This is a genomic window from Enterobacter cloacae complex sp. P14RS, from assembly GCF_014895895.1.
Lineage (GTDB): Bacteria > Pseudomonadota > Gammaproteobacteria > Enterobacterales > Enterobacteriaceae > Enterobacter > Enterobacter bugandensis.
Genome location: NZ_JADBQM010000021.1, coordinates 1 through 114,645 on the forward strand (window position 1 = coordinate 1; position 114,645 = coordinate 114,645).

The 114,645-nt window shown below is 57.6% G+C and carries 105 protein-coding genes and 1 pseudogene (1 of these 106 only partly in view); 45 read left to right on the forward strand and 61 right to left on the reverse strand.

Going from position 1 to position 114,645, the window contains the following annotated elements; translation table 11 throughout:
• Positions 1-255: 255 nt before the first annotated feature.
• A complete protein-coding gene (gene nifJ, locus IM295_RS16115) occupies positions 256-3,780 on the reverse strand; it encodes a pyruvate:ferredoxin (flavodoxin) oxidoreductase (RefSeq protein WP_193066951.1) in 3,525 nt (1,174 codons plus the stop codon).
• A gap of 271 nt (positions 3,781-4,051) precedes the next feature.
• Between nifJ and IM295_RS16120 the strand changes: the two genes are divergently transcribed.
• Positions 4,052-4,318: a DUF333 domain-containing protein gene (locus IM295_RS16120; protein WP_028013313.1), complete on the forward strand. Its 267-nt coding sequence runs from the start codon at positions 4,052-4,054 to the stop codon at positions 4,316-4,318.
• Here the strand turns inward: IM295_RS16120 and hslJ are convergent, their stop codons facing one another.
• The 4 genes from hslJ to IM295_RS16140 form a co-directional block, all read right to left on the reverse strand.
• Positions 4,319-4,756, reverse strand: a complete 438-nt coding sequence (gene hslJ / locus IM295_RS16125; RefSeq protein WP_028013312.1) for a heat shock protein HslJ — start codon at positions 4,754-4,756, stop codon at positions 4,319-4,321.
• 126 nt (positions 4,757-4,882) lie between these two features.
• Positions 4,883-5,011, reverse strand: a complete 129-nt coding sequence (locus IM295_RS16130; RefSeq protein WP_008501283.1) for a DUF2474 domain-containing protein — start codon at positions 5,009-5,011, stop codon at positions 4,883-4,885.
• A complete protein-coding gene (cydB, locus tag IM295_RS16135) occupies positions 5,011-6,021 on the reverse strand; it encodes a cytochrome d ubiquinol oxidase subunit II (protein ID WP_045630504.1) in 1,011 nt (336 codons plus the stop codon). Before cydB ends, IM295_RS16130 begins: the two co-directional genes overlap by 1 nt.
• Positions 6,021-7,421 (reverse strand): cytochrome ubiquinol oxidase subunit I, encoded by a 1,401-nt coding sequence (locus tag IM295_RS16140; protein WP_193066952.1) that lies wholly within the window; start codon positions 7,419-7,421, stop codon positions 6,021-6,023. The genes cydB and IM295_RS16140 overlap by 1 nt, the downstream gene beginning before the upstream one ends.
• Before the next feature lie 393 nt (positions 7,422-7,814).
• Between IM295_RS16140 and IM295_RS16145 the strand changes: the two genes are divergently transcribed.
• From IM295_RS16145 to patD, 7 genes are all read left to right on the forward strand, one after another.
• A complete protein-coding gene (locus tag IM295_RS16145) occupies positions 7,815-8,003 on the forward strand; it encodes a hypothetical protein (protein ID WP_028013309.1) in 189 nt (62 codons plus the stop codon).
• Positions 8,004-8,084: 81 nt separating this feature from the next.
• Positions 8,085-9,494 (forward strand): PLP-dependent aminotransferase family protein, encoded by a 1,410-nt coding sequence (locus IM295_RS16150; protein WP_049136489.1) that lies wholly within the window; start codon positions 8,085-8,087, stop codon positions 9,492-9,494.
• Between the two features lie 270 nt (positions 9,495-9,764).
• Positions 9,765-10,910, forward strand: coding sequence for a putative ABC transporter substrate-binding protein YdcS (ydcS, locus tag IM295_RS16155; RefSeq protein ID WP_028013307.1), 1,146 nt, complete (start codon positions 9,765-9,767; stop codon positions 10,908-10,910).
• A gap of 17 nt (positions 10,911-10,927) precedes the next feature.
• Positions 10,928-11,941, forward strand: coding sequence for an ABC transporter ATP-binding protein (locus IM295_RS16160; RefSeq protein ID WP_193066953.1), 1,014 nt, complete (start codon positions 10,928-10,930; stop codon positions 11,939-11,941).
• A 1-nt stretch (position 11,942) separates the two neighbouring features.
• Complete coding sequence (locus IM295_RS16165) at positions 11,943-12,887, forward strand: ABC transporter permease (protein WP_041909766.1); 945 nt, start codon at positions 11,943-11,945, stop codon at positions 12,885-12,887.
• The gene (locus tag IM295_RS16170) at positions 12,877-13,683 is read left to right on the forward strand and encodes an ABC transporter permease (RefSeq protein WP_041909768.1); all 807 of its coding nucleotides are present in this window, start codon (positions 12,877-12,879) and stop codon (positions 13,681-13,683) included. Before IM295_RS16165 ends, IM295_RS16170 begins: the two co-directional genes overlap by 11 nt.
• 24 nt (positions 13,684-13,707) lie before the next feature.
• Positions 13,708-15,132 (forward strand): aminobutyraldehyde dehydrogenase, encoded by a 1,425-nt coding sequence (patD, locus tag IM295_RS16175; protein WP_193066954.1) that lies wholly within the window; start codon positions 13,708-13,710, stop codon positions 15,130-15,132.
• Positions 15,133-15,171: 39 nt separating this feature from the next.
• Here patD and IM295_RS16180 read toward each other — a convergent pair whose 3' ends face one another.
• From IM295_RS16180 to IM295_RS16190, 3 genes are read right to left on the reverse strand one after another with little or no spacing between them, the layout of a single operon-like run.
• Positions 15,172-15,354, reverse strand: coding sequence for a DUF1869 domain-containing protein (locus IM295_RS16180; protein WP_193052033.1), 183 nt, complete (start codon positions 15,352-15,354; stop codon positions 15,172-15,174).
• 4 nt (positions 15,355-15,358) lie between these two features.
• Positions 15,359-15,712 carry a DUF1971 domain-containing protein gene (locus tag IM295_RS16185; RefSeq protein ID WP_193066955.1) on the reverse strand — a complete coding sequence of 118 codons (354 nt, stop codon included), beginning with the start codon at positions 15,710-15,712 and terminating at the stop codon, positions 15,359-15,361.
• A gap of 27 nt (positions 15,713-15,739) precedes the next feature.
• On the reverse strand, positions 15,740-16,066 hold the full coding sequence (locus IM295_RS16190) for a DUF1971 domain-containing protein (protein ID WP_045260685.1): 327 nt from the start codon (positions 16,064-16,066) through the stop codon (positions 15,740-15,742).
• A 244-nt stretch (positions 16,067-16,310) separates the two neighbouring features.
• Here IM295_RS16190 and IM295_RS16195 point away from each other — a divergent pair, with 244 nt between their 5' ends.
• Complete coding sequence (locus IM295_RS16195; protein WP_014883956.1) at positions 16,311-16,484, forward strand: GhoT/OrtT family toxin; 174 nt, start codon at positions 16,311-16,313, stop codon at positions 16,482-16,484.
• An 86-nt stretch (positions 16,485-16,570) separates the two neighbouring features.
• Positions 16,571-17,326 carry an alpha/beta fold hydrolase gene (locus IM295_RS16200; protein ID WP_047365021.1) on the forward strand — a complete coding sequence of 252 codons (756 nt, stop codon included), beginning with the start codon at positions 16,571-16,573 and terminating at the stop codon, positions 17,324-17,326.
• Positions 17,327-17,382: 56 nt separating this feature from the next.
• Here the strand turns inward: IM295_RS16200 and IM295_RS16205 are convergent, their stop codons facing one another.
• From IM295_RS16205 to IM295_RS16215, 3 genes are read right to left on the reverse strand one after another with little or no spacing between them, the layout of a single operon-like run.
• Positions 17,383-19,557, reverse strand: coding sequence for a virulence factor SrfC family protein (locus IM295_RS16205; protein ID WP_193066956.1), 2,175 nt, complete (start codon positions 19,555-19,557; stop codon positions 17,383-17,385).
• Positions 19,554-22,535: a virulence factor SrfB gene (locus IM295_RS16210; protein WP_193066957.1), complete on the reverse strand. Its 2,982-nt coding sequence runs from the start codon at positions 22,533-22,535 to the stop codon at positions 19,554-19,556. Before IM295_RS16210 ends, IM295_RS16205 begins: the two co-directional genes overlap by 4 nt.
• A gap of 4 nt (positions 22,536-22,539) precedes the next feature.
• Positions 22,540-23,880 (reverse strand): SrfA family protein, encoded by a 1,341-nt coding sequence (locus tag IM295_RS16215; protein ID WP_193066958.1) that lies wholly within the window; start codon positions 23,878-23,880, stop codon positions 22,540-22,542.
• 283 nt (positions 23,881-24,163) lie between these two features.
• Between IM295_RS16215 and IM295_RS16220 the strand changes: the two genes are divergently transcribed.
• Positions 24,164-25,762 carry an ABC transporter substrate-binding protein gene (locus IM295_RS16220; protein WP_028013296.1) on the forward strand — a complete coding sequence of 533 codons (1,599 nt, stop codon included), beginning with the start codon at positions 24,164-24,166 and terminating at the stop codon, positions 25,760-25,762.
• Positions 25,763-25,817: 55 nt separating this feature from the next.
• Positions 25,818-26,051 carry a YdcY family protein gene (locus IM295_RS16225; RefSeq protein ID WP_049136473.1) on the forward strand — a complete coding sequence of 78 codons (234 nt, stop codon included), beginning with the start codon at positions 25,818-25,820 and terminating at the stop codon, positions 26,049-26,051.
• Here the strand turns inward: IM295_RS16225 and IM295_RS16230 are convergent, their stop codons facing one another.
• Together IM295_RS16230 and IM295_RS16235 are read right to left on the reverse strand one after the other, a co-directional pair.
• Positions 26,052-26,501: a DMT family transporter gene (locus tag IM295_RS16230; protein WP_028013294.1), complete on the reverse strand. Its 450-nt coding sequence runs from the start codon at positions 26,499-26,501 to the stop codon at positions 26,052-26,054.
• Positions 26,498-27,016 carry a GNAT family N-acetyltransferase gene (locus IM295_RS16235; protein WP_045260624.1) on the reverse strand — a complete coding sequence of 173 codons (519 nt, stop codon included), beginning with the start codon at positions 27,014-27,016 and terminating at the stop codon, positions 26,498-26,500. Before IM295_RS16235 ends, IM295_RS16230 begins: the two co-directional genes overlap by 4 nt.
• Positions 27,017-27,151: 135 nt before the next feature.
• Between IM295_RS16235 and IM295_RS16240 the strand changes: the two genes are divergently transcribed.
• The 3 genes from IM295_RS16240 (at position 27,152) to IM295_RS16250 (ending at position 29,757) form a co-directional block, all read left to right on the forward strand.
• Positions 27,152-27,715: an XRE family transcriptional regulator gene (locus IM295_RS16240; protein ID WP_193066959.1), complete on the forward strand. Its 564-nt coding sequence runs from the start codon at positions 27,152-27,154 to the stop codon at positions 27,713-27,715.
• Between the two features lie 77 nt (positions 27,716-27,792).
• Complete coding sequence (locus tag IM295_RS16245; protein ID WP_049136469.1) at positions 27,793-28,833, forward strand: NADP-dependent oxidoreductase; 1,041 nt, start codon at positions 27,793-27,795, stop codon at positions 28,831-28,833.
• Positions 28,834-29,088: 255 nt separating this feature from the next.
• Complete coding sequence (locus IM295_RS16250) at positions 29,089-29,757, forward strand: GntR family transcriptional regulator (protein ID WP_028013290.1); 669 nt, start codon at positions 29,089-29,091, stop codon at positions 29,755-29,757.
• Positions 29,758-29,876: 119 nt separating this feature from the next.
• Here the strand turns inward: IM295_RS16250 and pqqU are convergent, their stop codons facing one another.
• Positions 29,877-31,991: a TonB-dependent receptor PqqU gene (pqqU, locus tag IM295_RS16255; RefSeq protein WP_041909791.1), complete on the reverse strand. Its 2,115-nt coding sequence runs from the start codon at positions 31,989-31,991 to the stop codon at positions 29,877-29,879.
• Between the two features lie 243 nt (positions 31,992-32,234).
• On the opposite strand from pqqU, the gene IM295_RS16260 reads away from it, so the two are divergent.
• Entirely contained in the window at positions 32,235-33,296 is a 1,062-nt protein-coding gene (locus IM295_RS16260; protein ID WP_047368641.1) for a YncE family protein, read from the forward strand.
• A gap of 51 nt (positions 33,297-33,347) precedes the next feature.
• Here the strand turns inward: IM295_RS16260 and ansP are convergent, their stop codons facing one another.
• Together ansP and IM295_RS16270 are read right to left on the reverse strand one after the other, a co-directional pair.
• Positions 33,348-34,844 (reverse strand): L-asparagine permease, encoded by a 1,497-nt coding sequence (ansP, locus tag IM295_RS16265; RefSeq protein WP_028013287.1) that lies wholly within the window; start codon positions 34,842-34,844, stop codon positions 33,348-33,350.
• A 331-nt stretch (positions 34,845-35,175) separates the two neighbouring features.
• Positions 35,176-36,063 carry a LysR family transcriptional regulator gene (locus IM295_RS16270; RefSeq protein WP_193066960.1) on the reverse strand — a complete coding sequence of 296 codons (888 nt, stop codon included), beginning with the start codon at positions 36,061-36,063 and terminating at the stop codon, positions 35,176-35,178.
• Positions 36,064-36,171: 108 nt separating this feature from the next.
• Here IM295_RS16270 and IM295_RS16275 point away from each other — a divergent pair, with 108 nt between their 5' ends.
• Complete coding sequence (locus IM295_RS16275; RefSeq protein ID WP_045260619.1) at positions 36,172-36,570, forward strand: cupin domain-containing protein; 399 nt, start codon at positions 36,172-36,174, stop codon at positions 36,568-36,570.
• Here the strand turns inward: IM295_RS16275 and IM295_RS16280 are convergent.
• Entirely contained in the window at positions 36,567-36,710 is a 144-nt protein-coding gene (locus IM295_RS16280; protein WP_157859379.1) for a hypothetical protein, read from the reverse strand. The two genes, IM295_RS16275 and IM295_RS16280, sit on opposite strands and share 4 nt — an antisense overlap.
• 62 nt (positions 36,711-36,772) lie before the next feature.
• Here IM295_RS16280 and IM295_RS16285 point away from each other — a divergent pair, with 62 nt between their 5' ends.
• From IM295_RS16285 to IM295_RS16340, 11 genes and pseudogenes are all read left to right on the forward strand, one after another.
• Complete coding sequence (locus IM295_RS16285) at positions 36,773-37,312, forward strand: AAA family ATPase (protein ID WP_028013284.1); 540 nt, start codon at positions 36,773-36,775, stop codon at positions 37,310-37,312.
• Between the two features lie 110 nt (positions 37,313-37,422).
• Complete coding sequence (locus tag IM295_RS16290) at positions 37,423-38,424, forward strand: MsnO8 family LLM class oxidoreductase (protein WP_126325933.1); 1,002 nt, start codon at positions 37,423-37,425, stop codon at positions 38,422-38,424.
• Entirely contained in the window at positions 38,421-39,542 is a 1,122-nt protein-coding gene (locus IM295_RS16295; RefSeq protein ID WP_193066961.1) for an amidohydrolase, read from the forward strand. The genes IM295_RS16290 and IM295_RS16295 overlap by 4 nt, the downstream gene beginning before the upstream one ends.
• A gap of 16 nt (positions 39,543-39,558) precedes the next feature.
• Positions 39,559-41,822 (forward strand): annotated as a pseudogene (locus IM295_RS23090) (NtaA/DmoA family FMN-dependent monooxygenase).
• A 9-nt stretch (positions 41,823-41,831) separates the two neighbouring features.
• Positions 41,832-42,341 (forward strand): GNAT family N-acetyltransferase, encoded by a 510-nt coding sequence (locus tag IM295_RS16310; protein WP_028013279.1) that lies wholly within the window; start codon positions 41,832-41,834, stop codon positions 42,339-42,341.
• 9 nt (positions 42,342-42,350) lie between these two features.
• On the forward strand, positions 42,351-43,277 hold the full coding sequence (locus IM295_RS16315) for an amino acid ABC transporter permease (RefSeq protein WP_028013278.1): 927 nt from the start codon (positions 42,351-42,353) through the stop codon (positions 43,275-43,277).
• Complete coding sequence (locus IM295_RS16320) at positions 43,261-44,034, forward strand: amino acid ABC transporter ATP-binding protein (protein WP_182033770.1); 774 nt, start codon at positions 43,261-43,263, stop codon at positions 44,032-44,034. The genes IM295_RS16315 and IM295_RS16320 overlap by 17 nt, the downstream gene beginning before the upstream one ends.
• 9 nt (positions 44,035-44,043) lie before the next feature.
• Positions 44,044-44,931, forward strand: a complete 888-nt coding sequence (locus IM295_RS16325; protein WP_088205498.1) for an ABC transporter substrate-binding protein — start codon at positions 44,044-44,046, stop codon at positions 44,929-44,931.
• A gap of 41 nt (positions 44,932-44,972) precedes the next feature.
• Entirely contained in the window at positions 44,973-45,590 is a 618-nt protein-coding gene (locus IM295_RS16330; RefSeq protein WP_193066962.1) for a glutathione S-transferase family protein, read from the forward strand.
• 37 nt (positions 45,591-45,627) lie between these two features.
• Positions 45,628-45,858 carry a tautomerase PptA gene (gene pptA, locus IM295_RS16335; protein ID WP_193066963.1) on the forward strand — a complete coding sequence of 77 codons (231 nt, stop codon included), beginning with the start codon at positions 45,628-45,630 and terminating at the stop codon, positions 45,856-45,858.
• 192 nt (positions 45,859-46,050) lie between these two features.
• Positions 46,051-47,052: a Kdo(2)-lipid IV(A) acyltransferase gene (locus IM295_RS16340; RefSeq protein ID WP_048999898.1), complete on the forward strand. Its 1,002-nt coding sequence runs from the start codon at positions 46,051-46,053 to the stop codon at positions 47,050-47,052.
• Positions 47,053-47,077: 25 nt separating this feature from the next.
• On the opposite strand, the gene IM295_RS16345 is transcribed toward IM295_RS16340, so the two are convergent.
• Positions 47,078-47,392 carry a helix-turn-helix transcriptional regulator gene (locus tag IM295_RS16345; protein WP_041909805.1) on the reverse strand — a complete coding sequence of 105 codons (315 nt, stop codon included), beginning with the start codon at positions 47,390-47,392 and terminating at the stop codon, positions 47,078-47,080.
• A 160-nt stretch (positions 47,393-47,552) separates the two neighbouring features.
• Here IM295_RS16345 and fusA point away from each other — a divergent pair, with 160 nt between their 5' ends.
• Positions 47,553-49,652 carry an elongation factor G gene (fusA, locus tag IM295_RS16350; RefSeq protein ID WP_088205496.1) on the forward strand — a complete coding sequence of 700 codons (2,100 nt, stop codon included), beginning with the start codon at positions 47,553-47,555 and terminating at the stop codon, positions 49,650-49,652.
• 443 nt (positions 49,653-50,095) lie between these two features.
• On the opposite strand, the gene IM295_RS16355 is transcribed toward fusA, so the two are convergent.
• Positions 50,096-50,668, reverse strand: a complete 573-nt coding sequence (locus IM295_RS16355; RefSeq protein ID WP_193066964.1) for a flavin reductase family protein — start codon at positions 50,666-50,668, stop codon at positions 50,096-50,098.
• Between the two features lie 108 nt (positions 50,669-50,776).
• Between IM295_RS16355 and nhoA the strand changes: the two genes are divergently transcribed.
• Entirely contained in the window at positions 50,777-51,622 is an 846-nt protein-coding gene (nhoA, locus tag IM295_RS16360) for an N-hydroxyarylamine O-acetyltransferase (protein ID WP_193066965.1), read from the forward strand.
• 78 nt (positions 51,623-51,700) lie between these two features.
• Here the strand turns inward: nhoA and narI are convergent, their stop codons facing one another.
• The 6 genes from narI to IM295_RS16390 form a co-directional block, all read right to left on the reverse strand.
• Complete coding sequence (narI, locus tag IM295_RS16365; protein WP_022648214.1) at positions 51,701-52,381, reverse strand: respiratory nitrate reductase subunit gamma; 681 nt, start codon at positions 52,379-52,381, stop codon at positions 51,701-51,703.
• A complete protein-coding gene (gene narW / locus IM295_RS16370) occupies positions 52,378-53,073 on the reverse strand; it encodes a nitrate reductase molybdenum cofactor assembly chaperone (RefSeq protein ID WP_193066966.1) in 696 nt (231 codons plus the stop codon). The genes narI and narW overlap by 4 nt, the downstream gene beginning before the upstream one ends.
• Entirely contained in the window at positions 53,073-54,617 is a 1,545-nt protein-coding gene (narH, locus tag IM295_RS16375) for a nitrate reductase subunit beta (RefSeq protein ID WP_041909817.1), read from the reverse strand. The genes narW and narH overlap by 1 nt, the downstream gene beginning before the upstream one ends.
• Entirely contained in the window at positions 54,614-58,354 is a 3,741-nt protein-coding gene (locus tag IM295_RS16380) for a nitrate reductase subunit alpha (RefSeq protein WP_193066967.1), read from the reverse strand. Before IM295_RS16380 ends, narH begins: the two co-directional genes overlap by 4 nt.
• A gap of 67 nt (positions 58,355-58,421) precedes the next feature.
• Entirely contained in the window at positions 58,422-59,807 is a 1,386-nt protein-coding gene (locus tag IM295_RS16385) for a NarK family nitrate/nitrite MFS transporter (protein WP_193066968.1), read from the reverse strand.
• 209 nt (positions 59,808-60,016) lie between these two features.
• Positions 60,017-60,592 carry a TetR family transcriptional regulator gene (locus tag IM295_RS16390; RefSeq protein WP_028013266.1) on the reverse strand — a complete coding sequence of 192 codons (576 nt, stop codon included), beginning with the start codon at positions 60,590-60,592 and terminating at the stop codon, positions 60,017-60,019.
• A gap of 117 nt (positions 60,593-60,709) precedes the next feature.
• Here IM295_RS16390 and IM295_RS16395 point away from each other — a divergent pair, with 117 nt between their 5' ends.
• Positions 60,710-62,197, forward strand: a complete 1,488-nt coding sequence (locus tag IM295_RS16395) for an MFS transporter (RefSeq protein WP_063154196.1) — start codon at positions 60,710-60,712, stop codon at positions 62,195-62,197.
• A 66-nt stretch (positions 62,198-62,263) separates the two neighbouring features.
• On the opposite strand, the gene IM295_RS16400 is transcribed toward IM295_RS16395, so the two are convergent.
• From IM295_RS16400 to IM295_RS16430, 7 genes are read right to left on the reverse strand one after another with little or no spacing between them, the layout of a single operon-like run.
• Entirely contained in the window at positions 62,264-63,490 is a 1,227-nt protein-coding gene (locus IM295_RS16400) for a Zn-dependent hydrolase (protein ID WP_193066969.1), read from the reverse strand.
• Complete coding sequence (locus IM295_RS16405) at positions 63,487-63,969, reverse strand: L-2-amino-thiazoline-4-carboxylic acid hydrolase (protein WP_028013263.1); 483 nt, start codon at positions 63,967-63,969, stop codon at positions 63,487-63,489. Before IM295_RS16405 ends, IM295_RS16400 begins: the two co-directional genes overlap by 4 nt.
• 17 nt (positions 63,970-63,986) lie before the next feature.
• On the reverse strand, positions 63,987-65,144 hold the full coding sequence (locus tag IM295_RS16410; protein WP_193066970.1) for a branched-chain amino acid ABC transporter substrate-binding protein: 1,158 nt from the start codon (positions 65,142-65,144) through the stop codon (positions 63,987-63,989).
• 28 nt (positions 65,145-65,172) lie between these two features.
• Positions 65,173-65,892: an ABC transporter ATP-binding protein gene (locus IM295_RS16415; RefSeq protein WP_069732909.1), complete on the reverse strand. Its 720-nt coding sequence runs from the start codon at positions 65,890-65,892 to the stop codon at positions 65,173-65,175.
• Positions 65,885-66,652, reverse strand: a complete 768-nt coding sequence (locus IM295_RS16420) for an ABC transporter ATP-binding protein (protein ID WP_048958777.1) — start codon at positions 66,650-66,652, stop codon at positions 65,885-65,887. Before IM295_RS16420 ends, IM295_RS16415 begins: the two co-directional genes overlap by 8 nt.
• Complete coding sequence (locus IM295_RS16425; RefSeq protein WP_193066971.1) at positions 66,649-67,755, reverse strand: branched-chain amino acid ABC transporter permease; 1,107 nt, start codon at positions 67,753-67,755, stop codon at positions 66,649-66,651. Before IM295_RS16425 ends, IM295_RS16420 begins: the two co-directional genes overlap by 4 nt.
• 8 nt (positions 67,756-67,763) lie before the next feature.
• Entirely contained in the window at positions 67,764-68,714 is a 951-nt protein-coding gene (locus IM295_RS16430) for a branched-chain amino acid ABC transporter permease (protein WP_047368618.1), read from the reverse strand.
• Positions 68,715-68,884: 170 nt separating this feature from the next.
• On the opposite strand from IM295_RS16430, the gene IM295_RS16435 reads away from it, so the two are divergent.
• Positions 68,885-69,829, forward strand: a complete 945-nt coding sequence (locus IM295_RS16435) for a LysR substrate-binding domain-containing protein (RefSeq protein WP_047368617.1) — start codon at positions 68,885-68,887, stop codon at positions 69,827-69,829.
• Positions 69,830-69,884: 55 nt separating this feature from the next.
• Here IM295_RS16435 and IM295_RS16440 read toward each other — a convergent pair whose 3' ends face one another.
• Entirely contained in the window at positions 69,885-70,994 is a 1,110-nt protein-coding gene (locus tag IM295_RS16440; RefSeq protein ID WP_028013256.1) for a porin OmpC, read from the reverse strand.
• A 476-nt stretch (positions 70,995-71,470) separates the two neighbouring features.
• Positions 71,471-72,349 carry an aromatic amino acid DMT transporter YddG gene (gene yddG / locus IM295_RS16445; RefSeq protein ID WP_028013255.1) on the reverse strand — a complete coding sequence of 293 codons (879 nt, stop codon included), beginning with the start codon at positions 72,347-72,349 and terminating at the stop codon, positions 71,471-71,473.
• 221 nt (positions 72,350-72,570) lie between these two features.
• Between yddG and fdnG the strand changes: the two genes are divergently transcribed.
• From fdnG to fdnI, 3 genes are read left to right on the forward strand one after another with little or no spacing between them, the layout of a single operon-like run.
• Positions 72,571-75,618 carry a formate dehydrogenase-N subunit alpha gene (gene fdnG / locus IM295_RS16450; protein WP_193066972.1) on the forward strand — a complete coding sequence of 1,016 codons (3,048 nt, stop codon included), beginning with the start codon at positions 72,571-72,573 and terminating at the stop codon, positions 75,616-75,618.
• Positions 75,619-75,629: 11 nt separating this feature from the next.
• Complete coding sequence (fdxH, locus tag IM295_RS16455; protein WP_059357598.1) at positions 75,630-76,514, forward strand: formate dehydrogenase subunit beta; 885 nt, start codon at positions 75,630-75,632, stop codon at positions 76,512-76,514.
• Complete coding sequence (fdnI, locus tag IM295_RS16460) at positions 76,507-77,163, forward strand: formate dehydrogenase-N subunit gamma (RefSeq protein WP_193066973.1); 657 nt, start codon at positions 76,507-76,509, stop codon at positions 77,161-77,163. Before fdxH ends, fdnI begins: the two co-directional genes overlap by 8 nt.
• A 51-nt stretch (positions 77,164-77,214) precedes the next feature.
• Here the strand turns inward: fdnI and IM295_RS16465 are convergent, their stop codons facing one another.
• The 3 genes from IM295_RS16465 to ppk2 all read right to left on the reverse strand — a co-directional run bounded on the left by IM295_RS16465 (position 77,215) and on the right by ppk2 (position 78,647).
• Positions 77,215-77,538 carry a CcdB family protein gene (locus tag IM295_RS16465; protein ID WP_072252039.1) on the reverse strand — a complete coding sequence of 108 codons (324 nt, stop codon included), beginning with the start codon at positions 77,536-77,538 and terminating at the stop codon, positions 77,215-77,217.
• Positions 77,538-77,726, reverse strand: a complete 189-nt coding sequence (locus tag IM295_RS16470; protein WP_048960001.1) for a hypothetical protein — start codon at positions 77,724-77,726, stop codon at positions 77,538-77,540. The genes IM295_RS16465 and IM295_RS16470 overlap by 1 nt, the downstream gene beginning before the upstream one ends.
• Positions 77,727-77,828: 102 nt before the next feature.
• Positions 77,829-78,647: a polyphosphate kinase 2 gene (ppk2, locus tag IM295_RS16475; RefSeq protein WP_023327546.1), complete on the reverse strand. Its 819-nt coding sequence runs from the start codon at positions 78,645-78,647 to the stop codon at positions 77,829-77,831.
• A gap of 164 nt (positions 78,648-78,811) precedes the next feature.
• Here ppk2 and araJ point away from each other — a divergent pair, with 164 nt between their 5' ends.
• On the forward strand, positions 78,812-79,987 hold the full coding sequence (gene araJ / locus IM295_RS16480) for an MFS transporter AraJ (RefSeq protein ID WP_059357596.1): 1,176 nt from the start codon (positions 78,812-78,814) through the stop codon (positions 79,985-79,987).
• Positions 79,988-79,993: 6 nt separating this feature from the next.
• Here the strand turns inward: araJ and IM295_RS16485 are convergent, their stop codons facing one another.
• The 7 genes from IM295_RS16485 to IM295_RS16515 form a co-directional block, all read right to left on the reverse strand.
• Entirely contained in the window at positions 79,994-81,085 is a 1,092-nt protein-coding gene (locus IM295_RS16485; protein ID WP_028013247.1) for an alkylhydroperoxidase domain protein, read from the reverse strand.
• Positions 81,086-81,095: 10 nt separating this feature from the next.
• On the reverse strand, positions 81,096-82,085 hold the full coding sequence (locus tag IM295_RS16490; RefSeq protein ID WP_028013246.1) for a putative FMN-dependent luciferase-like monooxygenase: 990 nt from the start codon (positions 82,083-82,085) through the stop codon (positions 81,096-81,098).
• The gene (locus IM295_RS16495) at positions 82,082-83,689 is read right to left on the reverse strand and encodes an ABC transporter ATP-binding protein (protein WP_193066974.1); all 1,608 of its coding nucleotides are present in this window, start codon (positions 83,687-83,689) and stop codon (positions 82,082-82,084) included. Before IM295_RS16495 ends, IM295_RS16490 begins: the two co-directional genes overlap by 4 nt.
• Positions 83,686-84,537, reverse strand: coding sequence for an ABC transporter permease (locus IM295_RS16500; RefSeq protein WP_023344202.1), 852 nt, complete (start codon positions 84,535-84,537; stop codon positions 83,686-83,688). Before IM295_RS16500 ends, IM295_RS16495 begins: the two co-directional genes overlap by 4 nt.
• Positions 84,534-85,478: an ABC transporter permease gene (locus tag IM295_RS16505; RefSeq protein ID WP_126325953.1), complete on the reverse strand. Its 945-nt coding sequence runs from the start codon at positions 85,476-85,478 to the stop codon at positions 84,534-84,536. Before IM295_RS16505 ends, IM295_RS16500 begins: the two co-directional genes overlap by 4 nt.
• Before the next feature lie 10 nt (positions 85,479-85,488).
• The gene (locus IM295_RS16510) at positions 85,489-87,108 is read right to left on the reverse strand and encodes a TIGR04028 family ABC transporter substrate-binding protein (RefSeq protein WP_193066975.1); all 1,620 of its coding nucleotides are present in this window, start codon (positions 87,106-87,108) and stop codon (positions 85,489-85,491) included.
• A gap of 140 nt (positions 87,109-87,248) precedes the next feature.
• On the reverse strand, positions 87,249-88,451 hold the full coding sequence (locus tag IM295_RS16515; protein ID WP_193066976.1) for an NAD(P)/FAD-dependent oxidoreductase: 1,203 nt from the start codon (positions 88,449-88,451) through the stop codon (positions 87,249-87,251).
• Between the two features lie 130 nt (positions 88,452-88,581).
• Here IM295_RS16515 and IM295_RS16520 point away from each other — a divergent pair, with 130 nt between their 5' ends.
• Positions 88,582-89,088 carry an Rrf2 family transcriptional regulator gene (locus IM295_RS16520; RefSeq protein WP_028013240.1) on the forward strand — a complete coding sequence of 169 codons (507 nt, stop codon included), beginning with the start codon at positions 88,582-88,584 and terminating at the stop codon, positions 89,086-89,088.
• A gap of 43 nt (positions 89,089-89,131) precedes the next feature.
• On the opposite strand, the gene adhP is transcribed toward IM295_RS16520, so the two are convergent.
• From adhP to IM295_RS16560, 8 genes are all read right to left on the reverse strand, one after another.
• The gene (adhP, locus tag IM295_RS16525; RefSeq protein ID WP_041909867.1) at positions 89,132-90,142 is read right to left on the reverse strand and encodes an alcohol dehydrogenase AdhP; all 1,011 of its coding nucleotides are present in this window, start codon (positions 90,140-90,142) and stop codon (positions 89,132-89,134) included.
• Positions 90,143-90,338: 196 nt separating this feature from the next.
• Positions 90,339-92,051: an ABC-F family ATP-binding cassette domain-containing protein gene (locus tag IM295_RS16530; RefSeq protein ID WP_193066977.1), complete on the reverse strand. Its 1,713-nt coding sequence runs from the start codon at positions 92,049-92,051 to the stop codon at positions 90,339-90,341.
• Between the two features lie 313 nt (positions 92,052-92,364).
• Entirely contained in the window at positions 92,365-92,844 is a 480-nt protein-coding gene (locus tag IM295_RS16535; protein WP_193066978.1) for a type VI secretion system tube protein TssD, read from the reverse strand.
• A 234-nt stretch (positions 92,845-93,078) separates the two neighbouring features.
• Positions 93,079-93,771 carry a hypothetical protein gene (locus tag IM295_RS16540; RefSeq protein ID WP_028013236.1) on the reverse strand — a complete coding sequence of 231 codons (693 nt, stop codon included), beginning with the start codon at positions 93,769-93,771 and terminating at the stop codon, positions 93,079-93,081.
• 247 nt (positions 93,772-94,018) lie between these two features.
• A complete protein-coding gene (locus tag IM295_RS16545) occupies positions 94,019-95,716 on the reverse strand; it encodes an NAD-dependent malic enzyme (RefSeq protein WP_028013235.1) in 1,698 nt (565 codons plus the stop codon).
• Between the two features lie 176 nt (positions 95,717-95,892).
• On the reverse strand, positions 95,893-96,030 hold the full coding sequence (gene sra, locus IM295_RS16550) for a stationary-phase-induced ribosome-associated protein (RefSeq protein WP_008501714.1): 138 nt from the start codon (positions 96,028-96,030) through the stop codon (positions 95,893-95,895).
• A gap of 95 nt (positions 96,031-96,125) precedes the next feature.
• Positions 96,126-96,341: a biofilm-dependent modulation protein gene (bdm, locus tag IM295_RS16555; protein ID WP_023335793.1), complete on the reverse strand. Its 216-nt coding sequence runs from the start codon at positions 96,339-96,341 to the stop codon at positions 96,126-96,128.
• A gap of 232 nt (positions 96,342-96,573) precedes the next feature.
• Positions 96,574-97,425 (reverse strand): Vmh family MBL fold metallo-hydrolase, encoded by an 852-nt coding sequence (locus IM295_RS16560; protein ID WP_192971107.1) that lies wholly within the window; start codon positions 97,423-97,425, stop codon positions 96,574-96,576.
• A 110-nt stretch (positions 97,426-97,535) separates the two neighbouring features.
• Between IM295_RS16560 and IM295_RS16565 the strand changes: the two genes are divergently transcribed.
• On the forward strand, positions 97,536-98,411 hold the full coding sequence (locus tag IM295_RS16565; RefSeq protein WP_049138011.1) for a LysR family transcriptional regulator: 876 nt from the start codon (positions 97,536-97,538) through the stop codon (positions 98,409-98,411).
• A 7-nt stretch (positions 98,412-98,418) separates the two neighbouring features.
• On the opposite strand, the gene IM295_RS16570 is transcribed toward IM295_RS16565, so the two are convergent.
• Positions 98,419-99,378, reverse strand: a complete 960-nt coding sequence (locus IM295_RS16570) for a hypothetical protein (RefSeq protein WP_193066979.1) — start codon at positions 99,376-99,378, stop codon at positions 98,419-98,421.
• A gap of 115 nt (positions 99,379-99,493) precedes the next feature.
• On the opposite strand from IM295_RS16570, the gene IM295_RS16575 reads away from it, so the two are divergent.
• On the forward strand, positions 99,494-99,922 hold the full coding sequence (locus IM295_RS16575; RefSeq protein WP_028013230.1) for an OsmC family protein: 429 nt from the start codon (positions 99,494-99,496) through the stop codon (positions 99,920-99,922).
• Between the two features lie 23 nt (positions 99,923-99,945).
• On the opposite strand, the gene IM295_RS16580 is transcribed toward IM295_RS16575, so the two are convergent.
• Positions 99,946-100,851: a LysR family transcriptional regulator gene (locus tag IM295_RS16580; protein WP_126325959.1), complete on the reverse strand. Its 906-nt coding sequence runs from the start codon at positions 100,849-100,851 to the stop codon at positions 99,946-99,948.
• A gap of 112 nt (positions 100,852-100,963) precedes the next feature.
• Here IM295_RS16580 and IM295_RS16585 point away from each other — a divergent pair, with 112 nt between their 5' ends.
• Positions 100,964-101,713, forward strand: coding sequence for an SDR family NAD(P)-dependent oxidoreductase (locus IM295_RS16585; RefSeq protein ID WP_126325960.1), 750 nt, complete (start codon positions 100,964-100,966; stop codon positions 101,711-101,713).
• On the opposite strand, the gene IM295_RS16590 is transcribed toward IM295_RS16585, so the two are convergent.
• Genes IM295_RS16590 through IM295_RS16620 form a run of 7 tightly spaced genes read right to left on the reverse strand, consistent with a single transcriptional unit; the run spans position 101,710 to position 108,543 of the window.
• A complete protein-coding gene (locus IM295_RS16590; RefSeq protein WP_126325961.1) occupies positions 101,710-102,639 on the reverse strand; it encodes an ABC transporter ATP-binding protein in 930 nt (309 codons plus the stop codon). The two genes, IM295_RS16585 and IM295_RS16590, sit on opposite strands and share 4 nt — an antisense overlap.
• Complete coding sequence (locus IM295_RS16595; protein WP_063942431.1) at positions 102,632-103,618, reverse strand: ABC transporter ATP-binding protein; 987 nt, start codon at positions 103,616-103,618, stop codon at positions 102,632-102,634. Before IM295_RS16595 ends, IM295_RS16590 begins: the two co-directional genes overlap by 8 nt.
• Positions 103,618-104,511, reverse strand: a complete 894-nt coding sequence (gene ddpC, locus IM295_RS16600) for a D,D-dipeptide ABC transporter permease (protein ID WP_193066980.1) — start codon at positions 104,509-104,511, stop codon at positions 103,618-103,620. The genes IM295_RS16595 and ddpC overlap by 1 nt, the downstream gene beginning before the upstream one ends.
• Entirely contained in the window at positions 104,508-105,530 is a 1,023-nt protein-coding gene (locus IM295_RS16605; RefSeq protein WP_193066981.1) for an ABC transporter permease, read from the reverse strand. The genes ddpC and IM295_RS16605 overlap by 4 nt, the downstream gene beginning before the upstream one ends.
• 23 nt (positions 105,531-105,553) lie before the next feature.
• Positions 105,554-107,086 carry an ABC transporter substrate-binding protein gene (locus IM295_RS16610; protein WP_193066982.1) on the reverse strand — a complete coding sequence of 511 codons (1,533 nt, stop codon included), beginning with the start codon at positions 107,084-107,086 and terminating at the stop codon, positions 105,554-105,556.
• A gap of 14 nt (positions 107,087-107,100) precedes the next feature.
• Positions 107,101-107,676: a D-alanyl-D-alanine dipeptidase gene (ddpX, locus tag IM295_RS16615; RefSeq protein WP_088205473.1), complete on the reverse strand. Its 576-nt coding sequence runs from the start codon at positions 107,674-107,676 to the stop codon at positions 107,101-107,103.
• 12 nt (positions 107,677-107,688) lie between these two features.
• Positions 107,689-108,543 carry a MurR/RpiR family transcriptional regulator gene (locus IM295_RS16620; RefSeq protein WP_193066983.1) on the reverse strand — a complete coding sequence of 285 codons (855 nt, stop codon included), beginning with the start codon at positions 108,541-108,543 and terminating at the stop codon, positions 107,689-107,691.
• A 266-nt stretch (positions 108,544-108,809) separates the two neighbouring features.
• Between IM295_RS16620 and IM295_RS16625 the strand changes: the two genes are divergently transcribed.
• The 5 genes from IM295_RS16625 to IM295_RS16645 all read left to right on the forward strand — a co-directional run.
• A complete protein-coding gene (locus IM295_RS16625; RefSeq protein ID WP_193066984.1) occupies positions 108,810-110,291 on the forward strand; it encodes an alpha/beta hydrolase in 1,482 nt (493 codons plus the stop codon).
• A gap of 95 nt (positions 110,292-110,386) precedes the next feature.
• Entirely contained in the window at positions 110,387-111,598 is a 1,212-nt protein-coding gene (locus IM295_RS16630; RefSeq protein WP_193067114.1) for a diguanylate phosphodiesterase, read from the forward strand.
• Positions 111,599-111,686: 88 nt separating this feature from the next.
• Positions 111,687-112,577, forward strand: coding sequence for an aminoimidazole riboside kinase (locus IM295_RS16635; protein ID WP_193066985.1), 891 nt, complete (start codon positions 111,687-111,689; stop codon positions 112,575-112,577).
• 172 nt (positions 112,578-112,749) lie between these two features.
• Entirely contained in the window at positions 112,750-114,267 is a 1,518-nt protein-coding gene (locus IM295_RS16640) for a carbohydrate porin (RefSeq protein ID WP_193066986.1), read from the forward strand.
• Between the two features lie 66 nt (positions 114,268-114,333).
• Positions 114,334-114,645: the beginning of a sucrose-specific PTS transporter subunit IIBC gene (locus IM295_RS16645; protein WP_028013216.1), read on the forward strand. It continues 1,059 nt past the right edge of the window; the window shows 312 of its 1,371 coding nt (coding positions 1-312); the start codon lies at positions 114,334-114,336; its stop codon lies beyond the right edge, outside the window.

Sequence of the window (114,645 nt, forward strand, 5' to 3'; positions counted from 1 at the left end):
GAATAAATCCGCGGAAATGATCATCGTTGTGGTGAATGATTGAAAATGATTCATATTAAATAAAAATTATTAATCAGCGGTTGAATCAGGTAATCTCTGCGGCGTTATATGCCTTTAAGATTATTTATCCATAATTATCGTGAATGTCATTTGGGAAACTAAAGAGAGATTCATTAATTATCTGGATTAGCCCGATGTGAAGACATCGGGCTTTTTTTATGGCAAAAAAATGCCCGGACAAGCCGGGCAGTGGAGTTAGTCGCTGGTTGATTTTTCGGCTTTACCCGCCATTTGTGCCAGGAAGTCATACCGTTTTTGCAGATCTTCGGCGGCGTCTTTCCAGAGCTGTTCTGCCACCTCAGGCTGTTGCGCATTCAGACGGCGGAAGCGCTGTTCCTGCATCAGCGTCTCTGCCAGGGCATCTGACGGCGGACGTGAATCCAGCGCCAGCGGTAATTTGCCCTCGTCCGCACGGCGCGGATCGAACCGGTAGAGCGGCCAGAAGCCGGTGGCCGTCAGCTGACGCATCTGATCGTGGCTTAGGGCCAGGTCGTAGCCATGCTCTTCGCACGGGCTGTAGGCAATGATCAGCGACGGCCCCGGATACGCTTCAGCCTCCTGAATGGCTTTCACCGTCTGGTTAAGCTGCGCCCCCAGCGAGATTTGCGCGACGTAAACGTGGCCGTACATCATCATGCTCACGCCGAGATCCTTACGTGCCTTGCGTTTACCGTGTTCACCAAATTTCGTGACGGCGCCCAGCGGCGTGGCTTTCGATGCCTGCCCACCGGTATTGGAATAACATTGCGTATCCAGAACCAGAATGTTGACGTTTTCGGTCAGGCTTAACACATGATCCAGCCCGCCAAAGCCGATGTCGTAAGCCCAGCCGTCACCGCCAATCAGCCAGATCGATTTTTCGACCAGCGCGTCCGCGTCGGTCATCAGCTGTTCTGCGCCGTCAATTCCCTTCAGTGCGTTGCGAAGTGCAGCTACCTGCTCGCGACGAACCTCTGGCGTGGCTTCTGCATGTAGCGCCGCGTTAAGTTCAGCCGGGATCTTATCGGCAAATTGTTCAAGCAGGCGCATCACACGCGCGCGGTGCTGGTCAACGGTGAGTCGGAAGCCCAGACCAAATTCGGCGTTATCCTCGAACAGGGAGTTTGCCCATGCCGGACCGCGCCCATTCGCATCGGTGGTGTACGGCGTGGAGGGCAGGTTACCGCCATAGATAGACGAGCAGCCGGTGGCGTTGGCAATCAGCATCCTGTCACCATACAGCTGGGTAAGCAGTTTGATGTACGGCGTTTCACCGCAGCCGGAGCATGCGCCGGAGTACTCGAACAGCGGCGTGATCAGCTGCGAGGTACGAATATCAATGCGTTCCAGCTTGCTGCGATCGATTTCCGGCAGGTTCAGGAAGAAGTCATAATTCACTTTTTCTTCTTCAACGTGTTCAAGGCGCGACATCATATTGATGGCTTTGATGTCCGGGTTCTGCCTGTCCTTCGCCGGGCAGACCTCAACGCACAGGTTACACCCGGTGCAGTCTTCCGGTGCGACCTGCAGAACGTATTTCTGGCCGCGCATGTCGCGGGATTTTACATCCAGAGAGTGCAGGCTGGCCGGGGCATCTTCCATTGCTTCCGGTGACACCACTTTGGCGCGAATGGCAGAGTGCGGGCAGGCCGCGACGCAGTGGTTACACTGGGTACAGAGTTCTTCTTTCCAGATGGGGATCGCTTCGGCGATGTTGCGTTTTTCCCAGCGGGTGGTGCCCATCGGCCAGGTTCCGTCCGGCGGCAGCGCAGAGACGGGCAGGGCATCACCCAGCCCGGCCAGCATGGCGGCCGTGACGGACTTCACGAAATCAGGTGCGGCATCCGAGACCACCGGAGGGCGATTCGGGCTGGCGTCATTGACCGGCTGCAGCGGCACCTCGAACAGCGACTCGCGCGCCAGCGCCAGCGCCTGCCAGTTTCGCTCTACCAGCTCCTGCCCCTTGCTGCTGTAGCTTTTGGCGATGGCGCCCTGAAGTTCCACCAGCGCGCTGTCGCCCGGCAGGATATTGGTCAGATGGAAGAAGGCCATTTGCATGACGGTATTAATACGCGCGGCCAGGCCACATTCGCGGGCAATTTTCGCCGCGTTAACCACATAGAATCGGGCTTTTTTCTGATTCAGCACCGTCTGTACTTCCTGCGGCAGGCGCGCCCAGACCTCATCCGCATTGTATGGCGTATTGAGGAGGAAAATACCGCCGGGCTTCAGGCGCTCAGCCATCTGATACTTGTCGATAAACTGCAGCTGATGGCAGCCAACAAAGTCGGCCTGAGAAATAAGGTAGGCCGAGCGGATGGGCTGCTCGCTGACGCGCAGGTGAGAAACGGTCAGACCGCCGGCTTTCTTGGAGTCGTAGACGAAGTAACCCTGCGCGTACCACGGGGTTGAATTGCCGATGATCTTGATGTTGTTTTTGGTGGCCGAGACGCTGCCGTCGCTGCCCAGGCCGTAGAACAGCGCTTCAAGTTTGGCCGTCGCAGGCAGGGTATTTTCCTGTAAAGGCAGGGAAAGATTCGTTACATCATCATAAATACCGACCGTGAAACGCGGCTTGGGTTTCGCTTCCCTTAGCTCGTTAAACACGGCCAGCACGCAGTCCGGGCCAAACTCTTTGGAAGACAGGCCATAGCGACCGCCGATAACGCGCGGTAGCGTTTCACGTTCGCCGTTATTAAAGGCTTCAGCGAGAGCGGTCATCACGTCAAGATACAGCGGTTCCGCGTGTGCGCCCGGCTCTTTGGTTCGATCGAGCACCGCCACGGTACGCGCGCTTTCCGGCAGGGCAGAGAGCAGATGTTTAGCCGAGAACGGGCGGTAAAGACGCACTTTAAGCACGCCGACCTTTTCGCCGCGGGTCAGCAGCTCGTCAACGACTTCTTCACAGGTGCCGATAGCAGATCCCATCAGCACAATCACGCGCTCGGCCTGCGGATGGCCGTAATATTCGAACGGCTTGTACTCGCGTCCGGTTGCGGCGGCAAAGTCATTCATTGCCTGCTCGACGTGGTCATAAACCGCGTTGTACCACGGGTTTGTGGCCTCGCGTGACTGGAAATAAGTATCCGGGTTTGCCGATGTCCCGCGAATTACCGGATGTTCCGGGTTCAGGGCGCGGGCGCGATGCGCGTCGATTTCCGCCTGCGGCAGAAGCTCAAGGATAGTCTCGTCAGCCAGCGGGACGATTTTGTTGATTTCGTGAGAGGTACGGAAACCATCAAAGAAGTGAATAAACGGCACGCGACTTTTGAGCGTGGCGATATGCGAAATTAAGGCAAAGTCCTGCGCTTCCTGAACGCTGCTGGCACACAGCATCGCGCATCCGGTCTGGCGCACGGCCATCACGTCCGAGTGATCGCCAAAAATTGAGAGTGCGTGGGTGGCCACCGTACGCGCCGCGACGTGCAGGACGAAGGGGGTCAGTTGACCCGCGAGTTTGTACAGCGTTGGGATCATCAACAGCAATCCCTGAGAGGAGGTGAACGACGTGGAAAGCGCGCCAGTCTGCAGCGCACCGTGGACCGTAGCAATCGCACCCGCTTCAGACTGCATTTCAACCACTCTCGGGACATCGCCCCAGACGTTTTTTAACCCGTTTCCCGCCCAGGCATCCGCCTGCTCGGCCATAGTTGAACTTGGCGTGATCGGATAAATGGCGATAACTTCACTGGTGCGAAACGCGACTGAGGCAACTGCACCATTACCGTCAATAGTTTGCATAGGACGACACCCTTACATTGCGCAAAAAATAGGGGGCTGTCATAAGGCGACAAACCCTGAATATTATCTGTGTAGTCTAGCAAACAGGGGGTTTTACGATTTTCGCTTTTGTGTCCTCGGTATTCCCACCATCAATGGTTAGATCAAACTTAGGGCGAAAAAATTGCGAGAAATTGTTTCAGCGGCGCATAAATACGCACTTCCGCTCTCGACGACACGGGATGTGATGCCTATTATGCTTAGGTTTCGCACTAATTACGGGGAAGAGAGCATGCGTTCAGCATTTTGGGTAGGGTGTGCCGCGTTGTTGTTGTCGGCATGTAGCAGTGAACCTGTGCAGCAGGCCACGGCGGCCCACGTGGCGCCGGGAATGAAAGCGGCAATGTCCAGTTCAGGCCAGGCCAACTGCGCCATGATTGGCGGCTCGCTGTCTGTTGCCCGCCAGCTTGACGGTTCGGCTATTGGGATGTGCGCCTTGCCAAACGGCAAACGCTGCAGTGAACAGTCGCTTGCCGTTGGAAGCTGCGGTAGCTACTGATTATTCTGCTCGCTTAAACATCAGCGTCTTATCGGCCGTCGCCAGCGTCAGCTGGTCTTCAGTCAGGTCGACCTGCGCCCCTTTGCGCAGCATGTCGCCGATGGCCTGATCCAGCTCGTTAAGCTGTGGTTCGGTACAAAGTTTGCGGGTCATCGCCAGCGTTTTCACTTTCAGCTCACCTTCGGACAGCTTTCCCTGCCCGTTGAAGCGGTTACACATCTGGCCCGAAACGCTAATGTTATCAATGAGGCTAATGTCGGGAAGCGCGTTAAAAGCGATCTCAGGCTGCGTTGTCATGCCCTTCACGGATTTGCCGTCCACGTTTTCCAGAACAAAACGGTGGCTCTTCAGCTGATCCGGCTGAACGGATGCTTTGCCCGGATTAACGCAGCCGCTGAGGACAAGGCTGATAACACTTAACGCGATGAGCTTTTTCATTTTTCTTCTCAAATAATAAATTCTGTGAATCTTTTACCAGTGTAACGATACTCTGCGGTGCGTTAATGGGGTTTATCTGAAAGTGCGGGGTGGTGACGGGCAGCGCAGGGCTGCCCGGAATGAAGTTTAATGCGATTTAAACCCGGCAGCCGTCATCAGCATGCGAAATAGCATGCTGACTGCTGCCAGCGCAAGTACGCTGCCGCCCCAGATAATGGCCAGCCACAGCAATCTTTTCCAGACAGGTTGTTGCATCAGTGATAACCCTCCCCAGGCTGAACTTTGCCGCGAAATACGTAGTAGCTCCAGAAGGTGTAGACCAGAATAACGGGAATGATCAACAGCGCGCCCACCAGCATAAAGCCCTGGCTTTGCGTCGGCGCGGCGGCCTGCCACAGGGTGATCGACGGCGGTATGATATGCGGCCAGATGCTGATCCCAAGCCCGCTAAAGCCGAGAAATATTAGCCCCAGCGTCAGAATAAACGGCCGAGCATGGCTGTCAGGATTACTCAGGCAGCGCCACTGGTAGAAGCTAAACATGACGACCAGGGCAGGGACGGGCAGCAGATAAAACAGATTCGGCAGCGTAAACCAGCGCGCCGCGATGGCCGGGTGCGCCAGCGGCGTCCAGAGGCTGATCGCTGCGATAAACGCCAGCAGCACGATTAACAGCGTTTTCGACACCTCACGCATCCGCTGCTGCAGCGCATTTTCGCTTTTCATCACCAGCCAGGTTGAGCCTAACAGCGCGTAGGCCACCACCAGACCCGCGCCGCAGAACAGGTTAAACGCGGTAAACCAGTCAAACGGTCCGCCGGTATACGTTCTGCCAGTGACGCTAAAGCCGTTAATGACGGCACCTACCGTCACGCCCTGGGTAAAGGTCGCCAGAACGGAACCGCCAATAAACGCCTTATCCCAGAAAGGACGGTGGGCCGGCGTGGCTTTAAAGCGAAATTCAAACGCCACGCCGCGGAATATAAGTCCGATCAGCATTAACGTCAGCGGAATGGTCAGAGCATCAACAATCACCGCATAGGCCAGTGGAAATGCACCGAACAGGGCGGCACCACCTAGCACCAACCAGGTTTCATTGCCGTCCCAGACCGGTGCGACGCTGTTGACCATCACGTCGCGATCGTCGGCGTTTTGTGTTGCCGGGAACAGAATACCGATTCCCAGATCAAACCCGTCCATGACGATATACATCAGCGTGGCAAAGACGATGATGACAAACCAGATAATGGAAAGATCGATACCCATTATGGCTGCTCCTTATGTTCAGCTGTGACGGCAGAAAGCGGGCGCGCCGGGCGTCCATCGGACTCGGTGGCGAACGATTCATGCGGCTGCGGGCCTTTTCGGATGAGGCGCACCATATAGCTGTAGCCCACGCCAAATACCGAGCTATAGACGACGAAGAAGGCCAGCAGGCTCACGCTCATATGCAGGTCACCATGGGCTGAAACCGCATCCTTTGTTCGCTGGAGTCCGTAGACCACCCACGGTTGGCGGCCGACTTCGGTGGTGACCCATCCGGCCAGAATGGCAATCAGCCCGGATGGCCCCATCAGCAGCGCAAACCACAGGAACGGACGCGAAGAATAAACCCGCTTTTTATAACGCAGCCAAAGCGCCACTACTCCAAGCAGCATCATCAGCATCCCTAAGCCCGCCATAATGCGGAACGACCAGAAGACGATGGTGGAATTAGGACGGTCTTCTTTTGGAAACTCTTTTAGCGCAGGGACCTGTTTATCCAGGCTGTGCGTCAGGATGAGGCTACCCAGCGCCGGGATCGCCACTCCAAAGCGGGTGCGTTCCAGCTCCATGTCAGGCCAGCCAAACAGCAGCAGTGGGGTAGGCTCGCCCGGCGGATTTTCCCAATGGCCTTCAATAGCGGCAATCTTGGCGGGCTGATGCTTTAAGGTGTTCAACCCGTGCATATCGCCAACCAGGGCCTGGATGGGTGCAACAATCAGCGTCATCCACAGCGCCATCGAAAACATCGCCCGAATGGCAGGGGTATTATTCCCGCGCAGCAGATGCCATGCCGCGGATGCACCGACAAACAGGGCGCTACTCAGGAATGCCGCAATCGACATATGCAGCAGGCGGTAGGGGAAGGAGGGGTTAAATACCACGGCGAACCAGTCCACCGGTACCACCTGACCGTTGACGATCTCGTAGCCTTGCGGGGTCTGCATCCAGCTGTTCGAGGAGAGGATCCAGAAGGTTGAGATAATGGTGCCCAGCGCCACCATGCAGGTGGAGAAGAAGTGCAGCCCTGGCCCCACTTTATTCCAGCCGAACAGCATCACGCCGAGGAACCCGGCTTCGAGGAAGAAGGCGGTAAGCACTTCATAGGTCAGCAGCGGGCCGGTAATGCTGCCTGCAAACTGCGAAAAGCCGCTCCAGTTGGTGCCAAACTGATAGGCCATCACCAGCCCGGAGACCACGCCCATGCCAAAGTTGACGGCGAAAATTTTCGACCAGAAATGGTACAGCGAGCGCCAGACCGGATTTTTTGTTTTCAGCCACAGCCCTTCGAGCACGGCAAGATAGCTGGCCAGGCCGATGGTGATGGCCGGGAAAATAATGTGAAAGGATACGGTAAAGGCAAACTGTATCCGCGCAAGGTGAAAAGCATCTAAACCAAACATGCACAGCCTCAATGTCAAACGGTGTACTGTTATGCTATAGGGGCAACGTTCGGACTTTCAGACGCAGAAAAGTGATTTTTAACCATAACAGTTGGCATAAAACGTATGCTTTAGCTATCAGATATACCTCGCCAACGAGGAATAAAAATATTCTTTTTATGAATTTTCCGCATTAAACCGCTTGCTTTGTCGTCATCGCCGTGCGTTAATGGTCTTCTGGTTTTGAGTCCAAAAAAATATCTGACGTAGTTTCATAAAGCAGTTCTCATCACGTTGTGCCTCTCCGCAGCCTCTCTTGGGTCTTTATCTACATTCCGATTAGTTTTGTTTAAAACCAATATTGCCTGATCGGCTCATGAGTAATTTACGTTTTTACGTTCACAGGAGAATCCTATGACTTCTTATATCCATTTCCGCTGCCCATGCTGTCATGGCTCGCAGTACCGTACCTCAGTCTTTGATGTATCTGAGAAAAACCCGCTCGGTGCGAAATGCATCTTTTGCAAATCGTCAATGATCACGCTCGATCACCTGGCCGCTGCGCGTCAGGCGCAAAGCCACGTTACCGAGTACCGTAAGTAATTTTTACTTAAACTATAACAGTTAGCAAAATCTTCTCTTTTTCTCCTGCTGATATACACTGTCGGCAATAAGGAGAATCTGATGAAAAAATACCAACGTCTGGCGCAACAAATTATCTCGCAGATTGAGCTTGGCGTTTGGCTGCCAGGCGATAAGCTGCCTTCCCTGCGAGAGCAGGTGGCAAGCAGCGGCATGAGCTTTATGACCGTTGGCCACGCGTATCAGATGCTGGAAAGTCAGGGGCGCATTGTCGCCAGGCCGCAGTCGGGCTATTACGTTGCCTCGCGCCCGACCGCACAACAGCCTGCGCCGCCTGCCCAGGTAATGCGTGATGAAGCGGTAGATATCAACACATATATCTTCGAGGTCTTACAGGCCAGCCGCGATCCGTCCGTTGTTCCTTTCGCCTCCGCGTTTCCCGACCCCCGGCTTTTCCCGCTTCAGCAGCTCAACCGCTCGCTGGCAAACGTCAGTAAAACCGCTACCGCAATGAGTGTAATTGAGAACCTGCCGCCCGGTAACGCTGAACTCCGTCACGCCATTGCGCGCCGTTATGCGCAGCAGGGGATGAACATCTCGCCGGACGAGATCGTCATTACCGCAGGCGCACTTGAGGCCCTCAACCTGAGTTTGCAGGCGGTGACGGAGCCTGGAGACTGGGTGATTGTTGAAAACCCGTGTTTTTACGGCGCGCTGCAGGCGCTGGAGCGTCTGAAGCTAAAAGCGCTGTCGGTCGCCACAGATGTCCGGGAGGGAATCGATCTGAATGCGCTGGAGCAGGCGCTGAACGACTACCCCGTAAAAGCCTGCTGGCTCATGACCAACGGCCAAAACCCGCTTGGCTTTACGCTAAGTGCGGAAAAAAAAGCGCGTCTGGTCGCGCTCCTGACGGAGCACAACGTCACCTTGATCGAGGACGATGTCTACAGCGAGCTCTATTTTGGTCGCGAAAAACCGCTTCCGGCCAAAGCCTGGGACCGGGTAGATATGACGCTTCACTGCTCTTCCTTTTCAAAATGCCTGGTGGCGGGGTTTCGCATCGGCTGGGTGGCGGCAGGAAAACACGCGCGCCGCATTCAGCAGCTGCAGCTGATGAGCACGCTTTCAACCAGTTCCCCCATGCAGCTGGCGCTGGTGGACTACCTGGCGACAAAACGCTACGACGCCCATCTGCGCCGCCTGCGACGAACCCTCGCCGAGCGAAAACAACAGGCGTGGCAGTCGCTTCTGCGCCATATGCCCGCCGGCGTCAAAATCCACCACAACGACAGCGGCTACTTTTTATGGCTGGAGCTACCTGCGCGGCTGGACGCGGGGCTGCTGAGCGAAAAGGCCTTAACGCACCACATCAGCATTGCGCCCGGAAAGATGTTTTCCACCTCTGACGCGTGGACGCCGTTCTTCCGGTTTAATACGTCCTGGGCGTGGGGCGAGCGGGAAGAGCAGGCGGTCATTCAGTTAGGTAAATTAATTAGCACAATGATGGAATAACTTTTCCCCTTTATTTAAATAATCATTTTTTATCCTGACGACGGCACGGCAAATATTTTGCGGTGCCGTATCATATGAAATCTGCATACCGGCTTTCGCGGCTAACTCCTTGTCTATAATCCAGTTAACGGGGAATGCGTCCTCGGTCACACCTTGATGAAATTTCCTTAAGCCGAACGGTGCGGCGCATTTGCGCGGTCTACGTTTAATAAGGGAGATATTTTTACGGCACGGCTGCCGCTAAATTTCATTGCGACAGGAGTAACTCTTATGAGCAAAAAATTTGCCCGCAGCAGCCTGTGCGCGCTCGGCATGACTATCATGACCGCGCAAGCCGCAGAACCACCAAAGGCCATTGGCGACGGGGAAGGCCGACTGGATATTATCGCCTGGCCGGGGTACATCGAACGCGGACAGACGGATAAAAATTATGACTGGGTTACCCAGTTTGAAAAAGAGACCGGCTGCGCGGTCAACGTTAAAACGGCGGCCACGTCCGATGAAATGGTCAGCCTGATGGCGAAGGGAGGTTACGACCTTGTCACCGCGTCAGGTGATGCCTCGCTCCGCCTGATTATGGGAAAACGCGTTCAGCCGATTAACCCGGAACTGATCCCCAACTGGAAAACCCTTGACCCGCGCATCGTGAAGGGCGAGTGGTTTAACGTGGGCGGCAAGGTCTACGGCACGCCGTATCAGTGGGGGCCCAATCTGTTGATGTACAACACCAAAACCTTCCCGACGCCGCCGGACAGCTGGAGCGTGGTCTTTACGAAGCAGGATCTGCCGGACGGCAAAACCAATCAGGGACGCGTGCAGGCATACGACGGCCCGATTTATATCGCCGATGCGGCGTTGTTCGTCAAAGCCACTCAGCCGCAGCTGGGTATTAGCGACCCGTATCAGCTCACTGAAGAACAGTATGCCGCCGTGCTCAAAGTACTTCGCGACCAGCATGCCCTGATCCACCGCTACTGGCATGACACCACCGTCCAGATGAGCGACTTCAAAAATGAAGGCGTCGTGGCCTCCAGCGCCTGGCCGTATCAGGCGAATGCTCTGAAGGGCGAGAACCAGCCCGTTGCCACCGTCTTCCCGAAAGAGGGGGTGACCGGCTGGGCGGATACCACCATGCTGCATGCGCAGGCAAAACACCCGATGTGCGCCTACAAGTGGATGAACTGGTCGCTCACGCCGAAAGTGCAGGGCGATCTGGCGGCATGGTTTGGCTCGCTGCCCGTCGTGCCTGAAGGGTGTAAGGCCAGCACGCTGCTGGGTGACAAGGGCTGTGAAACCAACGGCTATAACTATTTTGACAAAATCATGTTCTGGAAAACCCCCATCGCAGAAGGCGGAAAATATGTGCCTTACAGCCGCTGGACGCAGGATTACATCGCCATCATGGGTGGTCGTTAATCATCCGGGAGCAGAACATGACGTACGCGGTAGAGTTTAATGACGTTTCCCGTCTGTACGGCGACGTGCGGGCGGTGGATGGGGTCACCATTGCCGTTCGTGACGGAGAATTCTTCTCCATGCTGGGGCCTTCGGGCTCCGGCAAAACCACCTGCCTGCGTCTGATTGCCGGCTTTGAGCAGCTGTCAGGCGGCACGATATCTATCTTTGGCAAAGAGGCGAGCGCGCTGCCGCCGTGGGAGCGGGACGTGAACACCGTATTCCAGGATTACGCACTGTTCCCGCATATGTCGATCCTCGATAACGTCGCCTACGGGCTGATGGTGAAAGGCGTCGACAAGAAAAAACGCCACGCGCAGGCTCGCGACGCGCTGGAAAAAGTGGGCTTAAGCTTTGCCGTCGCCCGCAAGCCTTCGCAGCTTTCCGGAGGCCAGCGCCAGCGTGTGGCCATCGCGCGGGCGCTGGTGAATGAACCGCGCGTCCTGCTGCTCGACGAGCCGTTAGGCGCGCTCGATCTCAAGCTGCGGGAGCAGATGCAGTTCGAGCTGAAGAAACTTCAGCAGGAACTCGGCATCACCTTTATTTTCGTCACCCACGATCAGGGTGAAGCCCTCTCTATGTCGGACCGGGTGGCGGTGTTCAATAATGGGCGCATCGAGCAGGTCGATACCCCGCGCGATCTCTACATGCGCCCGCGCACGCCGTTTGTCGCCGGTTTTGTCGGCACCTCGAACGTCTTCGATGCAGGCCTTGCGCATAAAGTCTGCGGCATGGAGGGCAGCTATTCCCTGCGTCCGGAACATATCCGCCTGAATGAGGGCGGTGAGGTTCAGGTGCAGGGCGTCGTCCAGGCCGTTCAGTATCAGGGGGCTGCCACGCGCCTTGAGATCAGGCTCACCGACGGTGCCAAACTGCTGGTGAGCCAGGCCAATCTCAGCGATTTCTCGCCGCTAAGCGGCATTGCGCCGGGGCAGGCCGTCACGGCGTCGTGGTCGCGCGAGGCGATGATTCGCCTGCAGGAGGAGAGGTGAAATGGCTATGAGTGTCGCGCACCCTCCCGCCCCGCGCGGCCGCATCAGCCGCATTACGTCACTGTTCTGGCGTAAACCGTCGCTCGGACTGTTCCTGCTTCTGCTTGCACCGCTGATGTGGTTTGGCATTGTCTATTTAGGATCGCTGCTGACCCTTTTGTGGCAGGGTTTTTACACCTTTGACGATTTCACCATGGCGGTCACGCCGGATCTGACCCTGGCGAACATACTGGCGCTCTTCAATCCGGCAAACTACGACATCATCCTGCGCACGTTAACGATGGCGATTGCGGTGACGATTGCTAGCGCAATTCTGGCGTTCCCGATGGCCTGGTACATGGCGCGATACACCCGCGGCAAGTGGAAAGCGTTTTTCTATATCGCCGTGATGCTGCCAATGTGGGCGAGCTACATCGTCAAAGCCTACGCCTGGACGCTGCTGCTGGCGAAGGACGGCGTGGCACAATGGTTCCTCAACCACCTGGGGCTGGAGCCGCTCCTGACCTCGATCCTTACGCTACCCGCGGTAGGGGGCAACACCTTATCCACCTCCGGGCTGGGACGGTTTCTGGTCTTCGTCTATATCTGGCTGCCGTTTATGATCCTGCCCGTTCAGGCGGCGCTGGAACGTCTGCCGGCCTCGCTGCTGCAGGCCTCAGCCGACCTCGGCGCGCGCCCGCGCCAGACCTTCCGCTATGTCGTTCTGCCGCTGGCTATCCCGGGCATTGCCGCGGGCTCAATCTTCACCTTTTCCCTGACGCTGGGGGATTTCATCGTACCGCAGCTGGTCGGGCCGCCGGGGTTTTTCATCGGTAACATGGTCTACTCCCAGCAGGGGGCAATCGGCAATATGCCCATGGCCGCCGCGTTCACGCTGGTTCCCATCGTGCTGATTTCACTCTATCTGGCGTTCGTGAAGCGTCTGGGAGCATTCGATGCACTCTGAACGCGCACCGCTGTTCCTGAAAGTGGCAGCGTGGGGAGGCGTCATCTTCCTGCACTTCCCGCTGCTGATTATCGCAGTCTATGCCTTTAATACCGAAGATGCTGCCTACAGCTTTCCGCCTCAGGGGCTGACGCTTAAGTGGTTTACTGCGGCGGCGGGGCGCGGCGATATCATCGAATCAGTGACGTTGTCACTTCAGGTTGCCGCGCTATCCACCGCGATAGCCCTCGTGCTTGGCACGCTTGCTGCAGCGGCGCTCTGGCGAAGCGAGTTTTTTGGCAAGAACGCGATCTCGCTATTGCTGCTGCTGCCGATTGCGTTGCCGGGGATCATCACCGGCCTGGCGCTGCTGACAGCGTTCAAAACAATCAACCTTGAGCCGGGGTTTTTCACCATCGTGGTTGGGCACGCCACGTTCTGCGTGGTGGTGGTCTTCAATAACGTGATTGCCCGGTTCAGACGCACCTCCTGGAGTCTGGTGGAAGCGTCGATGGATCTCGGGGCCGACGGATGGCAAACCTTCCGCTATGTGGTGCTGCCCAACCTGGGCTCCGCGCTGCTGGCCGGGGGAATGCTGGCGTTTGCCCTGTCGTTTGACGAAATTATCGTCACAACCTTTACGGCGGGACACGAACGCACGTTACCGCTGTGGTTGCTCAATCAGCTAGGCCGTCCGCGCGACGTGCCGGTCACCAACGTCGTTGCACTGCTGGTGATGCTGGTAACAACCATCCCCATTCTGGGAGCCTGGTGGCTAACCCGCGACGGCGAGAACATCGCCGGCGGCGGGAAATAACATTGATTTGAACAGGACAATGCTATGCAAACACATCTGCTGATAAAGGGTGAACTGGTTGCCGGAGAGGGAGAAAAACAGCCGGTCTATAACCCAGCCACCGGAGAGGTGCTGCTGGAGATTGCTGAAGCGTCAGCGGCACAGGTCGACGCGGCGGTTCAGGCCGCCGACCGGGCTTTTGCTGAGTGGGGACAAACGACACCGAAAACGCGCGCCGAGTGCCTGCTGAAGCTCGCGGATGCGATTGAAGTGCATGGCGAAGAGTTTGCCCGGCTCGAATCCCTCAACTGCGGCAAGCCGCTGCACTGTGCGCTGGGCGATGAAATTCCCGCAGTGGTCGACGTTTTCCGTTTCTTCGCCGGGGCGGCCCGCTGCCTGAACGGGCTGGCCGCGGGTGAGTACCTTGACGGCCACACGTCGATGATCCGCCGCGACCCGGTGGGCGTGGTTGCCTCTATCGCGCCGTGGAACTACCCGCTGATGATGGCGGCATGGAAGCTGGCGCCTGCGCTGGCGGCCGGTAACTGTGTGGTCATCAAGCCGTCTGAAATCACGCCGCTAACGGCGTTAAAGCTGGCGGAGCTGGCGAAAGATATCTTCCCGGCTGGCGTTCTCAACGTGCTGTTTGGCCGCGGGAAAACGGTGGGCGACCCGCTCACCGGACATGAAAAAGTGCGCATGGTGTCGCTGACCGGTTCGATTGCCACCGGGGAGCATATCATCGGCCACACGGCGTCCTCCATTAAGCGCACCCACATGGAGCTGGGCGGTAAAGCGCCGGTTATCGTGTTCGATGACGCCGACCTGGATGCGGTTGTAGAAGGCGTGCGGACGTTTGGTTTCTACAATGCCGGGCAGGACTGTACGGCGGCCTGCCGTATCTATGCCCAGAAGGGGATCTATGCCCAGCTGGTGGAAAAGCTCGGTGCCGCGGTCGCCAGCCTCAAAATGGGTGCCCCGGAGGATGAATCTACTGAACTCGGTCCGCTCAGCTCGGCTGCCCATCTTTCACGCGTCTGTCAGGCGGTTGACGAGGCGAAAGCCCTTGGCCATATCCGCGTGGTGACGGGCGGGAGCAAAAAAGAGGGGGCGGGCTACTACTTCCAGCCAACGTTGCTGGCCGGGGCGAAACAGGAGGATGCCATCGTTCAGCGCGAAGTGTTTGGACCGGTGGTGAGCGTCACCGAATTCGACGATGAAGCGCAGGTCCTGGCCTGGGCGAACGATTCGCAATACGGCCTGGCGTCGTCGGTCTGGACGAAAGACGTGGGACGCGCCCATCGCCTGAGCGCGCGCCTGCAGTACGGCTGCACCTGGGTCAATACCCACTTTATGCTGGTGAGCGAAATGCCGCACGGCGGCATGAAATTGTCTGGCTATGGAAAGGATATGTCGGTGTATGGGCTTGAGGATTATACGGTTGTCCGGCATGTGATGATAAAACACTAGGAAATCATGCCCGGCGGTCGGCATCGCCGGGCGTTTGCTTTACCAGCCACACACCTCGTGCTCATTTTCCGTGTCGTAAGCGCGGACGGTATTCACCAGATCTTTTACCACATCTGCGGCGATGTCGGGGATGAGCAACTCCATGGGGGCCTCTGTTTCATAATCCACCGAGACGCCGTTGCTGTTGTTGGTCACGGTCACTGTGTACGTTGCTTTACCCATGCGGTTACTCCTTATGTGTATTGACCACTTTGCCGATGCCCGCGCCCTGAAGCGTAACAGCAGGATCGGCAAAAAAGTCGATATTGAAATAGGTATCGTCGGTCAATAGCTCGATGCGGTGCCATTTCTCTGGCGGTGAGATGCCAAACGATCCGGCTTCAATCACCAGCTCCAGATCCGGTTCGGTCGCGTCAGCGTTCGGGAAACCGAAATAGCGCACCGCACCCTGCATCACCGACAAACGGCCATATACGCTGGCTTTCGTATTATGGTGGGTGAAAAGCGCTTTTGGCGCGGTGTCTTTGTTCCAGAATGGCGTGGAGCGGGTATGAACAACATTCTCAGGGATACGTAGCATAAAGGTTTCCTCGTAAATAAAAGCCGCTCAAAGCGACTTCAACACCTCTGGTTCGACGAAAAATTCAATATTGAACAGCGTGTCGTCGCTCATCACCTCGATGTGATGCCATTTCTCAGGGGGAAAAACACCGAAGTGGCCGGCCCTGATAATCAGTGTGCTGTCAGGCTCAGGGACATGTTCATCAGCATAACCCAGGTAACGGACGGCACCCTGCATAACGGACAGGCGGGGATAAACGCCCGGACGGGTACCCGTATCGAGATGACGCTGAAAGATCCCGGCGGGGGCGGTTTCTTTATTCCAGAAAGGGGTAGAGCGGGTATGAATACAGCTTTGCGGAATGCGTAGCATATTGCCTCCCATGTATGTCTGCCTTTATTAGACGCCTTTGCGGAAGAGAGAATTTATCAAAAAGTGCATTTAACTTGCATGTTATCAATAAAGATAATGGGTGGCTCCCCCTGTTTGTAATACAAAATACTCAGTTGTTATTAGCCTTAATATTTAAGTGGTTATTATGTAATGAAAAAACTTGATCTGTATCAACATTTGACGCATATTGCGTGCGGTTATTTTTTCGGCTCTGGTATACAGAATGACGTTGTATCAAAAGATGTTGGTTTTTTACGCAGTGATGGCTTCCATCTGTGCATTAATTACCTGGTTCCTTTCTAAAGACCGCAAGCGCATCCGCCTGCTTAGCGCGTTTCTGGTCGGGTCGACCTGGCCGATGAGTTTCCCCGTTGCGCTGCTGATTTCTCTTTTCTGAAGCATCCTTCCAAGTTCGAAAGATGAACATAGCATTCCAGTTACGATAGCTGTATAAATACACAGTGCATCGTAAAAGGAGTGCTTATGAACAGTTTTTACTCGCAGCATGCGGGTTGCACCGTGCGCTGGCATGATTTGCCCGGCTCTGGCGATCCCGTAGTCTTTATCCACGGATTGGGCTGCGCCTCTTCCTATGAATATCCTCGCGTCGTCCGAGACCCTCAGTTTGGCGGGCGCAGAGCTATTCTCATCGATTTACCCGGCAGCGGTTACAGCGATAAGCCTGAACATTACAGCTATAAAACGACTGAACAGGCGCGCGTCGTGGCGGAGTTGATTGACCATCTTCAGCTGGATGCCTTCTGGTTATACGGTCACAGCATGGGCGGCAGCATTGCTATAGAAACGGCGGGGCTGCTGGCACCGCGCGTGAAGGGACTGATGGTGTCGGAGCCCAATTTTCACGCCGGTGGGGGGATGTTTAGCCGCGCTATTGCGGCGCAAACCGAACACCAGTTTGTGGCGCAGGGCTATAATGCCATGCTCCGTAAAGAGACCACCGCCTGGGCCGGGTGCCTGCAAAGCAATGCACCCTATGCCGTCTGGCGCGGCGCATCAAGCCTGGTCGCCGGTGTTGAGCCGGACTGGGAAGCGCAATTTCTGTCGCTGCCTTGCCCGGTGACGTTGATTTTTGGTGAGCTCTCACTGCCGGATGACGATGTGGATAATCTGAAGCTGAAGGGCGTTGAGGTCAAAATCATCCCTGCGGCGGGGCACTCCATGTCGTGGGAAAACCCGTCGGCACTGGCGCAGGCGTTAGCGGAGTGTATGGCGGCGTGATTATCGTCGCGGAATACAGGCCGGGTAAGCGCAGCGCTACCCGGCAAGATAGGCCGCTACAGGATTAAAGCCCGCAGTGCCCGACGTGCGTCAGGCTGAACATCATGCGGATGCTGATAATCAATGTTTTCGATTGCCCGGCTATAGAGGGCAACCAGCCAGTCGTAAACGTACGCGGTGGCCGCATGAACAGGCTGCTCCCCCAGACGCGTCAGGCGCGGTGCGGCACTGCTGACGACGGGCGTAACAAAGATTGCCTGACCTTTGCGAATGCGGCTTGCGGGGCGTTCTGCTGACGGGGTCTGGTCGTAACCCAGCCAGCCAACGAAATTCCCTATCACCGCATGCAGCTGCGCCGCGCTGCTTTTATCCGCGTCGACAATGCGCTGAAGCTGTTGCGGCAGATTAAGCCGGTAGCTGGTTACCACCAGCACATCCGCGATTTGCTGCAGCACCGCGGGCTCCAGACCAAGACGGGCGGCGGTAGCTTCATTGCGGCTCCACTGGCGCAGATGATTTATCCATACTCTGTGCGCCAGGCGCGCTTTGTCTTTTGTCTGGAATCGTCCTGCGCTTTCCTGGGCGTTATCGGCGAACAGATCGATGGTGTCCGTGAACAGCCCGTTCACCTGCTCCTCGCGCGGCTGCTGAACGGCGAGCAGCGTTTCAAAGGCTTTCAGCGGCGGCAGCAGGCCCTCAAGCAGCTCGCCGTGACGGGCGGCGCTGCTTTGCAGCGTGCGCACCATGTTTTCGGCCTGAGCACGTCGTGTACCCGGTTCCTCAACCAGCGGCGCCAGATAGCTTTGCATCAGCGACGCGATCTCCTGCCGCAGCAGGTTTTTCAGCGTGCCAAGGCGCTTCTGCCGCTGTGCCGGGAGCGTCGCCTGAGACAGCCACTCAATGACGCGCTGCATGCTGTGGCTGTCCAGCGCCTGCAGAGTTCCCCAGCGCAGGCCTGGCTTGCCCAGCAGATGCTGTACGGCTTCATCGAGATTCTGTCGGGTAGTGAAACGAGCGTCATGCGGGGTGATCGCCCATACCAGCCCCGGCAGGGCAGACTCCTCGGCAGGCTGGGTCTCTTTAATCCAGTTAATTAACACTTTTGCTTTTTGGGCCGTCTGCTCGTGCCGCGCTGTCGCGTTGCAGATAACCAGCACATCCGGCTGGAGCTGCTGGCGGTAATGTTCAAGCAGCCACTGACATTTAGCCTGTACTAAAGGATCGGCACTGCCGTCTTCATAGACCGGAATATCAATGATATCAACGTTATCCAGCGCGCCATTCTCAACCGGCAAGACCAGCTCGCGGGTAAGGAAAGCAAGCACGTCGACCGGGATGCTGATGGCGTTGAGCATTTCACCGTTGTTCAGCGGATGAAGCAGCGTCTCCTGAGTTTCCTGCTGGGTTAAGGTGCCATGCGTCAGGAACCCTTCACCAGGCAGACCAAAGCTGTCCACCAGCAGGCTCAGCGGCGCAGCCAGCTCGCTCGCATGGCTGGTCTGATGCAGCACGTGGGCAAGCTTCAGCCACTGCTGGGTTAACTCCTGTTGCTCGCCCCACAGCAGCGACCAGACGCTGGCGCGGGTGCTGAGATCGAGCGATGGCACCAGCTGGGCAAACTCATGCCACAGGGCGTCATCAATTTGCTGTCTCGCGGCGGGTACCGTGCTTTGCCAGAAACGCGAAATCGCACCCACATCCTGCGCCGTGATGCCGGGCACGCTCTGCGGCTGGCGAAGGCCGCGCCATTTCTCCAGACGCGTCTCAATGACCGCCTTATCCACCGCGCGCATCTGCGGGTGCAGCGTCGTGCGGGCAATAAACAGCTGTACCAGTTCGGCCTCGGTGACCAGGTTCAGACGCAGCGGAAACGCCTCATCCGCTACCTCCGGGGTGTCTCGGGTGAAGCGCACGGCCATGTTGGTCAGGGCATGTCCTGGGTTGATATGCGAAAAATAGTCAAAGGTGCGCTGGCCCGGCATCACGTTCAGGCGCCCGTTACCGCTGCCACACAGCGACAGCAGCAGGTGCGCTTTGGCGCTTTGAGAATGGCCGTAAAGCCCAATGCTGCTCCGGCGGGTCAGGGCGCGTTCAATGGCATGCTCCCGCGCCTGCGCCGCGTTGATGCGAGCAAGCAGGGCATCAGCATCGTTATCCAGCACAGGGGCGGTCAGGCGCGTCTCATTAATCCACCCGATCAAGGCCTGGGTGGTGGTGGTGGTCGCTGTCATTTCAGGTATACGCTCCCGCTGTCGATCCAGTAGTGGCTACCGCTGTGTCGGCGATCGGCCAGAGTATTCAGTTTGAAGGTTAACGCGTCAGGCGCAACCGGCGTGCCGTCCTGCAGCCAGGCATCGCTGAGCTCGAAGGACTCAGGGCCCTCTAATTTGCTGCCGCCGCAGAGCTTAAGCCGCACGTTCAGCACGCCGTCGCCGGCAATCGCTTTTGCCAGTTCAGCCGAGTTGATGCTGAGCGTATAAAGCGGCGTGGCGGGCCAGCGCGCATTCGCCAGCTGGCGGAAGCCGAGGGTGACGTTACCGCGCAGCGGGAAGTGCAGCCGCGCGTCAAGCTTCGCGCCGGGTTTATCGAGATCGATATCCTGATACCAGACGTTTTCCTCGCGCAGGGTATTGACGGTGTTATCCAGCACGCCCAGATAGCGCACGGTGGAATAGGCGCCAATGTCCGCGGCCTTAAAGTTAAAGCGCGGCAGACGCAGATCGAGCGCCAGGCTGCAGAGCATGGCCCCCACCGCGGCGGTCGATTTCGGATTGCCTATGCGCCCCTGCTGGCTGAAGGGATACCACTCGTGAACCTGATATTTATCCAGCCAGACGATGCGGTTGACCGGCACCGGCTGCAGATGCCGAATCAGCGCCTGAACGCCCGGCAGGCAGCCCGGGCGCCCGGTGATGAGCAGAATATCGCAGCTGTAATGGGAAATCGCTTCACACACCGCGTGGAGCGGCGAGGTCAGCGTAAACTGACCGGCCAGCATTGCATCCTGCATTTCGCGGAAGTTCACGTGCAGCGGCACGGCGAACAGGTCGAACGCCTCTGAGCCCGCCGGCAGGGCATGATCGATTGCCTGCTGAAGATAGTTCATCACGTTGCGGGTTGGTTTCTGCGCAAGGAGCTCGCCAAAGGTGGCATGCAGGCCCGCCAGCGGATCGTCAATATCGCTGGCTTCCCACGCGGAAAGAATGGCGTGGCCAATCGGCATAAAGAGCTGAAGCGCCGTTTGCTGGCGCAGTACCGCCTGGGTATCAATACGCCCGGAGTCGCCGAACAGCGACGCCATCAGCAGTGAGGCGTCCGCAATGCCGGATTTCTGCAGCTGCGTTTGCAGGGCGGGCAGGACATAGCGCTGAATCACGTCCAGCAGGGTATCGTCGCCCGCCACCTTGAACCCTTCGCGGAACAGCAGCTGCGGGGTGATTTTGACATTATTACCGGAGCCGTCATCAAGCTGGTAATGGGTTATTGCCATATCCGTGGTGCCACCGCCGATGTCGATAGACGCGACGCGTAATGCGCGGCCCGGCTGCACGCCCGGCTCAGGTTCACGATCCGTGCGGGCGAGGGAGGCGAAAAAGGCTTCCGTCTGGCCGCCAAAACGGGAAATCGCTTCGTTATACAGCCAGACCAGCTGACCGCAGCTGGCTTCATCCCACTCCATCTGGATCTCAGGGACCGGCACCACGCTTTTTTCCTGCTGCTTGCGGGTGGCAAAATCTTCATCCTGTGGGTGCCAGCCCATCGCTTTCCAGACGATGGCAATGGCTTCAAACATGCGGCGACGGAAAATCTCGCGCTCCTGCTTCGGCATGGCCGAGGGCAGGGTCAGGATCAGGGTGCGCAGCTGGCGCGGCGAGGCCGGGAAGCCCAGGCGCAGGCGGGTGGCGACGCTGTTGATCTGGCCCAGCGCCTGCGCCAGCAGCTCGCACAGCATGTGCGTCATCAGCGTGCTGCGGCTGTACTGCGGCGAAAAGACCGGCAGCCGCTCGTCCTGCGGCAGCGTAAACAGCGGCTCACCGTCATCGTTCATCAGGTTCATCAGCGGAAACGCCGTGGCGAGCGGTTCACGCTGGGTTTTGCCGTTCATCTGGCTGAAGCGCCAGTCCTGCACGACAGGCGTTTCATCCCACAGGTAGCGGCGCGGGCTGGAGATGCCGCTGTTACCTTCGGTTCCCAGGCGCTGCATCGCCAGCTTGCGGGCTTCATCGCCCACGCGAACAATCGACGGCCAGACAAACGCATCTTCGCGACCGCTTTCCACCGAGAAGTGCTGTTTGCCAAAACGCGCTTCGGAAAATTCAAGACGGCTGGTAAAGAGAGGTTCGTTCAGGAACTGCGGCTCGCTTAACGAACGAACCTGCAGCTCGGCGGTCTGCCGAAGCCCGTCGTTTGCATCACCGTGGTCTTCAATAATGACGCCGCAGGTGTGGGTGTTGCCCACGTCGAGGATCAGGTCGACCGGAATGGCAGGCGTGCTGAGCGTGTGGGTGACAAATTTCACTTCCGGAATGGTGAGCTGTTCACCGAGCATGGTCAGTACATTGAGCCAGTGGGCCTGATATTCAAAACTGCGCATCGCCTGATGCAGGTCGCGTTCAGAGCGGTTTTCAACGCCGTCGGCATACTGGGTAAATGCCTCGCGCAGCCAGCCGTCAATCCAGGTCTGGTCGAGGAAGCTTTCTACCTCACTATCGCGCCACGCCAGCGCAAAGCGGGTTCCATTCAGAATATCGTTTTCAACCGGTGACAGGGCGGAGGTGGCATGCTCCGCGATCTGGCTGTCGAGCGCGAGGGTGACGCGGTGCGAGTTGCCTGCCGTGTCGGGCTTCTCGAGCTTGCGCACCTGAACGCGCGCCCAGTTATCAGGTCCTTCCACAAAGGTCCGCGGCGGGTTGAAGCGCAGGAAGGGCACTGGAAGCCAGACGCCGTCCAGCACGGCAAGGGACTGATGCAGCGGAATGGTGGTTTCCGGTTTAACCACTTCAGGCTGACCGCCGTTCGTCCCCGGCAGGGTATAGCGCCCGTTCACCAGGTCGAAATCGAGTCGCAAAAGGGGGCCGTTCGCGGTTTTACGTACGAAGCGCCCGTTGCTGGCGGTGTCCTGCGGCGTCAGGCCGAAATCCAGGAACTGCACGCCGCTGTTGGCAATAAGCGTGACGCTTTGTTTATAGTCGCAAAGATTTACCAGCATAGGATCAGGCACCTGCTTTCTTGAACGTCAGTGGGACGACGGTGTTGGCATCGTAGCGAGCGCGACATTCTGCGATATCGCTGGCCCCGGCTTTACAGGCGACTTCCGGCATCGGATAGCGGGAACCGTCGGTGCAGCGAGCATTGCCGCGACTTTTAATCATCAGCTCGCCATTGCTGTGCAGTCCGGAGAAAATCTCCGCGCGGCAGACAATGTTGTCGCCGTGCACGACGCGGGCGAAACCTTTATTGTTCTGGATTTGATAGCGCATTGACGGCGGCTTGCCGGTGACCGGATCTTTCACGTCGAGAACCGCGCGCCAGGTACCGTTCAGGAAGCGCGTCGACCCGGCTTTCACCTGACCGGCTTCCATCACCATGGCATCTTTCGGGATCGGAACAATTACCACCGGTGCGGCTTCAGGTGCAGGAGCGGGTTCTTTTTCTTTACTGGCGACGACCTCAGCCTGATGCAGGGGGAGATTCATAGCCAGCGGCTCTACCTCTTTGATCGGCTGCGGTGCAATAGCCACGGGCTCAGGAGCCGGTGCCGGAGCGGGCTCTGCCGAAGGGGCCTGTTTTGGCCACAGCAGCGGCGCGGCAACGGCTGCCACAATCACGGCGGCAACCGGCAGGGTCCACAGGGGAACGCGACGTTTTTTCGTGACGGCAACAGGCGCAGGTTCCTGAGCGGGTTGCGCAACAACCGGCGCGGGCTCCGGCTCATACAGTTCTTCCGGCGTAATACGCACGGCGGCGACGGGCGCAATCAGCGGCTCGTCTGCTTTTTCAAAGGTGATGGCCGGTTCGGGCGCGGGTTCTGGCTCGGGCTCTTCAATCACAACGGGGGCAGGCTCGGGGATCAACGCTTCACGCAGGCAGTCGAGGACATCGTCGCGCGCATTTTCGTTCAGGTTTACAAAACCCCAGAAGCAAATAATCGGCTTTCCTGCGACCAGGAAAACAAAATTCTCGCCGGGAAACTGAAACGCTTTCGACAGCAGCGAGCCGAAAAGCTGCTGCGCGGTTTTGGGCGACTGGAGGCATTTCTTGCTTAACGACTCAACGCTGGCAAGCGTGTTTTCCAGATAGCGCAGGGCACGATAGCGGTCGTCTTCACTGGCCGCCTTCCAGCTGGTGACGCTTCCCTCAACGGGGGAATACCAGTCCACGCGGTCGCCGCTGTCGTTGACCTGAGGAATAGCCAGACAGTCCACTATGGCCTGCTGTTTGCGCAATCGAAGCGCTTCCCGGATTTGTAACGCTGATTCAAAAACGGCCTGTCCGCCGCCGCCAACGGCCTGAAAATCATCCAGATTACCGCTGCGTAAAAGAGTTTTTGCCACGATTTGATCCCATATACTTCTTCACACCGTTACTTTAACGAAACGAGGAAGCAAACAAACGGAGGAAGAGACGCTAAAAGCGCCGATTTCTTGCGGCATAGATCGTGACGGTTGTGCTTGACGAATAACGTCACTTAAGGCAAATCACCTTTTTTTGCTCTGGTGGCAAAACCGGCAAAAAACGCGCCTTTAGAATAACCTGATAGTGTTTCGTTATTTGCCAGGTGATAACGGCTGTGCTGTTATTACTGACCTATATAATAAAACTGTCAGGGTTATAACTATGTCTACAGGGAAAACGCTGCTCGCCCTTGCGCTGAGCGCTCTTTTACCAGCCGGTGCCGCATGGGCGGCAAACAACGACACCCTTATTTACTGCTCCGAGGCATCGCCAGAGTCGTTCAACCCGCAAATCGCCAGCTCCGGCCCGTCGTTCGTGGCCAGCTCTCAGGTTCTGTACAACCGCCTGATCAATTTCGACCCGGTGAAAAATACCCCGGTACCGTCACTGGCGGAATCCTGGACGATTTCACCGGACGGCAAGACCTATACCTTTACCCTGCGCAAAGGGGTGAAGTTCAACAGCAACAAATACTTCAAACCGACGCGCGACTTTAACGCCGATGACGTTATTTTCTCGGTAATGCGTCAGAAAGACCCTAAACACCCGTACCATAATGTGTCCCAGGGCAACTACGAATACTTCAACGATGTCGGGCTCGATAAGCTGATTCAGGACGTTAAAAAGGTCGACGATTATCACGTCCAGTTCACCCTGAGTGAACCCAACGCCGCGTTCCTGGCCGACTGGGGAATGGATTTCGCGTCGATCCTTTCCGCCGAATACGCCGATGTGATGCTGAAAAAAGGCACGCCTGAGAACGTAGATACCTGGCCGATCGGCACCGGGCCCTATGTGCTCCAGCAGTACAAGGTGGACTCGCTGATCCGCTACGTCGCTAATCCGAACTACTGGGATGGCGAGGTGCCGACCAAACATCTTATCTTCTCCATCACGCCAAACGTGGAAACCCGCCTGGCGAAATTACAGACCAACGAGTGTCAGATTATTCCTGCGCCGTCTCCGGTTCAGTTTGACGTGATTAAAAAGAACAAAGACCTGACGCTGCACTCTGTCGATGCGCTGAACGTCGGCTATCTGGCGTTTAACACCGAGAAAAAGCCGTTCGATAACGTGCTGGTGCGTCAGGCGCTGAACTACGCGACCGACAAGAAGGCTATCGTTAATGCGGTCTTTATGGGCTCCGGTACGGTGGCTAAATCGCCGATCCCGCCAAATATGCTGGGCTTTAATAAAGATCTGCAGGACTACAGCTACGATCCTGATAAAGCAAAAGCGCTGCTTAAGCAGGCCGGGCTGGAGAAGGGCGCAGAGGTCACGCTGTGGTCAATGCCGGTTCAGCGTCCGTATAACCCTAACTCGCGTCGTATCGCGGAGATGATCCAGAGCGACTGGGCGAAAGTCGGCGTGAAGGCCAAAATCGTCTCTTACGAGTGGGGGGAATACCTCTCCGGGATGCGCAAAGGCGAGCACGACTCCGCGCTGTTCGGCTGGATGTCCGATAACGGCGACCCGGACAACTTCGCCGATGTGCTGCTGGGCTGCAACAGCATTAAAACCGGGTCAAACGCCGCGCGCTGGTGCGATAAGGGTTATGATGCCCTGGTGCAAAAAGCGAAGCTGACCAGCGATCCGGCCGAGCGTGCGAAACTGTACGGCCAGGCGCAGGAGATTTTCTACCAGCAGGCACCGTGGATCGCGCTGGCAAACGGCAAAACGTTCTTTGCAACCCGCAGCAACGTGACCGGATACAGCGTGAGCCTGATGGGCAGCGATTTCTCTAAAGCGAAGCTGAACTAAGCATTTATTGCCGGGTAAGGCTTAAGCCACCACCCGGCAAAAACAAGGAGTGACAATGTCACATTTAAACGAAGTTACCGCCCGCGTGGATGCCGCCATTGAAGAGAGCGTCATCGCCCACATGAACGAACTGCTGATTGCATTGAGCGATGATGCCGATCTCAGCCGTGAAGACCGTTACGCCCAACAGCAGCGTCTGCGTACCGCGATTTCGCACCACGGTAAGCAGCACAAAGAGGAGATGGACGCACGCCAGGAACAGCTGACCAAGGGCGGCACCATACTGTAATCAAAACTGGCGTCGCGCTACCAGCCAGGCCCCGACGACCAGCATCACCGCGCCGCATACCGGGCCGATCAGCGCGCGCAGGGGAATGCCATGGCTTCTCAGCACGTCAAGGACCAGCCCGCCAATCAGCTGGCTTGCGACCAGCACCGCGATGGTCGTTGCCGCGCCCACGTTCTGGTAGCCGCTGATGCTGGCAAACACAAAAAACGACCCCAGGAGCCCCGGGATCAGCGTCCACCAGCGCACCGTTGCGGCCAGCTCACTGAACCCGGCGAAGCCCTGCTTCAGCAGCAGAATGCTGACAAACAGCACAATGCCGACCAGGGAGTTCAGCAGCATTGCGATAAGAATGGTGGAGGAGGACTGGGTGATACGCACCATTAAGGTGTTTTGCACCACCAGACCGATCCCCGCCGCCACCAGGAACGCCAGCGTCAGCGACTGATTCATGGGATTGCGTCCGGGTCGCTGCGCTCGTCCAGCTGCAGCTGCATAAAGGTTAAGTCCAGCCAGCGGCCAAACTTGGTTCCCACCTGCGGCATCTGCCCCGTGGTCACAAAACCGAGCGTTTCGTGGAGGTGAATCGAGGCCTTATTTTGCGCTTCAATGCCGGCCACCATCACGTGTTTGCCGATGGCGCGGGCCTCGTTGATCAGCGCTTTCATTAACGTGCGGCCAATGCCTTTACCCTGATGCTCCGGATGGACATATACCGAATGCTCAACCGTGTGACGAAAGCCGTCGAAGGCGCGCCAGTCGCCGAAAGAGGCGTACCCGGTAACCACACCATTTTCCTCAGCCACCAGAACCGGGTAACCCGCGAGCGTGCGGGCCTCGAACCAGGCGATTCGGTTATCGGTATCAACGGTTTTATCGTTCCAGATCGCGGCAGTATGCAGCACCGCATGGTTATAGATCTCTCCTATCGCAGCGCAGTCTTCTTTACAGGCGTGACGAACGATCATGATTAAACCTCTGTATGTTGTTTACTATAGTATTACGCTATAGATATGATATTACACAACTGTATCGTCAGAGCGCTACGTGAGAATGATTATGAGCCCCATTGAAACGGCGTTCATACGCTTTAGTATGACGTTATGAACACAATAACAGACACAATGAATCAGCGTATTAGCGCCAGAATTCGCCTCGAACGTGAATCACGCGGCTGGTCTCTTAGCGAGCTGGCCGAGCGGGCAGGCGTATCTCGCGCCATGATCCACAAGATAGAGCGCGGCGACAGCAGCCCGACGGCAACCTTGCTTGCCCGCCTGTCAGGCGCGTTTGGGATCAGCATGTCGACCCTGATTGCCAGAGCCGAGATGCAGGAGGGAAAACTCCTGCGCCTGGCGAACCAGCCCGTCTGGCGCGATCCGCAAACCCACTACCTTCGTCGCCACGTTTCTCCCCGTACCGATCTGCCTATCGACCTCGTTCAGATTGAGCTACCCGCGGGGAGCGACGTCCCGATGCCGGCGTCCTCCTACGCGCTCGCGCGGCAGCTGATCTGGCTGCAGTCCGGCGAGCTGGTATTCCAGGAGGGCGATACTCGCCACGAGATGAAGGCCGGAGACTGTCTGGAGCTGGGGCCGCCAAACGACTGCCGTTTTATCAACGAAACGAACGAAACCTGCATCTATCTTGTGGTCCGGCTTAACTAGTCTGCCTCGTAATGTTAAGGCGATAATGCCGATCGTGAGCCAGGCTGTAATGACATTTGTACCAGAAGGAGAATCCGATGAATCAATCTGTTTCGCAAAACCGCCGCTGGGTGCTGGCCTCTCGCCCACAGGGCGCGCCGGTGGCGGAGAATTTTCGTCTGGAAGAGCAGCCCGTTCCTGCTCCTCAGGCGGGGCAGCTGCTGCTTCGCACCGTCTGGCTGTCGCTGGACCCTTACATGCGGGGCCGCATGAGCGATGCGCCATCCTATTCTCCGCCGGTTGAGATTGGTGCGGTGATGGTAGGGGGAACGGTTAGCCGCGTTGAGCAGTCAAACCACCCCGACTTTAAAGCGGGTGAATGGGTGCTGAGCTACAGCGGCTGGCAGGAGTACGCGCTTTCGGACGGCAGCGGCCTGGTCAAGCTGGGCGATAATCCCACCCATCCCTCCTGGGCGCTGGGCATTCTTGGGATGCCGGGCTTTACCGCCTATATGGGGTTGCTGGATATCGGACAACCGCAAGCGGGTGAAACGCTGGTGGTCGCCGCCGCGACGGGCCCGGTTGGGGCGACCGTCGGGCAGATCGGTAAAATTAAAGGCTGCCGCGTGGTCGGGGTAGCCGGTGGGGCAGAAAAATGCCGCCACGCCGTTGAGGTTCTTGGATTTGACGTGTGTCTCGATCACCACGCGGCGGATTTCGCTGAGCAGCTGAAACGCGCCTGCCCGAAAGGCATTGATGTCTACTTTGAAAACGTCGGCGGGAAAGTGTTTGACGCCGTGCTGCCGCTGCTGAATACCTCCGCGCGCGTGCCGGTGTGTGGCCTGGTGAGCGGCTACAATGCTACGGGCTTGCCTGAGGGGCCAGACCGTTTGCCGCTTCTGATGGGCACTATTCTGAAGAAACGCATCCGGATGCAGGGCTTTATCATTGCCCAGGACTACGGCCACCGCATTCATGAGTTTCAGGAAGAGATGGGGCGCTGGGTGCAGGAGGGTAAAATTCACTATCGTGAACAGGTGACGGACGGGCTGGAAAACGCCCCTGAAGCGCTGATTGGCCTGCTGGAAGGAAAAAACTTCGGTAAAGTCGTGATTCGCGTCGCGGGTGACAATAAATAAAAGGCACTATGGCGGGGTTTCCCGCCATATTTATTTGTGAAGATACGATATATTGTCTTTAATTAACGGACATGGCTTTTCGCGCCATCATCCCGGATGAGCCCGAAACCGATAAAAAAAACACATTTTGCATTTTTTGCTGTTTTACGTACTTCCCACCACCAGGCATGACGATACAGGATATATCGGACCAGCGTCGTTTTATTAAAACTGGCGTTTAAAAATAGCATTAAGTTTTAGCTACAGGAATTGAACATGCTTGATTTGGATCACTTAGAAAAAGCCCAAAGGATCAGTCTTACCATGCAAGTTGAACTCAGTTTGAAAGGAGCGTTAATTACAGGCTCCCTTAAACCGGGTGCACGACTGATTACGAAAGAGATCGCCGATAAATTAGGAACCAGCATTACCCCAGTGCGCGAGGCGCTGCTGCGTCTGGTGTCAGCAGGGGCATTACATGCCACGCCGGCACAGGCATTTCTGGTGCCGGAGGTGACGCTGGACCGTTATAACGAAATCAACGCTATTCGCAAGCAGCTTGAACCCATGGCGGTTGCCGCAGCCTGTCAGAATATGTCTGACCAAAAGATCGAGACGTTGCGCAAATTGTCGGAAGCGTTTCATGAGGCCATGCGCAACGGGAACGTTCAGCAGGCATTGCAGGCAAATCGCATCTTCCGCTTTACGCTTTATCAGTACGCGGAAATGCCCACGCTGAATGCATTAATTGAACAGCTTTGGGTGCGTATCGGGCCTTGCATTAACTATCTGCACCAGGAGCTTAATGACATTAAGGAAGCGACGTATCACTATGACGAACTGCTTTCAGCCCTGGAACGCCGGGATGTCGACGCCAGCCAGAAGGCGATTGAAAAATCGATTGATGAAGCGAATACGCTTTTACAGCGACAATATTTTAACTGAGAGATAATTTAACAGAGCGACTATATACCGCGTCTATTTATTTATCTGGTGAATAACTCCTGATGGCATTTTGCCATCAGGATCGTTATTTTCGGTATAAAATAAACTTTACTTATTTGTTACTCGAATCGATAAGACACCGACAGACCCACACCGTAGTTACGGCCAGGCGCTGGCTCGTAATAACGCCCGTTGGATTCGTTGACAATAACCGAGCCAACGTACTCTTTGTCGAACAGGTTATCTACGCGGCCAAAGACGTCCATCCCCCAGTTACCGTAGTTGAATTTATACCCGGTATTCAGCCCGACCACCGTGTACGATGGCGCTTTCGCCGTGTTCTCGTCGTCGGCCATGATATCGCTCATGTAGCGCACGTCCGAGCCCGCGTACCAGCCTTCTTCAGGCTGCCAGCCAAACGACGCATAGCCCATATTGCGGGCAATGCCCGGCATACGGTTGCCGTTACAGTCCGCGTCGCCGCAGACGTTGGTTCGGTAGGTAGCATCAAGGTAGGTCCACGCCATTTTCAGCTTCCAGTTCTCGGCAAACTGCTGATCGAGAGACACTTCGACTCCCTGACGGCGGGTCTTTCCGGCATTTTTATAGCTTGTGCGGCCACCAGAGCTGGCATCCACCACGATCTCGTCATCCGTATCGGTGCGGAACAGCGCTGCCGTCAGCAGGCCATTGCCAATGCGGGTTTTGCTGCCCACCTCATACGTGTTGTTCGTGGAAGGTTGCAGGCCAATATTCAGGCCGCCCTGGTTATCGGCGCGATACGAAAGCTCGTTGATGGTTGGCGTTTCGAACCCACGCCCTGCGGCAGCGTAGAGGTTCCACGCGTCCGTCACCGCATACTTAACGGAGCCCGCCGGGAGCCACTTGTGATAGCTCGCGTCACCGCTGTCGTCGCCGTTGCCCGGCGTAACGTAATGGTCGTTAGAATCAAACCAGACCGAGCTGTAACGCACGCCCGCATCAACGGACAGTTTCTGCGTCAGCTGCCAGCTGGTCTGCAGGTAAGGGTCGACGTTCCACATCAGGTTACGTTCGTTCCGGCGTTTATCACCCTTCACGCCGTAATCCGGCACGCCGTTGTTCATCACAAAGTTCTCGTACCCGCGACGATCTTCACTCATGTTTTCATAGTTCAGACCGGTGGTGAAGGTGACCGGCACCAGCAGCTCGCCGCGGTGCGTCCAGCGGGTATCAACCCCCTGATAATGACGCTGCATATCGATCACGCCGCCGGAGTGAGAAGGCCTCAGCTGCGGCTGGTAGGGAATCGACTGGTACTGGGTCATTTCACGCTCGCCGGCGTACATCATCACGCTGAGATCGTCCTGAGCGCTAAGCTGGCGGTCGTAGCGCAGCCCCGCCTGAGTCTGCTTGATGGTCTTGCGCGTGTTGTACTGATCGCCGCGCGGGGACTGACGCGGGTTATCCTGCCACTCCTGATAGCTCAGCCCGCCCGGATCGTTTGCTTTCATGTCCACGCTGTTAAAAATCAGCGTTAACTTGCTGGCATCGTCAATGCGTACGCCCAGTTTGGCATTAGCGAGATTCTTCCGCGCGCCGCTGTGGTCGCGGTAGCCTTTAGTGGTGAAGCGGGTGGTGGATACGGTGTAATCCACGTCCCCGGCATGGGTGCCATCGCCCATTGCGCCGGTGGCTTTCATGCCGTAGCGCCATGTCCCGTAACTGCCGTAATAGCTGCTTGCCTCGATGGTCGGCGGCTGCTGCCCGGTTTGCGTATTGATGTTAATCACGCCGCCAGAGGCGTTGCCATACAGGGCGGAGAAGGGACCGCGCAGCACCTCAACGCTGTCAATGCTGGAGAGATCGATGTTGGAGGTCTGGCCCTGTCCGTCCGGCATGGTGGCTGGAATACCGTCGACGTACATGCGAATGCCGCGCACGCCAAACGTTGAGCGAGCACCAAACCCGCGCATCGAAAGCTGGAGATCCTGAGCATAGTTCTGACGGTTCTGAATCTGTAGTCCCGGAACGCTGCCAAGCGATTCGGAGAGATTAATGCGCGGCGCAGCGTGGCGCATATCCTCGCCATTCACGACGCTGACCGCCGCCGGAGTATCAAGCTCTGATACGGTTTGCGGCGTGGCGCTGACGATCATGGTCTGTTCCTCTGCGCTCATTGCGCTTAGAGGCGCAAAAACAACGGGAACCAGCAGCAGCGGGAGAGATGCCTTACGGGCAGATATGATTTTCATGAGTAAAACCGGTTGTGATGTATAAACGAACCAAATGGAACATGTCCATACATGTTAAAGGTTTTGTAAATGTTTTGAAAACTATAACCGCACATTGCGTTAATGAAAGGCAATAGGGAAAAGAAAAACTCCACTTTTAACTTATTAATGATTACTATTCTCATTATCAAAACGGCAATGCCATGACGTTGCCAGCCGGAAGCGATGTCAGCAGTACCCCCAATTTTCAAAAAAGGAATTGTTATGTCTTTACGCCATCTGTGCTCGCCACGCCTGAGTACGTCTCTGCTGTCTGCCGCTTTACTGTTTGCCGGAACCTTCCAGGCGCATGCCGCCGAAGAGATGCTGCGTAAAGCGGTGGGTAAAGGTGCCTATGAAATGGCGGTCAGCCAGCAGGAGAACGCGCTGTGGGTTGCGACGTCGCAAAGCCGTAAACTCGACAAGGGTGGCGTTATCTATCGCCTCGATCCTGCTACGCTTGAGGTGACGCAGGCCATTCATAGCGATCTCAAACCGTTTGGCGCCACCCTCGACGGCGCGACGCAAACCCTGTGGCTGGGTAATACGATCAACGGCGCAGTGACGGCCATTGATGCGAAAACGGGCGACGTGAAAGGGCGACTGGTGCTTGATAGCCGCCAGCGCAGTGAAACCGTCAAGCCGCTGCAGCCGCGCCAGCTGGTGGCGGATGACGCGAGCAACACGATTTACATCACCGGTGTCGGCAAAGAGAGCGTGATTTGGGTCGTGGATGGCGCAACGCTGAAGCTGAAAGAGACCATTGCCAACACCGGCACATACAGTACCGGTCTGGCGCTGGATGCAAAGGCGAAACGCCTGTACACCACCAATGCAGACGGTGAATTGGTCACCATTGATACCGCCACCAACAAAATCCTGAGCCGCAAAAAAGTGCAGGACGACGGAAAAGAGCACTTCTATCTGAACCTGAGCCTGGACACCGCCGGTCAGCGCGCGTTCCTGACCGATTCAAAACAGCCGGAAGTGCTGGCGGTTAGCCTGAAAGACGGCAGCGTGATCGAGAAAATCGCCGCGCCTGAATCCCTGGCCGTTCTGTTTAACCCGGCTCGCAATGAAGCTTACGTGACGCACCGTGAGGCCGGCAAGGTGAGCGTGATTGACGCGAAGACCTACAAAGTGACGAAAACGTTCGATACGCCGGTCTACCCGAACAGCCTGGCGCTCTCTGCGGATGGCAAAACGCTTTACGTGACGGTGAAGCAGAAATCTACCCGCCAGCAGGAAGCGACCCAGCCTGACGATGTGATTCGTATCGCGCTGTAATATAAAAAAAGGGAAGGCATATGCCTTCCCTTTTTAATGCCTGTGTGATGCTTAACGCGAGGTCTCTTCCACCAGCGGCGCGTCGTGTTTTTCATCGTCTGGATGAACCGGTGCGGTGCTGTGAATTTCGTGAACGCGCTTACGCACACCGAACCAGCCAGCGATCAGCAGCACGGCCAGCAGCGGGATGGTGGCGATGGTATAGGTGCCGTTCGGGTAGTCGAACGCCATCAGCACCAGCACGCTGAACAGGAAGAGCAGGGTGAGCCAGGAGGTCACCGGCGCGCCCGGCAGCTTGAAGCTGATATCTGCGGCTTTGCCTTCTTTAATGGCTTTACGCAGACGCATCTGGCAGACCACGATAAAGGCCCAGGAAGCGATAATGCCGAGTGCGGCCACGTTCAGAACGATCTCAAAGACCTGAGACGGCACCAGATAGTTCAGGAAAACGCCGAAGACATACACCACCAGCGTGGCAAGAATGCCTGCGTAAGGCACGTGCTGCTTGCTCATCTTCGACATGAACTTCGGCGCTGAACCGCCCATCGACATGGAGCGCAGGATACGCCCGGTAGAGTACAGACCGGAGTTCAGGCTGGAGAGCGCCGCCGTCAGCACCACGATGTTCATGATACTGCCCACGTAAGGCACGCCGAGCTTCGAGAAGAAGGTGACGAACGGGCTCTGGCCGGCCTGATAGGCGTTCCACGGCAGCAGCAGAACCAGCAGCACCACGGAGCCGACGTAGAACAGACCGATACGCCAGATCACGCTGTTAATGGCTTTTGGCACCATCGTTTGTGGGTCTTTACATTCGCCCGCAGCGGTACCGACCAGCTCAATAGAGGCAAAGGCAAACACCACGCCCTGAACCAGCACCAGCGCAGGCAGCAGACCGTGCGGGAAGAAACCGCCGTTATCGGTTATCAGGTGGAAGCCGGTAGCATTGCCATCCAGCGGCTTGCCGCTGCCGAGGAAGACGGTACCGACCACCAGGAAAATCACAATGGCGAGCACTTTGACCAGCGCAAACCAGAACTCCATCTCGGCGAACCACTTCACGCCGATCATGTTCATGGTGCCGACGATCGCCAGCGCGCCAAGGGCAAAGACCCACTGCGGCACATCACCGAACGCGCCCCAGTAGTGCATATACAGCGCAACGGCGGTGATATCGACGATACCGGTCATCGCCCAGTTGACGAAGTACATCCAGCCTGCCACGTAGGCGGCTTTTTCACCGAGGAATTCTCGGGCGTAAGAGACAAAGCTTCCGCTGGAAGGGCGATGCAGTACCAGTTCACCCAGCGCGCGAAGAATGAAGAAAGAGAAGATCCCGCACACCAGATAGACCAGGGCGAGAGCCGGGCCCGCCATCTGCAGACGCGCGCCAGCACCTAAAAACAGACCCGTTCCGATAGCGCCGCCGATGGCGATCATTTGAACCTGACGGTTGCCCATCGCTTTGTGGTAGCCCTCTTCGTGGGAGTTCAACCAGCGACGTTTCGCAGCGTGATGATCGGCTGCGCTTTTATTGCTTGTTTTCATTGAGTTACCTGTTTGCCTGTCTGAACCATTATCGTGATAGTCCTGCCTGGCAGAGCGCAATACAAACGATTGCTTCTGCGCAAACACATGCCGCCTTCCCAGTCATTCTGCGTATGGATAAGGCGAAACATGGCGAGGCATCCTACCTGCAATTGATAAGCGACGCAAAATATAACCGTGCCGAAAGTGATGCACGTCGAAGGAAATCGTGTGGTCAGAGCAGACAAGGTTTACAACGCGCTGAATCGTGGTGAGTTTTTAGTCAAAACAATCGCGACGTTGTTTATTTAATCATCAGATTCCCTTAATTATTACCAGATGGTATAAATTTTTACTGCCGCAGGGCATCGAGAAGCAACCTGAACGCAGTTGTATGCTGTCGACGGCTTGGATAATAGAGGTGATATCCTTCAAACGTGGGGCACCAGGACTCAAGGACCCTGACGAGCCGTCCGTGCTGAAGGGCGCCCAGGACCGAGGACTCGGGCACGTAGGCTAATCCGAGGCCACTCTCCGCCGCGTCGATGCGCTGCGACAGATTACTCAGCGTAAGCTGTCCTTCAACCCGCACCCGAAGCTCGCGCCCGTCGCGCTCAAACTCCCAGTCATACACTGCCCCTCGGGTGGGCAGGCGGAGATTGATACAGCGGTGTTCACCCAGCTGCTCCGGCACGAGCGGCACGCCAAAACGAGCCAGGTAATCCGGGGAGCCGACGACCGCCATGCGCATGTCCGGCGCTATCCGCACCGCAATCATATCTTTTGCCACCTGTTCACCCAGGCGTACCCCCGCGTCGAAGCGGCCATCGACGATATCTGTCAGGCCGTTGTCGACCGTCACTTCGACGTTGATTTCAGGATACTGCAGCATAAAAGCCTTCAGTGCCGGCCAGAGCACGGCGTCCATCGCGTGCTCGCCGGCGACTATGCGGATAGCGCCTGCGGGTTTGTCGCGGGTGCTGCAAAGCGCCGTGAGTTCCTGTTCGATCTCCTGCAGATGCGGGCTGAGGCGCGAAAAGAGCTGCTCACCCGCGGGTGTCGGAACCACGCTGCGGGTTGTGCGGGTTAACAGGCGAACGTCTAATCGCGCTTCAAGCTTGCGCATCGCATGACTCAGTGCCGATTGCGAGACGCCCAGCTGCGCCGCTGCGCGCGTAAAGCTGCGCTCGCGGGCCACTACCATAAAGGAGAGCAGGTCGTTGAAATTATCTTTTAGCATTGCGGTTCTATTTATGAATTTCAATCATGTGTTCTATCTCATTATGCACCCTAATGCTCCAGAATGCTTTGCGCTACTGTTAACGCAACAGTCAACAAGGAGCAAAAGATGAAAATTATCCGCAGCGGTTCATTACCTTCAGCAACAGGCCCGGAGGCCTGGTTTACCGGCGCTGTTCGCATTGACGCGCCCTTTCAGGCGAGCGAACCTGCCAGCGTCGGCGGGGCAACCGTGACCTTTGAGCCGGGGGCGCGCACGGCCTGGCATACGCATCCCCTGGGACAAACGCTGATTGTGACGCAGGGGCGCGGCTGGTTACAGGCGTGGGGCGAAGAGGCGGAAATCCTGAATCAGGGCGATATCGCCTGGATCCCACCCGGCGTGAAGCACTGGCACGGCGCAAGTGCGCAAACGGCGATGACGCATATCGCCATCGCTGAAGCGGTAAACGGCAGCCCGGTAACGTGGCTGGAAAAAGTGACCGACGAACAGTACCCGAACGGCTAACCGCCAAAAACGGCAATCGCCTGCTGCAGGCGCGGTTGATCAAACTGCAGCACCAGACTGGCCAGCTGCAGACGTTTCTCAGGGAATAAATAGACTGCCAGACAGGAGAGTAACACCGCCGCGGTAATACCAGGAAGCATTTCGTTAACAGAATGAAAACGTTATGATTCGGTCTCATTTTCGTAAATACAGGGAGGCTGAGGTGAAAATTAACGTCATCGGAACCAGCGGAAGTGGAAAAAGCACGCTGGCGAAGCAGATTGCGACCGAACTGGCTATTCCCTATATCGAGATGGACAGACTCTACTGGCGACCCGAATGGCAGGGAACGCCGGACGATGAGTTTCAGGAAAAGCTTGAGCAGGTGCTACAGGCGTCGCCAGACTGGGTACTCGACGGCAACTATAACCGCACGCGGCCCGTTAAATGGCGTAATGTAGACGTTGTAGTGTGGGTGGATTATGGGTTTGTCCGCACCCTCTGGCAGGCCGTCAACAGGGCAATCAAACGGGCCTGGCATAAACACGAGCTTTGGCCCGGAACCGGGAACAAAGAGAGTTTCCGGCGCGCGTTCTTCAGTAAAGAGTCGATTCTCATCTGGACGATGAAAACGTGGCGTAACAACCGCACGCGTTATGAAGCCGATCTGCAAAACCCGCAATATGGGCATATCCGCTTCGTCCATATTACCCGCCGCGGGCAGGCGGAAACGCTGATTGCCGCCTTAAAATCTTATTCTTAGTAGGGTTTTATATATCTGATTTCCGGCAAACCAAATGTAAATTAATTGTTTCTCAGTGGTGAAGTGCGCCTTTAATAATGTCGACATGTTAAGTCAAACGAGAACGCAACATGTCATGGCGAATCAGCATTCTGGATAAAAGCCCCATCGCTGAAAATGAAACGGCTGCCGATGCGCTGGCGCGGACGTTAGCGCTGGCGCAACAGGCGGAAAATCTGGGCTATCACCGCTTCTGGATTGCCGAACACCACAATACCCCGCAACTCGCCAGCCCCTCGCCGGAACTGCTGATTGCCTGGATCCTCGGGCAAACAAAGCGCATCCGCGTGGGCTCTGGCGGCGTCATGCTTCAACACTACAGCCCCTATAAAGTCGCTGAAAACTTTAACGTTCTGGCCGCGCTGGCGCCGGGTCGCGTGGATCTGGGCGTCGGGAAAGCCCCCGGCGGTTTGCCGCTCTCAACCCGCGCGCTTCAGCAGGGCCTGAATCAGCAGGAAAAGGGCAGCTTTGCCGAACAGCTGGCCCAGCTCGACCGCTGGATCCGTCCTGAGCATCTCTCTGCTGAGGAGGCCGTCCGCGCCACGCCGCTGCCGCCGCTGCCCGCTGAGGGTTTCCTGCTGGGCGCGAGCATCGAAAGCGCGCTGCTGGCCGCCAGGCTCAACTGGCACTTTGTGTTTGCCGCACACCTGAACGGCGATCCGGAGCTGCTGCGCGAGGTGGTATCGACCTGGCGTGAGAACAGCGCGCGGGACGTGATAGTGGCTGTGCAGGCGGTTGTCGCGCCGACCCAGGCCGAAGCGGACGCGCTGGCGCAGAAGGTCGAAGTGTGGGGCGTTGAGCTGGCAAACGGCCAGCGCGTAACCGTCGCCAGTGAGGAACAGGCCTACGCCTTTGCGCGCCAGGCGGGCAGTGAGCCGGTGCGTATTGCCCGTCGGGCCCAGTCGCTGCTGGCGGGCACGGCTGAGTCGGTGCTGGAACAGCTTAACGCGCTGCACGAACAGTGGGGCATTGACGAATTTATCATCGACACGCCGGTCGCGGAGGGGGCAACGCGCGTCGCGTCTCTGCGTCTGCTGGCCGAGGCGCGTCTTAACAGGGAGGTCACCGTATGAGCTTCGGCGAACAACTGATTGCCTGGCGTCGTGAGCTGCACCGGAACCCGGAGCTGTCCGGCCAGGAAGTGGAGACCACCGCGCGCCTGCGCCAGTGGCTGACGAATGCCGGTATTCCCCCGCAGCCTTACGATCTGCCAACCGGGCTGGTGGCGGAAATTGGAACCGGTAGCAAGCTGATTGCGCTGCGGGCAGACATTGATGCCCTGCCAATTGAGGAGCGCAGCGGCGTGCCGTTTAGCTCGCAGCATGCAGGCGTGATGCACGCCTGCGGACACGATATCCACACCAGCGTGATCCTCGGCGCCGCGTTAAAGCTCAAAGAGCGGGAAACCTCACTTAACGGCCGGGTGCGTATCCTGTTTCAACCTGCCGAAGAGAACTTTGGCGGTGCGAAGAGCATGGTACGTGCCGGTGCCCTGCGTGACGTCAGCGCCATTTTCGGCATGCACAACGAGCCCGGCCTGCCGGTCGGTGAGTTCGCCACCCGCGGCGGACCGTTTTATGCCAACGTCGATCGCTTCGTGATCCGCATCACCGGCAAGGGCGCACATGCGGCCCGCCCGCACGAAGGCAACGACGCCATTGTGCTGGCGAGCCAGCTGGTGACGGCGCTGCAAAGCGTCGCCAGCCGCAACGTCAATACGCTGGACTCGGTGGTGCTGAGCGTGACGCGCATTGCTGGGGGTAACACCTGGAACGTGCTGCCGGAAAGCGTCGAGCTGGAGGGCACGCTTCGCACCCACCGCACGGAGGTTCAGCAGAACGTGAAGGCTCGCGTGGGCGAAATCGCCGCCGGGTTTGCCAGCGCCTTCAGCGCGCAGATCGACATCACCTGGTATGCCGGGCCCACCGCGCTGGTGAACGACGAGCGCTGGGCCGACTTCGCCACCTCGGTCGCGCGTGAGGCCGGTTATGAAACCCGGCACGCGGAACTGCATATGGGCGGGGAAGATTTTGCGGTCTACCTGCAGTCTGTTCCCGGCGCGTTTGTCAGCATCGGCAGCAATAGCCCGTATGGTTTACACCACCCGGCGTTTAATCCTGACGAAGCCCTGATTGAGCCCGCAGCCCGCTATTTTGCACAGCTGGCGGAAAAAGCCCTGCAACACGTTTAATTCTGGAGAGGTAAATATGTCTGCACATCGTCAACTGCGGCTTGGGACCATTTTGCATGGTGCATCGGGCAATATGTCCGCCTGGCGTCATCCGGCGGCGGTCGCGGATGCCAGCATTAATTTTGAATTCGTAAAAGAGACGGCGTTAAAAGCGGAGGAGGGCAAACTCGATTTTTTATTCGTTGCCGACGGTCTTTATATAAATGAGAAATCCATTCCGCATTTTTTAAACCGCTTTGAGCCGTTAACGGTATTATCCGCGCTGGCAAGCATCACCACGCGGCTGGGGCTGGTGGGAACGTTATCCACCTCCTACAGCGAACCCTTTACCACGGCGCGCCAGTTCGCCAGCCTCGATCATCTGAGCAACGGACGTGCGGGCTGGAACGTGGTGACTTCGCCGCTGGAAGGGTCGGCAAAGAACTTCTCTCGCGAAAAACACCCCGAGCATGCGCTGCGCTATCGCATTGCGGATGAGTATCTCGACGTGGTGAAAGGGCTGTGGGACTCCTGGGAAGGCGACGCGTTTATCCGCAACAAAGAGAGCGGTCAGTTTTTTGACCCGGCCAGGCTGCATACGCTCGATCACCACGGTGACTTCTTCCAGGTCGCCGGTCCGCTGAATATTGGTCGCACCCCGCAAGGGCGTCCGATTGTTTTTCAGGCGGGCGCGTCGGACGACGGGAAAAAGCTGGCGGCAAAACATGCCGACGCCATTTTCACTCATCACGAAACGCTCGACGAGGCAAAAGCGTTTTACCGCGACGTGAAGCAGCAGCTGGAAACAAACGGCCGCCGCGCGTCAGATTTACATATCTTCCAGGGCGTCAGCGTGATTGTCGGTAAAGACGCCGATGACGTGGAAAACCAGTATCAAACCACGGCGGCGCTGGTGTCGGTTACCGATGCCCTCAATTACCTCGGGCGTTATTTTGAACATCACGATTTCAGCCAGTATCCGCTCGACGAGCCGTTCCCGGATATCGGTGACTTAGGCAAAAACAGCTTCCGCAGCACCACCGATGAAATTAAGCGAAATGCCCGCGAGCGCAACTTAACCCTGCGCCAGGTGGCGCTTGAGGCCGCATCGCCGCGCCCGCGCTTTTCCGGCACGCCGGAGGAGGTCGCCGACGGTCTGCAGGCCTGGTTTGAAGGCTATGCCGCAGACGGCTTCATCATCCAGGGCGGTACGCCGGATACCTTTCCGCGCTTTGTTGACCAGGTGGTGCCCGTTTTACAGGCCCGCGGCCTGTTTCGCACCGACTACCCGGGAACCACGCTGCGCGAAAGCCTGGGCTTAGACCAACCGAAAAACCAGTTCACACAACAATAAAAGAGAACTCCGCTATGCAGAAAACATCGCTTATTCTGGCGCTCGCGCTGGCCTTTACCCCTGCCGTCTGGGCAGAGAATGTGAACATTAACGGCACCGGCGTGAGCATCGAGGCCAATAAAACGCCGATCAATACCGCCAAAAACAGCGATGCAGTGGCGCAGCTGCCGAAAGATTATCGCTTTGCCGTGCCGGGGAAATTTACCGTGGCGGTGGCGGGCCTGAATCAACCGCCGCTGACGGTATTTTCCGACGACAACAAAACGCTGCTCGGGAGTGAAGTTGACGTCGCCCGTCTGGTGGCCGATAGCCTCGGACTTGAGTTGAACGTGGTGCCAACGTCGTGGGAAGACTGGCCGCTGGGCGTGGCGTCCGGGAAATACGATGCCGCCATCAGCAACATTACCGTTACCAAAGCGCGCAAAGAGAAGTTTGATTTCGCCACCTACCGTAAGGACTCCCTCGGTTTCTACGTGAAATCGACCAGCCCGATCGAATCGCTTCAGAAGGCTGAGGACATCGCCGGGCTGCGGATTATCGTTGGTTCCGGGACCAATCAGGAGGCCATCCTGTTGGCATGGAATGCTGAAAACCTGAAGAAGGGGCTAAAACCGTTTACCCCGATCTACACCAAAGACGATGCGGCGCAAACGCTGGCGCTCCAGTCCGGGCGCGCGGATGCCTACTTTGGCCCGAACGTGATTGGCGCATGGAAGGCGGCGCTGAACGGGAAAACCAAACTGGTGGGCAGCGTCGACGGCGGCTGGCCGAAGGCGGCGCACATTGCGGTGACGCTGAAGAAAGGCAGCGGGCTGGTTGAGCCGGTGCAAACCGCGCTGAACGGCGTCATCAAAAACGGCGATTACGACAAAGTGCTGAACCGCTGGGGGGAAGGCGTTGAGCGTATTCCGCAGTCAGAAGTGAATCCTGATGGCCTGGGTGATTAAGGAGGCGCTATGCGTGAACAATTTCGTGACGTTTCACCGGAAGATGCCGAACTTCAGCCCATTATCGAGGGGCTGTTCGGTGAATATGCCGCCCGCTACGGTGATTACTTCTCTAAAGACGCGGAAGTGGAACTCACCGAGTGGTATTTAGCGCCGCAGGGGCTGTTTATCGTCCTGGAGCGTGACGGAAAAATCATCGCCACCGGTGCGTACAAACCCTTCGACGAACGCACTGCGGAAATCAAGCGCATCTGGACGGACAAAACCCTGCGTCAGCAGGGGCTTGCCGGACGCGTAGTGCAGGAGCTGGAGCGCAGGGCGGTGCTGGCAGGTTACAGCCAGATCTACCTGACAACCGGTTTTCGCCAGCCGGAAGCGGTCAGGCTCTATCTCAGCCAGGGCTACCAGCCACAGTTTGATCTGAACCGGGATCCGGAAGAGTACAGCCAGCCGCCGTTTGACGGTCGGCTGCGCTTCACTAAAACGCTGGTACGCGAAGCGTTCAGTAAAACCGCATGAGGAACGACGATGAGCAACGTTGAAACCATTAAGGTGGTCCCGGCGCGTTATCCGCTGCGGACCGTCGGCGCCGCGGTGGCGCTGTTTGTGCTGGCGGTCGTGATCCAGTCCGTCGCTTTCAACCCGCGCTGGGAGTGGGCGGTGTTTGCCCGCTGGTTCTTTGACCCGGTTATTCTCGAAGGCGTAGGGCAGACTCTGCTGCTTACCCTGATCGGTACCGCGCTGAGCGTGGTGTTGGGCGGCATGCTGGCGCTGGCGAGACTCTCCTCGTCATGGCTGCTGAGCAGCCTGGCGTGGGGCTATATCTGGCTGTTTCGCTCGCTGCCGCTGATCGTGGTGCTGATCATTCTCTACAACTTTTCCTATCTCTACGACACGCTCTCCCTCGGCGTGCCGTTCACCGGCATCACCTGGGGCAGCTTTGAAACCATCAACGTGCTCGGGCAGTTCTCCACCGCCGTGGTGGGGCTGACGCTGGTGCAGAGCGCCTACACCGCAGAGATTATTCGCGGGGGTTTCCTCGGGGTGGATCACGGCCAGTATGAAGCGGCCGCCGCGCTTGGCCTGCCGGCCTGGCGACGTACGGTGCGGATAATCCTGCCTCAGGCGTTGCGCACCATTCTGCCGTCCGGGTTCAATGAAATTATCAGCCTCGCCAAGGGAACGGCGATGGTCTACGTCCTGGCAATGCCGGAGCTGTTCTATACCATCCAGATGATCTACAACCGTACCCAGGAGGTGATCCCGTTGCTGATGGTCGGTGCCGCCTGGTATCTGGTGATTACCACCGTCTTGTCCGCTATCCAGTACGGTGTTGAACGCGCACTCGCCCGCAGCGAACGCCGCTCTGCGGTTAATCAGAACCGTGCCGCCCGTCGCACCCGTTCCGTCACCACCACGCCAGCACAGGAGCCTATCCATGCAAGCCTCTCCTGAAGGACATATCTCGATTACCGGTGTCAGCAAGTTTTTTGGTCGCCATAAGGCGCTCGACAACGTTTCGCTTGAGATCCCGCCCGGTTCCGTGACGGTCATTCTCGGGCCCTCAGGCTCGGGCAAATCGACGCTGCTGCGCACCATTAACCATCTGGAGCGCGTCGACGAAGGCTTTATTCAGATCGACGGGGACTACATTGGCTACCGTCGTCAGGGCGACAAGCTCTATGAGCTGAAGGAGAAAGAGATCCTCAAGCAGCGCGTCAACGTGGGCTATGTGTTTCAGAACTTCAATCTCTTTCCTCACCTCACGGTGCTGGAAAACCTGATTGAGGCGCCCATCGCGCATAAGAAGCTCAGCAAAAAAGAGGCGGTGGAAAGAGCGTACAGCCTGCTGGATGTGGTCGGGCTGCGGGATAAGGCCGATGCCTGGTCTCGCCATCTCTCCGGCGGGCAGCAGCAGCGCATTGCGATTGCCCGCGCGCTGGCGCTACGCCCCCGCGTGATGCTGTTTGATGAACCTACCTCGGCGCTGGATCCGGAGCTGGTGGGAGAGGTGCTGGACGTGATCAAAAAACTGGCCCGGTCCGGCACTACGCTGGTGGTGGTCACCCACGAGATCGGCTTTGCCCGCGAGGTGGCGGATCAGGTGGTGTTTATGGTCGACGGGAAAATCGTGGAGCAGGGCAGCAGCGACGCGGTATTGAACCGTCCGTCGCATGCGCGAACGCGCCAGTTCCTGTCAAAAGTGCTGTAAGGAGCGCAGATGAAATACGGACTTCTGGCGGGGCTGGTCTTCACAACGGCAAGCCACGCCAGCATCGATCTGAAAGCCAACGAGCAGCCGCTGCCGGTGACGGTGGATCGGCAGGCCGTGGCGAAGATCCCCGCCGGTTATAAATTCGTTGAGCCGGGTACGCTGACGGTCGCCGTCTCGATGCTGAACTCCCCGCCGCTGGCGCTGCTGGCCAGCGATAACCGCACGCGGATTGGCAGCGACCCGGATATCGCCCGCCTGCTGGCGGGCAGCCTGGGGCTGAAGCTAAAGCTGGTGCCAACGGCGTGGGAAGACTGGCCGCTGGGGATCGCCTCCGGGCGCTACGACGTGGCGCTGGTGAACATTGCGGTGACCGAACAGCGTAAAGAGAAGTTTGATTTTGCGACCTACCGCGTCGATTCGCTGGCGTTTTCGGTGAAGTCCACCAGCGAGATTCAATCAATCAAAAGCGCGGAAGATCTGGCCGGGAAAAAGGTGATTGTCGGCTCGGGCACCAATCAGGAGCGCATCCTGCTGGGCTGGAACGAAGAGAATAAAAAGGCGGGGCGAGCGCCTGCGCTGCCGGTCTATCTCCACGACGATGCCTCGGGCAATCTCTATATCCAGTCCGGCAGGGCGGACGTGTTCTTTGGCCCTCAGTCGGTTTCAGCTTACAAAGCGGCGCTCACCGGCAAAACCCGCGTGGTCGGTTTAGGTCCGAAAAAAGCTTATGTCGCCACCACGACCAAAAAAGGCAATGGGCTGGTGTACGCGCTGCAGGCCGCGCTGAACGGGGCGATTGAGCGCGGAGAGTACCAGAAAGTGCTGGCGCGCTGGGGCGAACAGGGCGAAGCGGTGGCGCAATCGGAGGTCAACCCGCCTGGGATAACCTACTAATGGTGCTCTACACTTAGGATTTTCACTCCTGAGGGGGCAACATGATGAAACTCTATGGCGTACCCGGCTGGGGCTCGGCAATCAGTGAAGTGATGCTGACCCTGGCCGATATCCCTTATCAATTTGTGAACGTTGACGGGTTTGACCAGCCCGGCCCGCAGCGTGAACTGCTGCAAAAACTCAACCCGCTGTGCCAGGTGCCGACGCTGGAGCTGGAAAATGGCGCCATCATGACCGAAACGGCGTCGATTGCCCTGATGGTGCTCGACCGTTGTCCCGATCTCGCTCCACCCGTGGGGCAGGCTGAGCGTCAGCAGTTTCAGCGTCTGCTTATCTGGTTCGTGGCGAACGTCTATCCCACCTTTACCTATGCCGATTATCCCGAACGCTGGGTGCCTGATGCGCCGGAACAGCTGCAGAAAAACTGCATTGAGTACCGGAAATCCCTCTATCTGTGGTTTGAAAATCAGCTTAAGGCCGCGCCGTTTGCGCTGGGTGAACGGCTGACGCTGCTGGATGTGTATATTGCGGTGGCGCGCACCTGGGGGCCTCGCCATGAGTGGTTTGCGACAAATACGCCGAAGCTTACGGCGATTGCGGATACCGTGTGTCAGCTGCCGGAACTGCACAAGGTGTTAAAGGCAAACAACATTATCTGATAACGTGGATTGCTCACACATAACAGGAAGCCTGCATATGCCACACGTAGATATCAAATGTTTTCCCCGCGATCTTAACGACGAGCAAAAAAACGCGCTGGCGGCAGATATCGCCGAGGTGATAATTCGCCATTTCAACAGCAAAGACGGTTCAGTATCGGTGGCGTTGAACCAGGTAAACCCGGAAGACTGGAAGGCGCAGGTCTGGGATACCGAAATCGGACCGAAGCAGGACGAGTTGATTAAAAAGCCCGGGTATTCAATGTAATCTTTCGCCGGGTGAGGTCATCGTCTTACCCGGTTTCTCCTGCCGCTTACGCCTTCTTTTCGCAAAAAACGATAAAAATAAGTTTTATCTGATCCGTTACACTTAACGTTCACGACCGACATTTCATCAATCCTTAGGAAAGATCGACAACAGAATCAATTAAGGACAGTCACATTAAAGGATAATTTTCTCATGACAAAATTACCCCGGTTTTCACCTGCTTTTTTCCACCCGCGATACTGGCTAAGCTGGACAGGCATCGCCGCCCTGTGGCTTATCATGCTGCTGCCTTACCCGCTGTTGTTCAAACTCGGACACGCTCTGGGCCGGTTAGCCATGCGCCTTTTACCGCGCCGTGTCGAGATTGCCCGCCGCAACCTGGAGCTTTGCTTTCCGCAGATGGAAGCAGAAGCGCGTGAATCTTTGCTGCAGCGAAATTTTGAATCCGTGGGAATGGGGGTTATCGAAACCGGCATGGCGTGGTTCTGGCCTGAATGGCGGGTGCGTAAATGCTTTACCGTGCGCGGTTACGAACATATGGAGCAGGCCAGGGCGCAGGGAAAGGGCGTGGTGCTGGTTGGCATGCATTTTCTGACGCTTGAGCTGGGCGCGCGGATATTTGGCATGCTTAACCCCGGTATTGGGGTTTATCGTCCCAACAATAATGCGCTCCTGGACTGGCTACAAACGCGCGGTCGTCTGCGTTCGAATAAAACCATGCTGGATCGTCATGATTTAAAAGGCATGATCCGTGCCCTGAAGCAGAATGAAATTCTCTGGTACGCGCCGGATCATGACTATGGCAAAGCCAACAGCGTGTTTGCGCCATTCTTCGCCGTCCCGGATGCCGCCACGACGGCGGGCAGCTATATGCTGGTCAAAAGCGCGAAACCTGCCGTTATTCCGTTTGTGCCGCGCCGCAGAGAGGACGGTACAGGGTACGAGCTGATTATTCTTGAAGATATCAGCGCGTCATTGCAGGGTGCGGATAAAGAGTCTGTTGCAACCCAGATGAACCGGGCGATCGAGCGCGCGGTGCTGATGGCGCCGGAGCAGTATATGTGGCTGCACCGTCGCTTCAAGACGCGTCCTGAGGGCGTGCCGGACAGATATGCCCCTAAAAAAATCTCCGCGCCCCCTCGGGCTGGCTTAACCGACGATGAATTCTCGCAGCAGTCGGGCATGCAGCACTAAAACGCCACGCAAAAGGCTGCTGGAGCTAGTTTCCGGCAGCGCTTTTGGCCTTTAGCAGTATTTCCATCAGCCCGGGAAAACGGGCATCCAGATCCTCCCGACGCAGTGAAATCATATTTTCTCGTCCCTGCGGACGCTGCCAGATGACCCCACTGTCGCGCAACACGCGCCAGTGGTGGGTCATCGTGGACTTCACCACATCTTCCGGGCGCAGTGCGTTACAGCTGAGTTCGCTGCCATCGGCGAGCCGGCGAATAATCGATAGCCGGAGCGGGTTGCCGAGGGCAAACAGCACATTTTCCAGCAGTATTTGTTCAGTTTCAGGGTGATTAGGGATCATCGTTTTCCTGCGCGTGATGTCAGATTGAGCTATATCAACAATAGGTCAACCCTTAAAAAATAGTTCGATAATACTCGTACAATAGGACTATTATAGCAAACGAACCAATGCACGACCATCCCGGTCGTCACAAACACGTCATAGTGACTAAGGAAATATCATGCCCCGACCCATTCCTCTCGAACGTTATCGCAACATCGGTATCTCCGCGCATATCGATGCCGGTAAAACCACCACCACTGAGCGCATCCTGTTTTATACCGGGATGAGCCACAAGCTGGGTGAAGTACACGATGGCGCGGCAACCACCGACTGGATGGCGCAGGAGCAAGAGCGCGGGATCACCATTACGTCCGCGGCGGTCAGCTGCTTCTGGCCAGGCATGGACAGAGGCTTTGAGCCGCACCGGATCAACATCATCGACACCCCGGGGCACGTGGACTTCACCATTGAGGTGGAGCGTTCCATGCGCGTGCTCGACGGCGCGGTGATGGTGTATGACTCCGTGGGTGGCGTGCAGCCGCAGTCGGAAACCGTCTGGCGTCAGGCCAATAAATATCACGTACCGCGTCTGGCCTTCGTCAACAAAATGGACCGTCCGGGTGCCGATTTCTTTCGCGTCGTGCGGATGATGCAGGAGCGCCTGAAGGCCAATCCGGTGCCGATTGTCATCCCGGTGGGTGCCGAAGATCATTTCACCGGCGTGGTGGATCTCATCAAGATGCGCACCATTCTGTGGGACGATGCGACGCAGGGTATGGTGTTTACCTATGCCCCCGTGCCGGACGATTTAGTCAGTACCGCCCAGGAGTGGCGGGAAAAAATGGTCTCCGCGGCGGCGGAAGCCAGCGATGAACTGATGGACAAATACCTGGAAACGGGCGACCTGACGGAGGCGGAAATTATCCAGGGGCTGCGCATTCGCACCATCTCGGGCGAAATCCAGCCGATGCTGTGCGGCAGCGCCTTTAAAAACAAAGGTGTGCAGCGCATGCTGGATGCGGTGATTGAGCTGATGCCGTCCCCGCTGGACGTGCCGGCCATTGATGGCGTGGATGAAAAAGGGCAGCACGCGGAGCGTCATCCGAGTGATGATGAGCCGTTCTCGGCGCTGGCGTTCAAGCTGATGAGCGACCCGTACGTCGGGCAGCTGACCTTTATTCGGGTCTACTCTGGCGTGCTGCGCAAAGGCGACGCGGTCTATAACCCGGTGAAAGAGAAGAAAGAGCGCATCGGGCGCATCGTGCTGATGCATGCCAACGATCGCCATGAGGTGGACGAACTGCGCGCGGGCGATATCGCGGCCTGCGTGGGGCTGAAGGACGTGACCACCGGTGACACGCTCACCGATCCGAACGCCGTCATTACGCTTGAGCGCATGGAGTTCCCGGATCCGGTGATCTCGCTGGCGATTGAGCCGAAAACCAAAGGCGATCAGGAGAAAATGGGCATTGCGCTGCAGCGTCTGGCGGCGGAAGACCCGTCTTTCCGCCTGCACACTGACGAGGAGTCCGGTCAGACCATTATCTCCGGGATGGGTGAGCTACACCTCGAGATTATCGTCGACCGCATGAAGCGTGAGTTTGGCGTCGAGGCGAATATCGGTCGTCCGCAGGTAACCTACCGCGAAACCCTGCGCAAAGCGGTGAAGGATATCGAAGGCAAATTTGTCCGGCAGTCTGGCGGTAAAGGGCAGTACGGTCATGTGGTCCTGAGCCTGGAGCCGCTGGAGCCCGGAAGTGGTTTCGTATTTGAAGATGCCACCAAGGGCGGCGTGGTGCCGCGCGAGTATATCCCGTCCGTGGAGAAAGGGCTGCGGGAAGCGATGAACAGCGGCGTGCTGGCGGGCTATCCGGTCGTCGATGTTAAGGCGACGCTGACGTTTGGCTCGTATCACGACGTCGACTCCTCGGAGATGGCGTTCCGTATGGCGGCGATCCTCGGCTTCAAGGAGGGCGCTCGCAGGGCGGATCCGGTAATTCTTGAGCCGATCATGCACGTGGAGGTGGAAACGCCGGAAGAGTACGCCGGGAACATCATGGGCGATCTCTCTTCCCGCCGCGGCATGGTGCAGGGAATGGCGGAGCAGTACGGAAGCCAGATTATCCGCGCCGATGTGCCGCTGGCCGAGATGTTTGGCTACGCCACCACGCTGCGCTCGATGTCCCAGGGACGCGCGACGTACACGATGGAGTTCCATCATTTTGCGGAGGCACCGCGGAATGTTGCGGATGAGATTATTGCGCGGCGTGCGAAGTGATACGGTCGGTTTCCTACAAATAATGCCTGCACGGACAACCCCTCTCCCTTGAGGGAGAGGGCTGGGGTGAGGGGGAACATACTACACTCGTGGTCATTCCGTTCACTTTATGCTCCTTGCTACTCTGTAACGACAATACCTGTGAACGTGCCAGGGCGGCTCAATCGCCGCCGCCCTGGCAACCCGGGCTCCCGGCGGTAAATCGCCGCTTCGCGGTGCCCTCAGCTTATTCCTTCAGGCTATCGGGTCGGGCATGAGCCTGCATCCCTGCAGGCCACGCCCTCTCGGCGCATCCCTGCGCCTCGCCCCGGCCTTACGGAAACGCTTCGGCGATTTACAGCCGGACCAGGGCGTCGCTGAAAGCCTACAGCCATCATGAAAGCAACTTTATTGCTTCTGCTTAAAATTACTGGGCATGCCTCAGCCCATAGAGGAAGGTTATCTCAATCCAGCGCCTTCACCATCTTCCCGCTCGCCACAAATGTCCCAGCCCCTAGATGATGCAGTGTATTCAGTTTATCCCCGTCAAACTGCCAGCGTCCGGCAATAAACGCGCGCTCATCGGCTGCCGCTGAAACCACTTCTCCAAACAGCGTGTCGTATTTCTCTGCCGCAGAGGTGACGGGAAGTAATCGGCACTCCATCCACGCCAGACATTTTTCTTCAATCACCGGCAGCCCGAGCTCAGGGCCGTTCACGACCGGGATCCCGTAGCAGTTGAATTTGTCCTCGTCGCGCCCGCTGACGCTGCCGACAGCGTATGTCCAGTTAGCTGCCGCCACGCCGGGGATGACGATGCCAAACTTCCCGCTGTGCTCAATCAGCTCACGTGACCAGGTACTTTTATCCACCACAATCGCGATGCGCGGCGGTTCAAACTCAACGGGCATGGACCACGCGGCGGCCATCACGTTGCGTCTGTCGAGGTTTTCATCCCGACTGGTAATAAGCACGGTAGGGCCGTGGTTCAGCAGACGGCTGGCATGACGTAATTCAACAGGGCGAAAGTGGCTCATAGGATCTCCTCATCTGTAACGATGAGTATGACGAAAAAGCACGTAAATCAAAGTGAGTGCGTAAAATTAGTTTATAAACAGAACATCACAATCAAAGGAAAATGATGTATGTCCCCCTTTCTGACTGACTATTTTGCCCGCATTCGGTGGGCGCAACCGACACGGGTTGATATAGACACCCTGCGCGCGCTGCATTTACACCACAACTGTGCGATCTCGTTCGAAAATATTGATGTCGTCCTGCCGCGCGAAATCCATCTTGACGATCAATGTCTGGTCGACAAGCTGGTGACGGCGCGACGCGGAGGATATTGCTTTGAGCAAAACGGCCTTTTCGAGCGCGTGTTGCGTGAAGTCGGGTTTAACGTGCGCAGCGTGCTGGGACGCGTGGTATTAGCGAGCCCGCCGCAAATGCCGCCGCGCACGCACCGCCTGCTGCTGGTTGAGCTGAACGGCGAGCGCTGGATTGCCGACGTGGGGTTTGGTGGACAGACGCTGACGGCGCCGATTCGCCTGCTCGCCAACGAGGAACAGGAAACCCCGCACGGCATGTACCGTCTTCTGAGCGAGGGTAACGACTGGGTATTACAGTTCCGTCACCACGAGCACTGGCAGTCGATGTACCACTTTGACCTGACGACGCAGTATTTCAGCGATTACGTGATGGGGAACTTCTGGTCGGCGCACTGGCCGCAGTCCCATTTTCGTCATCATCTACTGATGTGTCGCCACCTGCCGGACGGCGGCAAGCTGACGCTGACTAACTTCAACTTTACCCACTGGCAGAACGGTCACGTGGAGGAGCAGATCCATTTGCCGGATGCGGAGGCGCTGTATAAGCTGATGCAGGAGCGGTTTGGCCTTGGCGTTGATGATCCGAAGCACGGCTTTACACTGGCCGAGCTGACGGCAGTGATGGCGGGGTTTGATACGCATCCGCAGGCAGGGAAATAGCCCGGTGGCGGCTACGCCTTACCGGGCCTACGGGAGTGTGAGCGTAGGTCGGGTAAGGCGTAGCCGCACCCGACAAAATCAACGGCGCGATCTCACCACCTGATACCGACGGGTAAAATATTCAAACGGCGCGCTCCACACGTGTACCAGACGGGTGAACGGGAAGATGAGGAAGATCGTCATCCCCAGCACCAGATGCACGCGGAAGATCGGCGCGACGCCGCTCAACATCTCCGACGAGCCCCCCTTAAACGTTACGATCCCCTGCGCCCAGCCGACCAGTTTCATCATCTCGCTTCCGTCAGGATATTGCGCGGAGAAAGGAATGGTCGACAGCCCCAGGATGCACTGAAGCAGCAGGATACTCATGATGATAATATCCGGCGTGGTGGACGTGGCGCGTACCCGCTGGTTGAAGAGGCGGCGGATCAGCAGCATTGACCCACCAATCAGCGTCAGTACGCCGCAAATGCCTCCCGCAATCATGGCCAGCTGCTGTTTAACCGCGACGGGTAAAAACCAGGCGTACATCCAGTGCGGGGTTAACATGCCGAACAGGTGCCCGAAGAAGATCCCCAGAATCCCGATATGAAACAGGTTAGAGGCCCAGTTCATCCCGCGCTTGCTGAGCATCTGGCTCGATGAGGCCCGCCAGGTGTATTGCCCGTAGTCGTAGCGCAGCCAACTGCCGAGGAAAAAAACGGTAGCACAGATATACGGGTAAATGTCATAGAAAAACACGTTCAGGTAGTGCGTCATTTTGGGCCTCCGGCGCTGACGTCCACGTACTGCGGCGCGACGTCCTGGCTAAAGCGTCGTTGATATTGCTGCATCGGCGAACTGTCGCACGATGTGGCGTTGTCTTCGATAAACTTCACCTGTTCCTCTTCCCACACGGCGTCCAGTGCCTGACGGGTATCATCCCGTTTTTCACCGGACACCTGCTTCGCCACGCTGTCGCTGGAAAGCCGCGTACCGGCCATCGTCAGCAGGGCGTCAAACAGCTGATAATGCGCCACGCCGCGCTGCTTGAGGCGACCACCAATCAGCGCCAGGATCGGCGCGACGTTTCGCAGACCTTCACGCGCCTCGTCGTCGGTGACGAGGCTGAGGTATTCCAGGTAGAGCGGCAGATAGTCGGGCAGCTCGCGACAGTCCAGCTCCAGCCCGGCTTTCTCATACTGGCTCATTAGATCGACCATCGCCTGACCGCGATCGCGGGACTCGGCGTGAACGTGCTCGAACAGCAGCAGCGACGTCGCGCGACCGCGCTCAAACACCTCGCACCATTCGGCTTGCTTATCCAGCAGCGGGGCGTTCAGATGCTGCCGGGCAAACGGCAGCAGCATGGGCGCGTCCTGCTCAACCAGGGAAAGCGCCTCATCGCGGTTTTCCCACAGCAGCTCATCGGGATACTCAATCAGCAGCGCGATGATTTTAAGGATCTGCATTATTCTCCCTCCCCGTGTTCGCGCACCTCGGTGATGTTAATCGCGTCGATGCGGCTGCTGTTGAAGAGGTTGAATTTGGTGTCGGAGCCGTGGCAGCCGTCGCCAAAGGTGAAGCCGCAGCCGTTTTTCTCCGGGAAGGCGTCGCGCGCCATTTCGCGGTGGCTGGTCGGGATCACGAAGCGGTCTTCGTAGTTAGCGATGGCGAGATAGCGGTACATCTCTTCAACCTGCGCTTCGGTCAGGCCCACTTCCTCAATGGCGCGGGTATCGGTCACGCCTTCCACGGTCTGGGAGCGTTTATAGTGACGCATCGCCATCATGCGCTTCAGGGCGCGCAGCACCGGGCCGGTATCGCCCGCGCTGAGCATGTTTGCCAGGTACTGCACTGGAATGCGCAGGCTTTCCACGGCAGGCAGGACGCCGTCACTCTGCGGCAGGCCGCCCGCATCCGCGTAGGACTGAATCGGCGACAGCGGCGGCACGTACCAGACCATCGGCAGGGTGCGATATTCCGGATGCAGCGGCAGGGCCAGCTTCCAGTCCATCGCCATCTTGTAGACCGGCGAACGCTGGGCGGCGTCAATCACGTTCTGCGGAATGCCTTGCTTCAGCGCTTCCTCAATCACCGCCGGATCGTTCGGGTTAAGGAACACGTCGCACTGGCGCTCGTACAGATCGGTTTCATGCTCGGTGCTGGCGGCCTCTTCAATACGGTCCGCGTCGTAGAGCAGCACGCCGAGATAACGGATGCGTCCGACGCAGGTTTCCGAGCAGACAGTCGGCTGGCCGGACTCAATGCGCGGGTAGCAGAAGATGCATTTTTCTGACTTGCCGCTTTTCCAGTTGAAGTAAATTTTCTTGTACGGGCAGCCGCTGATGCACAGGCGCCAGCCGCGACATTTATCCTGGTCGATCAGCACAATGCCGTCCTCTTCGCGCTTGTAAATCGCGCCGCTCGGGCAGGTGGCCACACAGCTCGGGTTGAGGCAGTGCTCGCACAGGCGCGGCAGATACATCATGAAGGTGTTTTCAAACTGGCCGTACATCTCCTTCTGGATCTTCTGGAAGTTGCGGTCGCGGGCGCGTTTTTCAAACTCGCCCCCCAGCAGCTCTTCCCAGTTGGGGCCCCAGACGATTTTGTCCATCCGCTTGCCGTCGATCAGCGAGCGGGGGCGGGCGGTAGGGAGATGCTCCCCCTCCGGCGCGCGGTGCAGATCCTGATAGTCAAAGGTGAAGGGTTCGTAATAATCGTCAATCTGCGGCAGGACGGGGTTGGCGAAAATCTTCGACAGCACGCCCATTTTGCCGCCGAGGCGCGGCGTCAGCTTGCCGTGTATGCCGCGGATCCAGCCGCCTTGCCACTCCTCCTGATCTTCCCAGTTTTTCGGGTAGCCAATCCCCGGTTTGGTCTCCACGTTGTTAAACCACGCATACTCCATCCCTTCGCGCCCGGTCCAGACGTTCTTGCAGGTGACCGAGCAGGTATGGCAGCCGATGCATTTATCGAGATTCAGAACCATGCCAACCTGTGAGCGTATTTTCATTTTTTCGCCTCCTGTACCTGATCCCGACCTTCGCCATCCAGCCAGTTAATGTTTTTCATTTTGCGGATCATGATGAACTCGTCGCGGTTCGAGCCGACCGTGCCGTAATAGTTGAAGCTGTACGCCAGCTGGGCATAGCCGCCGATCATGTGCGTCGGTTTTGGGCAGACGCGGGTGACCGAGTTGTGGATCCCGCCGCGCCGTCCGGTCACTTCTGACCCCGGAATGTTCAGGATGCGCTCCTGGGCGTGGTACATCATGGTCATGCCTGGCGGCACGCGCTGGCTGACCACCGCGCGGGCGGTGAGGGCGCCGTTGGCGTTGAAGGCTTCGATCCAGTCGTTGTCCTCTATGCCCAGCTCGCGGGCGTCGGTTTCGCTGATCCAGACGATGGGCCCACCGCGCGACAGGGTCTGCATCAGCAGGTTTTCGCTGTAGGTGGAGTGGATGCCCCATTTCTGGTGCGGCGTCAGGAAGTTCAGCGCTTTTTCCGGGAAGCCGTTCGGCGGGATCTCGCGCATGTGGGTCACGCTGCGGGTATCAATCGGTGGGCGATAGGCCACCAGGCTCTCCCCGAAGGCGCGCATCCACGGATGATCCTGATACAGCTGCTGGCGGCCCGAAAGGGTGCGCCACGGGATCAGCTCGTGGACGTTGGTATAGCCCGCGTTATAGGAGACGTGCTCGCTCTCAAGGCCGGACCACGTCGGGCTGGAGATGATTTTGCGCGGCTGCGCCTGAATGTCGCGGAAGCGGATTTTCTCATCTTCCTTGTTCAGCGCCAGATGGGTGTGGTCGCGCCCGGTCAGTTCCCCGAGCGCTTCCCAGGCCTTCACCGCCACCTGTCCATTAGTTTCCGGGGCGAGGGCGAGAATCACCTCCGAGGCGTCAATGGCGGTTTCAATGCGCGGGCGGCCTTTCGCCGGGCCGTCGAGCTTGACGTAGTTCAGCTTGCCGAGGAAATCGACCTCGTTCTGCGTGTTCCACGAAATGCCTTTCCCGCCGTTGCCGAGCTTGTCCATCAGCGGGCCGAGGGCGGTGAAGCGTTCGTAAGTTTCCGGGTAGTTACGCTCGACCACGGCAATGTTCGGCGCCGTTTTGCCGGGGATCAGGTCACATTCCCCTTTGCGCCAGTCCTGAATATCAAACGGCTGCGACAGCTCCGCCGGGGAGTCATGCTGCAGCGGCTGGAGCACCACGTCGGTTTCTGTGCCCAGATGGCCAACGCACACCTCGGAGAAGACTTTGGCGATGCCTTTGTAGATCTCCCAGTCGCTGCGCGATTCCCACGCCGGGTCAACGGCGGCGGAAAGCGGATGAATAAACGGGTGCATGTCCGAGGTATTCATGTCGTCCTTTTCATACCAGGTGGCGGTCGGCAGGACGATATCGGAGAACAGGCAGGTGCTGGACATGCGGAAATCAAGCGTCACCAGCAGGTCGAGTTTGCCCTCGATGGCGGCGGTTTGCCACTCCACCTCTTCAGGCTTCACGTCGTCCGTTGAGCCTAAATCTTCCCCCTGAATGCCGCTCTCGGTGCCGAGCAGGTATTTCAGCATGTACTCGTGGCCTTTCCCGGACGAGCCGAGCAGGTTAGAGCGCCAGACGAACAGGTTGCGCGGGTGGTTCTTGCCGTTGTCCGGCTGTTCGCAGGCGAAGCGGATATCGCCCGATTTCAACGCCTGAACGGTGTACTCCTGCGGCGTCATGCCCGCCGCGTCCGCACGAGCCTTGACGTGCAGCGGGTTGAGGTTGAGCTGCGGGGCCGACGGCAGCCAGCCCATGCGCTCGGCGCGAACGTTAAAGTCGATCAGATGTCCGGTGAACTTCGACGCGTCCGCCAGCGGGGAGAGCAGCTCCTGCGCGGTGAGCTTCTCGTAGCGCCACTGGCTGGCGTGGTTGTAGAAGAACGAGGTGCTGTTCATCTGGCGCGGCGGGCGGTTCCAGTCCAGCGCGAAGGCCAGCGGCAGCCAGCCGGTTTGCGGGCGCAGCTTCTCCTGGCCGACATAGTGGGACCAGCCGCCGCCGCTCTGCCCGACGCAGCCGCAGAAGACCAGCATATTGATCATCCCGCGGTAGTTCATGTCCATGTGGTACCAGTGGTTCACCCCGGCACCCAGAATGATCATCGAGCGACCGTGCGTTTTGTGCGCCGTGTCGGCGAACTCGCGGGCAGTTTTTACGATCAGGTACGCGGGCACGCCGGTGATCTGCTCGCCCCAGGCGGGCGTGTAGGCTTTGATCTGGTCATAGCTGTCTGCAGCGTTACTGTCTTCCAGGCCGCGATCGAGACCGTAGTTAGCCAGCACTAGATCGTAAACGCTGACCACTCGCTTCTCGCTGCCGTCGGCGAGCGTCAGGGTTTTGCTCGGCACGCGGCGCGTCAGCACCGGCTCCTGCTTCACGCTGCGAAAATGCGGGTTTTCGTTGCCGCCAAAGTAGGGGAAGGCGACGTCCGCCACGCTGTCGTGGGTAATCAGCAGAGAGAGTGTGAGTTCTGTTTCATGGCCCGCAGCCTGAGGCTCCAGGTTCCATTTGCCTTTTCCCCCCCAGCGGAAGCCGATCGAGCCGTTTGGCACCACCAGGTTACCGGCAATATCGAAGGCGACGGTCTTCCACTCTGGGTTATTGGCTTCCCCCAGCCCGTCGACAAGGTCCGAGGCGCGCAGCATACGCCCAGGCACCACGCGACCGTCAACCTGCTCGTCCAGCAGTACGAGCATCGGCATGTCGGTGTAGCGGCGGCAGTAGTTAAGGAAGTAATCGCTCGGGTTATCGAGGTGGAACTCTTTGAGGATGACGTGGCCCATCGCCATGGCGAGGGCGCTGTCGGTGCCCTGTTTGGGGGCCAGCCACTGGTCGCTGAGCTTGGCGACCTCCGAAAAGTCCGGCGTAATCGCAACGGTCTTGGTGCCTTTGTAGCGCACCTCGGTAAAGAAGTGGGCGTCCGGAGTACGCGTCTGCGGCACGTTCGAGCCCCAGGCAATGATATAGCTGGAGTTGTACCAGTCGGCGGACTCCGGCACGTCGGTCTGCTCGCCCCAGGTCATCGGCGACGCCGGCGGCAGGTCGCAGTACCAGTCGTAGAAGCTCAGGCAGGTGCCGCCCAGCAGGGAGAGATAGCGCGTTCCGGCGGCGTAGGAGACCATCGACATCGCCGGAATAGGCGAAAAACCGGCCACGCGGTCCGGGCCGTAGTTTTTGATGGTCCAGACGTTAGCGGCGGCGATCAGCTGGTTCAGCTCTTTCCAGTTTGAGCGGATAAACCCGCCTTTACCCCGCGCCTTCCTGTAGCTTTGCGCCTTTTGCGGATCGTTCTGGATGGCATCCCAGGCCTGCACCGGATCGGTATGCTGCGCCAGCGCTTCGCGCCAGAGTTCAATCAGCCTGCGGCGCACCAGCGGGTACTTAAGGCGGTTGGCGCTGTAGAGGTACCAGGAGTAGCTTGCGCCTCGCGGGCAGCCGCGCGGCTCGTGATTGGGCAGGTCAGGGCGGGTGCGGGGGTAGTCGGTCTGCTGGGTTTCCCAGGTCACCAGGCCGTTTTTGACATAAATCTTCCAGCTACAGGAGCCGGTACAGTTTACCCCGTGGGTGGATCGCACAATCTTGTCGAACTGCCAGCGCTGGCGGTAGCTGTCCTCCCAATCGCGGTTGGTGTGATACACCTGCCCGTGCCCATCGGCGAAACTGTCGCCTTTTGTTTTGAAGTAACGGAAGCGGTCCAGCAGTTTGCTCATGACATTTCTCCTGCTTCGATAGCATGGCCGGAGTGCGATGCATCACGCTCCGGCGAAGATGTAGTTTTTATTTTTTTGAGGATTTACGGCCATACACCAGCCAGGTGACGAACACGCAGACGATGTAAAACACGAGGAAGACCTTCATGGCCCCAACCGGCGAACCGGTCATTGCCAGCGATGTGCCGAACGCCTTAGGGATAAAGAACCCGCCAACGGCACCGATGGCGGAGATAAAGCCCAGCGCGGCGGCGGTCTCCGTCACCGCTTCATGCTGCGCCTGTTCGTCCGTGCCGCCCTGCTTTTTGACGCGGTCGAGGGTGATTTGGCGAAAGATAATCGCGATCATCTGGAAGGTCGAACCGCTGCCCAGCCCGGCGGTGAGGAACAGGCCCATAAAGACCAGGTAGAAGGCGATAAAGCTGCCGGAGCCAGAGCCGGGGAGCGTCAGGAAGATCAGGGCGCTGAAGATAGCCATAAAGACGAAGTTAATCAGCGTGACGCGCACGCCGCCCAGCCTGTCAGAGACCATCCCGCCCGCCGAACGCGCCAGCGCGCCGATCAGGGGGCCAAAGAAAGCGAGGTGCAGGATGTTCACGTCCGGGAACTGAGTTTTCGACAGCATGGCAAAGCCCGCCGAGAAGCCGATAAACGAGCCGAAGGTAGCAAGATAAAGCAGGCTCAGCAGCCAGAGGTGAAAGCGCTTCAGTACCGGCAGCTGGCTGGCGATAGAGGCTTTAGAGCTGGCGATATCGTTCATGCCAAAAAACGCCGCAAGGGTTGCCAGCAGCAGCAGCGGCGCCCAGACCCAGGCCGCATTGGCCAGCCACATCGTTGAGCCGTCTTCCTGCGGTACGCCGTGCACGCCGAGGAAGGTAAACATTGGCAGGAAAATTACCAGCGGAGCAAACAGCTGCATCACGCTGACGCCCAGATTTCCCAACCCGCCGTTGATGCCCAGCGCGCTGCCCTGTCTGGCCTTCGGGAAGAAGAAGCTGATGTTACCCATGCTGGAGGCAAAGTTGGCCCCGGCAAAACCGCAGAGCAGGGCAATCACGATAAAGACCCAGTAAGGTGTCGCGGTGTCCTGAATGGCTATCCCCAGCCAGACGCAGGGGATAATCAGGATAACGGTGCTCAATACCGTCCAGTAGCGTCCGCCAAATATTGGCACCATAAACGAGTAGGGGACGCGCAATATCGCGCCAGAGAGTGAAGGTAATGCCGTTAGCATAAAAAGCTGATCGGTGGTGAAATTAAATCCGACTTTATTCAGATTGACCGCAACGGCGCTAAATAACATCCACACGCAAAACGCTAATAGCAGGCAAGCTACAGAAATCCATAGGTTTCTTCGTGCGATATGTTTTCCTTTATTCTCCCAAAATTGCGCGTTTTCAGGTTTCCAGTTACTCAACAGATGGGGATTACTTTTATCACTTTGTTGCGGCATATCGCCCTCTTGCTTACCATGTTTGAGAGAAAAATGAAGTAAAAACAAAAAGATAATTAAAGAAGTGTAATTAGTTTTTTGGGATGCTTTGGGATACATCTGAAAGGATAGATAAAAAAGCGACCCCCCGAGATTAGAATGAAAATAAGGGCTCGCTTAATGTGTTACTAATTGTAACGTTTTGCGTAATTTATACTCCGGAAGGAGTATTAAAACAATTCCAGTGTGATAAGTTTGTCGAGATGTTTATTAAATGCCGCATCGTCCATTTCAGGCATATTTAATACGGTGATCCCATCCAGGCCACAAACCAGCCCTATTAAACGCCAGGCGATATTTTCCGCCCGATCGGTAAGCGTGAACGCGTTGGCATCAGCCCCGGCGCGGATAATCGCCACGGTTTCCTGATGCCACATCTCCATGGTCAGGACATAAGCCGCTTTGATCTCGGGATCACGGCTGGCAAGAATTTGGGCTTCCCGCCAAAGGCGAATGTAAGGTTCAAGCCCACCGTCGTCACTGCCGAGCATGCTGTGCAACCGTTCCCGCCAGCCGGCGTTTTCACCCACCACGTCGGCATCCAGCAGCTCGCGGATCACGCGCACAAACGCCAGCGATTTTAACTCGCCGCCGGAGGCAAAGTGGTGGTGGACCTGCCCGGTCGCGACGCCCGCTTCTGCGGCAATGCGCCGTACCGTCATGGCTGCCAGCCCCTCGGCCAGCGCCACGCGCATCGCGGCCTGTAAGATCGCTTCCCGCCGCTCTTCCTTGCTCAAATAGCGCATTTTCTCTCTACTCTCAATAAGACCGAAACGAGTGTAACAAAAAGCTGGACAGTCGTTCAACTTTACGTAGGATCGGATTCTGGACATGTGTCCATGTTTAAAATGAAAAGGAAATTTATGTTTCGTCAGTGGTTAGCGTTAGTAATTATCGTGCTGGTGTACATCCCGGTGGCGATTGACGCGACGGTGCTGCACGTGGCGGCGCCGACATTGAGCATGACGCTGGGTGCCAGCGGAAACGAATTGTTGTGGATCATTGATATTTACTCGCTGGTGATGGCGGGGATGGTGCTGCCGATGGGTGCCCTGGGTGACCGCATTGGCTTTAAACGCTTGCTAATGATCGGCAGCACGCTGTTTGGCCTGTCGTCCCTGGCGGCCGCGTTTGCACCGTCGGCAGGGTGGCTGATAGCGGCGCGCGCCTCGCTGGCGATCGGTGCGGCAATGATCATTCCGGCTACGCTTGCGGGGATCCGCACGCTGTTTACCGACGCGAAAGATCGCAACATCGCGCTCGGCGTCTGGGCGGCAGTGGGTTCCGGCGGGGCGGCGTTTGGTCCGCTGATTGGCGGTATGTTGCTCGAGCATTTTTACTGGGGATCGGTGTTTTTAATCAACGTGCCGATTGTGCTGGTAGTGGTGTCGCTGGCCGCGCGTTTTGTGCCCCGTCAGCAGGGCCGACCGGAGCAGCCGCTGAATATCAGTCATGCCATCATGCTGATTGTGGCGATTTTGCTGCTGGTCTACAGTGCCAAAACCGCGCTAAAAGGCGTCCTGTCGCCGTGGCTGGTTGCCTCCGCGCTGGTGACCGGCTCGGTGCTGCTGTTTATTTTCGTGCGTATTCAGCTTCGCGCCCGCATTCCGATGATCGATATGCGCCTGTTCTGCCATCGCATCATTCTGAGCGGCGTGGTCATGGCGATGACCGCCATGATTGCCCTGGTCGGGTTTGAGCTGCTGATGGCGCAGGAGCTACAGTTTGTCCACGGCTTTACGCCGTTCGAGGCGGGCATGTTTATGCTCCCGGTGATGGTGGCAAGCGGATTCAGCGGGCCGATTGCCGGTGTGCTGGTGGGCCGCCTGGGGCTGCGCATTGTCGCTGCCGGGGGGATGGGGCTTAGCGCTGTCAGCTTCATCGGCCTGTCGATGCTTGATTTCAGCACGCAGCAGTGGCAGGCGTGGGGGCTGATGGTTCTGCTTGGCTTTAGCGCCGCAAGCGCGCTGCTGGCCTCGACCTCCGCCATTATGGCTGCCGCGCCGAAGGAGAAAGCCGCTGCGGCAGGGGCGATTGAAACCATGTCCTATGAACTGGGCGCCGGACTGGGGATCGCTATTTTTGGTCTGCTGTTGACCCGCAGCTTCTCGGCGTCCATTGACCTGCCGCAGGGGCTGAATGCCTCGCTCGTCGATAAAGCCTCGTCATCCATTGGTGAAGCGATGAAGGTGGCGCAGGAGCTGACGCCGTCCCTCGCGGAGCCGGTGATTGAGGCGGCGAAAAGTGCGTTTATTACCTCCCACAGCGTGGCGCTGGGGAGTGCGGGCGGAATGCTGCTGTTGCTGGCAGTGGGGATCTGGTTTAGCCTGGCGAAGGTGCCGAAGCCGTAAAACACGCCCGGTGGCGCTGCGCTTACCGGGCCTACGGGCGCGGTTGTCCGAGCCGCGCCACCCGGTTTATTTTTCCTGGGCCGCGGACAGGACGCTGTGCAACAGCACGTTCGCTCCTTTCTCCGACCACTCCGGCAGGATCCTTTCCGCTTCGTTATGGCTGATGCCCTTCACGCAGGGGATAAAAATCATGCTGGCAGGGGCAATCTTGCTGACATAGCAGGCGTCATGTCCCGCCCCCGAGACCATCGGTTTCGCCGAGTAGCCCAGTTCCGCCACGGCCTTCTCCGTGCGGGCCAGACATTCGGCATCAAAAGCGATGGGGGCGTAGTCAAAAATGCGCTCAACGATAGCCGCCACGCCGCGCAGGCTCAGGCTTTCAGCCACCTTATGCAGCGCCGCCTCCATGGCTTCCAGTGCCGTCAGCACCGGATGGCGAAACTCCACGCTGCAGACCACCCGAGACGGGACGACGTTGCGCGAGTTTGGCGTAACCTGCGCCATACCGATGGTCGCACGTCCGTCCGGCGCGTGCCGATAGCCAATCTCCTCCACCTTCAGCGCCAGCTCCGAGAACGCGGTCAGCGCGTCGCGTCGGCTGTGCATCGGCGTGGTGCCCGCGTGGGCGGCAAACCCGTCCAGCGTCAGGGTAAACCAGCGCTGGCCCATTGCCGCGCGGACTAACCCGATATCCAGGGCTTCATCTTCCAGAATCGGGCCCTGTTCGATGTGCAGCTCGTAGCAGGCGTGAACCGGAAACGCGCGGGCAGGGGCTTCACCCCGGTAGCCGATGCTTTCCAGCGCTTCACCCACGCTGATACCGTCGCTATCCGCGCGGGCATGGGCGTACGCTTCGCTAAATTGCCCCGTCCAGACCCCTGAAGCGAGCATGGCTGGCGCAAAGCGCGCGCCTTCTTCGTTGGTCCAGTTGACCAGCACGATGTCACGCTCCGTCTCAAGCTGATGGTCATTGAGGGTGCGCAGCAGCTCCAGCCCGGCCAGCACGCCGTAAACCCCATCGTAGTTCCCTCCCAGCGGCTGGGTATCCACGTGCGAACCGGTCATGACCGGCGCAAGGTGCGGGTTTTTCCCCGCGCGGCGGATAAACATATTGCCCATGCTGTCGACGTCACAGGTAAAACCGGCGTCCAGCGCCCAGTCGCGCAGCAGGTTACGCGCAACACGATCCTCCTCGCTCAGTGCCAGACGGGTGACGCCACCGGCGGGCGTGCCGCCGATCTGCGCCATCATCTCAAGCGTTGACCACAGCCGTTCGGCATTGACGCGGATCATGGCTTGTCCTTACCGCTGCGGTAGCGGAAATCACAGCACGCACCGCCCTGCATAATGGTCGTGGTGCGGGTTAGCTCTACGTCCGGCGCATAGCCAACGATGAATTTCTCATCGCGCGCGCAGGAGAGCAGATGACCAATCTCGCCCAGCCCCATCTCGTGGTACATCTCCGCGTAGCGACAGCGGGTTACGTTGTAGTTGTACTGCTGGTCGTCAGCGTCGATCACCTTCACGTCCAGGGCGTTATCTTTCTCCCACAGATACTGCAGGGCGATAAAGCTCTTGATGTTCGCGCCGTTGGGTTCTTTGCTGGCAAACCCTTTACCAGCATCAATCGCGGCCTGCTCAATGGCCTCGCCAATCACCGCCTGGGCGCGGGCTTTCCCTATCTCGCGCACCAGGATTTCATAAATTGGCTTAATAATTTCAGCTTCAATTTTGCGGCGGGCGAGAATGCCCAGCTCATTATTATCACTCATCACATTGCCTCGCTGCGTTACTTCGCTTTTGCGCCGCCCAGCACGGTCTGCGGCTGCCATTTGCCGTCGACAACCTTATAGACCGTGAACGACGGCGATTTCAGGTTGCCCTCTTTATCAAACGCGATCTGTCCGGTAACGCCGGAATAGCTGATGGCGCGCAGGGCGGGCAGATAGTCTGATGGCTCAACGGAGTCTGCTTTTTCCATCGCCGCAACCAGCACGCGGGTGGCGTCATAGGCGAACGGGGCGTGCAGTTCGATATGGGTGTGGTAGCGGGCCTGGTAGGCCTGTTCGAATGCCTTTCCACCCGGCATCTGGTCAACGGGCAGGCCCGGCTCCAGCGCCACAACGCCTTCGCCTTCTTTCTGCGCCAGCTTCAGGAACGTCTGGCTGACGAATCCGCCTGCGCCCATCAGCGTCGCATTCATGCCCAGCTGTTTAATGCGGCGAGCCAGCGGTGCGGCCTGGCTGTCGACGCCGCCGAAGAAGATCAGATCGGCGTTTTTACTGCGGATGGCGGTCAGTACGGCGCTGAAATCGACCGTTTTGTCATCCACGTACTGACGGTCGACAATTTTCACGCCCTGGGCTTCCAGCGATTTAATAAACTGGTCTGCAAGACCCTGACCGAAGGCGGTACGGTCGTCGATTACCGCAATGCGTTTGGCTTTGAGGGTGTTAACCGCGTACTGACCGGCGAGCTGGCCGCCGTCATCGTCGTGTCCCATCACGCGGAAGCTGGTATCAAAACCTTGTTGCGTATAGGCGTGACCGGTCGCGACCGGTGCCACCTGGGCGATGCCCGCATCGTGATAAACGCGGGCCGCTGGAATGCTGGTGCCGGTGTTCCAGTGGCCGACCACGCCCGCCACATCGCTGTCCACCAGACGCTGCGCGACGGCTACGGCAGTGCGCGGGTCAGACTGATCGTCTTCGGACTGCAGTTTGAAGGTGACCGCTTTGCCGCCGATGGTAGGATGCTGCTTGTTAATGTCGTCAATGGCCAGCTGCGCGCCGTTCTCCAGATCTTTCCCGATACGGGCGGACGGGCCGGTGAGCGGGCCTGCCAGACCGATAACCACGGTTTCACCGTCGGCGGCCCACGAGGACGTTGAGGCAAAACCGCCGAGCAGAATAGCGGCGCTGAGCGCGCTGATTTTTACTGTTTTCATTGTATTTCCCTGATGTTGGCTGATGTGGTTAAACGGGCATTTCGCCCAAATAAATGTGTGCAATCTGGTCGTCGTGAAGCAGTGCTGTCGATTCGCCATGATGAACAATGCTGCCGCTGTCCATCACCCATGCGCTGTCGGTCACTTCCAGCGCGAGCCGGGCGTTTTGTTCGATCAGCAGCAGGGCGACACCGCGCTCGCGCAGCCCGGCAATAACGGCAAATATGTTCTCGACCATCTTCGGGGCAAGGCCCATCGACGGCTCGTCGAGGATCAGCAGGCGCGGGCGGCTGAGGAGGGCGCGGTTAAGGGCCAGCAGCTGTTGCTCGCCGCCGGACAGCAGCCCGGCAAGCTGATGCTGGCGCTCGCCCAGACGCGGGAAGCGTTCGAAAATCTCGTTCATCTCGCGCTTAATGGTGACAGTGTCACGTCTTAGCCAGGCGCCCATCTGCAGGTTTTCCAGTACCGTCATGCGGGAGAAGATCCCGCGGCCCTCCGGGACCATCACCAGCCCGTCGTGAAGCAGGGTCTCCGGGCTCTGTTTGCGGACCGGCTTACCGTTGAATTCAATACTGCCGCTAAAGCTTTCCAGCCCGGTAATGGCGCGCACGGTGGAGCTTTTCCCCGCGCCGTTAGCGCCGATCAGCGTAGCCTGTTCGCCCTCGTGCAGGGTAAAGGAGACATCGCGTACGGCCTGAATGCCGCCGTAATGCACGTCCAGACGTTCTACCTTCAGTAATTCAGTCATGGGCGTTACCTCCAAGCCAGGCGGCGATCACTGCCGGATCGCGCCGCACGCTTTCCGGCGTACCGCTGGCGAGCGTTTTACCGTAATCAAGCACCGTCAGGCGATCGCAGATGCCCATCACCAGCTTGACGTCATGTTCAATCATTAGCAGGGTTTTGCCGTCATCGCGGATGCGGATGAGCAGCTCGCCGAGCGCCACTTTTTCCGCCGCGTTCATTCCGGCGGCGGGCTCGTCCAGCGCCAGCAGCAGCGGATCCGTCGCCAGCGCGCGGGCGATTTCAAGGCGACGCTGATGACCATAGGCCAGATCGCAGGCGCGATAGTGGGCGAACTGCGCAATGCCGGTATAGTCCAGCCAGTGCCAGGCCAGCTCGCGGGTCTGCTTCTCTTCCTCGCGGGCGCGTTTATGGCGGCTCAGCGCGGCCCACAGGCCGTTACGGGTGCGCACGTGGCGGCCCACCATCACGTTTTCCAGCACCGACATCTCGTTGAAGAGGCGCACGTTCTGGAAGGTGCGGGCAATCCCGGCGGCAGTGACTTTCTCTATGTGCTTTGGGAAGTAGGGCTTATCGGCAATCGAAAACTCACCGCTGTCCGCCGGATAAAGCCCGGTGATCAGGTTAAAGCAGGTGGTTTTTCCCGCGCCGTTGGGGCCAATCAGCCCGTAGATTTCCCCTCTGTTGACGGTAATCGAAACGTCATCTACGGCAGTCAGCCCGCCGAAGCGTTTTGACATGTTGCGTACGGTTAACAGGCTCATGCCTTCACCTCCTTGTGGCGTACCGGCCAGAGGCCTGACGGGCGCACCAGCATGACCAGCACCAGTGCCAGACCGTAAAACAGCTGGCGCAGCACTTCCGGGTCAATCAGTACCGTACCGAACAGCGCCTGCTGAACCGGCGCTGCCTGGCTGCGCAGCAGTTCCGGCAGGGCGGTAAGCAGTACCGCGCCCAGGATCACGCCCGGTATGTGCCCCATACCGCCCAGCACCACCATCGCCAGTACGGCAATCGATTCCTGTAAGGTGAAGGATTCCGGGGAGACAAAGCCCTGAAACGCGCCGAACAGCGCACCTGCTATGCCGCCAAAGGAGGCGCCCATCGCAAAGGCGAGCAGCTTATAGTTACGCACGTTGATGCCCATCGCGCGGGCCACGTCTTCATCCTCGCGGATGGCGTGCCAGGCGCGGCCAATACGGGAATGCTGCAGGCGCAGGCAGACAAAAATAATCGCTACAATCACCAGCATCAGCAGGTAGTACCACAGCCACAGGGCGGGCACTTTGAAACCAAACCAGAGGTAGACGCCGCTAAACTTCAGGCCGAACAGGTTCAGCGTATCCACCCCGGTAATGCCCTTTGCGCCGTTGGTGATGTTTACCGGACGGTCGAGGTTGCGCATCAGGATGCGGATAATTTCGCCAAAGCCGAGGGTCACTATCGCCAGGTAGTCCCCGCGCAGCTTCAGCGTGGGCGCACCGAGTAAAATCCCGCAGACTGCCGCCACGAGGGCCGCCAGCGGAATAATAAGCAGATACGAGGTGTGCAGCCCGTCCGGGAACCAGACGCTGAGGATCGGAAACACCTCCAGCAGGTGTGGGGAGGCCATCAGTGCCGCGAGGTAGGCGCCGACGGCGTAAAAGGCGATAAAGCCCATGTCCAGCAGGCCGGTATAGCCGACCACAATATTGAGCCCGAGCGCCAGCATGATGTAGAGCAGGGCGAAGTCGATAACGCGCACCCAGTAGTTGCCGCCGAGCTGCGTGGCCACCACGGGTGCAATCAGCAGCGCGAGGCAGAACAGGCTCATGCCTGACCAGAATTTGCGCGTCGTCGCCGGGGCCTGAATTTGAAGTGTTGTCATGGTATTCCTTACGCCCTGTGCGCTACGCGCTCGCCCAGCAGGCCAGCCGGACGGAAGACCAGCACCAGGATCAGCACCATAAAGGCAAAGACATCCTGATAGTTGCTGCCAAATACACCGTGGGTCAGTTCACCCAGGTAGCCTGCGCCCAGCGCTTCGATAATGCCGAGCAGGATGCCGCCAATCATGGCACCCCGAATGTTGCCAATGCCCCCCAGCACGGCGGCGGTAAAGGCCTTGATCCCGGGTAAAAAGCCCATCGAGAAGCTGGCGTTACCGTAGTTGCTGGCCATCATTACGCCTGCCAGCGCGGCAAACGCCCCGCCAATGGCAAACGTCAGGGTGATAATGGCGTTTGGGTTAACCCCCATCAGCGTGGCCACGCGCGGGTTTTCCGCCACGGCGCGCATGCCGCGCCCCAGGCGGGTGTATTCCACCAGCAGCCAAAGCCCGGTCATCACCGCCAGCGCCAGCGCCACGGTGACAATACCGGTAACGGTCACGATGGCGGGAGGGTGCATTTCACTTCCTGACGTCACGGTAATCGGATCCATGGGCAAGATCTGCGGAAACATCAGCGGGTTGCGCGTCCAGATAATCATCGCCACGGTTTGCAGCAGGACGGAGACGCCGATACCCGAGATCAGCGGCGCCAGGCGCGGAGCGTTGCGCAGTCGACGGTAGGCAAAGCGCTCCACGGCCATGGCCAGTAGGGCGCACACGGCCATGGCAATCATCAGGGCAACGCCGAGCTGCAACAGCAGCGGCATATGCGGGAAGGTGGTATTCAGGGCGTTAATGGCGGAGAGCGTGGTGAGCGCGCCGACCATCAGAATATCGCCGTGGGCAAAGTTAATAATGCGCAAAATGCCATACACCATGGTATAGCCCAGCGCGATCAGCGCGTAGATGCTTCCCAGCATCACACCGTTGATCAGTTGTTGTATGAGTGTATCCAACGTCTGTTCCCGCAAAGTGCTCGTTCTGCGGCTACCATCCAATAAATGAATTAAATTGTAAAATACGCATCTATTATTTCTTATGATAAATAAATATTGTTTTATGTTTATGATTTAAATAAAAATAGTTAATGCCTGCTTTTGGGTAAAAAGCCTAAAGAAATCAACATATGAATAAAACAGAACAATTGGTGAGCCTGACGGCGTTTGCAGAGAGCCGCCTGGCAAACGATCCGCCGCTTCGGGCCGTACGTGCATTCGAGGCCATCGCCAGGCTGGGGAGCGTCACGCTGGCCGCGCAGGAGCTGGATATCTCTCCGTCGGCCGTCAGCCATCAGCTCAAGGTGCTCGAAGGATACCTGCAAATGCCGCTCACGGAACGTCAGGGACGCAGGCTGGTGCTGAGCCAGCACGGGCGGGAATATTACCGCTCGATCCGTGCGGCCTTTAACGTGTTGCGCCAGGCGACGGAGCACCTGGCGGAGCAGGCGCAAACGCGTCAGGTCACCATCAGCCTGATTCCGCTTTTTGGTATGGGGTGGTTTATCCCGCGCTTGCCTGCGTTCATGCGCGCCAATCCCCAAACCGAGATCAACGTGGTGTATGCCAATCACCGTAACTATCTGAGCGACGCGTCGGATATGTCGATTCGTTTTGGTAACGGGCAGTGGGCGGGGTATCAGAGTGAAAAGCTGATTTCCGGCCAGATGGTGCCGGTGTGCAGCCGCGCGTTTTTGCGCGTACATGGCCATATCGACACGCCTGAACAGCTGCTGCAAATGCCGCTGCTGCACGATGAAGAGCGTACGAGCTGGACGCAGTGGTTTTTGTTGCAGGGGGTAAAACGTCCACTCCGGCGCAGCGGCCCGCTGTTTGAAGACGGGCTGTTGACGCTGGCGGGCGTTCAGGCAGGGCTGGGATGTGCGCTCATGCGGGAGCCGCTGATTGCGCCATATCTTGAGAGCGGCGAGCTGGTCAAGATATTTGACTTACCGATTGATGACGGGCGCGATTATTACCTCTGCGTGCGCTCAGATTCAGAGATGACCGAAGACGGCAAGCTGCTGCAAACCTGGCTGCGTCGGGCGGCAGGCGGGGAGTTGTCTGTCGGGTAAAAGCGGAAGATAAAAAAAGCCAGCGTGTTACGCTGGCTTTTGGACAGACAAGATTTTAGAACTGGTAGGTCAGACCCAGCGCAACGATGTTGTCGGTACCGATACCTGCCTGGCGAGTGAACTGATTGTCGTCCAGCAGGTTGATTTTGTAATCCACGTAGGTGGACATGTTTTTGTTAAAATAGTAGGTGGTGCCGACATCAATGTATTTAACCAGATCCTGGTCGCCGAAGTTCTCGATGTCTTTACCTTTAGACTGCAGGTAGGCGATGGATGGACGCAGGCCAAAGTCGAACTGATACTGAGCCACAACTTCGAAGTTTTGCGCCTTGTTTGCAAAGCCGTAGATGTCGCTGCGGTTACCGTTAGAGGTGCCGAAACGGGTTGCGTTATAGGTCTGAGAGTACTGCGCCGCGAGGTAAACGTTGTTCGCGTCGTACTTCACGCCGCCGCTGTACACTTCAGCGCGGTCGCCTTCACCGTATACGCCAGCTGCATTCTGGTCAGCGGTACGACGGGAAGAGGACATTGCACCACCGACGCTGAAGCCTTCACCCAGATCGTAAGTCAGAGACGCGCCGTAGCCGTCGCCGTTCTGGTTCAGCAGGCTGCGGCCGTTAGTGTTTTCACCGCTTACGCTGCCATTTTTACCCTGGTACTGCAGGGCAAAGTTCAGGCCGTCAACCAGACCGAAGAAGTCCTGGTTACGGTAAGTTGCCACGCCGTTTGCACGAGACTGCAGGAAGTTGTCGGCACCGTAGGTGTCACCGCCGAATTCTGGCAGAACGTCGGTCCAGGAGGTCACGTCGTAAATCACGCCGTAGTTACGACCGTAATCGAATGAACCGGCTTCAGCGAACTTCAGACCTGCGAAGGCCACACGGGTCCAGGACTGGTTGTCGCCTTCGTCCTTGTTACCCTGAATCTGGTATTCCCACTGGCCGTAACCGGACAGCTGGTCGTTAACCTGGGTTTCACCCTTGAAGCCGATACGCATGTAGGTTTTATCACCGTCTGCGCCTGCGTCATCAGAGAAATAGTGCAGACCTGTCACTTTACCGTACAGATCCAGCTTGTTACCGTCTTTGTTATAAATCTCAGCTGCGTTTACAACGCCTGCTGCCAACATGGAAGTGACTGCCACTGCAACTAATTTAAGTTTCATCTTAAATATTCCTTATAATTTTTTTCAGTATTTCCTGAACCATCGCGAACGATTTCTAAACGAGGCTGTTCGTCAACGGCGTGCTATTTTTAAAAATCTTGTAGTTGTCTTTCAATAATAAGTTTCAAAATATGAGTAATAATTTCATTTAGTGTGATCGAGATCGGGTTAATGACGGCTGAATAAAATGTTATGGCGATTATTTAATCAGAATGAGTTTATTTTTTTGGCAACCATGATGGCGAATATTATTGCATTTCGTGTTATTAATAGCGGTAATATTCGCAGGGAAGTAGTTACGCAGCGGTGTCAGGTTATGTCAATTTGATGTCGGGGGAATTGGCGAAAGAAGCTAATATAAACAGAACATCAACAAATGCACTAATGTTCTGATTAATATATTACGATGTGATCACATATTAAATTTATGTTAATTTTTATGCCGGATTTAATCGAACCCGACATAAATCTGAACCCTATTTTCGTGTAGCGTACCAGCAGAGCAATGACCCGGCGCAGACCATCAGCGCGCCCTGCCAGAACGAAAAAGAGAGGGGTGAGCTTAGCAGCACGGCTGCAAGCGCGGCGGAGAGCACGGGAGTAAAATAGGATACGGCAGCCAGCACCGTGACGTTACCGTGCAGAATGCCAATATTCCATGCCGCATAGCCAAACCCAAGCGCAATGCCGCACATAACGAGCTTCACGATAACCGGAAAGCTGAACACCATTTCTGGCTGATCGCTAATGGTATATTTCACCCACAGGCTCAGCGCAGTGAGCAAAACAAAGAGGGTAATACCGTTTTGCCCTTTGGCAAATTTGGCGGTTACGGTGCAGTAGGCGGCCCAGATAAATGCTCCGGCAAAAGCAAGCGTATAGCTAAGGGGATTAGAGACGACATTGCGGATTATTTCATCAATGTGTAATCCTTGCTCACCTCCTAATACCCAACACACGCCGAGCAGAGCGATAGCTAAACCGGGGACGACCCACAGCGTTGATTTCTGTCCGTTGAATAAAATAGCAAAGACGATCGTCAGGCTCGGCCAGAGATAATTAACCATACCGACTTCTATGGCCTGCGCTCGCGTGGCGGCATAGCCTAACGACAGCGCCAGACAAATTTCATAACTGACAAACAGTACGCTGCCTGCAATAAGATACCCGGGTGAAAAACGTTTAATATCAGGAAATCCTACCGTTACCAGGCACAATAACCCGCTGAGGGTGTAAATCATCGCCGCGCCGCCGACCGGCCCCAGCCCCTCGCTTACGCTGCGAATCAGGCCCACCATTGTGCTCCATAGCAGTATCGCCGCCAGCCCCGTGAGCGTTGCTCTCTTTCTGTCCATTACGTTTTCATCGCTAATAAAATCAAAGGGAAAATGTATAGCATTAATTCTGACCCTGTCGCGAATTATTCTCTTACGTGTTTAACCCTTAAGGGGTATTCAAACGCGGCAGCGGTGACTATTAAGGGGGCGACGTCAGGTGACCTTGATTTGACGCAAAAAAAACAGGGGCTTTAATGTTAGTTTGCGGCGCGAAGTCTTATCAGATAACGAGGACAACAATGGACGTCAGCCGCAGACAATTTTTCAAAATCTGCGCGGGCGGTATGGCCGGAACCACAGCTGCAATGCTGGGATTTGCTCCCAAAATGGCGCTGGCTCAGGCACGCAACTATAAGCTGCTGCGTGCGAAAGAGATCCGTAACACCTGCACATACTGCTCCGTGGGTTGTGGGCTATTGATGTATAGCCTGGGCGATGGCGCGAAAAACGCCAGAGAAGCGATTTACCATATTGAAGGGGATCCGGATCATCCGGTGAGCCGTGGGGCGCTGTGCCCGAAAGGGGCGGGACTGCTGGACTATGTCCACAGCGAAAACCGCCTCCGCTACCCGGAATACCGCGCGCCGGGCTCCGACAAATGGCAGCGTATCTCCTGGGATGAGGCGTTCTCCCGTATTGCAAAACTGATGAAAGCTGACCGTGACGCCAACTTTATTGAAAAGAACGAGCAGGGCGTGACGGTCAACCGCTGGCTCTCTACCGGGATGCTGTGTGCATCTGCGGCAAGCAATGAAACCGGCATGCTGACGCAAAAATTTGTGCGCTCTCTCGGCATGCTGGCGGTAGACAACCAGGCGCGCGTCTGACACGGACCAACGGTAGCAAGTCTTGCTCCAACATTTGGTCGCGGTGCGATGACCAACCACTGGGTTGATATTAAAAACGCAAACGTCGTGGTGGTGATGGGCGGTAACGCCGCTGAAGCCCATCCGGTGGGATTCCGCTGGGCGATGGAAGCGAAAAACAACAACGATGCGACGCTCATCGTCGTCGATCCGCGCTTTACGCGTACGGCATCGGTGGCGGATATCTATGCGCCGATCCGCTCCGGTACGGACATTACGTTCCTCTCCGGCGTGCTGCTGTACCTGATCGAAAACAACAAAATTAACGCGGACTACGTTAAGCATTACACCAACGCGAACCTGCTGGTGCGGGATGATTTTGCCTTCAATGACGGGCTGTTCAGCGGCTATGACGCTGAAAAACGCCAGTACGACAAAACGTCCTGGAACTATCAGTTCGATGAAAACGGCTATGCGATGCGGGATGAAACGCTGACGCATCCGCGCTGCGTGTGGAACCTGCTGAAGCAGCACGTTTCCCGCTATACGCCGGACGTGGTGGAGAACATCTGCGGCACGCCGAAAGCGGACTTCCTGAAGGTGTGCGAGGTGCTGGCGTCCACCAGCGCCGCTGACAGAACCACCACGTTCCTGTATGCGCTGGGCTGGACGCAGCACACCGTGGGCGCGCAGAACATCCGTACCATGGCGATGATCCAGCTGCTGCTCGGCAACATGGGGATGGCCGGTGGCGGCGTGAACGCCCTTCGCGGACATTCTAACATTCAGGGCTTAACCGATCTCGGCCTGCTCTCCACCAGCCTGCCGGGCTACCTGACGCTGCCCTCGGAAAAGCAGGCCAGTCTGCAAGCGTATCTTGAAGCTAATACGCCAAAAGCAACGCTGCCGGACCAGGTGAACTACTGGAGCAACTATCCGAAGTTCTACGTCAGCCTGATGAAATCCTTCTACGGCGACGCGGCGCAGAAGGAGAATGACTGGGGCTTTGAGTGGCTGCCCAAGTGGGACCAGGCTTACGACGTCATTAAGTATTTCAACATGATGGATAAGGGCGACGTCACCGGTTATATCTGCCAGGGCTTTAACCCGGTGGCGTCATTCCCGGATAAAAACAAAGTCGTGCGCAGCCTGAGCAAGCTGAAGTACATGGTGGTTATCGATCCGCTGGTGACCGAGACCTCCACCTTCTGGCAGAACCACGGGGAATCCAACGATGTCGATCCGGCGTCGATTCAGACCGAAGTGTTCCGCCTGCCGTCCACCTGCTTTGCGGAAGAGGACGGCTCTATTGCCAACTCCGGCCGCTGGCTGCAGTGGCACTGGAAAGGGCAGGACGCACCGGGCGAAGCGCGTAACGACGGCGAAATCCTGGCCGGCATTTATCATCGTCTGCGCGAAATGTACCGCACCGAAGGCGGCAAAGGCGCTGAGCCGCTGCTGAAGATGAGCTGGCACTACAAGCAGCCGGATCGTCCTGAGTCTGAGGAAGTCGCGAAAGAGAACAACGGCGTGGCGCTGGCGGATCTCTACGACACCAATGGCAGCCTGGTGGCGAAGAAAGGCCAGCTGCTGAACAGCTTTGCGCTGCTGCGTGACGACGGTACCACGGCATCGTCCTGCTGGATCTACACCGGCAGCTGGACGGAGCAGGGTAACCAGATGGCGAACCGCGATAACGCTGACCCGTCAGGCCTGGGCAACACGCTGGGCTGGGCATGGGCGTGGCCGCTGAACCGTCGCGTGCTGTACAACCGCGCGTCCGCCGACGTGAACGGCAAGCCGTGGGATCCGAAACGGATGCTGATCCAGTGGAACGGGGCGAAGTGGACGGGGAACGACATTCCGGATTACAACACCGCCGCGCCGGGCAGCAACACCGGACCATTCATCATGCAGCCGGAAGGGCTGGGGCGCCTGTTCGCCCTCAACAAGCTGGCAGAAGGGCCGTTCCCGGAACACTACGAGCCGATGGAAACGCCGCTGGGGACCAACCCGCTGCACCCGAACGTGGTCTCAAGCCCGGTGGTGCGCATCTACGAAGAGGACGTGCTGCGCTTAGGCAAAAAGGACAAATTCCCGTACGTGGGGACGACCTACCGCCTGACCGAGCATTTCCACACCTGGACCAAGCACGCGCGGCTTAATGCCATCGCGCAGCCGGAACAGTTTGTGGAGATAAGCGAAACGCTGGCGAAGGCGAAAGGCATTGCCAACGGCGATCGCGTCAAGGTGAGCAGCAAGCGCGGCTTTATTCGCGCCGTGGCGGTGGTGACCCGTCGTTTGCAAAGTCTGAACGTGCACGGCCAGCAGGTGGAAACTGTCGGTATTCCGCTGCACTGGGGCTTTGAAGGGGTGGCGCAGAAAGGCTATATCGCCAACACCCTGACGCCAAACGTCGGCGATTCCAACTCGCAAACGCCGGAGTACAAAGCGTTTCTGGTCAACATCGAGAAAGCGTAAGGAGCGATTAAATGGCGATGGAAACACAAGACATTATTAAACGCTCCGCGACCAACCCGATCACCCCCGCGCCTCGCGCGCGGGACTATAAGGCAGAGGTCGCCAAGCTTATCGACGTCTCCTCCTGCGTGGGCTGTAAGGCCTGCCAGGTGGCCTGCTCAGAGTGGAACGACATTCGCGACGAGGTGGGGCACTGCGTCGGGGTTTACGATAACCCGGCGGATCTGAGCGCCAAATCCTGGACGGTGATGCGCTTTAGCGAAACCGACCAGAACGGCAGGCTGGAGTGGCTGATCCGCAAGGACGGCTGTATGCACTGTGAAGATCCGGGCTGCCTGAAGGCGTGTCCGTCTGCCGGTGCGATAATTCAGTACGCCAACGGGATCGTCGACTTCCAGCAGGATAACTGCATCGGCTGCGGCTACTGCATCGCGGGCTGTCCATTTAATATCCCACGCCTCAATAAAGAGGATAACCGGGTATACAAATGCACCCTGTGCGTGGACCGCGTCAGCGTCGGGCAGGAGCCTGCGTGCGTGAAGACCTGTCCGACCGGGGCGATCCACTTCGGCAACAAAAAAGAGATGCTCGACGTGGCGCAAGAGCGCGTGGAGAAGCTGAAAGCGCGCGGCTACGACAAGGCGGGCATTTACAACCCGCAGGGCGTGGGCGGCACGCACGTGATGTATGTGCTGCATCACAACGACCAGCCGGAGCTGTATCACAACCTGCCGAAAGATCCTGCGATCGATACCTCCATCAACCTGTGGAAAGGGGCGCTTAAACCGCTCTCTGCGGCGGGCTTTATCGCCACCTTTGCGGGGTTGATTTATCACTACATCGGTATCGGCCCGAATAAAGAGGTGGATGACGAGGAGGAGGAGCATCATGAGTAAGTCGAAAATGATAGTGCGCACCAAATTTGTCGATCGCGCCTGTCACTGGACGGTGGTGATCTGCTTCTTCCTGGTGGCGGTGTCGGGGATTTCGTTCTTCTTCCCGACGCTGCAGTGGCTGACCGAAACCTTCGGTACGCCGCAGATGGGGCGCATTCTGCACCCGTTCTTCGGCGTGCTGATTTTCTTGGTGCTGATGTTTATGTTCGTGCGCTTTGTCCACCACAACATCCCAGACAAGCAGGACATTCCGTGGGTGAAAGGGATTGTCGAAGTCCTGAAGGGTAACGAGCATAAAGTCGCGAAGGTGGGGAAATACAATGCCGGACAGAAGATGATGTTCTGGACCATCATGAGCATGATTTTTGTGCTGCTGGTGACCGGGGTGATGATCTGGCGTCCGTATTTTGCACAGTACTTCCCGATCCAGGTGGTGCGTTACGCGCTGCTGATCCACGCTACGTCGGCCATTATCCTGATTCATGCCATCCTGATCCATATGTATATGGCGTTCTGGGTTAAAGGGTCGATCAAAGGGATGATTGAAGGGAAGGTGAGCCGCCGCTGGGCGCAGAAACATCACCCGCGCTGGTATCGTGATGTGGAACGGCTGGAGGCGAAACAGGAAAGTACGGAAGGGATGAAGTAAGACCTGCGCCGTCGGCTCTGCCCGGCGGCGCTGCGCTTGCGCGGGCCTACGTTATGTATTCGTCACTAGCGCATCTATCGCTGCGATAACAGTACTTCTCGCGCAGCGAAGGTTGCATACAAAATTTTTATTATGTAGTTTCTTTTTCTCCACGTGTGTTATGCCAGCGGTATTAAGAAAATATCTCTGAAAATCAATATTTATTAACGGTGCCGCGGCGTTGACATGGCCACGTAAATAGTTGTGGTAACTTAATGGAATAATCAGTCTTGTTGATAAATCATCATAATAGTCATGTTGAATTATCATAAAATAAGGCTGGTAGTCCCGTGTTCTCTCTGAAGGGTTACGGTAAACGTCAAACTGAAAGCACATTAAATCCCTCCAAAGAAAGGATCGTCTGATAATAGTCCCGCTTTAGCCGTAAAATCATTCATGGCTCTTATGAACTCTTTATCTTGCTGATGCTGTCTTCTTTGCGCCGCTGGTGTCTGGGCTTTTCGGGAGGCGCCACTCGGCACGCTCTCCCTTCTGCCATAGTCTTTGCTTCGATTTGGTTTCATCACTATCTCCTTTGTTGGTGCGGTCATTATCAACCGCCGCCAACAAAAAACAATACTGTATCCCCTGGTAATCTATATTCTGCGAGCCGCCTTCCAGTTATATCAAAACCGCTCTTCCACATACCGGAACGGGTATTTTGTGGGTTTAACTTTGCCGATTTTGCGCTTCGGTAAATCCACCTTGTCGACGTGAATTTCTTTATACGGGATCTGCGAAAGCAGATGCGAAATAATATTCAGACGCACGCGTTTTTTATCTTCAGAACGGGCGACAAACCACGGTGCCCAGGCTGTATCGGTGGCTTCAAACATGGCGTCGCGCGCGCGGGTGTATTCGTCCCAGAGGTTAAAGGATTTAATATCCATCGGCGACAGCTTCCAGATCTTACGCCCATCGTTGATGCGGTCGCGCAGGCGCCGCTCCTGCTCTTTTGGCGTTACCTCCAGCCAGTACTTCAGCAGGATAATCCCGGCATCAACCATCGCTTTTTCCATAACCGGCGCGCCGTCTAAAAATTTCTCCGCCTGTTCCTCCGTGCAGAACCCCATCACCCGCTCCACGCCCGCGCGGTTATACCAGCTGCGATCGAATATCACGATTTCACCCGCCGAGGGCAGGTGAGGCACATAGCGCTGGAAGTAGAGTTGGCTTTTCTCTTTCTCCGTTGGGGCAGGAAGCGCAACAACGCGAAACACGCGGGGGCTGACGCGCTCGGTGATCGCTTTAATGGTGCCGCCTTTGCCGGCGCCATCGCGTCCTTCAAAAACAATACACACTTTTAACCCTTTGGCGACGACCCACTGCTGGAGCTTAACCAGTTCGACGTGCAGGCGGCGGAGCTCTTTTTCATACTCTTTGGTCTTAAGGGGGGCATTCGATACGACATCAACAGCGACAGGGGTTTTCTTTTTGCTTCCCATGATTGTCATCCTCAGGTTGTCCAGCGTGGAAAAAGCGAGGCCGCACTATGAAGTGTAATCCACCTGAATTAATGGATTAACGTGTCAGCCAGCTGATTTGAACTGGCTCACCATACAAGATTATTTAATAATGCCCTCGCAATTGATTAACCAGTGGTTGAGGCATGAAAAAGACAATATTTTCGTTGGCGCTTGGCACATTTGGCCTGGGTATGGCTGAATTTGGCATTATGGGGGTGTTAACCGAGCTGGCGCATGACACCGGCATTTCGATTCCTTCCGCCGGGAATATGATCTCGTTTTATGCCTTCGGCGTGGTGATTGGTGCGCCGATTGTGGCGCTGTTCTCCGGCAAGTTCTCGTTAAAAACGACGCTGCTGTTTCTGGTTGCCATGTGCGCAGTCGGAAATGCCCTGTTTACGTTTTCTACGTCGTATTTCTGGCTGGCGCTGGGGCGTTTGATCTCCGGTTTTCCGCACGGGGCCATTTTTGGCGTCGGGGCGATTATCCTCTCCAAAATTGCACCTCCGGGGAAAGTGACGGTCGCGGTGGCCGGGATGATCGCCGGAATGACCGTGGCCAACCTGGTGGGCGTCCCCCTCGGCACCTGGCTGGGGCACCAGTTCAGCTGGCGCTATACCTTTTTCTTGATTGCTGCGTTCGACGCGCTGGTTATCCTCTCGGTTCTGCTCTGGGTGCCGGACATCCATGACAAATCAGAAATCAAATTGTCCGAGCAGTTTCAGTTCCTGAAGAAGCCGGAACCCTGGCTGATTTTTGCCGCCACCATGTTTGGCAATGCTGGCGTGTTCGCGTGGTTCAGCTTCGTTAAGCCGTTTATGGTCAACGTTTCTGGCTTTTCCGAAGGGATGATGACGGCCATCATGATGCTGATGGGCCTTGGCATGGTGTTGGGCAATCTGCTGAGCGGCAAACTCTCGGGGCGCTTTAGCCCGCTGCGCATTGCGGCCATCACCGATATGGTGATTGTCGCCTCGCTGCTGCTGCTTTTCGCCCTGGGCGAACTGAAAACGGCCTCGCTGGTGATGGGCTTTATCTGCTGTGCCGGGCTGTTTGCGCTCTCAGCACCGCTGCAAATTTTGCTTCTGCAAAATGCGAAGGGCGGTGAGATGCTGGGGGCGGCCGGAGGGCAGATGGCGTTTAATCTCGGCAGCGCGATCGGGGCGTACTTTGGTGGGATGATGATTACCCTCGGCTTTAGCTGGCGCTACGTCACGCTGCCTGCGGCGTTCCTCTCGTTCTCGGCCATGAGCGCGCTGTTGATCTACGGTTACCTGCGGGCCAGACAGGCTCAGGCTAACGCTCGCGCGCTAGCCTGATTGCATTCAGGCAAGCCAGGGCTCACCCAGCGTCAGCATCAGGCGGTTGGCCCAGGCGAAGAACGCAGCGGACTGCACCAGGTCCAGCTGGGCTAAGGTGTCCAGCCCCTCTTTTTCCAGAGCGGCGAGGTGCAGCGGCGTGGCGGCAGGCGGGGTAACCGACAGCGCTGCCGCAAAATTAATTTCCGCCTGCCAGCGCGCAGATTGCCCCTCACTCAGGGATCGTCCCGGACGCACGGCCAGCAGAGCCTCTACCGCCGCGTCATCCTTTGACAGCTGGCTGGCTTTACGCGCATGGACAGAGGCGCAGTAGATGCAGCCGTTGATTTTACTGGCTACCGTTGCGGCCAGCTCGCGCTCGGCGCGCGGTAATCCCCCCGGTGTATAAAAAATTCCTTTATCCGTTAGCGTGCGCTGTTCAAGCACCGGCAGGTTGCGCCCCAGCAGGCGGAAGTATTCGGAATCGGTATGGCCAAATTTCGCCAGAACGGCAACTTCGTCATCACGGAAGTCCGCCAGCGGTTTGGCGTCGATCCACGGCTCCCAGCCCAGCTCCTGCTGGGTGAACGCGACGGGAGCCGTCTTCCCGGAGACCGTGGTTGCGGTTGTATGCCAGATGCCTGCCGCCACCGGCGCATCGCTTTTGGCGACGGGTTTGTCGTTCAGCAGTCGCAGCCCGGTAATCAGTCGGCTCTGGAAGCTGACAAAGGCGATAAGCTGCGCCAGAGTCACGATGCCTTCCTTGCTCCAACCCGCCTGGATCAGCGCCTTTAACGATGTCGGCGTGGCTTCAACGGGTGAGAAGGTCAGCAGACGCGCGAAATTCAGCGCCGGGGTCAGACGGTCTGAGGTCGGGTCGGCCAGGCCAAACCCCGCATAGTGTGCCGCCAGCGCCTCCGCGTTGTGCCACCTGGCGACTTTTGCCGCGACGGCGAAGCGCTCGTTCGGCGCAAAATCACTATCCTGCTGGGTAAATAAGATTTCGTAGCTGCCCTGTGCGTGGCGCGTGGCGGCGTCCCGCGTGGCGCGCGCCTCTGCCAGAGGGGAACCGGGTTTAATTTCTGCCAGCTCGGCGAGAATGTCCTGACTTAATGACATAGGTGTCTCCTCAAAGGATGTGGGGGGCAATATGTTCGGCGATCAGTTCGATGGATCGCAGCGTGTCGCGATGGGTGGGCTCGACCGAATGAACCTGGAACGAGATATCCGTGGCGCGCCTGAGAACGGAGTCCGCATGCAGCGAATGCAGCACCGTCTCTGGCGAGCCGATATGGGCGTCGAACTGGCGACGAAAATCTGTGACAGTGTCACCTTTAACCGCGTGTCCGGCAGCGCGATGCTGCTGGGCCTGCCTGGTGAGACCCGGCGTGGCGACCTTCAGCGCGTAGTCATCGCTGTCGGCGACGAACGCCGTACGGGAGGCCAGAATGCGCGGTGCGATACCGGCGGGCAGTGCCTCAAGGTAGGCATCCACAATCGGGTTCTGGATCGCGTCGAGCGTCAAATCCAACTGGTCTGCCGGGCGCGGCTGCGTGCGGGAGAGCATCAAACCGTGGCCGGCCCGGGCGGCGCGAGCGGCACCGTCGACGGAAAAGGTGGCAATCCAGATCCGTTCAGCCAGCTGCGGCGCTGGCGGGTAAAGGTGATTATCCGGATGGGTGAGCGAATCCCCGCGCCAGGCGCTCTGGATAACATGCAAATGGTCAGCAAAAGCCGCGCCGCGCTGTTCAAACGTCAGTCCAAACGGCAGGAAAGAGGTCGGCGTGCCGCCCGAACCAAAACCGACTTCGAGACGACCATCGGCGAGTAAATCCAGCACCGCCGCATCTTCCGCCACGCGCAGCGGGTTTTCCATCGGCAGGGTAATGATGGCCGTGCCCAGGCGGATGGTTTCGGTATGCGCCGCAACGTGGGCCAGAAACAGCAGCGGCGACGGCAGGCCGCCTTCACTTTCGTGGAAGTGGTGCTGGGCAATCCAGGCGCTGTCAAAACCGTGGCGTTCGGCGTGGCGGATCTGTTCGGTTGCCAGACGATAGCGCTCCTTCGGCGTGGCGTCGTCAAGCAGGCGGGTGAAAAATCCCAGGCGTTTTCGCGTCATGCGAACTCCTCCGTAGCGGGTGAAAAATGGGGAATGGCGGCAATCAGCTCGCGGGTATAGTCGTTCTGTGGCGACGTGAATAAGGTCTCGACGTCACCGTGTTCGACCACCTGACCGCTGCGCAGCACCGTGACGCTGTGGGCGATCCGGCGAACGGTAGAGAGATCGTGCGTGATAAAGAGGTAGGTCAATCCCAGCTGCTGCTGCAGCTGCTGAAGCAGTGCCAGAATCTGCGCTTGTACGGTGACGTCCAGCGCGGAGGTGGCTTCGTCCAGCACCAGAATAGTCGGCTCCAGAATCAGCGCCCGGGCAATGGCTACGCGCTGGCGCTGCCCGCCTGAAAGCTCCCGGGCGGTACGGCTCAGGAGTTCGACGGGCAGGGCAACCCGCTGCGCCACGGTCTCCACCCGGACCTTTCGCTCCGCTTTGCTCAGGCGAGAAAAATTCTTCAGGGGCTCTTCGACGATCTCGAACAGCGTCTGACGCGGGTCGAGAGAGGCGAACGGGTTCTGGTAGACAAACTGGATCTTCTGGCGCAGCTGGCGTCGGGCCTCGCGGCTGAGGTCGGTGGCATCAATATCATCAATAATGACCTGTCCGCTGTCCGCCTGTTCAAAACCCAGCAAAATACGGGCGAGGGTGGTTTTCCCGGAGCCGGATTCACCGACCAGCGCATGCGTGCTGCCGCGCCTGACGTCAAACGTCACCCGATCCAGCGCCTGAAGGTGATGACCTTTGCCCAGCGAGAACCGTTTGCTGATGGCGCGGGCGCGAATGGCCGGTGACGCCAGCGGAAGGCCCGCTACCGGGGCGATGGTCAGGCGCTGGCCCTGGAGATCGCTCAGTAGCTGACGGGTATAGGCGTGCTGCGGCGTGCGGACAATGTCGGCGGTGTCGCCGTGCTCCTGAACCTCGCCGTTGCGAAACACCAGCAGCCTGTCCGCGCGCTGGGCAGCCAGCGCCAGATCGTGGGTGACAAACAGAACCGCAGTACCCGATTCCCGACGCAGGATATCCAGCAGATCGAGAATGCGTTTTTGCACCGTCACGTCCAGCGCGCTGGTGGGCTCATCGGCAACGATCACGTCCGGGCGCAGGGCGATGGCGATGGCAATCAGCACGCGCTGTTTCATCCCGCCGGAGAGCTGATGCGGATACTGCTTCATGCGCTGTTCGGGGTGGCTCAGGCCGACCTTTGTCAGCAGGGCGAGCACCTGCTCGTCGCGCTGGAGTGCAGTTACCTTTTGGTGCTGCTGAATAATTTCCCCGACCTGTACGCCGATCGTCTTCACCGGGTTGAGTGAATTACCCGGATCCTGCGGAACCAGGCTGATTCGCGCGCCGCGAAGGGTATCGAGACGCTTCGCTGACCACCGGCTAATTTCCTCGCCGTTGAGCACGATTTTCCCGACATCGCGTCGGGCGTTATCCGCCAGCAGACCGATGATCGCCTGTGCCGTGGTTGTTTTGCCTGAGCCGGATTCGCCGACAAAGGCCAGCATTTCCCCCCGACGGAGGGTGAAGCTGACGTTATGCACCACCTCGCGCCACTGGCGCGCAGTACGGTAGCTGATGGTCAGGTTTTCTACCGAGAGTACGGTCATTTCAGGCCTCCGCTGAACTGCTGGCTGATACGGTTGGTGGCAAGCACGACGGCGATGACGACCACGCCGGGGAAGGTAGTTAACCACCAGGCGGTAGAGAGATAGTTACGGCCTTCGGCAATCAATAAGCCCCATTCCGGAACAGGCGGCGGGGTGCCGTAGCCGAGAAAGCTCAGCGTGGAGAGGGCCAGAATGGCCTGACCAAACTGCAGCGTGGCAAAGGCGAGGACGGCGGTTAAGGCGTTGGGCAGGATGTGTCGCCACAGGACCGCCAGGAACGTCCCGCCGCTGCCAAACGCCGCCTCGACATAATCCGTATGGCGGATGCGCACCACTTCACCGCGCGCGAGGCGGGCGAAGCTGGCGATGGAGGCCACACCGACGGCAATGGCGGCGTTAACGGTGCCAAACCCGAGCAGAATAATGACCGTCAGCGAGAGCAGCAGAGACGGAATGGACAACAGCACGTCGACAAAACGCATCAGGAAAGATTCGACGCGTCCGGCGAACGCGCCGGCGATCACCCCCAGACCGGTGCCCACCACCAGACCCATCGTGACGGCAGCGAGCGCTGCGCTCAGGGAATGGGACGCACCATACACAATGCGGGTGTAAACATCGCGGCCAAGCTGATCGGTGCCGAGCCAGTGGCCCGCCTGCGGTGCCAGACGTTGCGCTCCTGCGATGCCCTCAATCGGGCTGTAGTGGGTTAACAGGCCTGGGGCTACGGCAGCAAAAACCGCGAGAATAATCACCGCCCACGCCAGCCACAGTCCCGGCTGCCACGCGACGCCCTGCCAGCCGGGAACGCGTTTTCGCGCGGCGGCAGCGTAATCGACCAGGCTCATGATGCACCTCCGGTAACGGTTTGCAGACGGGGATCCAGCAGCGGCATCAGCAGGTCCACCAGCAGATTGATCAGGACAAAGCCGAGAGCGGAAATCATCACCACCGCCTGAAGCACGGCGATGTCCTGGTTGTTCACCGCCTGCTGAGTCAGCTGCCCGAGCCCGCTGCGGCCAAATACGGTTTCGGTGATCAGCGCTCCGGCAATCAGTTCGCCCAGCAGTAGCCCGGCAATATTGAGTACCGGCAGCAGCGCGTTGCCGGTGACGTGGCGCCACAGGACGGCGGTTTCACTCAGCCCTTTGGCGCGGGCGACGGCGACAAACGGCTGCATCGCCACCTGGTCCAGGCTGCGCATCAGAATTTGTGCCAGCGGGGCGGAGATCGGGATCGCGACGGTGACGATCGGCAGGATCAACCCCTGCAGCGGCGTCGGGTTAATCACCGGGATCAGCCGCAGCTGGAAAGAAAAGAGCTGGATAAGGGCAATCCCCAGCCAGAACGTGGGTAAGGAGATAAACAGGACCGGCAGAGACTGGAGGGTATTACTCAGCCAGCGCAGACCCGGCAGACGCGATGCAAAGGCCAGCGCAAACGCCAGCAGGACCGCGAGTACAAACGCGGGCAGGGCGAGGCTCAGGGTATCCGGCAGATTGCTGGCAATCAGCTCGCTGACCGGCACCCCGGCCTGTAACGAGTAGCCGAAATCTCCGCGCAGCATCGCCAGCAGCGTGTGGCCGTATTGCTGCCACAGCGGGCTGTCCGCGCCGTAGGCCACGCGCATCTCCTCGATTTGCGCCGGGCTTAGGCCCAGGTCCGGGTTCTGAAATTTAATCAGCACCGCGTCGCCAGGCAGTACCTGGAGCAACACGAACGAGAGGGTAAAGGCGGCCCACAGCACCAGCAGCCCGTGACCAAGACGTTGAAGAAGTGCGTGGCGCATCGTCATCTCCTCAGTGTTTCTCAATCCAAGCGCCGTAGAACGACGGGCGGCCAACCGCTTCAAAATTGACGCCTTTTAGCCACGGCGCACCGGCAAAGACCTGCGGCTCCTCGAAAATCGGAATGACGTAGGCGTTATCCAGCAGGTAGCGCTGGGCATCGCCGGTCAGTTGCAGGCGTTTTTGCGGATCGATCTCTGAGGAGATATTTACCAGCAGCGCATTCAGCTTGTCGTCACGGAAGCTTTTGACCTTGTCGCTGGAGCCGCCTTTTTGCAGCAGCGCGTCGCGGTTAGCCGGGTAGAACATGCTTTTCACCACGTCCGGATCGGCGCGGCCCACTTCGGAGACGGTTAACGGGGTTTTCTGTGGATCAAGGTTATCCAGCGTGCGGCTGCCAGCGTCCCCGGCTTTTACGTTCAGCACTACGCCCACCTGACGCCACTGCTGGGCAACCAGCTGCAGCACCTCTTTATTTTGCGGCTGCGGCAGGGATTCATATACCGTCAGCGCCAGCCGCTGGCCGTCTTTGGCGCGGATCCCGTCGCTGCCCGCTTTCCAGCCCGCCTCGTCCAGCAGCTGGTTGGCTTTTGCCGGATCAAAGGTCAATTTGTCGCTGAGATCGACAAAGCCTGCGGCGGAATCGGCAATCACCGACTTCGCCTGCGGATAGTTGGCCGAGAAGAGAGTCTCGACCACCTGCTTTGCATTCGTGGCATGCAGCAGCGCCTGGCGCACGCGAATATCGGAGACCAGCGGGTTATCCGGGCGGAAGCTAATGCTGTCGTTCACCCCGCGCGTTGGGGCGGCGTAGATTTTATAGCCCTGGTCTGTCGCCTGCTTTTCGTCATACGCCTGCACCTGGCGAATAAAGTCGGCCTGGCCGGCCAGCAGGGCGCCGACGCGCACGCTGTCTTCCTGGGTGACGATAAACTTGATGCCATCCAGATTGGCTGGACCCTGTTGCGTCAGGCTTTTGGGCCCCCACTGGTAGTCCTTACGGGCTTCGAGCGTCACTTCGCGGCCGAGCTTCTCGTCCTTCACCACAAACGGGCCGGAGCCGATGATATGCCGGGCGTCTCCCAGCTCTTCAAAGTTGCGCTTCAGCGTGCTGAGCGAGACCAGACCCGAGCCAATCGTGGCGGTGCCCTGCAGGAACCCCGGCGACGGTTTTTTGAAGTAGAACTTCACGGTCAGCGGGTCGACCACTTCGCTGCGATCGTAGTTATTGATCACTTCTGACACCGGCAGGCGCTGCGCCTTATTGCCCAAACCGTAGGTATCAAAGTTTTTTGCTACGGCGTTGGCGTCCAGCGGCGTGCCGTCGGAGAAGGTGATCCCCGGGCGAATTTTGAAGGTGTATTCGGTTTTATCAGCGTTGGTGGTCCATCTTTCGGCCACCCACGGTTCGACCTGCAGCGTCTTTGGGTTTTGCCACGTCAGTTTGTCGGTGATCTGGTTCAGGATGCCGCCGTTCGGGTAGAAGCCGCCGGCAGGCGGATAGAGGTTGGTGTGCGCCTGTTGTTCCAGATAAATCAGCGTGCCGCCTTTGACCGGCGCATCGGCGGACCAGGCTGCAGTTGTCGTCAGAATCAGCGCCGTCAGCAGCGGCAGACGAAATGGGGTTTGCATGGTGAATTCCTTTGTTATCTTCTTGTTAGCGTCGGATTCATCATCGGGCGCGGGGGAAAACAAGGGAACAAAGGAATTAAGATAAGGATTGCCGGAAACTGAAAATAAAAACGCCCCGTTAGCGGGGCGATGGCGGGGGCCTAAACGAATTTCGCTAGCGGGTCGGCGGCGGCAAAGGCGACCGTTTTGTCTGCTAATGGCGGATAGATCAGCTCATTCGTGATGGCGATTTTGATCTTCTTCGCCTCGTCGCGGACGGATTTGACGGCCTGTTCCCAGCCCTCGGTATAGACCGCGCCCCACGCGCCTAAATCCAGACAGGTAACATAGTTCACCTGACGATAAGGGTAAGGAGTAACTTTCAGCAGGCTGGCGGCAGCGTTATGACCGGCAAATTTCCCTAGCTGGATCGCGTGCTGGCAGGTCATCAGTGCCGTGTTGCCCGCATCGTCTGTTTTGGCATGAGCCATATCGCCGGTAGCATAGACGTCAGGATATTCGGGGACCTGCAACGTCTCTGTCACAACCAGGCGGCCCTGGTTATCGCGTTCACCGCCTATCTGCAGGCTGAGGGGATTTGCCTCGACGCCTGCGGTCCAGACGACGGTCGCAGCAGCAATACGTTCACCGTTTTTCAGCGTTACGCCGTGAGCATCAATGGCTTCAACTTCACTCTTCAGCCGCCATTCAACGCCCAGCGCCTCACTCGCCTCTGCAATCGTTTTACGCAATGCGTCGCTATAACGGCCGCCAATGACTGGCCCTCTCTCAACTACGACTATTTTAATCTCCGTATTGTCGCCAAAACGGGCACGCAGTCGGGCAGGTAGCTCCGTTGCCAGCTCGATGCCGGTAAAGCCGCCTCCGCAGACTACCACGGTGTTGCGCTCGGGCGTGGAGGGACGTAACGCCAGTGAATCAAGGTGACGCTCAAATACCTGTGCGGATTCCAGCTGGTCGATGTCAAAGGCGTAGTCAGCCAGGCCGGCAATCGGTGGGCGTTTGGTCTGGCTGCCCGTAGCGAGGATCAGCCTATCGTAGGAAGCCGTAGCATGCGCGCCATTGGACATCCGGTATAAAACGGTTTTCGCCGTGGTATCAATTTGTTCTGCGTGTCCGGCGATGAATGTGATATCAAGCTCGGCAAACAGGTCAGTCAACGGGGCGACCAGCGTTGACACCTTCTCCTCATAGAAGCGTGGCCGAACGCGCAGTTCGGGTAAGGGGGCCAGAACCGCAATTTCCAGACTGCTATTACCCTGCTGCTCAGAGAGACGTGCCGCGCTCACGGCTGCCCACATACCCGCAAAACCACTGCCTACGATTAAAATCTGCTTTTTCATATTCGATCCTTTCTCCCGCCAGGCTTCATGCCTGACATAACTGCCACTATACTTGTCGGAGTTAACTCCGACAACTTCTTTCTGAGTTAAAAATCGTTATAATGCTCCGAACACTAATTCGGAGTTAACCATGGCGTTTTACAGTTCCGGTGTGGAATACGGCATTCACAGCCTGATGTGTATGGTGGATGCGAAGGGCAACGAGCGTGAGATGAGCGTCCGGGAGATGGCTGCCTTGCAGGGCGTGCCGTATGACTACCTCGGCAAAATCTTCACACGCCTGTCACGTGCCGGGCTGGTCATCAGTACGGAAGGCAAGGGCGGGGGCTTTAAGCTGGCGCGTCCGGCGGAGCTGATCAGCGTGCTGGATGTGGCGCATGCCATTGACGGCGAGAAAAACATGTTCGAATGTCGTGAAGTGCGCCAGCGGCTGGCCGTGTTTGATGAAGCACCGCCTGCCTGGGTCTGCGACGGCCCGTGCGGAGTACGTTCAGTCATGGACAGCGCGCAGCAGCGGATGGAAGAGGAGCTCGCGCGTCATACTATTCTCGACCTGGCGCGTAAAATGTACCGAAAAGCGCCGGACACCTTCCAGATTGAGGTTCAGGAGTGGATTTCAGTTCGTCGTTCGTCGTAGCAATGAGCCGGGTAAGGCGTAGCCACTACCCGGCAAAAGGTGTTTACGAGCGTAAGTCGATCACCATACGGCCACGGATCTGGCCCTGTTCCATCTCTTTAAAGATGGCGTTGATGTCCTCGATAGGACGCATCGTCACTTTCGGCACCACTTTGCCCTCGGCCGCAAACTGGAAGGCTTCCTGCAGATCCTGACGGGTGCCAACCAGCGAACCCACCACCTGTATACCGTCCAGCACCAGACGCGGAATGTCCAGGCTCATCGCTTCCGGCGGCAGGCCAACGGCGACCACGCGGCCACCGGCACGCACGGCATCTACCGCCGAGTTGAAGGCCGCTTTTGCGACGGCGGTGACGACTGCGGCATGCGCGCCGCCGGTTTTTTCCTGCACAATCTTAGCGGCATCTTCGCTGCGTGAGTTGATGGTTAAATCCGCACCCATGCTCGCGGCCAGCTTCAGCTGTTCATCGTTAACGTCCAGAGCGATGACTTTGGCATTAAACACGTTTTTGGCGTACTGCAGCGCGAGGTTGCCCAGCCCGCCCAGACCGTAAATCGCGATCCACTGGCCCGGTTTTATACCGGAGATTTTCACCGCTTTGTAGGTGGTGACACCGGCGCAGGTGATGCTGCTGGCCGCCGCCGAATCCAGACCATCCGGCACTTTTACCGCGTAATCCGCGGTGACGATGCACTCTTCCGCCATGCCGCCGTCAACGGAGTAACCGGCGTTTTTCACGTCACGGCACAGGGTTTCGTTACCGGTATTACAGTATTCGCAGTGACCGCATCCTTCAAAGAACCAGGCCACGCTTGCGCGGTCGCCGACTTTCAGCGACGTCACGCCAGGGCCGACTTCTTTCACGATACCAATACCTTCATGGCCCAGGATTACCCCGGTTTTATCGCCAAAATCACCGTTCTTCACGTGGAGGTCGGTATGGCATACACCACAGCACTCCATTTTCAGCAGGGCTTCTCCGTGCTTAAGCGGGCGTAAGGTTTTTTCAGTGACATTGACCTGATGATCCTGAGTAACAACAGCAGCCTTCATGTGTATCTCCTTGTTCATGATAAGAATCTGCATAGCAGGTGTAGTACCCCTTAAGGATTAATACATTAGCCTGGTAATGCAAGGCTGCGGCAACATAATGTCATCATTTGATTCGATTTCAGATTAAGAATACGGCGATCCTCTAATAATTAAGGGGGAAAATGCTGGCCCGGCGAGGCGCTCGCCGGGCGCAGACTTACAGCTGGGCTTCTATCTCCTCTATCTCTTTACGCCATTGCGCCTGCAGCTGCGGCTTTTGATGCTTCGGCTTCCGCGCCAGATCGTCTTCAAGCAGCGTTTCCAGCGCGATCAGCCGCTCAAGCAGATCGTCGTACGGCGAGGGTTGAACCTCCCTAGCGGTGACGACGGTCGCGGCGGATGTCCCGAGCCCCACGCTTTCACGCAGCCGCTCAAACACGGCTTCAGCATCGTGCCACTCGCTCAGCCAGCCGTCCTCAATCAGCCAGAAGCGGTTACAGCTTTGGCTAATTAACTGGCGATCGTGGCTGACCAGCAGCACGCCGCCTTCGAACTGTTGCAGCGTTTCCGCCAGTGCCTCTTTGCCTTCCATGTCGAGATGGTTGGTGGGCTCATCCAGCATCAGCAGGCTATATCGGGCAAGCGTCAGCCCGACGAACAGCAGGCGAGAGCGCTCGCCGCCGCTGAGCGTGCTGACTTTTTGCCCGTGTCTCGCCCACGGGAACCCGGCGCTAATGAGCGCCATCTTCCTGTTTTGCGGGTCGGGAGCGAAAGGTTCCAGCGCGTCGAGCAGCGTGGCGTCATCCGGCAGCTGATGCAGCGTCTGGTCGTAGTAGCCCGGCGAGACGCGCGGATGAATTTTCAGTCCGCTGTCCGTCGGTTCATCCACAAAATTTCGCCAGATAAGCTTCATCAGCGACGATTTACCGCAGCCGTTACGACCGACAATTGCCACGCGATCGCCGCTTTTCAGCCGCGCCGTTTCGATGTTAAACAGCGGCGGTAGCCCGGGCGCAGGCGGGACGCTGAGGTTTTCCATCTCCAGCAGACGGTCCGCCCGCAGCGCGTCGCCGCGCAGGGTTAGCGTCCATGGACTGCCCGCCGTGAGCGCGGTCTGGCTCTCTTTGAGTCGTTCGACCTGTTTTTCCATCTGTTTGGCTTTGCGGGCCAGGTCTTCGTTGTCGTAAACCTTACCCCAGGTCGCCAGACGTTTGGCGCTGGCGGTCACGCGGTCGATCTCCTTTTGCTCCGCCTTGTGGCGCTGCGCATCGCTTTCGTCTTTTGCTGCAAGCGCTTTACGGGCGGCCGTACAGGGAAGGGCAAAGTAGTGCAGCGTCTTATCACGCAGGATCCAGCTGCCGTTTGTGACGGCATCCAGCAGTTGTCTGTCGTGCGAAACCAGCACGAAGCTGCCTGACCAGTTCTGTAAAAAGTGTTCCAGCCAGAGCATGGTCGGCAGATCCAGGTGGTTGCTGGGTTCATCCAGCAGGAGCAGATCCGGCTCGTGAATCAACGCCCGCGCCAGCAGCAGGCGGGTGTGCTGTCCGCCGCTCAGGGTGGCGGATTGCAGCGTCATATCCTGCGGCGTGAAGCCCATGCTCGCCAGCAGCGTTTCGGCTTTCCAGCGCAGACTGTCGTGCTCAGTTAAAGGCAGTTGCGCGAGTACGGCATCCAGCATGGTCAGCTGGAAAATGGCGTCCGGGAGATGTTGCTCCACGCGCGCCATCAGGCAGTGCCCGGCCAGTGCTACCGTTCCGGCGACTGGGATATCTGTTCCGTCCAGCACCTTTAAAAGCGTACTTTTGCCGCAGCCGTTGTCGCCCAGCAGGCCGATGCGGTCGCCTTTTTTCAGCGTAAAGGAGAGTGAATCGAAGAGCGTGCCAAACGCCGTATCAACGCGTAAAGATTGTGCAGTGAGTAAAGTGCTCATTGTTGCTTACCCAAGAGTTACAGGCATGTTTATGCCTCGTCAAACATCGCTGACGATAACTCAGTAAGCCCGAGAGAAGGGATTTCAGGGGTTGGTGTCTTCGCTCAAGCAGAAGTTATCGCAGCACGATACCGATAACGCTTGAGCTGGTGCGATCACCAAATGTATGTGAAACATTGAAAATTTCACAGTACAGCATAATTGGCCTCCTTATATGTTATGAGTTTGTAGGTGACTATCACTATACAACGTTTTCCTGCATATACCAAACAGAGGGGCAGCATTGCAGCCAGTGCAAATGCCGCCTTCGTCATCATGCACAACAACGATCGTTCCATGAATCACGATAGATAATATTACCCTCCGTATACTTCCAGGTAATCGCTTCATAACGTAATTCGAGCGTTTCAAGATGTGTGCTGCTTATACCGTTAGGAGACAGGTAGGGTGCAACAGTTGTAAACTTGACGTTTTCCAGAATGATATTGAAATACTCGGCCTCAATACCTGATTCCAGAATACGGCACATTTTAATTGTGGCTTTCTTCATGGTTCGGCCTTCACAGACAGCGCGGTACAAAAGTGGTGTTGTTTGGTCAAACTCCTTTACTATCGTGATAGGGCGATGGACTCGCGTTCCTGTTAGTTTTCCCCAGCTTGGATCTACCGGGATAGTGACACCGTGAGAAAAGGATTTTAACTCGATAGACCCCAGGCGAAGTGGCATCATGCAGCTACCGATTACCGGAGAACCGTTCTCATCTTCAAGCCATAAGTGTGCTGGTGTAGACATACTATTTCCTTATAGATAAATTACGATAAAGCTAACGTTTGAGATTTACAATTTCATATAGCGATAAAATAACCATCACAAAAATGAAGAATATAGGAACAGGCCATATTGGCCCGTCAGGGCAAAGTTGGAAAAAGACAATTGCAAATAAAAGTGTCAATAGCGAAGGGCCGTACATCGATATCAATGAAAAGAATATCCGCCTGAAAAATCTTTTAATAAGATGCATCATGATTACTGAACCATCTTTGTTATGATATCTGCAATCTCACTATCCGATACCCATTGTGCTTTATAAGTTTCAGCCCGTTTAAACAATGGCTCTATCAAGAAGTACAACATTTCCAGCTCTTTAGCGTATAGCGCTGAGTAGTACGCTGGATAAGTAATATGAAGGCGATGCGAACTATCTGCTGCTTTCTGAACAATGCCGTACAGGCCAATACCTCCAACAATCTGTCCCGCTCTTCGCCCAGCCAGTGCACTAAGTTCAAGGCTTAGATTCATACATGCAGCAACATATGATGCTGTTGCTAAAGCAAATCCGGCGTTTGTAAGTGAACTTGCGGCGATATGAATATTTACTGCCATCAGCAATTGTTTGATGTGCTCTAGCTGATCGGAGGTTTTGTGTCGGAATACTTCTTCAAAGTAGATGTTGAGCATTTCACATACAACATCTCTATGCCATATAATATGATAAACACCTTTAGCAAATCGGATGTCTTCGGACTTTTGTTTCTGGCATACGTCTTGATATTCATCAGTAAAGCAGGAGGTATAATACAGCGCGCGCGTTGCACCTGCGCCGATCGTTTCAATCTGATTTGATACGGCTTTTCCTACACCCGTTAATGCATGCTCGAGTTTTAACGCAAGGATGTTATTCGCCTGCAAATAACTTATCACTTCATTTTTATAGTACATAACCGCTCCTTACTTTCCTCGCAATTATTAGTAATGCCAAACGTTACTAAACTCTTAAAAAAATACGTTTGTTAGACAAAAAGTGTTATGCGAAATTTTTATATTTCAATGGGGTATGAATAGTTGTTGAAATATTTATTTTTTTAATAAGGGGAAGAGGAATGCCGTAGAAGCGGCAAAGAAAATAAAGGGAGGAGGGTGTTCACGTTCCCTCTCCCTTTTGAGGAGAGGGAAGGGTCGGAGCTAATTAAATCGAGGTACGGCGATAGCTGCGGTATTCAGGCATCCAGAAGTTATCATCAATAGCCTGCTGCAGTGCGTCGGCAGAGGTTTTCACCGCCACGCCCTGCTGCTGCGCCATTTTACCCACCGCAAACGCGATAGCGCGCGACACCTTGTGAATGTCCTTCAGTTCCGGCAGCACCAGCCCTTCGCCGTTGTTGACCAGCGGCGAATAGCCCGCAAGGGTTTCGCTCGCTGACATCAGCATCTCATCGGTAATGCGGGACGCGCCGGAGGCGATCACGCCCAGACCAATGCCCGGGAAGATATAGGAGTTGTTGCACTGGGCGATCGGATAGGTTTTATCCTTCCATACCACCGGATCGAACGGGCTGCCGGTGGCAACCAGCGCGTTACCTTCGGTCCAGGCGATGATGTCCTGCGGCGTCGCTTCCACGCGGGAGGTCGGGTTAGACAGCGGCATCACGATAGGGCGCTCGCAGTGCTTGTGCATCTCGCGAATAATCTCTTCGGTGAAGAGACCGGTTTGCCCGGAAACGCCGATCAGAATATCCGGCTTCACGTTGCGCACCACGTCCAGCAGGGAAAGGACTTCGTTGTCGGTATCCCAGTTTTTCAGGTTTTCGCGTTTCTGCACCAGCTTCGTCTGGAACGGCAGCAGGTTCGGCATGCCGTCGGTCAGCAGGCCGAAACGGTCCACCATAAAGACGCGGGAGCGGGCCAGCTCTTCGCTTAAGCCTTCGCGCTGCGTCTGGGCAATAATCTGCTCGGCGATGCCGCAGCCCGCAGAGCCTGCGCCCAGGAAGACGATTTTCTGGTAGCTCAGTTGGCTGCCGGCCGCGCGGCTGGCGGCGATAAGCGTGCCCACGGTCACCGCTGCGGTGCCCTGGATGTCGTCGTTAAAGGAGCAGATCTCATCGCGATAGCGGTTCAGCAGCGGCATCGCGTTTTTCTGCGCAAAGTCTTCAAACTGCAGCAGAACGTCCGGCCAGCGGTGCTTCACGGCCTGAATGAAATCGTCGACAAACTGATAGTACTCGTCGTCGGTAATGCGCGGATGACGCCAGCCCATGTACAGCGGATCGTTCAACAGTTGCTGGTTGTTGGTGCCGACATCCAGTACCACCGGCAGGGTGTACGCCGGGCTGATGCCGCCGCAGGCGGTGTAGAGAGAGAGTTTACCGATTGGTATCCCCATCCCGCCAATGCCCTGGTCGCCGAGGCCGAGAATACGTTCCCCGTCCGTCACCACAATCACTTTAATATTGTGGTTCGGCACGTTCTGCAGAATGTCGTCCATGTTGTGACGATTCTGATAAGAGATAAAGACGCCGCGTGAGCGACGGTAGATCTCAGAGAAGCGTTCGCACGCCGCACCCACCGTTGGGGTGTAGATCACCGGCATCATCTCTTCGAGATGGTTTTGCACCAGGCGATAGAAGAGGGTTTCGTTGGTGTCCTGGATGTTGCGCAGGTAGATGTGTTTGTCGATCTCGGTTTTGAAGCCCTGATACTGGATCCACGCGCGCTCTGCCTGCTCTTCAATGGTTTCAACCACTTCCGGCAGCAGGCCAAGCAGGTTAAAGCTGCTGCGCTCTTCCATGCTGAAGGCGCTGCCTTTGTTGAGCAGGGGGAATTCGAGTAAAACCGGGCCGGCATAAGGGATATATAAGGAACGATGTTTTTTCAGTTTGTTGTCCATGTCACTCACTCTTTTTTTGAAGATCCGTCCCTGACACTGCTGTTTGTCATCTTTCTGGCCTGTGCTACGGGGTGCGGTCGGGCGGTATTATAAAGGAGCTAAATATTAATTACCGCAACACATAAACAAAAACACCATCGGTTTTGCCGATGGTGTTCTGGATCTCAGTCTGGAACTTACTTGCCCGCGTGGCGTTTTCTGCCGGTGGCGTGAGTGACTTGCGTTTCATGGTCGCCTTCAATCACCACTTTGCGCTGATTTGAAAGCTTGTAGTTCAGTCCCAGAATGTGGCGTGCCTGACGGTTCGATTTCATGTTAACTCCTCAATCCTGTTGATAGTTTTAAGGACCAGTTTGCTTTCGCAAACGAAATGTAACCCCTTAGGTTGCAGATCCAGCTTAGCAGGTTTTTACAAAGGTGCGTTTTGCCCGCTGACGACGTAGTTAATGGTCTGCTGGTAGATGTCACTGAGGATGTCATTATCCGTGGATTCCACCCACTTGGTCAGTTCCATTAAAATGTCATCTTCAGTTACAGCACCGTGCTCGGCGTGAAGACCCTGCGCAATCGCGTTAACGAGTTCAGGTTGTGCTGCTGTGGTATTAGCCGGGTAATAAGTAAACATGCTGCCTCCGTGTCGTTGTCTGTTTAATGGTACGGCTCGCAAAAAATTTAATTCATAAACAGAATGGCAAATATTTCCCCGGTTGTGTCTCAGATTCATCTTAGAAATAAAAATGACATAAGTGCATGCTTTTATGCGCTTTTAAAACGGAGGGATATATTGGCGTGAGGCAGTGCGGATATTATGGCGGTGCTCCTGCTATCGCGGGAATATAGCAGGAGCCGTTTTTAAATTACCACTTCATTTCGCCGGTATTCACTTTTGCGCTTAATTCCAGAGAGCTCTCTTCTGCCAGATCCGGATACTGTTTTTTCACTGCACCGATGACGCCCGCAGAGTTTTTATGTGCCGATAACGCCTGTTCAAAATGCTGCAGATAGCCACGGGTAAAATCAATAGCCCCGGTTCCGGACGGTGGTGTGCCCAGATAGTGGCCTGGGATCACGCGTTCCGGCTTGTGCGCGGCCATGTTGTCCAGGGTCTGCTGCCACTGCTGACGGCGAGCCGGCGTCTGGGTATCAGCCGTCCAGACGTGAATCCCCCAGGAGACCCCGGTGCCGCCGAGGATGGTTTTCACGGACGGGATCCACACGTAGGCCGCGTAGCTGTCCGGCTGCTCGATATCGACCTTTTCCCCGTCAATCATAAAGGTGGTGGAGGCGAGCACCTGCGGCACCACCAGTTCAGTTGGCGCGCCGTCTTTCATCTGCGGGCCCCAGAAGGCGAGCTTGGCGTCTTTGGTGGCCTTAATATGGTCAACCACCTGCTGCGTGGCCACCACTTTGGCATTCGGGAAGGCCTTCACCAGCGGCTGCAGGCCAAAATAGAAATCCGGATCGCCGGAGGTGATCACAATCTTATTCAGCGTTTTACCGCTGCGGCGAATTTTCTCTACCAGCGCTTCGCCATCCTTCACGCTGAACTGCGCGTCAAACAGCACCGCCTCTTTCGGGCCGGAAACGAGCGTGGAGGAGACCGCGAAAATGCCTTTTTCCTGCGGGTTATAGGTATCAATCGTCAACGGCGCGGCAAAAACGGCCGGAGCGAAAAGGGTGGAAAGCAGGGCAATATGAGTGAGTTTCATGCTGTTGTCTCTGTTGTTCAGTAATGTTTCTATTGTACGGATATTCTCATTTGCCAGAATTCCTGAAACAAGACATGCTTAGTTTCATAAATCGAGCAGATGGAGCTTATATGGATCGCGTTATTGCCGCTCAGGTCTATAACCGGATATGCGAGCTGGGAAGCCTGAGCGCGGCGGCCCGCGCGCTGGGCATTTCCCGGCCGATGGTGAGCCGTTACCTTGAACAAATGGAGAAGTGGGCGGGGACGCGGCTGGTAAACCGCTCCACGCGCAAGTTGACGCTGACGGCGGCAGGGGAAAAGGTGCTGCAAAAAACGCGGACTCTCTCGCAGATCTCGCAGGAAATCGAAGGTCAGTCGGAAAAAGATCTGCCGTCCGGCACGCTGCGGGTAGCCTGCGCGCACTTTACCGCCATGCACCTGATTGCGCCGGTCCTGCCCGGCCTGCTCTCGCGCTACCCGCAGCTGCGCATTGAGCTGGACGTGAACAACCATCCGGTCAGCCTGGTGGGAGAGCGCATTGACGTCGCCGTGCGCATTACCGATAACCCGGAGCCCGGCATGATCGCCCGCCGGCTGGGGGAATGTCGATCGGTGCTCTGCGCCTCGCCGGCGTATCTGGCACAGCACGGCACGCCCGTCAGCCCCGAAGAACTGGCGCAGCATAACTGCCTGCACTACAGCTTTTTCGCCGGGCAGTCCTGGCACTTCCTGACCCCGGAAGGCGAAAGCCTGAGCGTGGCCGTCAGCGGCAACCTGAGCGCCAGTATCTCTTCACTGCTCATGAACGCGGCGATCGAGCACTGCGGCATCGCCATGCTGCCGGAGCGCGAAGCGCGCGCCGCGCTTGAGCAGGGATTACTGGTGCCGGTACTGGCGTCGCTGGAGCCGAAACCGCTTGCCATCCACGGCATTTATCAGTCACGGGAATACCAGCCTGCCGCGCTGCGCGTGTTTCTTGACGAACTGTCCCGCTACCTTGCCTGAGGGGCGATTATTTTGCCTTTAGCCAGGGAGAGGCCGTGCTCCAGAAAATAATATCGGCCCCGAGATAATTTTCGCCGAAGCGGACAAACTCGGCTTTGGTGAACGGTTTTCCGGTCTGAGGATCCTTATAGGTCAGAGTCGGCTCCTGAACCGCCATGGCAATGAGCGGCAGCGCCTGTTTATTTTTATGGAAGAAGGGATAGGCATTCTTCATGTGCGCCTTGCGGTTGGGCACAATGTCCGGCCCGCCCAGGCCGATATTGTTGGCGCTGGCATACGCAAAAAGACGCCCCATATAGTTGTGGTCGTTATCCCACTCGCACGGCCAGAAGTTAACGTACTGCACCACATGTGATTTCTGAAAAACCTTGCGCGCAAAGGCCAGATTTTCCATCTCACCCGCGAAATAGCTGTCGCAGGTGAAGCCCGCTGTCGGATTTTTCTCGTCAATATCAATCGCGGTTTCAGGCAGGTTTACGCCATACACCTCGCCATCAAAGCGTTTTGCGAGCGCTGCCAGCAGTGCCTGGTAGCGCTGGCGCACCGTGGGGTCCCACTGACGCGCTACCCATCCCGCGCCGACAGGCTTGCCCTCGCCGGGGTTATCAAACTGCGGCGCAATCCCGCCGCTGTATTGCTTATCGTGCATCAGATAGTCCGGGACGTAGCGGGCGTCCGGCTCAAAGAAACGATCCTGGATCTGAATAAAGAGTTTTTTCCGGGCGGCCTTAAGACGCGCCAGATCCTGCTCAATCCGCGAGAAGTCATAGCTGTCCTTCTCGGGTTCAAGCTGGCGCCAGTTGTAAACGATCTGCACGCCGCCGATGTCGCCACGCGCAACCAGCGGGAGCGCCGCGTCGAGGTCGCCTGAGCTGGTATAGATAAAGTTTTCCGGCGTTTTGGCCAGTGAAGAAAGAGAGAGAGCCAGCGTGGCTACCGCGACGGCCATCCTGATTTTTAGCGTCATATCATTATCCTTGTTGTCGGTACAGCAGGTGAAAGACACGGAATCGTCTGTGTTCCAGGGCGTGTCAGATGCGTAGTCTATACTTAACCCTTTGTAAGCCAAAAGGAGAGCAAGAATGACGATTCATAAGCACGGTTCGGCACACTGGTCTGGCGACATTAAGCGCGGGAAAGGAACGGTTTCCACCGAGAGCGGCGTTCTCAATCAACAGCCTTACGGCTTTAACACCCGCTTTGAGGGTGAAAAGGGGACCAACCCGGAAGAGCTGATCGGCGCGGCACATGCGGCTTGTTTTTCCATGGCGCTGTCGCTGATGCTGGGTGAAGCGGGCTATACCGCTGATTCGATTGATACGACCGCGGACGTCTCTCTGGATAAAACCGACGGCGGCTTTGCCATCACTAAGGTTGCGCTGCAAAGTAAGGTCACCGTACCGGGCATTGCGCCACAGCAGTTTGACGGCATTATTCAGAAAGCCAAAGCGGGCTGCCCGGTGTCGCAGTTGCTCAAGGCCGAAATTACCCTGGACTATAAGCTTAACTAAATCACAGCCGGGTTTGCGCCCGGCTATCCCTTCAGCCCGGCGGGGAACACCTCCGCCAGCCAGGCGATAAACACCTTCAGTCTGTGCGTCAAATGCCGGTTCTGCGGGTAGACCACGTGAAACGGGTACGCGGCAGGCTGCCAGTCACCCAGAATCGCCACCAGCGTTCCCGTCTGCAAATAGGTCTTTGCTGAGTACTCAAAGGTTTGAACGATCCCCAGACCCGCCGCGGCAGCCGCCAGATGAGCGTTACTTTCATTGACGCCGAGATAGTGCGGAATAGTGATTTCCAGAGCCTCGCCGTTCTGCCGGAAGCGAAACGGAAACGGCCGCCCGGTGACGGGAGAGAGATAACTAACAAGCTTGTGGCCGTTGCGCAGCTCCTGCGGATAGGCCGGAACGCCGTGGTTTTTAAGGTAACCCGGCGTCGCGCAGGTGACCATCTGAGCGTCACCGAGATGACGGGCGATAAGCGTTGAATCGTTCAGCGGGCCGCCGCGGATCACGCAGTCTACGTTACCGCTGATAAGATCGACCGGACGATCGGCCACGCCAAGATCGATACGGATATCCGGGTAGCGCTGCATAAAATCCGGCAGCAGGGGGATGAGCACGTCCCGTGCGGTGGAACCGCCCACGTCAACCCGCAAATGTCCCTTGGGCGTCGCGCGGGAAACGCGAAACGAGGTGTCGATATCTTCGATATCAATCAGCACCCGGCGCGCTTTTTCATAGTATTCCAGCCCTTCAGGCGTCGTGACCACCCGACGAGTCGTCCGGTGAAGGAGACGTATCGCCAGGTGCGCCTCAAGGGATTTAACCAGTTTGCTCAGCGTGGCGATCGGCATATTCAGCGAGTCCGCCGCGCGGGTAAAACTGCCGGATTCCACCACCCGCGTGAAGGCGCGCATCGCCATTAGCTGATCCATGATGACCTCTGATTATTTCCATAGGTGAATAGTCATTTTCATTTTTGCCCATTTTTCATAAATGCCGCAAGGGATAAAGTCTGTCCAACGCAAACACAAAAAGGTAAATGACATGAACACGACTCTCTCAGGAAAAATTGCACTGGTCACCGGCGGCAGCACCGGTATTGGTCTTGCCACGGCGCAGGAGCTGGCGGCACAGGGCGCGAAGGTGTACATCACCGGGCGTCGTCAGGCCGAACTTGACGCCGCGGTAGCAGAGATTGCTTCTGACGCAGTGGGCATTCGCGCGGACGTCTCTAAGCTTGCCGATCTGGATGCGGTTTATTCCCGGATAGCAAAAGAAGAAGGCCGTCTCGATATTCTGTTCGCCAATGCGGGTGGCGGCGATATGCTGCCGCTGGGCGCGATCACCGAAGAACAGTTTGACCGAATTTTTGGCACCAACGTTCGCGGAGTGCTGTTCACGGTGCAGAAGGCGCTGCCGCTGTTATCAACCGGCTCGTCGATCGTTCTGACCGGCTCGACGGTGTCGATTAAGGGGACGGCTAACTTCAGCGTCTACAGCGCCAGTAAGGCCGCGGTGCGTAACTTTGCCCGCTCCTGGGCGCTGGATTTGCAGGGCCGTGGGATCCGCGTCAATGTCGTCAGCCCGGGTCCGATCAAAACGCCTGGTTTAGGGGATCTGGTGCCGGAAGAACACCGCCAGGGGCTGTACGACGCGCTGGCCGCGCAGGTGCCGCTCGGACGTTTAGGTGCGCCGGGCGAGGTGAGTAAAGCGGTGGCGTTTCTGGCCTCCGACGCGGCCAGCTTTATCAACGCCACCGAGCTGTTTGTGGACGGCGGGATGGCGCAAATTTAACCCAGGCTGCGCCAGCAGCGAACGTGACGGCCCTCGCGAGAGGGCTGTAGCGGCTGAGGACGTTCGCACCCCTGCGCGGCCATCGGGCAGCGGTCGCGGAAAAAACAGCCTTCGGGCAGATGACGGTTGCCGGGAAGCTCCGTTTTGCGTAACGCCAGCGTTTCATCCAGCGGCTCTCCGGTGCGGGGAACCGAATCGAGCAGCAGGCGGGTATAGGGATGGCGCGGCTCGCCAAGTACCTGCGCGGTGCTGCCCAGCTCCACAATCTGTCCGAGATACATCACCGCCACGCGGTCGCTCATGTGTCTGACCACCGAGACGTTATGCGAGATCAGTACGTAAGTCAGATTACGCTGCTGCTGTAGCGTCACCAGCAGGTTGAGGATTTGCGCCTGCACGGAGATATCCAGCGCGCTGGTGGGTTCATCGAGCACGATGATATCAGGATCGGACGAAAGCGCCCGGGCGATGGCAATGCGCTGGCGCTGCCCGCCGGAGAAGGCGTGTGGAAGGCGGTCGAGATATTCCGGGCGAATGCCCACCTGCAGCGCCAGATCCGCCGCCAGCTGGCGGCGTTCGCGCTCGCTGCTGCGTTTTTGCACCCACACCGGCTCGGTAATGATGCGCCAGACCGGCAATCGAGGGTCGAGCGAGGAGAGCGGATCCTGAAACACCATCTGCATGCCACCGGCGTGGTGGGCACGCTGGCATGCGCCGGTGCTGGGTTTAAGCATCCCCATCAGCAGCTGCGCCAGCGTGCTTTTCCCGCAGCCGGATTCCCCGACAACGCCCAGCGTTTCGCCCCGACGGATCTGGAGATCCAGCCCGTTGAGCGCATGGACCCGTTCCGTCACGCGGCCCAGCCAGTTTTTGCGCGCCGCAAAGTTCACGTGCACGCTATCCAGTTCCAGCAGTACATCAGACATGGTGTTTCTCCCGTTGTGGATACCAGCAGGCAGCCAGTTGGCCCTCTGCGCCATGCGGCTGCAGGCGCGGCGTTTCGCTGCATTTTGCCCCCGCGGCAAAGCAGCGCTCGCGGAACGCGCACCCCTGCGGAAGCTGGCTGAGGTTGGGCACCGTTCCGGGAATGGCGGGCAGCAGATCGCGCGGCTGGCCGTTTTCCGGCGCGCACCGCAGCAGGCCGATAGAATAGGGATGCACAGGGCGGTGGATCAGCGTTTGCGTGGCACCGCTTTCTATCACGCTGCCCGCATACATTACGTACATTCTGTCGCAGAGCTGGGACACGACGGCCATATCATGGCTGATAAACAGCACCGAGGTGCCGCTGGCCTTCGCCTTATGCTTCAGCAAGCGCAGCACCTGGAGCTGGACGGTCACGTCCAGCGCGGTGGTCGGCTCGTCGGCGATGATCAGCTCCGGCTCGCAGGAGAAGGCAAGGGCGATCATCACCCGCTGGCGCATGCCGCCGGAGAGTTCGAACGGATAACGCGCCATGACCTGCTTCGCGTCCGGAATTTGCATCTCTTCCAGCAGGGCGATCGCCTTCTGCTGCGCCTCGCGCCGGGAAAGCGGCTGATGCTGGCGGATCACCTCCACCATCTGTTTGCCAATCCGCCGCGTCGGGTTGAGGGCGGTCATGGGCTCCTGAAAAATCATCGCCACTTTAGCGCCGCGCCACTGGCGAAGCTGTTTCTCGGACGCCGTCAGGACGTTTTCACCGAGTAATCTCACCTGACCGTGATGAATACGGTAGCTGCCCTCCGGCAGCAGGCGCATGGCGAGCATGGCGGTAACGGATTTGCCCGACCCTGATTCGCCCACCACGCCGACAATTTCGCCCCTGCCGATCTCCAGCGAAACGTGGTTCAGGGCGTGGACCTCCCCGCGAAAAACCGGGAAGCTCAGGTGCAGGTCTTCAATATTGAGTACCGGTTCGGTCATTACTGTTTGCCTCCTGACTTCGGATCCAGCAGATCGCGGATACCGTCGCCAAACAGATTAAAGCCCACGGCGGTAATCAAAATTGCCGCACCGGGAAAGGCGCAGTACCACCACTGGTCCAGGACGTAGTTACGGCCCACGGCCACCATCGCGCCCCATTCGGCGGTGGGCTGCTGCGCGCCCAGGCCAATAAACCCCAGCGTGGCGGCCATCAGAATGGCGCTGCCGATATCCAGCGATGCCTGCACGATCAGCGGCGGCAGGGCGTTGCGCAGGATGTGCCAGCGGATCAAATGCCAGCGGGACGCGCCAAAGGTGCGGGCGGCCTGAACGTAGGTGAAATGACGCACCACCAGGGTTTGCCCGCGCGCCAGCCGCACGTAGAACGGTATGCGGACAATCGCAATCGCCAGCATGGCGTTAAACAGGCTCGGACCGAGCGCGGCGGCCAGCGCCATGGTCAGCACCAGAGAAGGAATGGAGAGCATAATGTCCATCACCCGCATGATGACGGCGTCGCCGCGCCCGCCCAGGACGCCGGACAAACAGCCCAGCAGCGAGCCAATGCCGCCCGCAATCACCACCACCGCCAGCCCGGCGGTAATCGACTGCTGGCTGCCCGTCAGCACGCGGCTGAACAGGTCGCGTCCCACCTCATCGGTGCCAAACCAGTGCTGCGCGGACGGCGCCTGCAGGCGGGCGGTGAGATCCAGGGCGTTCGGATCATGCGGCACTATCCACGGCGAGGTCACCATCAGCAAAAGCATCGCGATCATAATGACGCCGCCGACGATCGTGAGCGGGCTTTGGCGCAGCATCCAGAACAGCTTTGCCCAGTTGATGCGTTGTCTGCCGGTTTTCACCGGGACGGGCCTTTCCTGCGTTAACATCATTCGGCACCTCCGCGCCCGATTCGCGGGTCAATCCACAGGTAAAGCAGATCGACCACCAGATTAACCAGCACATAGGCCAGCGAAACGACGACGGCAAAGCCCATCACCGCCGGGAAGTCCAGCGCCTGAATGGACGTCACCACCCAGGCGCCCATACCCGGCCAGGCAAAGACGGTTTCGGTCAGGACGGCGCCGTAAAGCAGGTCGCCCAGCGCCAGTCCGAGCACGGTAATGGACGGGATCATCGCATTCGGCAGGGCGTAGCGCAGGACGATGTACCAGCCGGGCAGCCCGCTGGCGCGTGCGGTGCGGATGTAGTCCTCGCTAAGCTGCTCCAGCATCGCCGAGCGCACCTGGCGCGCCACGATGCCCAGGTGAACAAACGCCAGCGTCAGCGAGGGTAAAATCAGGTGCTGCAGCGCGTTGAAAAAGACTTCACCGTTGCCTTCCAGCAGGGCGTCCAGCAGATAAAACCCGGTGACGTGCGTCGGCGGATCGAGCCAGTCGTCCAGCCTGCCGCCGCCCGGCAGAAGCTGCAGGTGCCCGTAGAACAGGACAATCACGCCCAGCCCAAGCCAGAATGCAGGCGTGGAAATCCCGGTCATCGCCATTAAACGCACCAGGTGATCCAGCCAGCGGTTGCGGTACACCGCCGACAAAATCCCCAGCGGCACGCCGATAACCAGCGCCAGCAGCAAAGAACAAAAGGCCAGCTCCAGCGTGGCGGGGAAAAAGGCCTTCAGATCTTCCGCAACCGGGCGTCCGGTACGGATGGATGTGCCTAAATCACCGTGGGCCAGGGCATCCACGTAGCGGCCAAACTGCACATACAGCGGCCGATCAAGCCCCAGCTGCTGGCGAATGTTCTGCACGATTTCGTCGCTGGCGCGATCGCCCGCCAGCAGACGCGCCGGGTCGCCGGGGATCATGTGTGAAATAATAAAGGTAATAATACAGACACCGGCCACCACCAGGAGTAACCCCCAGCAGCGCTGGCGCACGATGCTCCAGAACGTCATACGCTTTCCCCCGGCGAGAACCGTTATTTACTCATGGTGGCGATGTTGAACACCTGCTCGAGCATCGGATTAAAGGTGAAGCCTTTGACCTCTTTGTTCATCGCCAACTGGTAGTTCTTCTGGAACAGATAGACGTAGGCCGCTTCGTCAATCACCACCTTTTGCGCCTGCTGGTAATCTTTGGTGCGTTCCGCCTGGTCGGTGGTTTTCAGCGCGGCCTGCAGCAGCGAATCCACCTCTTTGTTCTCATAGAACGAGCGGTTGCCCGGCAGCCCTTTTTTGTCCGATTCGAACCAGTAGTTCATAAACATGTACGGGTCGGCAAAGTCCGGGCTCCAGTTGCCGATGGCAATGTCGTAATCGCCTTTGCCGACGCGGTCGCGCATGGTGGCATTGGCCAGTTTTTCCAGCTTGACGTTAATGCCGATCTTGCCAAGGCTCGCCTGAGTGGAGAGGGCGATAGGCTCCCAGTTCGGATCGTTGTCCGAGTATAGGAAGGTCAGGCTGGCGGGCTTGTCTTTGACCTTCTCCAGCGCCGCTTTGGCTTTGGCCTCGTCGAAGCTGTACTGCATTGCCGCGGCGTCAAAGCCCCACATGCCTTCCGGGATCGGGCCGCGCATCTGCTTGCCGTTGCCGCTCAGAATGCCTTTTACCATTCCCTCATAGTCTGTCGCCCAGGAGATGGCCCGGCGTAAATCCACCTGATTGAGCGGCGCTTTGCTGTTGTTGAGATAGAGATAGGTCACGCGCAGGGAGGGGTATTCCGCGACGGCGACTTTGCCTTCCTGCTTCAGGGCCGCAAGCTGATCGACCGGCAGGGAGTCGGCAATGTCCAGATCGCCGCGGGAAAGCTGCAGTCGGCGCGAAGCGCTCTCGCCGATAATTTTCACCGAGACGCGCTTAAAGTGCGGCTTGTCGCCCGGCCAGTGAGGGTTCGGCACCAGGATCAGCTGCTGGCCTTTCTGCCAGCTCTTCAGCATAAACGGCCCGGAACCGGCGGTATTTTGCGCCAGAAAACCGCGCGCGTCGTCCGCGGCATTAGCCTTCAGCACCGCCGGGTTAATGATGGACGCCCCGTCGTTTGCCAGCGTGTAGAGGAAAGGCGCGAACGGCTGGCTGAGGGTGAATTTCACCGTGTGGTCATCGACGGCATCAATTTTCAGATCTTTCGGGAAGGCTTCAGACGGCCCCTGGCCGAGCTTCAGCAGGCGCTCAAAGGAGAGTTTGACCGCTTCGGCGGTGACCGGCGTGCCGTCGGAGAATTTGGCGTTATCCGCCAGGGTAAAGGTCCACTCTTTCTGGTCGTCGGACGCCTTCCAGCCCGTCGACAGATCGCCCTCCACCTCGGTAGAGCCGGGCTTGTACTTGACCAGTCGCTGGTAGGATGGATAGGTGACGGTCCAGTCGTTGTTATCGATGGTGATGGCAGGGTCGAGCGTTTGCGGGTCGGCGGCTTTACCGATCGCCAGCATGTCTTTCGGGACGGCGGCCAGCGCCAGCGGGGCGCTCAACGCCAGCGTGGCGGCAATCAGAGTCGTGAAAAGCGATGTTTTCATGGCAGTGCTCCAGGTTAAAGAGAGGTGTGCGTCAGGGGAAAACAGGCAAAACGGTCTTCAAGCAGCGGGTAGCTGGCGGCGTTCGGCAGTTCGAAGTGCCACCATTCGCTGCTAATCCCCACAAAACCGCCGCCGAACATGATGGCATTCAGCAGCAGACGGTTGCGCTGGGCGTGCGGGGGTACGGAAGGGTGATAGGGATGCGAACGGTCATGCATTTCGTCAAAGCCGGCGCCCATATCCAGCACGCTGTTATGCTCGTCCATCAGGGTGACGTCGATGGCCGTACCGCGGCTGTGATTGGAGCCAATTGCCACATCGACCACATACTCCGGGTTCGGGCAGGCGTCCCACAGCTGGGCCTGCGCCTGCTGCGGCCGGTAGGCGTCATACACCACCAGCTTCAGCCCGGCCAGGGCGGCAATGCTGATGGCTTTTGCCAGCGCGGTGGCGGCGTCGGTATGCAGCAGGCACAGCGCCTCCTGATAGATCGGCCTGCCGGTGATGTTGTCGGCGGTGGCGTACTTCAGATCGATATGCAGCGAGGGAAACGTCTTCGCCACGTTAATCAGTTCACTCTCATCGGGCATAGCTCCGCTCCTTTAGCGTTCGAATTGACCAAACTCTTGTTGTAATTGTCGGTTTACCGCCAGACGCGCCGGGAGCGTATCACCCAGCGCTTCCACCACGCCCGACAGCAGCAGGTTGAACAGACAGCTCACGGGGGCAAGCGAATCCCAGAAATGACCGGTATCGGTTTTCACCTGCAGTAAATCCATCGGGTAATCCCGCGCCCACGGGCACCAGATGTCGGTGATTAAGGCCAACGGGATCCCTTTTTCGCTCGCCACGCGGCAGTACTGACGGGCCATCGTGGAGTAGGTGCGCGTATCGGTCAGCACAACGTAAGGGTGCGAAAACCCGGAGTTGAGGGATTCCACCCAGCTGCCGGACGCGCCTTCGGAATAGCTCACGCGCGGGCGAAGGTACTCGAGATGGCTGAAGAAGGCGTTGGCGATCCCGCGCGTGGATTGGATCCCCAGCACAAACACCGCGTCGGCGTGGGCCAGGTTGTGCACCACCTGACGGAAGGCGTCCGTTTGCGCCAGCTGATACACCTGCGTAATGGCGTCCACCTCCAGCGACAGGGCATGCTGAAGGCGGTTGGGCAGGGGACGCTGCTGCTGCCAGGAGTCCAGCCGCTCGTTCATGCCCCAGGGCTGATACGGATCGCGCAGGCTCTTTTTGACATCTTCCAGGTTGCGATACCCCAGCTTGCGCAGGAAGCGTCCGACGGTGATCCCGCTGGTCCCGCTCGCCAGACCGACGCTCTCCGCGGTTTCAAACGGGATTTGTGCGGCGTGCGCCAGCAGCCAGCTCCCGACCCGCTTTTCGCTGGGAGTGAGCTGGCTGAACGTCGCTTCGATACGGCTCAACATCTCGGGTTTAGTCGTCATACCGCCTCGCTGTTAACTGGCTGTCAAAAGCTGGATTTGTGTTACCGGGTTAACAATGCACGACGCGTGCCATGTTCACGGTGAGGTAAAAACCCGCCGTGCTGTTAATTTCACGCAATATTTAGTTAACCAATGATCAACATTTGTGCAGCGTAGTTCACTTTTGGTGCAGCGGCTGACGCGGCAGGTATGAATTTGATGAATACGTCAGTCCGTTCACATTTTTGATAAGATAAAAGGATAGTGAACATAAAAGGGATCCCGGCATGGCGAATTTGCCCTGGCGAATCAGCGTGCGCCTGGCGGCGCTGGCAAAGAAAACAGGGATGGTCGTGGGGATCGTCCTGGTCGTCCTGTTGGCAGTGCGGGTCTATCTTTCGCAGCAGGGGCCGGACCTGCACCTCTGGCACACCTGGCGGTCGGACGAGATGTCCGTGCGTGAACTCGATAACGCCAACTTTGCCGGGTATGTTGCCCGGGAAAACGCCATTTTCGCCGAGCTTGATAGGGCGGTGACGGCGAAAACAGCGGGCGAGGAACAAACGCCGCTAAACCGCTATTATCGCCAGAGCCTGGTTTGGCCGGGACAGTTCACGCCCGATGCCAACCGTTCGTTTGTGCTGATGCCAGCAGGAAAACCTCGTGGCGCGGTGGTATTGCTGCACGGACTGACGGACTCGCCTTACAGCGTCAGGCACCTTGCCGAAAATTATCAGCGGCACGGCTTTGTGGCCGTGGTTCCGCGCCTGCCCGGACACGGCACCGCGCCCGGCGCGCTGACCGACGTTGACTGGGAGATGTGGCTCGCGGCGACGCGTCTTGCCGTGCGGGAAGCCACGCGCCTGACGGGGGATAACGTGCCGCTGCATCTGGTGGGGTACTCCAACGGCGGGGCGCTGGCGATGAAATATGCTCTCGATGCGCTGGATTCCTCTGCGCTTCGTCGACCACAGCAGGTAATCCTGCTCTCACCAATGATCGGCGTGACGGCCTTTGCGCGGTTTGCCGGTTTTGCGGGGCTACCAGCGCTGCTGCCGGCGTTTGCCAAAGCGGCGTGGCTGAATATCTCCCCGGAATATAATCCGTATAAATACAACTCGTTCCCGGTGAACGCCGCCCGCCAGTCGTGGCTGCTGACGAAGGCCCTGCAGGAGCAGATTGGCCGCGAGGCGCGGGAGAACAGGCTGGCGAATTTGCCGCCGATCCTGGCGTTCCAGTCGGTGATGGATTCTACGGTCAGCACCCGCGCGGTGGTGACCGGCCTGTTTGACCAGCTTCCGGCAAACGGCAGCGAGCTGGTGGTGTTTGATATCAACCAGGCGGCCAGCTTCCGTCCGCTGTTCAAGCCGTCGTCTTGGACGGCAACCTCGGCGCTGCTGCCGGTTGCGCAGAGACGTTACGGTGTCACGATTATTACCAATGCGGACGCACACAGTTTCTCGACGGTGGCGAAAACAACGCTAGCAGGCAGCACGCGGGAGACGGTTGTGCCGCTTGTGCAGACCTGGCCGCAGGATGTCTATTCCTTGTCGCATATCGCCGTGCCGTTCCCGCCGGATGACGATCTCTATGGCCGCGAACCTGGGGTGAAAAACCGCTACGGGATAAGCCTGGGGACAATTGCGCTGTGGGGAGAAACGTCCGTGTTGAGCGTCGGAAAAGAGGCGCTGATGCGGGTCACCTCGAACCCGTTTTACGACTATATGCAGGAGAGGATCGACAGCAGGATTGGCGATGGGGAAAAGTAATGTTCCCTTGTAGCGTGAATATGTTAGGTCGCATTGATTAAGTATGTTACATAGTAGCTTCAAGGCACCTCTCATTATCATTGGAACCACTTTTTGTGCTGACGACGCTGATCTACCGAAGCCAGTTGAATTTATCCCGCCCGTCCACCGAACTGCGGGAGCTGGTGGAGCGCGCCAGGGGCCGCAACACAAAACTGGATATTACCGGCGTCCTCCTGGCAAAAGGGAATGACGTTCTGCAGATCCTCGAAGGGTCGGAAGAGAGTGTGGTCAAACTGTTCCACACCATCCGTGAGGACAAGCGGCACAGTGGGGTGGTGGAACTGATGCGGGATTACGGTCCGCGCAGACGCTTCGAAAACGTCGGGATGCTGCTGTTCGATCTGCAGACGCAGTCGCCGAAAGAGGTGCTGCAGTCGGTCCTGCGCTACAGCAAGCTGGACAGCTATCTGACCTCCGACGATCGGGTGTTCAAATTTATTCAGACCTTTATAACCGGTAAACGTCCGGCCCCGTCGGGGACGCGTTACACCTCGGACAAATGGACGCTCTCGACCGAAGCGCTACCCTTTGGCGAACATCTGGGCCTGATTGCCGGGCAAACCTGCCAGTTTGCGCTGCAGCCAATTGTCGAGCCCTCGGAAGGTAAAATCAGCTCCCTTGAGGCGCTTATCCGTAGCAATGACGGCGGCAGCCCGGAACATTTCTTCAGCTCCCTGGACCCGGCGGAAATCTATGAAGTCGATCTCCAGACGAAAGCGTATGCCTTCGCGCTGGCGGAAAAGCTGGGCATTGGAAGCCATAAAATCGCGGTAAACCTGCTGCCCATGTCGCTTGTGAATGTCCCTGGCGCGGTGGAATTTCTGGTCGATGAGATTAAAAAGCATGGCCTTCAGCCGGAGCAGGTGGTCATTGAAGTTACTGAAAACGAGATGATCTCCGGGTTCAACCAGTTTAACAGCGCCATCAAGCGGCTTCGCGGTGAGGGGGTAGGCCTGGCGATCGATGATTTTGGCTCGGGCTATGCCGGTCTTTCGCTGTTGACCCGCTTCCAGCCGGATAAAATCAAAATCGACCGCGAAATCATCAGCGATATCCATCTCAGCGGCCCGAAGCAGGCGATTGTGCGCTCCATCATCAGCTGCTGCTCCGATCTTGAAATTACCCTGGTGGCCGAAGGGATCGAGAAAATAGAGGAGTGGTGCTGGCTAGAATCTGCCGGGATCCGCCGCTTCCAGGGCTTCCTGTTTGCCCGCCCGCAGCTTAACGGCGTTGGCGATATTCGCTGGCCGCATCTGAAGCGTTAGGCAATTTTCCTCCCGCGTTATTTCCCCTTTTCTCTGCCTGTGCTTAAATAGCTAAAACGGTTTAATATAGTTTAGCTAAGAGGATCACATGGAAAAAATCTGGGTACTTGGCGATGCGGTGGTGGATTTATTGCCCGATGGCGAAGGGAAATTACTGCAGTGCCCCGGTGGCGCACCGGCAAACGTCGCGGTGGGCATTGCCCGGCTGGGGGGCAAAAGCGCGTTTATCGGCAGGGTTGGCGACGATCCTTTCGGGCGCTTTATGGCGAAAACGCTCGCTGACGAGCGGGTCGACGTGAAGCATATGCGCCTTGACCCGGCGCACCGCACCTCTACGGTGGTGGTGGATCTGGATGACCACGGCGAACGCTCGTTTACCTTCATGGTGCGCCCGAGCGCCGATCTGTTTCTTGAACCCGCTGACCTGCCGACGTTCAGCGCGGGCGAGTGGCTGCACGTCTGTTCCATCGCGCTAAGCGCAGAGCCGAGCCGCTCGGCGACCTTTCAGGCGATGGACGCCATCCGGAAGGCGGGCGGCTACGTGAGCTTCGACCCCAATATTCGCCCGGATCTCTGGCCGGATGAGAACGCGCTGTGTCGCTGCCTGGAACAGGCCCTGCAAAGCGCCGACGTGGTCAAGCTCTCCGTTGAGGAACTGGCATTTTTAACCGGCGATGCGGATGTAAGAGAAGGTCTGAACACGCTGATGCAGCGCTGCCCGGCGCGCCTGGTGCTGGTCACCCAGGGAAAAGAGGGCGTTATCGCCTGGGATCAGGGCGCGGTGAAACACTATCCGGCTACTCCTGTGCAATGTGTCGATACCACTGGCGCGGGCGATGCCTTCGTCGCCGGGCTGCTCTACGGGCTGGCCGCCGGTCAGGAGCTGGTCCCGGCAATCGCCTTAGCCCAGCGCTGCGGCGCGTTAGCCACCACGGCAAAGGGGGCGATGACCGCGTTGCCCTGGCAGCACGACCTGTAATCCTTCCTTCACTGGCCGCCGTCCGGCGGCCTGAATTGTCGCCTCGATCACACTTACTAAATCGGTTTAGCAAAAAAGATTGCCGATCCAAAATTCCCGGGTTTAGTATCAGCAGCCTAAACCGGTTTAGCAATTTAGCACGTTCGATTAATACTTTTAGGGATGCGACAAAATGTATAAAAAACGCAGACTTGCCGTGATGATAGGCATGCTGGCCGGCAGTACCTCTGTTTTTGCCCAGACGGATATGACAAGTATCGAAGCGCGCCTTGCCGCGATGGAGCAGCGCCTTCAGGCTGCTGAAGCGCGTGCGCAGGTCGCTGAAAAACGCGCCACCGAAGCCGAACAAAAAACGCAGCAGCTGGTCGCCGCCCAGCAGCAGACACAAACCACAACCCAGGCGGTGGCGCAGCGTACCGCCGCGCTGGAGAAAAAAGCGGACCAGAGCAGCGGATTTGAGTTCCATGGCTACGCCCGCTCCGGCCTGCTGATGAACGACGCGGCCTCCAGCAGCAAAAGCGGCCCGTACCTGACGCCAGCCGGGGAAACCGGCGGTGCGGTAGGGCGTCTGGGTAACGAAGCCGACACCTACGTCGAGCTGAACCTGGAGCACAAGCAAACCCTGGATAACGGGGCGACCACGCGCTTCAAGGCGATGCTGGCCGACGGTCAGCGAACCTATAACGACTGGTCAGCCGATACCAGCGATCTCAATATTCGCCAGGCCTTTGCGGAGCTGGGTAACCTGCCTGATTTTACCGGCGCGCTAAAGGGCAGCACCTTCTGGGCGGGTAAACGCTTCGACCGCGACAACTTTGACATTCACTGGCTGGATTCCGACGTGGTATTCCTGGCCGGTACCGGCGGCGGCGTCTACGACGTGAAGTGGAACGACTCGCTGCGCAGCAACTTCTCGATCTACGGCCGCAACTTCGGCAGCGTGGAGCAGACCGACAATAACGTTCAGAACTACATCCTCAGCATGAACCACTTCGCCGGGCCGCTGCAGGTGATGGTGAGCGGCCTGCGGGCGAAGGATAACGACGATCGTAAGGACGCTAACGGCGATCTCATCAAAACCGACGCGGCCAATAACGGCGTTCATGCCCTGGTGGGGCTGCACAACGAGAGCTTCTACGGCCTGCGGGAAGGGAGTGCCAAAACGGCGCTGCTGTACGGTCACGGCCTGGGCGCAGAAGTTAAGAGCATCGGTTCCGACGGGGCGCTGCTGTCTGATGCCGATACCTGGCGCTTCGCAAGTTACGGTGTCACGCCTGTTGGCGGTGGCTGGAGTATCGCGCCTGCCGTGCTGGCACAGAGCAGCAAAGATCGCTACGTCAAGGGCGACAGCTATGAGTGGGTGACGCTCAACACCCGCCTGATTAAAGAGGTGACCCAGAACTTCGCGCTGGCGTTTGAGGGAAGCTATCAGTACATGGATTTACATCCGGAAGGCTACAAGGACCGTAACGCCGTGAACGGCAGTTTCTACAAGCTGACCTTTGCGCCAACGTTAAAAGCGAGCAAAATCGGCGATTTCTTCAGCCGCCCGGAGCTGCGCCTGTTTGCCACCTGGATGGACTGGAGCAGCAAACTGGATAATTACGCCAGCAATGATGCCTTTGGCAGCAGCGGCTTCAACGCTGGCGGGGAATGGAACTTTGGGGTCCAGATGGAAACTTGGTTTTAACCCATCACGCTCCCGCCTGGCGGGGGCGTTTCGCACATCATAAAAAGAAGTCAGGCAGAGGTATCTATGGATGTTAATCAAATCGCCCGCGAGCTTATTCCGCTGCTGGGCGGCAAGGAAAATATCGCCAGCGCTGCGCACTGCGCTACGCGTCTTCGTCTGGTGCTGGTCGACGACGCGCTTGCCGATCGGCAGGCGATTGGCAAGGTCGAGGGCGTGAAGGGCTGTTTTCATAACGCCGGGCAGATGCAGGTCATTTTCGGCACGGGCGTGGTGAATAAGGTCTACGCCGCGTTTATTCAGGCGGCGGGGATTAGTGAGTCCAGCAAGTCTGAAGCGGCGGATATCGCGGCGCGCAAGCTGAACCCGTTCCAGCGC

Bases quoted from the DNA above. Each gene is read 5' to 3' on its own strand.
- nifJ (WP_193066951.1), bottom strand. From the start codon at position 3,780: ATGCAAACTATTGACGGTAATGGTGCAGTTGCCTCAGTCGCGTTTCGC.
- IM295_RS16120 (WP_028013313.1), top strand. From the start codon at position 4,052: ATGCGTTCAGCATTTTGGGTAGGGTGTGCCGCGTTGTTGTTGTCGGCA.
- hslJ (WP_028013312.1), bottom strand. From the start codon at position 4,756: ATGAAAAAGCTCATCGCGTTAAGTGTTATCAGCCTTGTCCTCAGCGGC.
- IM295_RS16130 (WP_008501283.1), bottom strand. From the start codon at position 5,011: ATGCAACAACCTGTCTGGAAAAGATTGCTGTGGCTGGCCATTATCTGG.
- cydB (WP_045630504.1), bottom strand. From the start codon at position 6,021: ATGGGTATCGATCTTTCCATTATCTGGTTTGTCATCATCGTCTTTGCC.
- IM295_RS16140 (WP_193066952.1), bottom strand. From the start codon at position 7,421: ATGTTTGGTTTAGATGCTTTTCACCTTGCGCGGATACAGTTTGCCTTT.
- IM295_RS16145 (WP_028013309.1), top strand. From the start codon at position 7,815: ATGACTTCTTATATCCATTTCCGCTGCCCATGCTGTCATGGCTCGCAG.
- IM295_RS16150 (WP_049136489.1), top strand. From the start codon at position 8,085: ATGAAAAAATACCAACGTCTGGCGCAACAAATTATCTCGCAGATTGAG.
- ydcS (WP_028013307.1), top strand. From the start codon at position 9,765: ATGAGCAAAAAATTTGCCCGCAGCAGCCTGTGCGCGCTCGGCATGACT.
- IM295_RS16160 (WP_193066953.1), top strand. From the start codon at position 10,928: ATGACGTACGCGGTAGAGTTTAATGACGTTTCCCGTCTGTACGGCGAC.
- IM295_RS16165 (WP_041909766.1), top strand. From the start codon at position 11,943: ATGGCTATGAGTGTCGCGCACCCTCCCGCCCCGCGCGGCCGCATCAGC.
- IM295_RS16170 (WP_041909768.1), top strand. From the start codon at position 12,877: ATGCACTCTGAACGCGCACCGCTGTTCCTGAAAGTGGCAGCGTGGGGA.
- patD (WP_193066954.1), top strand. From the start codon at position 13,708: ATGCAAACACATCTGCTGATAAAGGGTGAACTGGTTGCCGGAGAGGGA.
- IM295_RS16180 (WP_193052033.1), bottom strand. From the start codon at position 15,354: ATGGGTAAAGCAACGTACACAGTGACCGTGACCAACAACAGCAACGGC.
- IM295_RS16185 (WP_193066955.1), bottom strand. From the start codon at position 15,712: ATGCTACGTATCCCTGAGAATGTTGTTCATACCCGCTCCACGCCATTC.
- IM295_RS16190 (WP_045260685.1), bottom strand. From the start codon at position 16,066: ATGCTACGCATTCCGCAAAGCTGTATTCATACCCGCTCTACCCCTTTC.
- IM295_RS16195 (WP_014883956.1), top strand. From the start codon at position 16,311: ATGACGTTGTATCAAAAGATGTTGGTTTTTTACGCAGTGATGGCTTCC.
- IM295_RS16200 (WP_047365021.1), top strand. From the start codon at position 16,571: ATGAACAGTTTTTACTCGCAGCATGCGGGTTGCACCGTGCGCTGGCAT.
- IM295_RS16205 (WP_193066956.1), bottom strand. From the start codon at position 19,557: ATGACAGCGACCACCACCACCACCCAGGCCTTGATCGGGTGGATTAAT.
- IM295_RS16210 (WP_193066957.1), bottom strand. From the start codon at position 22,535: ATGCTGGTAAATCTTTGCGACTATAAACAAAGCGTCACGCTTATTGCC.
- IM295_RS16220 (WP_028013296.1), top strand. From the start codon at position 24,164: ATGTCTACAGGGAAAACGCTGCTCGCCCTTGCGCTGAGCGCTCTTTTA.
- IM295_RS16225 (WP_049136473.1), top strand. From the start codon at position 25,818: ATGTCACATTTAAACGAAGTTACCGCCCGCGTGGATGCCGCCATTGAA.
- IM295_RS16230 (WP_028013294.1), bottom strand. From the start codon at position 26,501: ATGAATCAGTCGCTGACGCTGGCGTTCCTGGTGGCGGCGGGGATCGGT.
- IM295_RS16235 (WP_045260624.1), bottom strand. From the start codon at position 27,016: ATGATCGTTCGTCACGCCTGTAAAGAAGACTGCGCTGCGATAGGAGAG.
- IM295_RS16240 (WP_193066959.1), top strand. From the start codon at position 27,152: ATGAACACAATAACAGACACAATGAATCAGCGTATTAGCGCCAGAATT.
- IM295_RS16245 (WP_049136469.1), top strand. From the start codon at position 27,793: ATGAATCAATCTGTTTCGCAAAACCGCCGCTGGGTGCTGGCCTCTCGC.
- IM295_RS16250 (WP_028013290.1), top strand. From the start codon at position 29,089: ATGCTTGATTTGGATCACTTAGAAAAAGCCCAAAGGATCAGTCTTACC.
- pqqU (WP_041909791.1), bottom strand. From the start codon at position 31,991: ATGAAAATCATATCTGCCCGTAAGGCATCTCTCCCGCTGCTGCTGGTT.
- IM295_RS16260 (WP_047368641.1), top strand. From the start codon at position 32,235: ATGTCTTTACGCCATCTGTGCTCGCCACGCCTGAGTACGTCTCTGCTG.
- ansP (WP_028013287.1), bottom strand. From the start codon at position 34,844: ATGAAAACAAGCAATAAAAGCGCAGCCGATCATCACGCTGCGAAACGT.
- IM295_RS16270 (WP_193066960.1), bottom strand. From the start codon at position 36,063: ATGCTAAAAGATAATTTCAACGACCTGCTCTCCTTTATGGTAGTGGCC.
- IM295_RS16275 (WP_045260619.1), top strand. From the start codon at position 36,172: ATGAAAATTATCCGCAGCGGTTCATTACCTTCAGCAACAGGCCCGGAG.
- IM295_RS16280 (WP_157859379.1), bottom strand. From the start codon at position 36,710: ATGCTTCCTGGTATTACCGCGGCGGTGTTACTCTCCTGTCTGGCAGTC.
- IM295_RS16290 (WP_126325933.1), top strand. From the start codon at position 37,423: ATGTCATGGCGAATCAGCATTCTGGATAAAAGCCCCATCGCTGAAAAT.
- IM295_RS16295 (WP_193066961.1), top strand. From the start codon at position 38,421: ATGAGCTTCGGCGAACAACTGATTGCCTGGCGTCGTGAGCTGCACCGG.
- IM295_RS16310 (WP_028013279.1), top strand. From the start codon at position 41,832: ATGCGTGAACAATTTCGTGACGTTTCACCGGAAGATGCCGAACTTCAG.
- IM295_RS16315 (WP_028013278.1), top strand. From the start codon at position 42,351: ATGAGCAACGTTGAAACCATTAAGGTGGTCCCGGCGCGTTATCCGCTG.
- IM295_RS16320 (WP_182033770.1), top strand. From the start codon at position 43,261: ATGCAAGCCTCTCCTGAAGGACATATCTCGATTACCGGTGTCAGCAAG.
- IM295_RS16325 (WP_088205498.1), top strand. From the start codon at position 44,044: ATGAAATACGGACTTCTGGCGGGGCTGGTCTTCACAACGGCAAGCCAC.
- IM295_RS16330 (WP_193066962.1), top strand. From the start codon at position 44,973: ATGATGAAACTCTATGGCGTACCCGGCTGGGGCTCGGCAATCAGTGAA.
- pptA (WP_193066963.1), top strand. From the start codon at position 45,628: ATGCCACACGTAGATATCAAATGTTTTCCCCGCGATCTTAACGACGAG.
- IM295_RS16340 (WP_048999898.1), top strand. From the start codon at position 46,051: ATGACAAAATTACCCCGGTTTTCACCTGCTTTTTTCCACCCGCGATAC.
- IM295_RS16345 (WP_041909805.1), bottom strand. From the start codon at position 47,392: ATGATCCCTAATCACCCTGAAACTGAACAAATACTGCTGGAAAATGTG.
- fusA (WP_088205496.1), top strand. From the start codon at position 47,553: ATGCCCCGACCCATTCCTCTCGAACGTTATCGCAACATCGGTATCTCC.
- IM295_RS16355 (WP_193066964.1), bottom strand. From the start codon at position 50,668: ATGAGCCACTTTCGCCCTGTTGAATTACGTCATGCCAGCCGTCTGCTG.
- nhoA (WP_193066965.1), top strand. From the start codon at position 50,777: ATGTCCCCCTTTCTGACTGACTATTTTGCCCGCATTCGGTGGGCGCAA.
- narI (WP_022648214.1), bottom strand. From the start codon at position 52,381: ATGACGCACTACCTGAACGTGTTTTTCTATGACATTTACCCGTATATC.
- narW (WP_193066966.1), bottom strand. From the start codon at position 53,073: ATGCAGATCCTTAAAATCATCGCGCTGCTGATTGAGTATCCCGATGAG.
- narH (WP_041909817.1), bottom strand. From the start codon at position 54,617: ATGAAAATACGCTCACAGGTTGGCATGGTTCTGAATCTCGATAAATGC.
- IM295_RS16380 (WP_193066967.1), bottom strand. From the start codon at position 58,354: ATGAGCAAACTGCTGGACCGCTTCCGTTACTTCAAAACAAAAGGCGAC.
- IM295_RS16385 (WP_193066968.1), bottom strand. From the start codon at position 59,807: ATGCCGCAACAAAGTGATAAAAGTAATCCCCATCTGTTGAGTAACTGG.
- IM295_RS16390 (WP_028013266.1), bottom strand. From the start codon at position 60,592: ATGCGCTATTTGAGCAAGGAAGAGCGGCGGGAAGCGATCTTACAGGCC.
- IM295_RS16395 (WP_063154196.1), top strand. From the start codon at position 60,710: ATGTTTCGTCAGTGGTTAGCGTTAGTAATTATCGTGCTGGTGTACATC.
- IM295_RS16400 (WP_193066969.1), bottom strand. From the start codon at position 63,490: ATGATCCGCGTCAATGCCGAACGGCTGTGGTCAACGCTTGAGATGATG.
- IM295_RS16405 (WP_028013263.1), bottom strand. From the start codon at position 63,969: ATGAGTGATAATAATGAGCTGGGCATTCTCGCCCGCCGCAAAATTGAA.
- IM295_RS16410 (WP_193066970.1), bottom strand. From the start codon at position 65,144: ATGAAAACAGTAAAAATCAGCGCGCTCAGCGCCGCTATTCTGCTCGGC.
- IM295_RS16415 (WP_069732909.1), bottom strand. From the start codon at position 65,892: ATGACTGAATTACTGAAGGTAGAACGTCTGGACGTGCATTACGGCGGC.
- IM295_RS16420 (WP_048958777.1), bottom strand. From the start codon at position 66,652: ATGAGCCTGTTAACCGTACGCAACATGTCAAAACGCTTCGGCGGGCTG.
- IM295_RS16425 (WP_193066971.1), bottom strand. From the start codon at position 67,755: ATGACAACACTTCAAATTCAGGCCCCGGCGACGACGCGCAAATTCTGG.
- IM295_RS16435 (WP_047368617.1), top strand. From the start codon at position 68,885: ATGAATAAAACAGAACAATTGGTGAGCCTGACGGCGTTTGCAGAGAGC.
- IM295_RS16440 (WP_028013256.1), bottom strand. From the start codon at position 70,994: ATGAAACTTAAATTAGTTGCAGTGGCAGTCACTTCCATGTTGGCAGCA.
- yddG (WP_028013255.1), bottom strand. From the start codon at position 72,349: ATGGACAGAAAGAGAGCAACGCTCACGGGGCTGGCGGCGATACTGCTA.
- fdxH (WP_059357598.1), top strand. From the start codon at position 75,630: ATGGCGATGGAAACACAAGACATTATTAAACGCTCCGCGACCAACCCG.
- fdnI (WP_193066973.1), top strand. From the start codon at position 76,507: ATGAGTAAGTCGAAAATGATAGTGCGCACCAAATTTGTCGATCGCGCC.
- IM295_RS16465 (WP_072252039.1), bottom strand. From the start codon at position 77,538: ATGTGCTTTCAGTTTGACGTTTACCGTAACCCTTCAGAGAGAACACGG.
- IM295_RS16470 (WP_048960001.1), bottom strand. From the start codon at position 77,726: ATGAAACCAAATCGAAGCAAAGACTATGGCAGAAGGGAGAGCGTGCCG.
- ppk2 (WP_023327546.1), bottom strand. From the start codon at position 78,647: ATGGGAAGCAAAAAGAAAACCCCTGTCGCTGTTGATGTCGTATCGAAT.
- araJ (WP_059357596.1), top strand. From the start codon at position 78,812: ATGAAAAAGACAATATTTTCGTTGGCGCTTGGCACATTTGGCCTGGGT.
- IM295_RS16485 (WP_028013247.1), bottom strand. From the start codon at position 81,085: ATGTCATTAAGTCAGGACATTCTCGCCGAGCTGGCAGAAATTAAACCC.
- IM295_RS16490 (WP_028013246.1), bottom strand. From the start codon at position 82,085: ATGACGCGAAAACGCCTGGGATTTTTCACCCGCCTGCTTGACGACGCC.
- IM295_RS16495 (WP_193066974.1), bottom strand. From the start codon at position 83,689: ATGACCGTACTCTCGGTAGAAAACCTGACCATCAGCTACCGTACTGCG.
- IM295_RS16500 (WP_023344202.1), bottom strand. From the start codon at position 84,537: ATGAGCCTGGTCGATTACGCTGCCGCCGCGCGAAAACGCGTTCCCGGC.
- IM295_RS16505 (WP_126325953.1), bottom strand. From the start codon at position 85,478: ATGCGCCACGCACTTCTTCAACGTCTTGGTCACGGGCTGCTGGTGCTG.
- IM295_RS16510 (WP_193066975.1), bottom strand. From the start codon at position 87,108: ATGCAAACCCCATTTCGTCTGCCGCTGCTGACGGCGCTGATTCTGACG.
- IM295_RS16515 (WP_193066976.1), bottom strand. From the start codon at position 88,451: ATGAAAAAGCAGATTTTAATCGTAGGCAGTGGTTTTGCGGGTATGTGG.
- IM295_RS16520 (WP_028013240.1), top strand. From the start codon at position 88,582: ATGGCGTTTTACAGTTCCGGTGTGGAATACGGCATTCACAGCCTGATG.
- adhP (WP_041909867.1), bottom strand. From the start codon at position 90,142: ATGAAGGCTGCTGTTGTTACTCAGGATCATCAGGTCAATGTCACTGAA.
- IM295_RS16530 (WP_193066977.1), bottom strand. From the start codon at position 92,051: ATGAGCACTTTACTCACTGCACAATCTTTACGCGTTGATACGGCGTTT.
- IM295_RS16535 (WP_193066978.1), bottom strand. From the start codon at position 92,844: ATGTCTACACCAGCACACTTATGGCTTGAAGATGAGAACGGTTCTCCG.
- IM295_RS16540 (WP_028013236.1), bottom strand. From the start codon at position 93,771: ATGTACTATAAAAATGAAGTGATAAGTTATTTGCAGGCGAATAACATC.
- IM295_RS16545 (WP_028013235.1), bottom strand. From the start codon at position 95,716: ATGGACAACAAACTGAAAAAACATCGTTCCTTATATATCCCTTATGCC.
- sra (WP_008501714.1), bottom strand. From the start codon at position 96,030: ATGAAATCGAACCGTCAGGCACGCCACATTCTGGGACTGAACTACAAG.
- bdm (WP_023335793.1), bottom strand. From the start codon at position 96,341: ATGTTTACTTATTACCCGGCTAATACCACAGCAGCACAACCTGAACTC.
- IM295_RS16560 (WP_192971107.1), bottom strand. From the start codon at position 97,425: ATGAAACTCACTCATATTGCCCTGCTTTCCACCCTTTTCGCTCCGGCC.
- IM295_RS16565 (WP_049138011.1), top strand. From the start codon at position 97,536: ATGGATCGCGTTATTGCCGCTCAGGTCTATAACCGGATATGCGAGCTG.
- IM295_RS16570 (WP_193066979.1), bottom strand. From the start codon at position 99,378: ATGACGCTAAAAATCAGGATGGCCGTCGCGGTAGCCACGCTGGCTCTC.
- IM295_RS16575 (WP_028013230.1), top strand. From the start codon at position 99,494: ATGACGATTCATAAGCACGGTTCGGCACACTGGTCTGGCGACATTAAG.
- IM295_RS16580 (WP_126325959.1), bottom strand. From the start codon at position 100,851: ATGGATCAGCTAATGGCGATGCGCGCCTTCACGCGGGTGGTGGAATCC.
- IM295_RS16585 (WP_126325960.1), top strand. From the start codon at position 100,964: ATGAACACGACTCTCTCAGGAAAAATTGCACTGGTCACCGGCGGCAGC.
- IM295_RS16590 (WP_126325961.1), bottom strand. From the start codon at position 102,639: ATGTCTGATGTACTGCTGGAACTGGATAGCGTGCACGTGAACTTTGCG.
- IM295_RS16595 (WP_063942431.1), bottom strand. From the start codon at position 103,618: ATGACCGAACCGGTACTCAATATTGAAGACCTGCACCTGAGCTTCCCG.
- ddpC (WP_193066980.1), bottom strand. From the start codon at position 104,511: ATGATGTTAACGCAGGAAAGGCCCGTCCCGGTGAAAACCGGCAGACAA.
- IM295_RS16605 (WP_193066981.1), bottom strand. From the start codon at position 105,530: ATGACGTTCTGGAGCATCGTGCGCCAGCGCTGCTGGGGGTTACTCCTG.
- IM295_RS16610 (WP_193066982.1), bottom strand. From the start codon at position 107,086: ATGAAAACATCGCTTTTCACGACTCTGATTGCCGCCACGCTGGCGTTG.
- ddpX (WP_088205473.1), bottom strand. From the start codon at position 107,676: ATGCCCGATGAGAGTGAACTGATTAACGTGGCGAAGACGTTTCCCTCG.
- IM295_RS16620 (WP_193066983.1), bottom strand. From the start codon at position 108,543: ATGACGACTAAACCCGAGATGTTGAGCCGTATCGAAGCGACGTTCAGC.
- IM295_RS16625 (WP_193066984.1), top strand. From the start codon at position 108,810: ATGGCGAATTTGCCCTGGCGAATCAGCGTGCGCCTGGCGGCGCTGGCA.
- IM295_RS16635 (WP_193066985.1), top strand. From the start codon at position 111,687: ATGGAAAAAATCTGGGTACTTGGCGATGCGGTGGTGGATTTATTGCCC.
- IM295_RS16640 (WP_193066986.1), top strand. From the start codon at position 112,750: ATGTATAAAAAACGCAGACTTGCCGTGATGATAGGCATGCTGGCCGGC.